95 protein-coding genes are annotated in these 94,662 nt (G+C 69.4%); 55 read left to right on the plus strand and 40 right to left on the minus strand.

The window, feature by feature from the left end; translation table 11 throughout:
* Nucleotides 1–161: 161 nt before the first annotated feature.
* Nucleotides 162–836, minus strand: coding sequence for a lysophospholipid acyltransferase family protein (locus AB0N89_RS24050; protein ID WP_364207933.1), 675 nt, complete (start codon nt 834–836; stop codon nt 162–164).
* Between the two features lie 51 nt (nt 837–887).
* On the opposite strand from AB0N89_RS24050, the gene AB0N89_RS24055 reads away from it, so the two are divergent.
* Nucleotides 888–1,793: a glucosyl-3-phosphoglycerate synthase gene (locus AB0N89_RS24055; RefSeq protein ID WP_364207935.1), complete on the plus strand. Its 906-nt coding sequence runs from the start codon at nt 888–890 to the stop codon at nt 1,791–1,793.
* Here AB0N89_RS24055 and cydC read toward each other — a convergent pair.
* From cydC to AB0N89_RS24075, 4 genes are read right to left on the minus strand one after another with little or no spacing between them, the layout of a single operon-like run.
* Nucleotides 1,779–3,332 carry a thiol reductant ABC exporter subunit CydC gene (gene cydC, locus AB0N89_RS24060; RefSeq protein WP_364207937.1) on the minus strand — a complete coding sequence of 518 codons (1,554 nt, stop codon included), beginning with the start codon at nt 3,330–3,332 and terminating at the stop codon, nt 1,779–1,781. The genes AB0N89_RS24055 and cydC overlap by 15 nt on opposite strands.
* Nucleotides 3,329–4,888: a thiol reductant ABC exporter subunit CydD gene (cydD, locus tag AB0N89_RS24065; protein WP_364207939.1), complete on the minus strand. Its 1,560-nt coding sequence runs from the start codon at nt 4,886–4,888 to the stop codon at nt 3,329–3,331. The genes cydC and cydD overlap by 4 nt, the downstream gene beginning before the upstream one ends.
* Nucleotides 4,889–4,897: 9 nt before the next feature.
* A complete protein-coding gene (locus AB0N89_RS24070) occupies nt 4,898–5,890 on the minus strand; it encodes a cytochrome d ubiquinol oxidase subunit II (protein ID WP_364207941.1) in 993 nt (330 codons plus the stop codon).
* 3 nt (nt 5,891–5,893) lie between these two features.
* Nucleotides 5,894–7,072: a cytochrome ubiquinol oxidase subunit I gene (locus AB0N89_RS24075; protein ID WP_364207943.1), complete on the minus strand. Its 1,179-nt coding sequence runs from the start codon at nt 7,070–7,072 to the stop codon at nt 5,894–5,896.
* 140 nt (nt 7,073–7,212) lie between these two features.
* Between AB0N89_RS24075 and AB0N89_RS24080 the strand changes: the two genes are divergently transcribed.
* From AB0N89_RS24080 to AB0N89_RS24110, 7 genes are read left to right on the plus strand one after another with little or no spacing between them, the layout of a single operon-like run.
* On the plus strand, nt 7,213–7,539 hold the full coding sequence (locus AB0N89_RS24080) for a helix-turn-helix transcriptional regulator (protein ID WP_005155407.1): 327 nt from the start codon (nt 7,213–7,215) through the stop codon (nt 7,537–7,539).
* Nucleotides 7,536–8,201 carry a permease prefix domain 1-containing protein gene (locus AB0N89_RS24085; RefSeq protein ID WP_364207945.1) on the plus strand — a complete coding sequence of 222 codons (666 nt, stop codon included), beginning with the start codon at nt 7,536–7,538 and terminating at the stop codon, nt 8,199–8,201. Before AB0N89_RS24080 ends, AB0N89_RS24085 begins: the two co-directional genes overlap by 4 nt.
* Complete coding sequence (locus tag AB0N89_RS24090) at nt 8,198–8,854, plus strand: permease prefix domain 1-containing protein (RefSeq protein WP_364207947.1); 657 nt, start codon at nt 8,198–8,200, stop codon at nt 8,852–8,854. The genes AB0N89_RS24085 and AB0N89_RS24090 overlap by 4 nt, the downstream gene beginning before the upstream one ends.
* A complete protein-coding gene (locus tag AB0N89_RS24095; RefSeq protein WP_364207949.1) occupies nt 8,851–9,522 on the plus strand; it encodes a permease prefix domain 1-containing protein in 672 nt (223 codons plus the stop codon). Before AB0N89_RS24090 ends, AB0N89_RS24095 begins: the two co-directional genes overlap by 4 nt.
* Nucleotides 9,519–9,821 carry a DivIVA domain-containing protein gene (locus AB0N89_RS24100; RefSeq protein ID WP_364207951.1) on the plus strand — a complete coding sequence of 101 codons (303 nt, stop codon included), beginning with the start codon at nt 9,519–9,521 and terminating at the stop codon, nt 9,819–9,821. Before AB0N89_RS24095 ends, AB0N89_RS24100 begins: the two co-directional genes overlap by 4 nt.
* Nucleotides 9,818–10,267: an SRPBCC family protein gene (locus tag AB0N89_RS24105; RefSeq protein WP_364207953.1), complete on the plus strand. Its 450-nt coding sequence runs from the start codon at nt 9,818–9,820 to the stop codon at nt 10,265–10,267. The genes AB0N89_RS24100 and AB0N89_RS24105 overlap by 4 nt, the downstream gene beginning before the upstream one ends.
* The gene (locus AB0N89_RS24110) at nt 10,260–10,829 is read left to right on the plus strand and encodes a DNA-3-methyladenine glycosylase I (RefSeq protein WP_364207955.1); all 570 of its coding nucleotides are present in this window, start codon (nt 10,260–10,262) and stop codon (nt 10,827–10,829) included. Before AB0N89_RS24105 ends, AB0N89_RS24110 begins: the two co-directional genes overlap by 8 nt.
* Here AB0N89_RS24110 and AB0N89_RS24115 read toward each other — a convergent pair.
* Together AB0N89_RS24115 and AB0N89_RS24120 are read right to left on the minus strand one after the other, a co-directional pair.
* Nucleotides 10,826–11,299 carry a hypothetical protein gene (locus AB0N89_RS24115; RefSeq protein WP_364207957.1) on the minus strand — a complete coding sequence of 158 codons (474 nt, stop codon included), beginning with the start codon at nt 11,297–11,299 and terminating at the stop codon, nt 10,826–10,828. The two genes, AB0N89_RS24110 and AB0N89_RS24115, sit on opposite strands and share 4 nt — an antisense overlap.
* 110 nt (nt 11,300–11,409) lie before the next feature.
* Entirely contained in the window at nt 11,410–12,204 is a 795-nt protein-coding gene (locus AB0N89_RS24120) for an enoyl-CoA hydratase-related protein (RefSeq protein ID WP_364207959.1), read from the minus strand.
* A 196-nt stretch (nt 12,205–12,400) separates the two neighbouring features.
* On the opposite strand from AB0N89_RS24120, the gene AB0N89_RS24125 reads away from it, so the two are divergent.
* A complete protein-coding gene (locus AB0N89_RS24125) occupies nt 12,401–12,568 on the plus strand; it encodes a DUF3117 domain-containing protein (RefSeq protein ID WP_005155393.1) in 168 nt (55 codons plus the stop codon).
* Between the two features lie 90 nt (nt 12,569–12,658).
* Nucleotides 12,659–14,134 (plus strand): leucyl aminopeptidase family protein, encoded by a 1,476-nt coding sequence (locus tag AB0N89_RS24130; RefSeq protein ID WP_364207961.1) that lies wholly within the window; start codon nt 12,659–12,661, stop codon nt 14,132–14,134.
* Between the two features lie 8 nt (nt 14,135–14,142).
* Here AB0N89_RS24130 and AB0N89_RS24135 read toward each other — a convergent pair whose 3' ends face one another.
* Together AB0N89_RS24135 and AB0N89_RS24140 are read right to left on the minus strand one after the other, a co-directional pair.
* Nucleotides 14,143–14,754, minus strand: a complete 612-nt coding sequence (locus tag AB0N89_RS24135) for a phosphatase PAP2 family protein (RefSeq protein ID WP_364207963.1) — start codon at nt 14,752–14,754, stop codon at nt 14,143–14,145.
* 69 nt (nt 14,755–14,823) lie between these two features.
* Entirely contained in the window at nt 14,824–15,708 is an 885-nt protein-coding gene (locus tag AB0N89_RS24140; protein ID WP_364207965.1) for a LysR family transcriptional regulator, read from the minus strand.
* A gap of 105 nt (nt 15,709–15,813) precedes the next feature.
* On the opposite strand from AB0N89_RS24140, the gene AB0N89_RS24145 reads away from it, so the two are divergent.
* On the plus strand, nt 15,814–17,049 hold the full coding sequence (locus AB0N89_RS24145) for an MFS transporter (RefSeq protein ID WP_364208150.1): 1,236 nt from the start codon (nt 15,814–15,816) through the stop codon (nt 17,047–17,049).
* A 13-nt stretch (nt 17,050–17,062) separates the two neighbouring features.
* On the opposite strand, the gene AB0N89_RS24150 is transcribed toward AB0N89_RS24145, so the two are convergent.
* Entirely contained in the window at nt 17,063–17,713 is a 651-nt protein-coding gene (locus tag AB0N89_RS24150; protein ID WP_364207967.1) for an O-methyltransferase, read from the minus strand.
* A gap of 211 nt (nt 17,714–17,924) precedes the next feature.
* Here AB0N89_RS24150 and sigE point away from each other — a divergent pair, with 211 nt between their 5' ends.
* Together sigE and AB0N89_RS24160 are read left to right on the plus strand one after the other, a co-directional pair.
* The gene (gene sigE / locus AB0N89_RS24155; RefSeq protein ID WP_364208153.1) at nt 17,925–18,512 is read left to right on the plus strand and encodes an RNA polymerase sigma factor SigE; all 588 of its coding nucleotides are present in this window, start codon (nt 17,925–17,927) and stop codon (nt 18,510–18,512) included.
* Nucleotides 18,509–19,207: a hypothetical protein gene (locus AB0N89_RS24160; protein ID WP_364207969.1), complete on the plus strand. Its 699-nt coding sequence runs from the start codon at nt 18,509–18,511 to the stop codon at nt 19,205–19,207. The genes sigE and AB0N89_RS24160 overlap by 4 nt, the downstream gene beginning before the upstream one ends.
* Before the next feature lie 9 nt (nt 19,208–19,216).
* On the opposite strand, the gene AB0N89_RS24165 is transcribed toward AB0N89_RS24160, so the two are convergent.
* Nucleotides 19,217–19,873, minus strand: coding sequence for a hypothetical protein (locus AB0N89_RS24165; RefSeq protein ID WP_364207971.1), 657 nt, complete (start codon nt 19,871–19,873; stop codon nt 19,217–19,219).
* A gap of 161 nt (nt 19,874–20,034) precedes the next feature.
* On the opposite strand from AB0N89_RS24165, the gene AB0N89_RS24170 reads away from it, so the two are divergent.
* The gene (locus tag AB0N89_RS24170) at nt 20,035–21,576 is read left to right on the plus strand and encodes a trypsin-like peptidase domain-containing protein (RefSeq protein WP_364207973.1); all 1,542 of its coding nucleotides are present in this window, start codon (nt 20,035–20,037) and stop codon (nt 21,574–21,576) included.
* A gap of 55 nt (nt 21,577–21,631) precedes the next feature.
* Nucleotides 21,632–22,069, plus strand: coding sequence for a Sec-independent protein translocase protein TatB (gene tatB / locus AB0N89_RS24175; protein ID WP_364207975.1), 438 nt, complete (start codon nt 21,632–21,634; stop codon nt 22,067–22,069).
* A gap of 186 nt (nt 22,070–22,255) precedes the next feature.
* On the opposite strand, the gene AB0N89_RS24180 is transcribed toward tatB, so the two are convergent.
* The 4 genes from AB0N89_RS24180 to AB0N89_RS24195 form a co-directional block, all read right to left on the minus strand.
* On the minus strand, nt 22,256–23,401 hold the full coding sequence (locus AB0N89_RS24180) for a P-loop NTPase (protein WP_364207977.1): 1,146 nt from the start codon (nt 23,399–23,401) through the stop codon (nt 22,256–22,258).
* 159 nt (nt 23,402–23,560) lie between these two features.
* Nucleotides 23,561–24,070 (minus strand): DUF1003 domain-containing protein, encoded by a 510-nt coding sequence (locus AB0N89_RS24185; protein WP_364207979.1) that lies wholly within the window; start codon nt 24,068–24,070, stop codon nt 23,561–23,563.
* Nucleotides 24,063–25,379 (minus strand): CBS domain-containing protein, encoded by a 1,317-nt coding sequence (locus tag AB0N89_RS24190; protein ID WP_364207981.1) that lies wholly within the window; start codon nt 25,377–25,379, stop codon nt 24,063–24,065. The genes AB0N89_RS24185 and AB0N89_RS24190 overlap by 8 nt, the downstream gene beginning before the upstream one ends.
* 44 nt (nt 25,380–25,423) lie before the next feature.
* Nucleotides 25,424–26,335: an aminoglycoside phosphotransferase family protein gene (locus tag AB0N89_RS24195; protein WP_364207983.1), complete on the minus strand. Its 912-nt coding sequence runs from the start codon at nt 26,333–26,335 to the stop codon at nt 25,424–25,426.
* Nucleotides 26,336–26,423: 88 nt separating this feature from the next.
* On the opposite strand from AB0N89_RS24195, the gene AB0N89_RS24200 reads away from it, so the two are divergent.
* Nucleotides 26,424–27,266 carry a slipin family protein gene (locus AB0N89_RS24200; RefSeq protein WP_364207985.1) on the plus strand — a complete coding sequence of 281 codons (843 nt, stop codon included), beginning with the start codon at nt 26,424–26,426 and terminating at the stop codon, nt 27,264–27,266.
* Nucleotides 27,267–27,339: 73 nt separating this feature from the next.
* Here the strand turns inward: AB0N89_RS24200 and AB0N89_RS24205 are convergent, their stop codons facing one another.
* From AB0N89_RS24205 to AB0N89_RS24215, 3 genes are read right to left on the minus strand one after another with little or no spacing between them, the layout of a single operon-like run.
* Nucleotides 27,340–27,987 carry a DUF4190 domain-containing protein gene (locus tag AB0N89_RS24205; protein WP_364207987.1) on the minus strand — a complete coding sequence of 216 codons (648 nt, stop codon included), beginning with the start codon at nt 27,985–27,987 and terminating at the stop codon, nt 27,340–27,342.
* A gap of 49 nt (nt 27,988–28,036) precedes the next feature.
* The gene (locus tag AB0N89_RS24210; protein ID WP_364207989.1) at nt 28,037–28,411 is read right to left on the minus strand and encodes a DUF4190 domain-containing protein; all 375 of its coding nucleotides are present in this window, start codon (nt 28,409–28,411) and stop codon (nt 28,037–28,039) included.
* Nucleotides 28,412–28,445: 34 nt separating this feature from the next.
* On the minus strand, nt 28,446–28,763 hold the full coding sequence (locus AB0N89_RS24215; RefSeq protein ID WP_364207991.1) for a DUF4190 domain-containing protein: 318 nt from the start codon (nt 28,761–28,763) through the stop codon (nt 28,446–28,448).
* A gap of 157 nt (nt 28,764–28,920) precedes the next feature.
* Between AB0N89_RS24215 and AB0N89_RS24220 the strand changes: the two genes are divergently transcribed.
* From AB0N89_RS24220 to ugpC, 6 genes are all read left to right on the plus strand, one after another.
* Nucleotides 28,921–30,117 (plus strand): acyl-CoA dehydrogenase family protein, encoded by a 1,197-nt coding sequence (locus AB0N89_RS24220; RefSeq protein ID WP_364207993.1) that lies wholly within the window; start codon nt 28,921–28,923, stop codon nt 30,115–30,117.
* Nucleotides 30,118–30,178: 61 nt separating this feature from the next.
* Nucleotides 30,179–30,694 carry a general stress protein gene (locus AB0N89_RS24225; RefSeq protein ID WP_364207995.1) on the plus strand — a complete coding sequence of 172 codons (516 nt, stop codon included), beginning with the start codon at nt 30,179–30,181 and terminating at the stop codon, nt 30,692–30,694.
* A 226-nt stretch (nt 30,695–30,920) separates the two neighbouring features.
* A complete protein-coding gene (locus tag AB0N89_RS24230) occupies nt 30,921–32,243 on the plus strand; it encodes an ABC transporter substrate-binding protein (RefSeq protein ID WP_364207997.1) in 1,323 nt (440 codons plus the stop codon).
* Nucleotides 32,240–33,190, plus strand: a complete 951-nt coding sequence (locus tag AB0N89_RS24235) for a sugar ABC transporter permease (RefSeq protein WP_364207999.1) — start codon at nt 32,240–32,242, stop codon at nt 33,188–33,190. Before AB0N89_RS24230 ends, AB0N89_RS24235 begins: the two co-directional genes overlap by 4 nt.
* Nucleotides 33,190–34,032, plus strand: a complete 843-nt coding sequence (locus tag AB0N89_RS24240; protein ID WP_364208001.1) for a carbohydrate ABC transporter permease — start codon at nt 33,190–33,192, stop codon at nt 34,030–34,032. Before AB0N89_RS24235 ends, AB0N89_RS24240 begins: the two co-directional genes overlap by 1 nt.
* 3 nt (nt 34,033–34,035) lie before the next feature.
* Entirely contained in the window at nt 34,036–35,217 is a 1,182-nt protein-coding gene (gene ugpC, locus AB0N89_RS24245; protein ID WP_364208003.1) for a sn-glycerol-3-phosphate ABC transporter ATP-binding protein UgpC, read from the plus strand.
* A gap of 24 nt (nt 35,218–35,241) precedes the next feature.
* Here ugpC and AB0N89_RS24250 read toward each other — a convergent pair whose 3' ends face one another.
* Complete coding sequence (locus tag AB0N89_RS24250) at nt 35,242–35,442, minus strand: PspC domain-containing protein (protein ID WP_364208005.1); 201 nt, start codon at nt 35,440–35,442, stop codon at nt 35,242–35,244.
* Nucleotides 35,443–35,641: 199 nt separating this feature from the next.
* Between AB0N89_RS24250 and AB0N89_RS24255 the strand changes: the two genes are divergently transcribed.
* Nucleotides 35,642–36,568, plus strand: a complete 927-nt coding sequence (locus tag AB0N89_RS24255) for a hypothetical protein (RefSeq protein WP_364208007.1) — start codon at nt 35,642–35,644, stop codon at nt 36,566–36,568.
* Nucleotides 36,569–36,869: 301 nt separating this feature from the next.
* Here the strand turns inward: AB0N89_RS24255 and AB0N89_RS24260 are convergent, their stop codons facing one another.
* Nucleotides 36,870–37,547, minus strand: a complete 678-nt coding sequence (locus AB0N89_RS24260; protein WP_364208009.1) for a helix-turn-helix domain-containing protein — start codon at nt 37,545–37,547, stop codon at nt 36,870–36,872.
* A gap of 122 nt (nt 37,548–37,669) precedes the next feature.
* Here AB0N89_RS24260 and AB0N89_RS24265 point away from each other — a divergent pair, with 122 nt between their 5' ends.
* Nucleotides 37,670–39,193 (plus strand): MFS transporter, encoded by a 1,524-nt coding sequence (locus AB0N89_RS24265; RefSeq protein WP_364208011.1) that lies wholly within the window; start codon nt 37,670–37,672, stop codon nt 39,191–39,193.
* 39 nt (nt 39,194–39,232) lie between these two features.
* Here the strand turns inward: AB0N89_RS24265 and AB0N89_RS24270 are convergent, their stop codons facing one another.
* The 3 genes from AB0N89_RS24270 to corA all read right to left on the minus strand — a co-directional run bounded on the left by AB0N89_RS24270 (nt 39,233) and on the right by corA (nt 41,985).
* Complete coding sequence (locus tag AB0N89_RS24270; protein WP_364208013.1) at nt 39,233–40,069, minus strand: chromosome partitioning protein ParB; 837 nt, start codon at nt 40,067–40,069, stop codon at nt 39,233–39,235.
* A complete protein-coding gene (locus AB0N89_RS24275; protein ID WP_364208015.1) occupies nt 40,066–40,719 on the minus strand; it encodes a metallophosphoesterase in 654 nt (217 codons plus the stop codon). Before AB0N89_RS24275 ends, AB0N89_RS24270 begins: the two co-directional genes overlap by 4 nt.
* 177 nt (nt 40,720–40,896) lie before the next feature.
* Nucleotides 40,897–41,985, minus strand: a complete 1,089-nt coding sequence (gene corA, locus AB0N89_RS24280) for a magnesium/cobalt transporter CorA (RefSeq protein WP_364208017.1) — start codon at nt 41,983–41,985, stop codon at nt 40,897–40,899.
* A 249-nt stretch (nt 41,986–42,234) separates the two neighbouring features.
* Here corA and AB0N89_RS24285 point away from each other — a divergent pair, with 249 nt between their 5' ends.
* Both AB0N89_RS24285 and AB0N89_RS24290 read left to right on the plus strand, forming a co-directional pair.
* Nucleotides 42,235–42,813, plus strand: coding sequence for a MaoC family dehydratase (locus tag AB0N89_RS24285; protein ID WP_342364835.1), 579 nt, complete (start codon nt 42,235–42,237; stop codon nt 42,811–42,813).
* 33 nt (nt 42,814–42,846) lie between these two features.
* Nucleotides 42,847–43,950: a DUF2332 domain-containing protein gene (locus tag AB0N89_RS24290; RefSeq protein ID WP_364208020.1), complete on the plus strand. Its 1,104-nt coding sequence runs from the start codon at nt 42,847–42,849 to the stop codon at nt 43,948–43,950.
* A 105-nt stretch (nt 43,951–44,055) separates the two neighbouring features.
* Here the strand turns inward: AB0N89_RS24290 and AB0N89_RS24295 are convergent, their stop codons facing one another.
* On the minus strand, nt 44,056–44,484 hold the full coding sequence (locus AB0N89_RS24295) for an NUDIX domain-containing protein (protein ID WP_364208023.1): 429 nt from the start codon (nt 44,482–44,484) through the stop codon (nt 44,056–44,058).
* A gap of 177 nt (nt 44,485–44,661) precedes the next feature.
* Here AB0N89_RS24295 and AB0N89_RS24300 point away from each other — a divergent pair, with 177 nt between their 5' ends.
* From AB0N89_RS24300 to AB0N89_RS24330, 7 genes are all read left to right on the plus strand, one after another.
* Entirely contained in the window at nt 44,662–44,832 is a 171-nt protein-coding gene (locus tag AB0N89_RS24300; protein ID WP_085939772.1) for a hypothetical protein, read from the plus strand.
* Between the two features lie 24 nt (nt 44,833–44,856).
* Nucleotides 44,857–45,417 carry a PH domain-containing protein gene (locus AB0N89_RS24305; protein ID WP_364208026.1) on the plus strand — a complete coding sequence of 187 codons (561 nt, stop codon included), beginning with the start codon at nt 44,857–44,859 and terminating at the stop codon, nt 45,415–45,417.
* Between the two features lie 51 nt (nt 45,418–45,468).
* Nucleotides 45,469–46,332: a PHP domain-containing protein gene (locus AB0N89_RS24310; protein ID WP_364208029.1), complete on the plus strand. Its 864-nt coding sequence runs from the start codon at nt 45,469–45,471 to the stop codon at nt 46,330–46,332.
* Nucleotides 46,329–46,958, plus strand: coding sequence for a MarC family protein (locus tag AB0N89_RS24315; RefSeq protein WP_360092225.1), 630 nt, complete (start codon nt 46,329–46,331; stop codon nt 46,956–46,958). The genes AB0N89_RS24310 and AB0N89_RS24315 overlap by 4 nt, the downstream gene beginning before the upstream one ends.
* Before the next feature lie 394 nt (nt 46,959–47,352).
* Nucleotides 47,353–48,213, plus strand: a complete 861-nt coding sequence (locus AB0N89_RS24320) for a PD-(D/E)XK nuclease family protein (RefSeq protein WP_364208033.1) — start codon at nt 47,353–47,355, stop codon at nt 48,211–48,213.
* Between the two features lie 34 nt (nt 48,214–48,247).
* Nucleotides 48,248–48,592, plus strand: a complete 345-nt coding sequence (locus AB0N89_RS24325; protein WP_364208036.1) for a hypothetical protein — start codon at nt 48,248–48,250, stop codon at nt 48,590–48,592.
* Nucleotides 48,593–48,705: 113 nt separating this feature from the next.
* Complete coding sequence (locus tag AB0N89_RS24330; RefSeq protein ID WP_364208039.1) at nt 48,706–49,353, plus strand: hypothetical protein; 648 nt, start codon at nt 48,706–48,708, stop codon at nt 49,351–49,353.
* A 41-nt stretch (nt 49,354–49,394) separates the two neighbouring features.
* On the opposite strand, the gene AB0N89_RS24335 is transcribed toward AB0N89_RS24330, so the two are convergent.
* Nucleotides 49,395–50,789: a hypothetical protein gene (locus AB0N89_RS24335; protein ID WP_364208042.1), complete on the minus strand. Its 1,395-nt coding sequence runs from the start codon at nt 50,787–50,789 to the stop codon at nt 49,395–49,397.
* A 33-nt stretch (nt 50,790–50,822) separates the two neighbouring features.
* Nucleotides 50,823–52,415, minus strand: coding sequence for a DEAD/DEAH box helicase (locus AB0N89_RS24340; RefSeq protein ID WP_364208045.1), 1,593 nt, complete (start codon nt 52,413–52,415; stop codon nt 50,823–50,825).
* A gap of 462 nt (nt 52,416–52,877) precedes the next feature.
* Here AB0N89_RS24340 and AB0N89_RS24345 point away from each other — a divergent pair, with 462 nt between their 5' ends.
* The 3 genes from AB0N89_RS24345 (at nt 52,878) to AB0N89_RS24355 (ending at nt 55,216) form a co-directional block, all read left to right on the plus strand.
* Nucleotides 52,878–53,531 carry a ferritin-like fold-containing protein gene (locus AB0N89_RS24345; RefSeq protein ID WP_364208048.1) on the plus strand — a complete coding sequence of 218 codons (654 nt, stop codon included), beginning with the start codon at nt 52,878–52,880 and terminating at the stop codon, nt 53,529–53,531.
* A 58-nt stretch (nt 53,532–53,589) separates the two neighbouring features.
* Entirely contained in the window at nt 53,590–53,820 is a 231-nt protein-coding gene (locus AB0N89_RS24350; protein WP_364208051.1) for a DUF3107 domain-containing protein, read from the plus strand.
* Between the two features lie 115 nt (nt 53,821–53,935).
* Complete coding sequence (locus AB0N89_RS24355) at nt 53,936–55,216, plus strand: DUF418 domain-containing protein (RefSeq protein WP_364208054.1); 1,281 nt, start codon at nt 53,936–53,938, stop codon at nt 55,214–55,216.
* A gap of 108 nt (nt 55,217–55,324) precedes the next feature.
* Here the strand turns inward: AB0N89_RS24355 and AB0N89_RS24360 are convergent, their stop codons facing one another.
* Both AB0N89_RS24360 and AB0N89_RS24365 read right to left on the minus strand, forming a co-directional pair.
* Nucleotides 55,325–55,651: a DUF4873 domain-containing protein gene (locus tag AB0N89_RS24360; protein ID WP_364208057.1), complete on the minus strand. Its 327-nt coding sequence runs from the start codon at nt 55,649–55,651 to the stop codon at nt 55,325–55,327.
* Nucleotides 55,648–56,427 carry a TetR/AcrR family transcriptional regulator gene (locus AB0N89_RS24365; RefSeq protein ID WP_039919883.1) on the minus strand — a complete coding sequence of 260 codons (780 nt, stop codon included), beginning with the start codon at nt 56,425–56,427 and terminating at the stop codon, nt 55,648–55,650. The genes AB0N89_RS24360 and AB0N89_RS24365 overlap by 4 nt, the downstream gene beginning before the upstream one ends.
* A gap of 50 nt (nt 56,428–56,477) precedes the next feature.
* On the opposite strand from AB0N89_RS24365, the gene AB0N89_RS24370 reads away from it, so the two are divergent.
* Nucleotides 56,478–57,386, plus strand: coding sequence for a diiron oxygenase (locus AB0N89_RS24370; protein WP_364208061.1), 909 nt, complete (start codon nt 56,478–56,480; stop codon nt 57,384–57,386).
* Complete coding sequence (locus tag AB0N89_RS24375) at nt 57,383–58,306, plus strand: alpha/beta hydrolase (RefSeq protein ID WP_364208064.1); 924 nt, start codon at nt 57,383–57,385, stop codon at nt 58,304–58,306. Before AB0N89_RS24370 ends, AB0N89_RS24375 begins: the two co-directional genes overlap by 4 nt.
* A gap of 68 nt (nt 58,307–58,374) precedes the next feature.
* Here AB0N89_RS24375 and AB0N89_RS24380 read toward each other — a convergent pair whose 3' ends face one another.
* A complete protein-coding gene (locus tag AB0N89_RS24380) occupies nt 58,375–58,911 on the minus strand; it encodes a carboxymuconolactone decarboxylase family protein (protein ID WP_364208067.1) in 537 nt (178 codons plus the stop codon).
* A gap of 269 nt (nt 58,912–59,180) precedes the next feature.
* A complete protein-coding gene (locus tag AB0N89_RS24385) occupies nt 59,181–59,801 on the minus strand; it encodes a TetR/AcrR family transcriptional regulator (RefSeq protein WP_364208071.1) in 621 nt (206 codons plus the stop codon).
* Between the two features lie 297 nt (nt 59,802–60,098).
* On the opposite strand from AB0N89_RS24385, the gene AB0N89_RS24390 reads away from it, so the two are divergent.
* The 4 genes from AB0N89_RS24390 to AB0N89_RS24405 all read left to right on the plus strand — a co-directional run bounded on the left by AB0N89_RS24390 (nt 60,099) and on the right by AB0N89_RS24405 (nt 64,615).
* On the plus strand, nt 60,099–60,956 hold the full coding sequence (locus tag AB0N89_RS24390) for an alpha/beta fold hydrolase (RefSeq protein WP_364208074.1): 858 nt from the start codon (nt 60,099–60,101) through the stop codon (nt 60,954–60,956).
* A gap of 81 nt (nt 60,957–61,037) precedes the next feature.
* Nucleotides 61,038–62,210, plus strand: a complete 1,173-nt coding sequence (locus AB0N89_RS24395; protein ID WP_364208077.1) for a DUF3152 domain-containing protein — start codon at nt 61,038–61,040, stop codon at nt 62,208–62,210.
* 118 nt (nt 62,211–62,328) lie between these two features.
* A complete protein-coding gene (moeZ, locus tag AB0N89_RS24400) occupies nt 62,329–63,507 on the plus strand; it encodes an adenylyltransferase/sulfurtransferase MoeZ (RefSeq protein ID WP_093933776.1) in 1,179 nt (392 codons plus the stop codon).
* Between the two features lie 310 nt (nt 63,508–63,817).
* Nucleotides 63,818–64,615 carry a TIGR02569 family protein gene (locus AB0N89_RS24405; protein WP_364208081.1) on the plus strand — a complete coding sequence of 266 codons (798 nt, stop codon included), beginning with the start codon at nt 63,818–63,820 and terminating at the stop codon, nt 64,613–64,615.
* Between the two features lie 39 nt (nt 64,616–64,654).
* On the opposite strand, the gene AB0N89_RS24410 is transcribed toward AB0N89_RS24405, so the two are convergent.
* Genes AB0N89_RS24410 through AB0N89_RS24420 form a run of 3 tightly spaced genes read right to left on the minus strand, consistent with a single transcriptional unit; the run spans nt 64,655 to nt 68,100 of the window.
* Complete coding sequence (locus AB0N89_RS24410) at nt 64,655–66,883, minus strand: FtsX-like permease family protein (RefSeq protein ID WP_364208084.1); 2,229 nt, start codon at nt 66,881–66,883, stop codon at nt 64,655–64,657.
* Complete coding sequence (locus tag AB0N89_RS24415; RefSeq protein ID WP_364208087.1) at nt 66,880–67,560, minus strand: ABC transporter ATP-binding protein; 681 nt, start codon at nt 67,558–67,560, stop codon at nt 66,880–66,882. Before AB0N89_RS24415 ends, AB0N89_RS24410 begins: the two co-directional genes overlap by 4 nt.
* 15 nt (nt 67,561–67,575) lie before the next feature.
* Nucleotides 67,576–68,100 carry a PadR family transcriptional regulator gene (locus AB0N89_RS24420; protein ID WP_364208090.1) on the minus strand — a complete coding sequence of 175 codons (525 nt, stop codon included), beginning with the start codon at nt 68,098–68,100 and terminating at the stop codon, nt 67,576–67,578.
* A gap of 245 nt (nt 68,101–68,345) precedes the next feature.
* Between AB0N89_RS24420 and AB0N89_RS24425 the strand changes: the two genes are divergently transcribed.
* Genes AB0N89_RS24425 through AB0N89_RS24450 form a run of 6 tightly spaced genes read left to right on the plus strand, consistent with a single transcriptional unit; the run spans nt 68,346 to nt 77,181 of the window.
* Nucleotides 68,346–70,418 carry a molybdopterin oxidoreductase family protein gene (locus AB0N89_RS24425; protein ID WP_364208093.1) on the plus strand — a complete coding sequence of 691 codons (2,073 nt, stop codon included), beginning with the start codon at nt 68,346–68,348 and terminating at the stop codon, nt 70,416–70,418.
* Nucleotides 70,415–71,842 (plus strand): FAD-dependent oxidoreductase, encoded by a 1,428-nt coding sequence (locus AB0N89_RS24430; RefSeq protein WP_364208096.1) that lies wholly within the window; start codon nt 70,415–70,417, stop codon nt 71,840–71,842. The genes AB0N89_RS24425 and AB0N89_RS24430 overlap by 4 nt, the downstream gene beginning before the upstream one ends.
* 32 nt (nt 71,843–71,874) lie before the next feature.
* Nucleotides 71,875–73,233, plus strand: coding sequence for a nitrate/nitrite transporter (locus AB0N89_RS24435; RefSeq protein ID WP_364208099.1), 1,359 nt, complete (start codon nt 71,875–71,877; stop codon nt 73,231–73,233).
* Nucleotides 73,233–75,737, plus strand: a complete 2,505-nt coding sequence (gene nirB / locus AB0N89_RS24440) for a nitrite reductase large subunit NirB (protein WP_364208102.1) — start codon at nt 73,233–73,235, stop codon at nt 75,735–75,737. Before AB0N89_RS24435 ends, nirB begins: the two co-directional genes overlap by 1 nt.
* Nucleotides 75,734–76,081 (plus strand): nitrite reductase small subunit NirD, encoded by a 348-nt coding sequence (gene nirD, locus AB0N89_RS24445; protein WP_364208105.1) that lies wholly within the window; start codon nt 75,734–75,736, stop codon nt 76,079–76,081. The genes nirB and nirD overlap by 4 nt, the downstream gene beginning before the upstream one ends.
* Nucleotides 76,078–77,181, plus strand: a complete 1,104-nt coding sequence (locus tag AB0N89_RS24450) for a uroporphyrinogen-III synthase (RefSeq protein WP_364208108.1) — start codon at nt 76,078–76,080, stop codon at nt 77,179–77,181. Before nirD ends, AB0N89_RS24450 begins: the two co-directional genes overlap by 4 nt.
* A gap of 76 nt (nt 77,182–77,257) precedes the next feature.
* Here the strand turns inward: AB0N89_RS24450 and AB0N89_RS24455 are convergent, their stop codons facing one another.
* From AB0N89_RS24455 to AB0N89_RS24470, 4 genes are all read right to left on the minus strand, one after another.
* The gene (locus AB0N89_RS24455; protein ID WP_364208111.1) at nt 77,258–78,124 is read right to left on the minus strand and encodes a hypothetical protein; all 867 of its coding nucleotides are present in this window, start codon (nt 78,122–78,124) and stop codon (nt 77,258–77,260) included.
* 42 nt (nt 78,125–78,166) lie between these two features.
* On the minus strand, nt 78,167–79,330 hold the full coding sequence (locus AB0N89_RS24460; protein ID WP_364208114.1) for a hypothetical protein: 1,164 nt from the start codon (nt 79,328–79,330) through the stop codon (nt 78,167–78,169).
* 153 nt (nt 79,331–79,483) lie between these two features.
* Complete coding sequence (locus tag AB0N89_RS24465; protein WP_364208117.1) at nt 79,484–80,602, minus strand: crosslink repair DNA glycosylase YcaQ family protein; 1,119 nt, start codon at nt 80,600–80,602, stop codon at nt 79,484–79,486.
* 9 nt (nt 80,603–80,611) lie between these two features.
* On the minus strand, nt 80,612–81,007 hold the full coding sequence (locus AB0N89_RS24470; RefSeq protein ID WP_364208120.1) for a DUF3224 domain-containing protein: 396 nt from the start codon (nt 81,005–81,007) through the stop codon (nt 80,612–80,614).
* A 60-nt stretch (nt 81,008–81,067) separates the two neighbouring features.
* Here AB0N89_RS24470 and AB0N89_RS24475 point away from each other — a divergent pair, with 60 nt between their 5' ends.
* The 3 genes from AB0N89_RS24475 to AB0N89_RS24485 are packed head-to-tail and all read left to right on the plus strand — an operon-like array spanning nt 81,068 to nt 84,183.
* Nucleotides 81,068–82,036 (plus strand): YafY family protein, encoded by a 969-nt coding sequence (locus AB0N89_RS24475; protein ID WP_364208123.1) that lies wholly within the window; start codon nt 81,068–81,070, stop codon nt 82,034–82,036.
* The gene (locus AB0N89_RS24480; protein ID WP_364208126.1) at nt 82,029–82,838 is read left to right on the plus strand and encodes a uroporphyrinogen-III synthase; all 810 of its coding nucleotides are present in this window, start codon (nt 82,029–82,031) and stop codon (nt 82,836–82,838) included. Before AB0N89_RS24475 ends, AB0N89_RS24480 begins: the two co-directional genes overlap by 8 nt.
* Nucleotides 82,839–82,893: 55 nt before the next feature.
* Nucleotides 82,894–84,183 carry an ATP-binding protein gene (locus AB0N89_RS24485; protein ID WP_364208129.1) on the plus strand — a complete coding sequence of 430 codons (1,290 nt, stop codon included), beginning with the start codon at nt 82,894–82,896 and terminating at the stop codon, nt 84,181–84,183.
* A 386-nt stretch (nt 84,184–84,569) separates the two neighbouring features.
* Here AB0N89_RS24485 and AB0N89_RS24490 read toward each other — a convergent pair whose 3' ends face one another.
* Nucleotides 84,570–85,400 (minus strand): siderophore-interacting protein, encoded by an 831-nt coding sequence (locus tag AB0N89_RS24490; RefSeq protein ID WP_364208132.1) that lies wholly within the window; start codon nt 85,398–85,400, stop codon nt 84,570–84,572.
* Nucleotides 85,401–85,414: 14 nt separating this feature from the next.
* Entirely contained in the window at nt 85,415–85,738 is a 324-nt protein-coding gene (locus tag AB0N89_RS24495) for an MGMT family protein (RefSeq protein ID WP_364208135.1), read from the minus strand.
* Between the two features lie 54 nt (nt 85,739–85,792).
* Here AB0N89_RS24495 and AB0N89_RS24500 point away from each other — a divergent pair, with 54 nt between their 5' ends.
* Both AB0N89_RS24500 and AB0N89_RS24505 read left to right on the plus strand, forming a co-directional pair.
* The gene (locus AB0N89_RS24500) at nt 85,793–89,008 is read left to right on the plus strand and encodes an ATP-dependent DNA helicase (RefSeq protein ID WP_364208138.1); all 3,216 of its coding nucleotides are present in this window, start codon (nt 85,793–85,795) and stop codon (nt 89,006–89,008) included.
* The gene (locus tag AB0N89_RS24505) at nt 89,005–92,262 is read left to right on the plus strand and encodes a UvrD-helicase domain-containing protein (RefSeq protein ID WP_364208141.1); all 3,258 of its coding nucleotides are present in this window, start codon (nt 89,005–89,007) and stop codon (nt 92,260–92,262) included. Before AB0N89_RS24500 ends, AB0N89_RS24505 begins: the two co-directional genes overlap by 4 nt.
* Here the strand turns inward: AB0N89_RS24505 and AB0N89_RS24510 are convergent.
* Nucleotides 92,259–92,645 carry a hypothetical protein gene (locus tag AB0N89_RS24510; protein WP_364208144.1) on the minus strand — a complete coding sequence of 129 codons (387 nt, stop codon included), beginning with the start codon at nt 92,643–92,645 and terminating at the stop codon, nt 92,259–92,261. The two genes, AB0N89_RS24505 and AB0N89_RS24510, sit on opposite strands and share 4 nt — an antisense overlap.
* A gap of 88 nt (nt 92,646–92,733) precedes the next feature.
* Between AB0N89_RS24510 and AB0N89_RS24515 the strand changes: the two genes are divergently transcribed.
* Together AB0N89_RS24515 and AB0N89_RS24520 are read left to right on the plus strand one after the other, a co-directional pair.
* The gene (locus AB0N89_RS24515) at nt 92,734–93,810 is read left to right on the plus strand and encodes a potassium channel family protein (RefSeq protein WP_364208147.1); all 1,077 of its coding nucleotides are present in this window, start codon (nt 92,734–92,736) and stop codon (nt 93,808–93,810) included.
* 126 nt (nt 93,811–93,936) lie between these two features.
* A complete protein-coding gene (locus tag AB0N89_RS24520) occupies nt 93,937–94,344 on the plus strand; it encodes a hypothetical protein (RefSeq protein ID WP_364208156.1) in 408 nt (135 codons plus the stop codon).
* Nucleotides 94,345–94,662 lie beyond the last annotated feature (318 nt).

The following is a 94,662-nucleotide window of genomic DNA, read 5'->3' on the forward strand; positions in this document are numbered from 1 at the left end:
GCGTGCTGGCCTTAGGCGGGTTGTGCACGAAGGTGACGTCGGTGTGCCACTGGTTCGCGCGGCCCTGCTCGCTGTCGACCGGCAGGATGGCGGGTGCCAGAGGGAGCGCGGGCAGCGGGGGAGCAAGGGACCTTTGCTATCGCCCCAGCACCGGCAAGGCGTCAGGCAGCGCTCTGATCAGGGCGTTTGTGGTACGAGTCGACGTACTCCTGCCCCGAGAGCTCCAGGATCGCGTACATGATCTCGTCGGTCACCGAACGCCGGATCGCCGGCGACGAGTCCTGCCCCTCGTACCGCGAGAAGTCCAGCGGCTCGCCGTAGGTGACCGTGATCTTCGCCCGCCGCGGGATCCGCTTCCCCTCGGGCTGCAGGTTCTCGGTGCCCGAAAGCGCGACGGGGACGACCTTCGCGCCGGTCGCCAGTGCCAGGGCCGCGACGCCGGTGTGGCCGCGGTGCAGCCGCCCGTCCAGCGAGCGGGTGCCCTCGGGGTAGATCGCGAACGCGCCGCCCGCGTCGAGCACCTTCCGCGCCGCTTCCAGCGCGGCGAGACCGGCCTGCGCGTTGCCGCGTTCGACCGGGACGTAGCCGAGACCGCCCAGGAAACCGGCCATCAGTTTGCCCTTGAGCCCGCGGCCGGTGAAGTACTCCGCCTTGCCTAGGAATTTGACCTGCCGCATCGCCGTGAAAGTGATCACGCCGGTGTCCAGGGCCGCCCGGTGATTGGGCGCGAGCAGCACCGGGCCGGTGGCGGGGATGTTCTCCACGCCGCGGATCTCGGGGCGGTACAGCGCCCTGACCAGCGGACCCAGCACGAAACGGACGAGCAGCGGTAGCAAGGTTCCTCCATCGACAAGGTGTCGGACTCCAGCATGGCACGATCACTACTCATGAGTTGGTTCGAGCGGCGCACGTGGCAGAACCCCGGTTGGACGCTCGACGACATCGTCGCTGCGAAGGGTGACCGGACGGTTTCGGTCGTGCTACCGGCACTCGACGAAGAGGACACCGTCGCCGAGGTCGTCGGCACGGTCCGCCCGCTGCTGGGCACGGTCGTCGACGAGCTGATCGTGATGGACTCCGGATCCACCGACGCGACCGCCGAACTCGCCGAGCGGGCGGGCGCGCGGGTGGTGCACCGCGAGGACGTGCTCCCCGAGCTGCCGCCGGTGCCGGGCAAGGGCGAGGTGCTGTGGCGCTCGCTGGCCGCGACGACCGGCGACGTCGTCGTGTTCCTCGACTCCGACCTCGTCGACCCGGACCCGGCGTTCGTGCCGACCCTGCTCGGGCCGCTGCTCTGCGAAGAAGGCGTCCATCTGGTCAAGGGCTTCTACCGGCGGCCCCTGCGGCTGGAAAGCAGTGGCGGCGGCCGGGTCACCGAGCTGCTGGCGCGACCGGTCCTCTCGGCGCTGCGCCCGTCGCTCTCGGGGCTCATCCAGCCGCTGGGCGGCGAGTACGCCGCGACGCGCGAGTTCCTCGAGTCAGTGCCCTTCGCGGCCGGGTACGGCGTCGAGATCGGGCTCATCCTCGACGCCGAAGCGCGCTACGGCCTCGAAGGGCTAGCGCAGGTCAACCTCGGCGTACGCAAGCATCGCAACCGTTCGCTGCTTCAGCTGGGCGTGATGGCCCGGCAGATCCTCGGGACGGCGCTCGCGCGCTGCGGCATCAAGTCCGACGACCCGGCCCAGCTCACCCAGTTCGCGCAGGTGGGTGACGAATGGCTGCCGGAGGTGGCCGAGGTGTCGGTCAGCGACCGGCCGCCGATGCGGGAAGTCCGCGGCCTAACCGAGTCGTAGGACCTCGTCGAACCCCGCCACGTGTGCTTCGCGGTGCGTCACCAGGACGACGGTGCCGGGGGTGGCCGCGAGGACGTCCGCCAGGACGGCGTCGCCGTGCTCCGGGTCCAGCCCCTCGACGGGCTCGTCCAGCACCAGGATCGGCGGCGCCGAGAGCACTGCTCTCGCGAGGACGAGCCGCTGACGCTGCCCGCCCGACAACGCGTCGCCGTCGGAGCCGACTTCGCGATCCAGCGGCAGGTCGAAACCGGCCGTCTCGCAGGCGGCGAGCAGTTCCACGCCCGAAGCGCCGGGCTTCGCGAGCAGCAGGTTCTCCCGGACCGTCGTGTGGAAGACATGCGCGTCCGCGAGCGCGCCGGAGACCACCGACGGCAGCAGCGCCGGGTCGTACTCGTCGAGCGCGCGACCGTTGAGCGACACCCGGCCGGACGTCGGTGACACGGACCCCAGCAGGACGTTCAGCAGCGTCGTCTTCCCGGCCCCGCTCGGCCCCAGGATCCCGACGCGCTTGCCCGGCGGCAGATCGAGGTCGACGCCGTCCAGCGCCGGAGCCCGGCCTTCGAAGTGAACGCCGACCCCTTCGAGTCGCAGGTGCCCCGGCTCGGGAACCGCGCTGCCCCGCGCGGGCGAAGGCTCGGTCAGCAACGCGCGCACCCGCTCCGCCGACGCCCGGACCTCGACCCAGCGCTGCGCGGCCGCGGTCAGCGGGAGGACCAGCTCGAACACGGCCAGCGCCCCCAGTGCCAGCGCGGCCGTCAGCGGCGCCGAAACCCCGGCGGTCAGCGCGATCGCGACGCAGGTCAGCAGCTGGACGAGCAGCCCGGCCGCGGACAGCGGGCTGGTCCGGTTCGCCGTCGCCCGGTCCCGGACGGCGAGCGCGTCGACGGCGGAGTGCGCCGCGTCCACAGTGGACTCGTGGACGCCGTACGCGATCAGCTCCCGGCGCCCGGTGATCAGCTCGACCGACCGTTCGGCGAGGTCGGCCCGTGCCGGAGCGCTCTTCTCCGCCGCGTCGCGCGTGATCCGCACGCACAGCCACGGCAATCCGATCCCCGCGACCGCGAGCCCGAGTGCCAGGACGAGTCCGGCCACCGGACTGAAGACGAGCGCGATCGTGGTCGACACCGCGCCCACGAAAGCGGCGACACCGGCGGGCAGCAGGCAACGCAGGATCGCGTCCTGCACGGCGTCCACATCGGACACCAGCCGCGTGACGAGGTCCCCGCCGGAATGCCGGGAAACCCGGTGCGGCAGCAACGAGGTGTACACGCGGGTCCGCAGGGCGCCGAGGTACCGCAGGACGACCTCGTGCCCGGCGAGCCTTTCCGCGTACCGCAGCCCGCCGCGCAGCAGCGCCAGCGTCCGGACGGCGACGATCGCCACCGTGAGCGACGCCAGCGGCGGCTGCTCGGCCGCCTTCAGCAGCAGCCACGCGGCCGTGGCCATCAGCGCCACCCCGGCCAGCTCCGCCCCGGCCGCGATCAGCCCGGCCCGGACCAGCCGGACGACGTCCTTTGTGGACACACCCCAGACGTTCACACCAGTTCCCGTTCTCTTACGGCGCCTTCGCGGACTTCGAGGACGCGGGTGGCCAGCTCGGCCATCGCGGGCCGGTGGGCCACCAGCACCGCGGTCCGGCCGGTGAGCAGTTCACGGGTCGCGCCGAGCACGGCCGCTTCGGTGCCCGCGTCGAGCCGCGCGGTCGGTTCGTCGAGCAGTGCCAGCCCCGCTTCCGTGCGCGCCAGTGCCCTGGCGAGGCCGAGCCGTTGCCGTTGCCCGGCGGAAAGCGGCGCGCCCAGTTCGCCGATCCGCGTCCGGTAGCCCTCCGGCAGTCCGCGCACGACCTCGTCGAACGCCGCCGCGCGGGCCGCCGCCTGGACGTCCGGCACTCCGCCCATGGCGATGTTCTCCTCGACGCTCCCGGTGAACAGCGTCGGCCGTTGCGGCACCCACGCCGTCCCGGCCCGCCACGCGGCCGGATCCAGTTCGCGCAGGTCGACCCCGTCGACGAGGACCCGGCCGGACGTCGGCGTGACGAAGCCCAGCAGCACCGCCAGCAGCGTGCTCTTCCCGGAACCGCTGGGGCCGACGAGCGCGACGTGCTCACCGGGCTCGATCGTCATGTCCACTTCGGACAGTACGGTCTCGTCGCCGTACGCGACGCTCACCTTCTCCAGCACGATCCGCGGCGCACCGCGCCGGGTCACCCGCGCACCGCGGACGACGTCCTCCGAAGGGGCCGTCAACGCCTCCCTCAGCGTGGCGAGCCCTTCCGCGCTGGCGTGGAACTTCGCCCCGGCCGCCCGCAGCGGCAGGTACGCCTCGGGCGCGAGCAGCAGCACCAGCACCGCGGTGTGCACGACCATCCCGCCTTCCAGCAGGCGGAACCCGATCGGCACCGCCACGAGCGCCACCGAGAGCGTCGCCACCAGTTCCAGTACCAGCGCGGACAGGAACGCGACCCGCAGCGTGCGCATCGTCGCGTCCGTGTGCGCGTCCGCCATCGCCCGCACCGTCTTCGCCTGCGCCTCGGCGCGGCCGAACACCTTGAGCGTGCCGAGCCCGCGCACGACGTCGAGGAAATGCCCGCCCAGCTGGGAAAGCAGCCGCCACTGCTTGGCGGTCTTCGCCTTCGTGTGCTGCCCGACCAGGATCGCGAACACCGGGATCAGCGGGAGCGTCGCGGTGATGATCAGCGCCGACGACAGATCCGCGGCGAACAGCCGGACGACCACCGCGACCGGCACGATCGCCGACAGCACCAGCGTCGGCAGGTAGCCGGTCAGGTAGGCGTCGCCCGCGTCGATCCCCTTGGTCACCAAGGTCGCGACCTCGCCGGGATTCTCCGCTTCCGCGCCGAGAAGCCGTTTGCGCAGCGTGGCCTTGACCGTCGCCGCGAACCGGCCGCCGAGGGAGCCCTGGACGCCCGCGAGCACCACCCGGGCCGCGATGGCGGCCACGAGGGTCCAGGTCACGCCGCCGCCGGTGAGCAGCGTCGCGAGCCCGTCCGCCTGGACGAGGATCGCCACGGCGGTCAGTGTTCCGAGGACGCCCAGCACACCGAAATGGCGTCGCAGTCCGGGAAGGGGAGGCATGTCGGGCTCCTAGAAGTGCAGCAGCGAACGGTGGTCGACCCGGACGTCGTGCCTGCGCCAGGTCACCCACTGCACGGCGGCGATCGCCACCAGCGCGGGCGGCAGGACGAAGGTGAGCAGGCCGAGCATCTCGGCGCTGGTGGCCGCTTCCGTCAGGCTGAGGGAGAACCCACCGTCCACAGAGGACGTCAGCGCGTCCGGCAGGCGCAGGGTCCCGACGGCCAGCACCGGCGACGCGGACAGGACCATCGTGGCGACCAGCGCCGCCTTGTGCCGCCCGGCACGCAACGCCGCGGACGCGACGCCCAGCGCGCCGAACGCCAGCACGATCGCCGGCACCACGGACCACGACGCGGAGGTCTCGAAGACACCCCAGACGACCGCCACGACCAGGAACGCGAGCGCGGGAGCGAGGAGCGCCTTGGCGATCCGGTTCGCGCGGGCGGTGAATTCGGCGGGGGCCCGCACGGCGAGGAAGGCCGCTCCCTGCAAGGCGAACAGCGCGACGAACCCCGCGCCCCAGAGCAGCGCGTACGGACTGAACACCGCGAGGACGTCACCGGCCGGCTTCCCGGAAGCGTCGAGCGGGAGGCCGAGGACGAGGTTGCCGAGGAACACGCCCCACGACACCGCCGTCACCCAGGCACCGACGGTGATCGCCAGCGTCCAGGCGCCGCGGCCCGCGTCCGGCCGCCTGCTGCGCAACTGCACCGCGGCGGTGAACGTGACCAGCCCGAGCAGCAGCGCGACGACCGGGAGGTACGCCCCGGAGAACACTTTCCCTTCCAGATGCGGGAAAGCGCCGAACAGGACGCCGACCGCGGCCACCAGCCAGACCTCGTTGGCCAGGAAGAACGGGCCGAAGGCGCCGAGCACGCGCCGTCGTCCGGCCTCGTCACGGCTGAGCCTGCCCAGCAGCATCCCGACGCCGTAGTCGTAGCCGGCCAGCGCGAAATAGCCCGAGATCAGGAACCCGAGCACACACCACCAGAGGATCACCATCGGTCAGACTCCGCTCAGGACGGGAAGTTCGGCGCGAGGCGCGATCGCCTCTTCTTCGGATTCCGGGCCGCGTTTGGCGACCCGTGACATCAGCACCCAGTCGGCGATCGCGAGCGCCGCGAACAGCACCGTGAACGCGATGAAGGAGAACAGGATCTGCCCCGCCGGGATCGACGCGACGGCGTCGGCGGTGGTCAGCCTGCCCCGGATCAGCCACGGCTGGCGGCCGATCTCCCGGACCAGCCAGCCGGAGATCGCGGCGAAGAACGGCAGCGGGATCGCCAGCACCATCACGTACAGCAGGGGCCGCGCCCTGGTGATCCAGTTCCGGAACAGCAGCAGCGTGCCGAGGATCGAGGCGAGGAAGGCGACGAACCCGATCTGGATCATCAGCCCCAGCGGGGCGCCGACCAGCGGTTCCGGCGTTTCGAGCTTGCCGGGGTGGTACTCGCCGAGCGGGCCGAACTGGGCGAAGCCGAAACCGATCACCATCGTGCTGCCCACCAGCGAGGTGAGGACGCCGATCCGCATCGACCGCCGGAAGAACTCGATCTCCTTGGTGCGCTTGATGAAGTGGTACGCGCTGACGCCGACCACGAAGAAGCCGCCGGTCATCAGCGCGGCGCTCAGCACGTGCGGCAGCGACATCGCCAGCGCCGGGTTGGTGAACAGCGCGCCGAAGTCGTCGAGCTTCAGCACGCCGTTCTCGACGTGGGTGCCGACCGGGTTCTGCAGGAACGAGTTGGCCACCATGATGAACAGCGCCGAGGCGTACGCGGTCAACGTGACCAGCCAGATCAGCGCCAGGTGGACCCACTTGTTCAGCCGGCCCCAGCCGAAGATCCAGAGCCCCAGGAAGGTCGATTCGGCGAAGAACGCCACCAGCGTCTCGATGGCCAGCGGCGCGCCGAAGACGTCGCCCGCGACCGCGGACAGGCCGGTCCAGGTCAGTCCGAACTGGAATTCCATCACGATTCCGGTGACGATCCCCAGCGCGTAATTGATCACGTAAAGCTTGCCCCAGAAGCGGGTCATCCGCGGCAGTTCGGGTTTTCCGCCGAACGCGGAGCGTGTCTGCATCACCGCGACGAGTGTCACGAGCCCCAGTGTGAGCAGTACGAACAGGAAGTGGAACGAGGTCGTCGTCGCGAACTGGAGTCTCGCGATCGGGAGTGCGTCCATGCCGATGCACTGTATACGTAGTCTGCCTACATGTAGCCACAAAATCTATGAAATCGGGGCGATCTCGGGGTAATTCCCTGAGGTGACCAGTGGAAAGACCTGACTACCCTGTGGGTCGGCGATGTGTAGACTGTCTATCTATGAAGGCCGACAGCCTGCGCGGGCACCTCGACGCGTTGCTCCTCGCCGTCCTCGACGGCCGGAAGCTCCACGGGTACGCCATCATCGAGGCGCTTCAGCTCCGCAGCGACGGTGCGCTCGACCTGCCGACGGGCACCGTCTACCCGGCGCTTCGCCGGTTGGAGCGCGCCGGGTTCCTCGCCAGCGAATGGGACGTCGTGTCCGGCCGCAAACGTCGTACGTACAAGCTCACCCGCTCCGGGCAGAAGGCCTTGGCGGCGGAACGGGCCGAGTGGCAGGAGTTCACCACCGTGATAGGTGGTGTCCTCGGGGGGAGCACGGCATGAGCGCGATCGAGGCCTACATCGGCGACCTCGACAGACGGTTGAGCGGGTCGGCGGGGGCCAAGACCGATCTGCTCACCGAGGCCAGGGACGGACTGGTCGACGCGGCCGAGGCGTATCGCGAGGGCGGCGCCGAGGAAGCGGAAGCCGAACGTCGGGCCGTCGCGGACTTCGGGCCCGCCGCCGTGATCGCCCGCGAGTACCAGGCCGAACTGGCGTTGCGCGCCGACATCGGCACCTTGTGGAAGGTCATCATCGCGGTCCCGCTGATCCAGGTGGGCTGGGAACTGGCACGGATCTGGAGCTTCGGTGACTGGAGCCGGGCGGGGAAGCCGATCCCGGAGTGGTACGTCTCCGTCATCGAACTCTTCGGCGTCCTGGTCGTCGTTTCGCCCGTGATCGGAGTGGTCGCGCTCTTCGGCACCCGCCGGCTGGGGCGCAGGCTCGACAGCGTGCGGCTGGCGAAGGTGACGCGGTGGACGGTGGGCGCCGCGGCGATCGCGAACCTGCTGGCACTGCTGCTGCTCACGGTGGGCACGTCGGTCCTCGATCCGGCCAGGCTGAACGTGAGCCTGCCGTGCGACCTGGTGGCCCTCGGCTGGGCGGCGTTCAGTTTCTGGCTGCTCTCACCGGCTTTCCGGTCGCGGGCCCTGGTCGCCGCATGAACGCCATCGAGGCCTACATCGGTGACCTGGACCGGCGGCTGAGCGGGTCGGCGGGGGCGAAGGCCGATCTGCTCACCGAGGCGCGGGACGGCCTGATCGACGCGGCCGAGGCATACCTCGCGGGCGGCGTCGACGAGGCGGAAGCGCAACGCCGGGCCGTCGCGGACTTCGGTCCCGCCGACCTCATCGCCCGTGATTACCAGGCGGAACTGGGATTGCGGCGCGACATCCGCGTCCTCTGGGAGCTGATCGTCGGGGTCCCGCTGCTGATCCTCGCCTGGGATCTCGCGCGCGTGCTGAGCTCCGGCGACTGGTCGAGGCTCGGGCAGCCGCCGTCCTGGTACCACCGTGCGATCGGCACGGCCGACACCCTCGCGGCGTTGTCCCCGATGGTCGCGATCGCCGGGCTGATCGCGGCACGGCTGCTTTCGCGGCGGCAAGACGGTCCGCCCGTCGCTCGTGTGGTGTCGTGGTCCCTGGCCGGGGCGCTGGGGCTGAACCTGCTCGCGGTCGCGACGTACGGCGGCGCGACCGGGCTGGTGGAGCCCGCCCGCCTGATCGTCAGCGTGCCGTGCGCGGCCCTGTCCGCGACGTGGATCCTTTTCAGTACGCGGCTCACGTTCGCCGCGCGGAGTCGGAGAGCGACGGCATGACGGTGATCGAGGCCTATCTCGGTGAGTTGCGCACGCGGCTGGACGGCCCCGTGACGGCGAAGCGGGATTTGCTGCGCGAGGCGCGCGACGGGCTCAACGACGCCGCCGACGCCTATCGCGAGGGCGGCTGGAGCGAGCACGACGCGCAGCGGCGCGCCGTCGAGGATTTCGGGCCGGTGCACCTGATCGCCCGGGACTACCAGGCCGAACTGGGGATGCACAGCGGGACGCGGACGCTCTGGAAGCTGATCCTCGGCGTGCCGATGATGCAGCTCGCCTGGGAGTTCGCCCGCAAATGGACCTTCGGCGATTGGTCGCAGCTGGCGCCGACCCCGGGCTGGTACCGGTACATCGCCCAGTTCACCCATGGTTCGGTGTTCATCGTGCCGGTGCTGGGAGTGATCGCCCTCGTCTGCATGCGGTGGCTCTCCCGGCGGATGGACGGCGTCAAACTGGTCAAGAGCGTCAGCGTGCTGATCGGCGAGGCCGTCGGGCTGAATCTGCTTTCGGTGGCGTTACTGGTGATCGCCACCGGGCTGATCGACGCTTCGAGGCTGTTCCTGTCGGTGCCGTGCGGCATCCTGATGGTCCTCTGGGTGGTGCTCAGCGTGCGACTCGCGTTGCTGGCGCGACGATCGTGGCGTTCGTGTGCCACGATCGTGGCGTGACGACCGCCCTGATCTATCTCGTAGTCATGCTGCTGGTGGCCGCGGTGGTGTTTTTGCTGGCCGCCGTGGTGTTCGGCAGGGGCGAGGAGCTCGCCCCGCTGCCGCCCGGCAGTTCGCCGACCAGGCTGCCCGCCGAGGACCTCACCGCCGAGGACGTCCACGCCGTCCGCTACCAGATGGTGCTGCGCGGCTACAAGATGTCCGAAGTGGACTGGGTGATGCGGCGGCTCGGCGTCGAGATCGAGGAACTGCGCGCCAAGGTGGCCGAGCTGGAGGCCGAGCGCGAGGGCGCCAGGTGACCGATGTCGTCGTCTCGGTCGACGTCGCGGTCCCGGCCGGGACGGCGTGGCTCGCCCTGACCGACTGGGAACGCCAGGGCGAATGGATGCTCGGCACCGAGGTCAAGGTCGTCGAGGGCAACGGGCGCAGCGTGGGCTCGAAGCTGTCGGCCTTCACCGGCGTCGCCGGGATCGGGTTCACCGACACCATGGAGATCACCAGCTGGGAGCCGCCGCTGCGGTGCGTCGTGAAGCATCTCGGCAAGATCGTGCAGGGCACCGGGGTGTTCCAGGTGATCGAGAAAGGGCCGCACGCGTCGACGTTCGTCTGGGCGGAGCATCTGCGGCCGCCGTTCGGCGTCGTCGGGCGGCTCGGCTGGCCGGTCGCGAAACCGGGGTTCGAACTGGGACTGCGGCTGTGCCTGCAGAAATTCGTGAAGTACGCGGAGGGGTACCGGGTTGGCTGAGGCGGGTCTGCTGGGGGCGGACGGGATCAAGCGGTGTTCGTGGGGCAACTCGGCCTCGGACTACGTCGAGTACCACGACACCGAATGGGGAGTCCCGCTCCACGGCGACGAAGAACTGTACGAGCGCCTGTGCCTGGAGTCCTTCCAGTCCGGGCTCTCGTGGATCACGATCCTCCGGAAGCGGGAGTCGTTCCGGAAGGCGTTCGCCGGATTCGTGCCGGAGAAGGTCGCCGTCTTCACCGACGACGACGTTTCCCGGCTCATGGACGACGCGTCGATCGTGCGGAACCGGGCGAAGATCCTGGCGGCGATCAACAACGCGCGCGCGATCTCGGAACTGGACGGCTCGCTGGACGACCTGCTGTGGTCCTTCGCGCCTTCCTCACACGCCCGGCCGCGGCGGATGGCGGACGTCCCGGCGATCACCGACGAGTCGAAGGCGATGGCGAAGGAACTCAAGAAGCGCGGCTTCGTGTTCCTCGGGCCGACGACGTGCTACGCGCTAATGCAGGCGACGGGGATGGTCGACGACCACGTGAAGGACTGCTTCCGGGCCGCTTAAAGCGCTCCCAGGTCCCTCGCCAGCCGTTCCAGCGGCCGGTAGGTGCCGTCGAGCTCGATCACCCCGCCGTTGTCCAAGGTGATGAAGCACTTCGCGACGTAGGCGAAGGGGATGAAGTTCAGCCAGTGCTCGACGCTTTTGTAGCGCACTTGGCGGACTCGGGCCGCTGGGACGACATACCGGACTTTGCGACCGTGGACCTCGGCGAAACCGCCGGTGAAAAGGTAGATGCCGCCGTCGAGGCGCCTTCGCGTGGAGACGCACCACGTGAGGAACAGCGGAGGCCAGAGGAACAGCAGGATGCCGAGCGTCGTCGTCGGGTCGCTTTCCCGGATCCCCAGGACCAGCGCGCCCACGAGCGGGGCGAAGGCGACGAAGGTGCCGATGACGCCTGGGCGGCGTCGGTAGCGACGGACGTACTCGCCGAGTCGGTGCTCGGCGGCTTGCGCCTTGAGGTGGGGCGGGATCACGGCGGAACGCTAGCCGCGGCGGTCCGGTACCGGTCCCGGATGTCATGAAAGGGTCGTTCAGGACGTTTTCCGTCCTGAACGACCCTTTCATGACATTTCCGGGAAGGGGGTTACTTGCCCTGGAAGGCCGGCTTGCGCTTGCCCACGAACGCCTCCACCGCTTCGGTGTGGTCGGCGGTCGCGCCCAGCGCGGACTGCGCGGCGTCCTCGGCGTCCAGCGCCTCTTCGAGCGTGGACTCGGCGGCGACGGACAGGACGTTCTTGATCTTCGCGTAGGCCACCGTCGGGCCGGACGCGAGCTTCGCGGCGATCTTCTGCGCGCGGGCGGCCAGTTCCTCGTCCGGGACGACCTCGCCGACCAGGCCCAGCGTCAGCGCTTCGGCGGAGCCGACCGTCCGCGCCAGCAGCATCAGTTCGGCCGCGCGGCCGAGACCGATCAGCCGCTGGAGCGTCCACGACGCACCCGAGTCCGGACCGAGGCCGACGTTCGCGAACGCCATCAGGAAGTTCGCCGACGTCGCCGCGATCCGGAGATCGCTCGCGTAGGCGAAGGCGGCGCCCGCGCCGGCCGCGGGGCCGTTCACCGCGGCGATGACCGGCTTCGGCATCCCGACGATGGCCTTGACGATCGGGTTGTAGTGCTCCTTGACCGTGTGTAGCGGCGCCGGGTCACCCGCTTGCAGCAGCCCGACGTGCTCCTTCAGGTCCTGCCCGGCGCAGAACGCCTTGCCGGAACCGGTGAGGACGACCGCGCGGACACTGTCGTCGGCCGCGGCCTCGGTCAGGCCCGCCAGCAGCAGTTCCTTGAGTTCGACGGTCAGCGAGTTGTACGCCTCGGGCCGGTTCAGCGTGAAGGTGCGCACGCCATCGGCGTCGGCGGTCAGCAGAACGTCGGATGTGGTCACGGGATCTCCTAGTCGGCGAAACTGCGGTCTGAGACCGAGTCTTTCAGCCTCGCGAGCCGCATACCAGCACCGATACGGCGGCAAAAGATCGGTCCGCGTTCGCGCTCGGCCGCTGATGAGGGACAATGGACAGTAGACCCGGCTGGCTTTGACGAGCGCGACCCGGGCGCGCCGGTTGAGACGGAGGGAGCACGCTATGGCGGCCATGAAGCCCCGGACCGGAGATGGTCCCCTCGAAGTGACTAAGGAGGGGCGGGGCCTCGTGATGCGCGTACCACTCGAAGGTGGTGGGCGCCTCGTCGTCGAACTCTCCGCGGAAGAAGCGAAGGATCTCGGCGCGGCCTTGCAGGAGGTCACCGGCTGAGCCGGACCGCACCAACGTTCAACCACCCGCACCCCGGTCTCCCCTCGGAGGCCGGGGTCGCGGTTCATCTGCGCCCGGAGGTCGCTCACTGTGCGTAACCCGCTACCCCCCGTTCCGGGGAAGCTGCTCGAAATCGAGGTCTCGGACGACCTGCGGCGCGGTACGCCGCTGGCCACGCTGATCGCGACGCCGTCCGAAGAGGACGGTGACGCCGGACTCGCCGAGATCGGCGGCGTGCGGCCCTCCGGCAAGGCCGGCGACGTGCGGACCGTGCCGACCGGCGGCATCCGCTGGCTCGCCGGGGTCGGCGACGGCGAACCACGGCAGTACCGCAAGGCCGGTGCCGCGCTGGTCCGCGCCGTGTCGGCGGCGCTGGAAGAGGACGTCAAGGCGGGCCAGAAGGCGTTCCGCTCCTTCGCCGTCGAACTGCCCGAAGACGCGGGCGCCGAACACCTCGAAGAACTCGCGTTCGGGCTGCTGCTCGGCGGCTACCGGTTCACGGTGACGGCCGAGGAGCCGAAGCCGAGCCTGCGGAGCGTGCGGTTGCTCACCCGCCACGAGCGCGCCGTGCCCGCGTACGACAAGGCGCTGGAGCGGGTCCGCGAACTCGCCGCGGCCGCCGCGTTCGCGCGCGACCTGGCGAACACGCCGTCGAACATCAAGACCCCCGCGTGGCTCGCGGACACGGCCGCGCGCGCGTCCGGCGGCGTCCCGAACCTGAACGTGACGGTCCGGGACGAGAAGTGGCTGGCCGAGCAGGGCTTCGGCGGCGTCCTCGCGGTCGGCGGCGGTTCGGCCGCGCCGCCGCGGCTGATCGAGCTGGAGTACCGGCCGCGCGGGGCTTCGACACATCTGCTGCTGGTCGGCAAGGGCATCACCTTCGACACCGGCGGTCTGTCGATCAAGCCCGCCGACGGCATGCACCTCATGCGCACCGACATGGCGGGCGGCGCGGCGATCATCGCCGCCGTCCGCGCGATCGCGGCGCTGCGCCTGCCGGTCCGGGTGACCGGGCTGGTGCCCGCCGCCGAAAACCACGTGTCCGGTTCGTCGTACCGGCCCGGCGACATCGTCCGGCACTACGGCGGCAAGACGACCGAGGTCGGCAACACCGACGCCGAGGGCCGCATGGTCCTGGCCGACGCGCTCGCCTACGGCCTCAAGAAGCACAAGCCGGACGCCGTGATCGACGCGGCGACGCTGACCGGCGCCATGAAGGTCTCGCTCGGCGTCCGGACCGGCGGCGTGTTCGCCACCGACGACGTGCTCGCGGAGCGGGTCACGAAGGCGGGCGAGCGGGTCGGCGAGGCGTGGTGGCGGATGCCGCTGCTGGAGGACCTTGCCGAGACCGTGCAGGGTTCGCTCGGCGACATCCGGCAGGCGCCGGGTGGCCCCGGCGGCATCGTCGCGGCGCTGTTCCTGCGGGAGTTCGTCGGCGACGTGCCGTGGGCGCATCTCGACATCGCCGGCCCCGCGCGGGCCGACAAGACCTACGCCGACGTCGTGCCGGGAGCCACCGGGTTCGCGGCACGGACGCTGGTCGAAGTGGTCGCTTCCTACGCCTGACCTGCGGTTTACCTGCGGGGCGGTAGCAAGGGACCTTTGCTGTCGCCTCGCGGGCGCACCCGCGGCATGGGCTGGGTCGGCGCGTCACCGGCGTGCGCGGTGAGCCGGCGGGCGATCCCGGTCGCGGGGCCTCGCAGGTACCGGAACACGAGCCACGCCGTCACGGAGCCGAGGACGAGTCCGGCGAGAACGTCGTGCGGATAGTGCGCGCCGACGAAGACCCGGGAGAAGCCCATCACCAGGGCGCCCGGGAGTACCCAAGGCGCGAGCCGTCGCCAGGCGAGTGCCAGCCCGACGGCGGCCGCCGCGGCGATCGTGGAGTGGTTGCTCGGGAAGGACCAGTCGCCGACCGGCGGGCAATCGACGAGCGTGACGAGGTTCCGGCACGGCCGGTCCTCTTGGATCACGCTCTTCGCCGCTTCGCTGATCAGGTACGCGATCGCGGTCGCGGCGGGGACCAGCAGCGCCACCGCGATCCGGGTGGGCGAGGTGCGGGCCCGCCAGAGGACCCAGGCCATCAGGCCGGCGAAGATCAGCAGTCCCGCGTCGGTGAACAGGACGCCTGAAGCCTGAAGCCAGCTGGGGCTGTCGCCCGCCAACTCCACGATGTCGTCGTACATTCACCCGAAGTTAGCGAAAACAACAGCCTCGCCGCCTTGCGCTAACGGCATTCGCCGCCCTGACGATCGTCAGGGGCGTCGCGCGCGGACCCGCTCCCGGAACCGCAGCACGGCCGGCGGCAGGACGACGTCCTTGCGCCACGCCAGCCCGATGGTCCGTCCCACCGGTGGCACCAGCGGGACTTCGGCGACACCCGCCGGGCTGCCGGGTTCGAACCGGGGGAGCAGCGCCACGCCGAGCCCGGCCGCGACCAGCCCGCGGACCGTGTCGGACTCCTGGCCCTCGAAGGCGATCTTCGGCTCGAAACCGGCCGCGGCGCACAGTTCGTCCGTGATCGTGCGGAGGCCGTAGCCGGTCTCCAGCAGGACGAACTTCTCGTCCTTGAGGTCTTCGATGGCGGCGTTGGGCCGGTCGGCGAGGCGGTGCGACGTCGGGACGGAGAGAAAGATCTCCTGCTCGGAGAGCACGGCCGTGTCGAGCAGCGGATCGTCGACGGGGGCGGGCGCGAGCAGCGCGAGGTCGAGCTCGCCGCTGGTCAGCCTGTCGACCATGTCCTGCCGTGAGCCCTGGACCAGGGTGAACCGGACTCCCGGGTGGTCCGCGCGGTAGTCGCGGAGCAGGGTGGGGACCAGCGACCGGCCGAGCAGATGCAGGAAGCCGAGGACGACGTGCCCGGATTCGGGGTCGACCTCTTCCCGGGCTTGGCGGACCCCGGCGTCGACGTCGGCGAGGGCGCGTTCGGCGGCGTCGGCCAGCAGCTCGGCGGCCCGGGTGAGCCTGATGCCGCGGCCGTCGGGGACCGTCAGCGGGGCGCCGAGGGCGTCGCCTAGTGCCGAGATCCGGCGGCTTACCGTGGGCTGCGGGACACCGAGCAGTTCGGCCGCGCGTGTGACGTTCGTCGTGCGGCGCAGTGCGGTGAGCAGCGCGAGCTGGGGGGCTAGCTGGGCAGTCATCCTTTCATTCAGCACGGTATCGATTGTGGCAGATAATCGTATTAGACGTATTGATTAGCCAGGCTTAGCTTCAAGATCGTGTCTGCCACCGGAACCACCCGCCGGGTGACCATCGCCGTCGCCGCGGCCGGGATCTCCTCGTTCGCCCTGCTCTACGCGCCGCAGCCGGTGCTGCCACAGCTGGCCGAGCAGTACCACCTCGATCCCGGTGGCGCTTCGCTGGCGGTGAGCGTCGCGACCGGCGCGCTCGCGATCGCCGTGCTGCCGATCGCGGCGCTGTCCGAGGTCGTGGGACGGCGTCCGGTGATCGTCGCCTCGGTGGTCGCGTCGGTCGTGTTCGGATTCCTGCTGCCGCTGGCGCCCAGCTATCCGGCGCTGCTCGTGCTGCGGGCGCTGCAGGGGATCGCCATCGCGGGATTTCCCGGAGTGGCCGCGGCCTACCTCGCGGAACGGCTCGGGAAAGCCGGGCTCGCGGCGGCGGTGGGCGCGATGATCGCCGGGAACACCGTCGGCGGCATGATCGGGCGGCTCGCGGCCGGGTTCACGGCGGGTCCGTTCGGCTACCACGGCGCGTTGATCGTCGTCGCGGCGATCGGCCTGGTCTGCGCGGTGGTCACGGTGCTGGCGCTGCCGCCGGGGGAGCAAGGGACCTTTGCTGTCACTTCGGCGGATCAGCCCAGGTCAGAGCGGCTCCGCGAGCAAGGACGGGCGGTGCTCGCGGGCCTCGGCGCCGCGGTCCGGAAGCCGGTCCTGCTGGTCCAGTACGCGGTCGCGCTGCTGGCGATGGGCTCGTTCGTCGCGCTGTACAACGCCGCCGGGTTCCGCCTGACCGGCGAGCCGCTGAACCTCTCGCCCGCGATCGCGTCGCTCGTCTTCCTCGCCTACGCGATGGGCTCGGTCTCGTCCGCGACGGCGGGCAGGCTCGTCGGCCGGTTCGGCCGTCGCCGGTCGCTCGTCGGCGCGCTGCTGCTCACGATCGCCGGCGCCGCGCTGACGCTCTCCGATTCGCTGGCCCTGGTCATCGCCGGGTTCGTGGTGCTGACCGGCGGGTTCTTCGCCGCGCACGCCGTCGCCAACGGCTGGGCCGCCGCGGAGGCGCCCGAGAACGCCCGCGGCCAGGTCGGCGGGCTGTACACGCTTTCGTACTACCTCGGCAGCAGCATCGGCGGCGCCGTCGGCGCGACCGTCTACGGGCACGCCGGTTGGACCTGGCTGATCGCGCTCACCGCGGGCTGGCTGGCCCTCGCCGCCGTGGCCGTGGCCGCGGTGGTCCCCAAGTCCGTGAAGGCCTCCTTAAGGGACTCTGGGTCCCTCAAGGTGGCCTTCACGGAACAGCGATAGCAAAGGTCCCTTGCTACGCGATCGCCGCGACCAGCAGGCCGCCGCCCACCGGCAGCAGCGCCGGGACCAGCCGTTCGTCCTCCCGGAAGGCCCGCGCGACCTCGCGCAGCGCGAGCGTGTCCGGATCGCGTCGTGAGGGATCGGTCACTCTGGCGCCGGAGACGTTGTGAAAGGCCAGTATCCCGCCGGGCCGCAGCAGCGCGACGGCCTTCTCGTAGCAACTCGGGTACTCGATCGGCGCCGAGTCGACGAACACCAGGTCGTAGCCGCCGGGCGTGAGCCGGGGGAGGACGTCGAGCGCGCGGCCCATGATCAGCCGGGTCCGCCCCGGCGGGTACCCGGCCTCGCGGAACGCCGTCCGCGCCGCCCGGTGGTACTCGGGCTCGATGTCGATCGAGGTGAGGATCCCGTCGTCGACCATGCCGCCGAGCAGGCACAACCCGCTCACCCCGGCCCCGGTCCCGACCTCGACCACGGCTTTCGCCCGCAGCGTCGTGGCGAGAAAACGCAGGGTCGCACCCGCGCCCGCGCTCAGCGGACCGCACCCCAGATCGGCCGACCGCGCCCGCGCGGAGGCCAGTACCTCGTCGTCGGGGACGTACCCGTCGACGAGGTAGGCGTCGGCCGCCTCGGCGGCCGAGCCCGCATGCGTCCCGGAATTCACACGCGGAGGTTAGCGCTGCCTATCGCCAAAAGAGCAGAAGACTCCTGGTAACGACTTCTCAGCCTCCTCTCAGTCCTGTCTCACTAGAAACATAAGCAGGCCGGACAGACTGGTCCTCGACAACGGGAACACCGTGCACATCGCCCGCGTTGGGTGGAGTAGTTGGGAGAAGACGCTGATGGAGGTGCCTACTTCCCCGATGCAGGACACGATGCAGGACCAGCACGCGGACCAGGTCACGCCGGTGACGGTGGACGAGGCCGCATGGACGCCGCCCTCGTGGGACGAGGTCGTGCGTGAGCACGCCGACCGCGTGTACCGGCTGGCGTACCGCCTGTCCGGTAACGCCCACGACGCCGAGGACCTGACGCAGGAGACCTTCATCCGGGTCTTCCGCTCCCTCGCGTCCTACAAGCCCGGCACGTTCGAGGGCTGGCTGCACCGCATCACCACGAACCTGTTCCTCGACATGGCCCGCCGCCGCTCGCGCGTGCGGATGGAAGGCCTCCCCGAGGACACCGACCGCATCGTCGGCGACGACCCGAGCCCCGAGCAGGTCTACTCGGACACGCACCTCGACCCGGACCTGCAGGCCGCGCTCGACGAGTTGCCGCCCGAGTTCCGCGCCGCGGTCGTGCTGTGCGACGTCGAAGGCCTCTCGTACGAGGAGATCGGCGCCACCCTCGGTGTCAAGCTCGGCACCGTGCGCAGCCGGATCCACCGCGGTCGCCAGGCGCTTCGTGCATCTTTGGAGCGTCGTCGCGCCGAGGCGCGGGAGTCTGCGAAGGTGGGGGTATGACCGCACCGCGAGGTTGGGGACTCCCCGAGTCGCATCTGCTTCCGGACGCCATCGTCGCCTTCGTGGACGGCGAGCTGACCCTCGGCGCCCAGGACAGGGCCTCGGCGCACATCGCCCGCTGCCAGGTCTGCGCGGCCGAGGTTTCCGCGCAGCGTCAGGCCGTCGCGGCCGTGAAGCAGGCGGGAGCCCCGTCGATGTCCGCGGGTTTCCTGGCCAGCCTGTGCTCCATCCCGCAGAACACCGAACTTCCCGGCACGCCGGACAACCTGGCGATGACGGCGGACGGCCAGCTCGTGGCCATCCAGCGGCCCGACCGGGTCGCCGGTCTCCGCGACACCGGAGTCCTCGGTGGCGGCGGGGTTTTGGGAGGCACAACGCCGTTGGGATCATCGGCTCCGCTGGGCCAGTCGCCGAACGTCCTCGGCGGCGGGCGGTTCGGCCTCGCCCGGCGGAAGTACGCGCAGGGTGCCGGAGTCGTCGTATCGGGCTTGGTGCTGAGCGCCCTGGCCCTGGTCGCGACCTCGGGTGACGGCAGCGAAGACCAGCCGAACCCGGGCCTCACCCCGCCTCAGGGCGTCAACGCCGGTCTGCTGCCCGCGCAGCTGGGCGGCGCCAAGCCGGAGCCGTCGCACAGCCCCGCGCCGAGCCCGGGCCCGAGCACGTCGAGCGTGCCCGTGCCCGTGTCGGCCCGCTGACCTGCTTCGTCAGGGTTTGACGAAGCAGATCGTCGCGTTCTTGAAGTTCGAAGTCCCGTAGCTGCTGTAGGAGATGACCTCGGCCGTGCCTTCCTTGCACGGGCTGGTCACCATGCTCGCCTGCGGAAAGACCTCGCTGATCTTGAGCCGCGCCGAGCCGCAGTCCTTCAGCGGCGGCGGGGTCTTGCTCTCGATGTCGTCGAAGCACAACCCGACCTGCGCGTTGATCGCCAGGCACAGGGCGACGCCCTCCCCCCGCAGCGGCGTCGGGACGGTGTACCCGTAGAAGCCCTCCTTGCAGGCCCAGTCCCCCTTGGCGACGCCTTTGAGGCTCACCGCGTACGGCGCTTGCGGTGAATCGCACGGCGTCTTGACCGCGTCGGCCTCCTTGCCGGATCCGGTCAGCACGACACAGTCGCCCTCGGTCAGCTTCCCCGCCTGCTTCTCCGGGCCGGAGACCGCCTTCATGACGAAGATCAGGCCGAGCCCGCCGCCGACCACCACGAGCGCTGCGACGAGGAGCAGCACCTTCGCCTTGGTGGACAGGCCCTTCTTCTTGGGCGGCTGCTGCGGCCAGCCCTGCTGCTGGTGCGGCCACTGCTGCTGCGGCCATTGCTGGTGAGGGACGTTCTGGGGCGGGTAAGGAGCCCCCGGGTTCTCCGACATGGCCGTTAGCGTGCCACAAGTGGGACATCGGCGCTTGAAGTGTCACATTTCTTGGCCGTTCCGGGGAATCAACGCGCACTTCACCGTGGTCACGGCAGAATCCAGGTCGAGGCTTGGCGTACTCTCGCGTCCGGCCAACCTGATCTCAGCCCCGGGGAATGATGACCGAGCAGCCGAACGCGAATCCGCAGCAGCCTGGTGAACCGGCGGGGGATCGGCTGGCGCCGCGCCCGCTGGCCAGGCCCGCCGTCGATCCGGCGCAGGCGGCCACGTTCGGCAGGCCGCGCGGCGTCGACGGCGCCTTCGACAAGCTGTACCAGCCCGGCACGAACGGCCAGGCCGCGCCGAACCTGAACCTGGCGCCGCCGACACCGGAATCGCTCGCCGAAGCCTTCCGCCGCCCGCCGGGCGCCGAAGGAGTCGTGCTGGAGCGGCCGCACGGCGGCAACGGTTCCGAACCGGCCGCGAACGACGCCGACGATCCGTTGTGGACCAAGACCTCGGACCCGTGGCGCGACCCCGGCTCCGGCGCGGTGCTCGCCGGGCCCGCGGTGCAGCAGGACTCGGAAGAGGAGAAGGACGCGAAGCGCCCGCAAGGTGCGCTGCTGAGCCTTCCCGAAGTCCTCTTCGGGCGACGTGTGCAGACGAAGGCGCTGGCGATGCTCGCCGCCGTCGCGCTGGTCATCGGCGCCGCAGGAGGGCTGATCGGCTGGTGGTTCGCCGACACCGGCACCGAACTGACCGGTCAGGCCAGCATCTCCGAGGCCGACGCGGCCAAGGAGCGTCCGGCGGGCTCGATCGCGGACATCGCCCACCGGGTGGCGCCCACCGTCGTCTCGCTGGAGGTGTTCAAGCCCGGCGCCGACGCGGGCCAGCAGGGCTCCGGCGTCGTCATCGACAACCAGGGCTACGTGCTCACCAACGAGCACGTGATCTCCGCCGCGACGTCCGACTCGGCCACCAAGGTCACCGCCGTGTTCTTCGACGGCAAGCGCGTCGAGGCGAAGGTCGTCGGCGCCGACCCCAAGACCGACCTGGCCGTGGTCAAGGTCGACGTCAAGAACCTGACCGCGCTGCAGGTCGGGAAGTCGTCCGACCTCGCCGTCGGCGACTCGGTGATCGCCGTCGGCTCGCCGCTGGCGCTGCAGAACTCGGTCACCGCCGGCATCGTGAGCGCGCTCAACCGCCCGGTGACCGCGGGCGGCGACGGCGGCAGCGCCCCGGTGATCTACGAGGCCATCCAGACCGACGCCGCGATCAACCACGGAAACTCGGGCGGCGCGCTCGTCGACGCGACCGGCGCGCTGGTCGGGATCAACTCCGCGATCCGCTCGTCGAGCGCCGAAGGCGGCAGCATCGGCATCGGCTTCGCCATCCCGAGCGACTACGCGGTGAAGATCGCGAAAACACTGATCAAGGACGGCAAGGTCGTCCACCCCGACATCGGCATCAACGCTTCGTCGACCGTCGCGGGGTCCAGCACCATGGGCGCGCAGGTCCGGAACGTCGCTCCCGGCGGCCCGGCCGCGTCCGCGGGCATCAAGGAAGGCGACGTCATCACGGAAGTCGGCGGACGGCTCGTCCGGGACTCGGCGGAACTGCTCGTCGCGGTCCGCGCGCGCGAAGTCGGCGAAGTGGTTCCTGTCCGCCTTGTCCGGGATGGGTCTTCACTTGTCGTGGACGTGAAACTGGCCTCGGACTAGCCAGTCCGGGCGGGTACCCTGAACGGGGAAGACGCCGAGGCGGAGGTTCACACGGGTGTTCGAGAGTGTCGGCTGGGGAGAGATCCTCATCATCGTCGTCGCGGGTCTTTTCATCCTCGGTCCGGAACGGCTGCCCGAAGCGGCCTCCTGGGTGGCGAAGAGCGTCCGCAAGGTCCGCGACTTCGCGACCGGGGCCAAGACGCAGCTGCGCGAGGAGATGGGCCCGGAGTTCGACCAGCTGCGCAAGCCGCTGGAGGACCTGCGAGGCCTGCGGAACTTCGACCCGAAGCGGGTCGTGACCCAGCACCTGTTCGACGGTGACACGGATCCGCTGGGGCTCAAGGACGTCAACGGCACCAATGGTTCCAACGGGACCAACGGTTCGAACGGTGCCAACGGGGCTTCGAAGCCCAACGGCTACCCGGCGACGGCTTCGCAGCCTGAGCCGCTGAAGCCGGGAGAACGCCCTCCGATCGACCCCGACGCGACCTGAGGGCTCACGCTCGCTCATAGCGTTCGCGGCGGGTAGCGCTGCTTCGCCGGATGTCATGAAAGGGTCGTTCAGGACGTAAAACGTCTTGAACGACCCTTTCATGACATCGGGACCAGAACGGGAGCCCGCCACCTCCCGAAAGCGATAGCAAAGGTCCCTTGCTCCCCCGAGGGGAGAAAAGCCAGGTCAGCGGCCCGCGGGGGTGACGTTCAGCATCATCCCGGCCAGCCCGCGAGCCCGGACGGTCAGCTTCTTCGCCGCCTCCTTGAGCACGAGCGACGCCGGGGCGTCCGGCTCGGCCAGGACGATCGGCGTGCCGGAGTCGCCGTTGGAGACCACGCGCGGGTCCATCGGGACCTGCCCGAGCAGCGGCACGGTCGAGCCGACCGACTTCGACAGCGAGTCGGCGACGGACTGACCGCCACCGGCGCCGAAGATCTCCATCTTCTGCCCGTCGGGCGTCTCCAGCCACGACATGTTCTCGATGACCCCGGCGACCCGCTGCCGCGTCTGCAGCGCGATCGCGCCCGCGCGCTCGGCCACCTCGGCGGCCGCCTGCTGCGGAGTGGTGACGACCAGGATCTCCGCGTTCGGGATGAGCTGCGCCACCGAGATCGCGATGTCGCCGGTGCCCGGCGGCAGGTCCAGCAGCAGGATGTCGAGGTCGCCCCAGAACACGTCGGCGAGGAACTGCTGCAGCGCGCGGTGCAGCATCGGCCCGCGCCACACCACGGGGGTGTTGCCCGGGGTGAACATGCCGATCGAGATGACCTTCACGCCGTGGGCCTGCGGCGGCATGATCATGGTGTCGACCTTGGTCGGCTTCTCCCGCGTGCCGAGCATCCGCGGCACCGAGTGCCCGTAGATGTCCGCGTCGACCACGCCGACGGAAAGCCCGCGCTCGGCCATCGCGGCCGCGAGGTTCACCGTCACCGAGGACTTGCCGACGCCGCCCTTGCCGGACGCGACGCAGTAGACGCGGGTCAGCGAGCCCGGCTGCGCGAACGGGATCACCGGCTCCGTGGCGTCACCGCGCAGCGATTTTCGCAGCTCCGTGCGTTGCTCGTCACTCATCACGTCGAGCTCGACCCGGACGTCGCTGACGCCGGGGAGCTTCTTGACGGCTTCGGTGGTGTCGTTGGTCAGCGTCGCCTTCAGCGGGCAGCCGGCGACCGTCAGGTAGATCCCGACGACGACCACACCGTCCGAGCCGACCTCCACGTCCTTGACCATGCCGAGTTCGGTGATCGGTTTCTTGATCTCCGGGTCGTACACGGCCTTCAGCGCGGTGCGGACATCGTCGACGCTGGGGAGTTGCTGCGTACTGGTCACTCCACCATGTTACGTACCGGTAGGCGGAGCTGGACGAACCCGCCCTGGCCGAAGGCCCCGGGATCGCGGCGGCAGGGCGCCCGGGGGAGCACGAAGTGGCCTGTTTGACCAGCGTGCGCCCTGGCGATGGGATCACGGCCGGGGGCCCATCCGCAGAAATCAGGTACCGGTAGGCGTGCGGTCGGGTTTGGCCTTGCGCGGCTTGGCGTCGAGATCCTCACGGAGCCGGTCGAGTTCGCCCCGCAGGAAGTCCCGGGTGGCGACCTCGCCGAGCGCGATCCGCAGCGACGCCAGCTCCCGCGCGAGGTATTCGGTGTCCGCCTTCGTCTGCGCGGCGCGATTCCGGTCCTCGTCCAGCGAGACGCGGTCGCGGTCGTCCTGCCGGTTCTGCGCCAGCAGGATGAGCGGCGCGGCGTACGCGGCCTGCGTCGAGAACGCCAGGTTCAGCAGGATGAACGGGTACGGGTCCCACTGCAGCGAGACCGCCACCAGGTTCAGCACGATCCAGACGATGACGATCAGCGTCTGCCAGAACAGGTATTTGCCGGTACCGAGGAACCGCGCGACCCGTTCGGTGAACCGGCCGAACGAGTCGGGGTCGATGTTCAGCCTGAACCGGCTCTGGCCTCGGGGCTGGTCCAGCCGTCGCCCGGACGTCAGTTCAGGCACGTTCGGCCTCCTCGGTCTCGTCGGTTTCTTCGGCGATCACGCCGGTGATGTCGTGCAGCCCGGTCTCGCGCCAGTCCTCCGGGAGCAGGTGGTCGAGCACGTCGTCGACGGTGACCGCGCCGAGCAGGTGGTCCTCGGCGTCCACCACTGGACCGCAGGTGAGGTTGTACGCGGCGAAGTAGCGGGTGACCTCGGCCAACGTGGCGTTCGGCCGCAGCGCGGGCAGCTGCGAGTCGACGGCGCTCGCCACCATCTCCGCCGGTGGTTCGCGCAGCAGCCGCTGGAAGTGCACGACGCCGACGAAGCGCCCTGTCGGCGTCTCGGTCGGCGGACGGCAGACGAACACCATGCTCGCCAGCGCCACCGGGAGGTCGGCGTTGCGGATGTGCGCGAGCGCCTCCGCGACCGTGGCGTCCGGCGTCAGCACCACGGGCTCGGGCGTCATCAGACCGCCCGCGGTGTCGGAGGAGTACTCCAGCAGCCGCTTCACCGGCGCCGACTCCTCGGGTTCCATCAGCTCCAGGAACCGGTTCTGCTCGGCGGGCGCCAGCTCGGACAGCAGGTCGGCGGCATCGTCGGGGTCCATCGCTTCGAGGATGTCGGCGGCCCGTTCCTCGGCGAGGTAGGACAGCAGTTCCTTCTGGTCGTCCTCGGGCAGCTCCTCGATGACGTCGGCGAGGTGCTCGTCGTCCATCGCGTCGGCGACCTCGTGCCGCCGCTTCAGCGGCAGGTCACGGACGGTCGCGGCGACGTCGGCGGGGCGCATCGTGTCGAACAGCATCAGCAGCTGCGCCGCGCCCTGGGTCTGGCCGGTCAGATCGGTGAGCCCGAGCCCGGACACCTCCGACCACGGCAGCACCTGCATCGCCGAACGCCGCCTGCCGAGGCCGAGCCTGCTCGACCGTTCGCGGATCGCGAGTTTCGCGAGCACCCAGTCCCGCGTCCGCGTCGGCTCCATGCCGGCGTCGACGACGGTGACCCGGGTGTCGGAACCCGCGAGCGTGGCGTACGCGTCGAACAGCTGCCCGACCACCAGCACCTCGTTGGGCCGCTGGTGGAAGCGCCGCATGTTCACCGATCCGGTGGCGAGCGTGACCGCGCTGGGCTCGATCGAAGTCACGCGCAACATCGGCACGAACACGCGGCGCCTGGTCGTCAGCTCGACCACGAGACCCAGGATCCGCGGCGGTTGCTGGTCCAGCCGCAGGCCCGCCACCAGGTCCCGTACCTTGCCGATCGATTCGCCATCGGGTCCGAAAACCGGCAAACCGGCCAGCTGAGCTGCGAATACCCTGTTCACGGCTGCCATGCCCGAAGGCTATCGGCTCCCGGGGCCCGCGACGATTCGTGTGATCACCGCAATGCCCACGCGGCGATTTCGGGGACGGCGGCGTAGGCCGGGTCTTCGGCGAGACTCTCGCGTGAGGCGCCCTCGGCGAGGTCCTCGTACAACCAGGCCCAGTTCTGCACCGCGCGCACGAGTGTCCACGCCCGCGCGCGTTCGGCGTCGAGCCCGGCCGCCGCGCAGAACCACTCGATCTTTTCGTCCATTGTGGACTCGTCCGCGCGGTTCCAGAGGATCGAGATCGCGCCGAACTCCAGGTCGCCCGAAAGCGGCTTCGGGTCGATCACCAGCCACGGTTCGCGTCCCCCGGCGAGGACGTTCTCGAAGTGCAGGTCCTCGTTCACCATCAGCTCACCGGCTTCCGGGCCGAGGTTCGCGCAGATCTCCACGGCCGCGTCGACGTACTTGCGGTCGAACGGTTCGCCCAGCTCGCTCCAGGTCTCCGGCAGCCCGGTGACCAGCTCCGCGGCCTCCTCGCGCAAGGATCGCCGGAGGGTTTCGGGGGCGGGGACGGCGAGCCGCCGCGCCAGCGCGCCGACCGTCTCGACGGCCTGCCGGATCGGCTCGGTTTCGAGGGACCGGGTGGCGTCGAGCCGCTCCAGGAGCAGCACGCCGTCCTCGGGCACGTTGTCGTACATCAGCACCGCGCCCTGACCGGCCCAAGTGGACAGTGCGAGCGGTTCGTCGTCGGATTCCTCGTGCGGCCAGCCGAGTTTGAGGATCGCGGGGGAGCCGTCCGCGCGGCGCACGGGCTGGGCGACGCCGACGAAGCCGTGCATGGCGTCACCGTCGTAGTCGAGCTGCCATTTGGCGGTGTACTTCTCGGCGAGGAACGGGAGGGAATCGAGCCATTCGGCGGCCCCGGGGCCGAGCTCGGCGGCGCGGTCGAGGAACTTGGGCGGGATCTTGAAACCGGTCACGGATCCACCTTGGCAGGTCTGTCCACCGTGTTTCGCCCGTGACCCGCCGGGCGTACCGTGAACAGCGAGAACAACCCCGGGAGCAGCCATGGTGGTGGAGATTCTCAGCGCGGTCGCCGTCGCGGGCGGTGCTTGGGTGGCGGCCAGCCTTCGCGTGGTGAAGCAGTACGAACGCGGTCTGGTGTTCCGGTTCGGGCGGGTGCGCCCCGCCGTCCGGGAGCCGGGGCTCGCGATGCTCGTGCCGTTCGCGGACCGGTTGCAGAAGGTCAACATGCAGATCGTGACGATGCCGATCCCCGCGCAGGACGGCATCACCCGCGACAACGTCACCGTGCGGGTGGACGCCGTCGTGTACTTCAAGGTCATCGACCCGGTGCTGGCCGCGGTCAACGTGCAGGACTACCGCTCGGCCGTCGGCCAGGTCGCGCAGACCTCGCTGCGGTCCATCATCGGCAAGAGCGATCTGGACGACCTGCTGTCCAACCGCGAGCGGCTCAACGAGGGCCTGGAGCTGATGATCGACAGCCCGGCGCTGGACTGGGGCATCCACATCGACCGGGTCGAGATCAAGGACGTCGCGCTGCCGGAGTCGATGAAACGCTCGATGTCACGCCAGGCCGAAGCCGAACGCGAACGGCGCGCGCGGGTCATCTCGGCCGACGGTGAGCTGCAGGCGTCGTACAAACTCTCGCAGGCGGCCGCGACCATGGCCGACACCCCGGCGGCGTTGCAGCTGCGGCTGCTGGAGACGGTCGTGCAGGTGTCGGCGGAGAAGAACTCGACGCTGGTCCTGCCGTTCCCGGTGGAGCTGCTGCGCTTCCTGGACGCGAACACGCCGAAGCCGGAAGCCGCAGCCCCGGAGAACGCGGAGTCCAACGGCCAGGTCGCCCCGGCGCCCCGGGAGCCGGACGACGCCGGGCAGCGTCCCTGAGCGTCGCGAAAGCCACTTTCGAGACATCAGACGTCCCGAAAGTGGCTTTCGCGACACCCGAAGCCGACCGGCCCTAGTCCAGCTCCCCGTTGACGCCCAGAATGATCAACGTCCCGAAGAAGCCGACGTACAACGCGAGCACGACGTACCCGATGACCACCGCCGCGAGCGCCATGCCGCGCCCGCCCGCTTCGCCGCGGTTCGCCTTCGCCAGCCCGATGTGCCCCAGGATCAGCCCGACGATCACGGTCACGCACGAGCAGATCCCGACGAGCGAGCACACCAGCCCGGCGATCGCCATCCCGTTGTCCTGCGACCGCGGCGCCGCCATGGCCGCGTACGGGTTGTACGGCTGGCCGTAAGGCTGCGGCGGGTACGCGGCAGGCAGCGGCGCCGGCGTGTACACCGGAGCGGGCGAAGCGTCCGGAGCCGCGAAGGACGGCGGGACGGGCTCGGCGGTCAGCGGGTCGATGGTCTGCCCGTACGTCTCATCCGGCACAGGCACAGAAGCCGGTTCGGAAGCGGGAGCGTCGGCCGAAGGGACTTCGAACGGAGCGGGCGGCTCGAACGGCGGAGGCGGTGTGAACGGCGCCGGCGGCTGGAACTGCTGCGGGCTCGACGCCGATTCGGACGGAGAGGACGCCGAAGTCGGGTCCGAGAAGGTGTTCGAGTCGGAGTAGGACGACGTCGACGGTGTGTCCTGCGAGTCGGAACTGCTCATCCGGTTGCCCCCTGGTTCGTGCGGGACACCACCGTATCCTCCGAACGAGTCACGAGACGCCCGCGGCTCCGACCGCGAACACCACGAAGACGAACCACAGGATGATCGGGATCAGCCACAACGCGGTGATGACGTAACCGATGACCATCCCGGCCTGTGCCATGCCCTGGCCGCCCGCTTCGCCGCGCTTGGCCTTCCCGAGCGCGATGTGCCCGAAGATGATCCCCAGGATCGCCGGGAAGCACATGATCAGCCCGATCAGCGAGCAGACCAGCGACGCCACCGCCATGCCCTGGTCCGGAGGTCGCACGTAGGCCTGCTGGACGTAGTACTGCTGCTGAGGCTGATACGGCTGGAGACCGTACGGCTGCTGGAACTGCCCGGAAGGCTGTTGCTGCCCGTACGGGTCGTGCGGATTCGTCATCGTGAGTCCCCTCGTCGGCTTCGGACCGTAGTCGTCAGCGGAACGCCCCGTGTTTCGCGGCCACGTTCAGCAGGACGGGGATCGCGATGGCGTAAAGGACGATCATCAGGTAGCCGACGATGAACGCGGCCAGCGCCATTCCCTTGCCGCCCACCTCGCCGCGCCGGGCCTTCGCGAAGGCGACGTGACCCATGACGATCCCCGGGATCACGGACACCAGCCCGATCAGCCCGAAGAGTGAAAAGATCAGGGCGGCGATCGCCAGGCCGGAGTCCTTGCTCTGCGCCGGAGCCTGGTTCGGAAAGCCGTACTGCTGTTGCGGTGGGAATCCACCAAAGGGCTGCTGAGCCATGTTCGTCCCCCTCGGACTGTGATCGGCTCGCCACTGTAGTGCGACGTCACGGATGGCGTACGCGTGACTGCGCTCATAGCGAGGTCTCCGGACAGGCGTCATACTCACCGGTAACCCAGCGCCGGGAGCCCGGTGCGCGCGAATTTAGGGAGCAGCGATGGCTCGCCTCGCCCAGACCGCCGGCTTGACCGACGTGCAGTCCGAAATCCTGGCCACGGTCCGCCAGTTCGTGGACAAGGAGGTCATCCCGCGCGCGCAGGAGCTCGAGCACTCCGACACCTACCCCGCCGAGATCGTCGAGGGGATGAAGGAGATGGGCCTGTTCGGGCTCACCATCCCGGAGGAGTACGGCGGCCTCGGCGAATCGCTGCTGACCTACGCGCTCGTGGTCGAGGAGATCGCGCGCGGCTGGATGAGCGTCTCCGGTGTGATCAACACGCACTTCATCGTGGCGCACATGATCTCCCGGCACGGGACGCCGGAACAGAAGCAGCACTTCCTGCCCCGTATGGCGACCGGTGAGGTGCGCGGCTCCTTCTCGATGTCCGAGCCGGACCTCGGTTCCGACGTCGCCGCGATCAAGACCCGCGCCCGCAGGACCGACGACGGCTACGTCATCGACGGCGCCAAGATGTGGCTGACCAACGGCGGCAGCTCCAACCTGATCGCGCTGCTCGTCAAGACCGACGAGGGCGCCGAGAAGGCCCACCAGAACCTGACCACGTTCCTGGTCGAGAAGCCCGAGGGCTTCGGCGAGGTCGCGCCCGGCCTCACCATCCCCGGCAAGATCGACAAAATGGGCTACAAGGGCGTCGACACCACCGAAGCCGTTTTCGACGGCTACGAGATCGGTGCCGACAAGGTCCTCGGCGAGGCGCCGGGCAAGGGCTTCGCGTACATGATGGACGGTGTCGAGGTCGGCCGGGTCAACGTCGCCGCGCGCGCCTGCGGCATCGCGATCCGCGCGTTCGAGCTGGCCGTGGAGTACGCCCAGCAGCGCAAGACGTTCGGCAAGGCGATCGCCGAGCACCAGGCGGTGGCGTTCAAGCTCGCCGAGATGGCGACCAAGGTCGAGGCCGCGCACCTGATGATGGTCAACGCCGCCCGCCTCAAGGACTCCGGCGAGCGCAACGACGTCGAGGCGGGCATGGCGAAGCTGATCGCCAGCGAGTACTGCGCCGAGGTCACCCAGGACTCGTTCCGCATCCACGGCGGCTACGGCTACTCCAAGGAGTACGAGATCGAGCGCCTGATGCGCGAGGCGCCGTTCCTGCTCATCGGCGAGGGCACCAGCGAGATCCAGAAGACCATCATCAGCCGCGGTCTGCTCCGCGAGTACAAGTCCCGCTCCTGAACGTTCGCGCCTTTCGCCCGTCCTTGAGAAGATGGACCCGGGACGGGCGAGAGGTGATTACGTGAGTGCTCCCTTTGGCGGAGGCGGCCGGGCCGCGGGCGGGCTGCCCAGGCTGCCGACCCCGCCTTCCGGCTGGCCGATCGGGTCCTACGCGACCTACGGCGAAGCCCAGCAGGCCGTCGACTTCCTCGCCGAGAAGGAGTTCGGGGTCGCCGACGTGACCATCGTCGGGGTCGACCTGATGCTCGTGGAACGCATCCTCGGCAGGCTGAGCTGGGGCCGCGTGCTGGGCACCGGAGCGGTGTCGGGCGCGTGGTTCGGCCTGATCATCGGGTTGCTGCTGGGGATGTTCAACAACCAGGGATTCGCCTGGCAGCCCATGATCGGCGGGCTCGTTCTCGGCATCCTGGCGTGGACGGTCTTCTCGGCCATCAGCTACAGCGTGTCCCGCCGCGACTTCTCCTCCGCCAGCCAGCTGGTCGCCGGCCGGTACGACGTGCTCTGCCAGCCGCGTTCGGCGGAACAGGGCCGTGAGCTCCTGGCCCAGCTGGCGTTGGGCGGCCGCCCCGCCGGATGACATTCGGCGGTACTCGTTCACCTGTTCGTCGTGCGGTCCGCTGAATCGTTACCGATACTGCTTGCGGGCGGTGATCGCCCGGAATAGGTTGCACAACACCAGTCGGGCGGTCATGTACTCCAGCGTGTCCGCCCGAGCACTAGCACGTCGGGGTGCTGGCGCGCGGGCTTCTCCAACGCGTCCTAGTGCCGCCGCGTCCCTGGGCGTGCGCGGGCGAGGAGGCCTCATGGGGAAGAGGATGAGCGCGAGCCGGAGGGGCCGCTCACCAGGCCGCACCGGCTCGCTACTCGGCGCGACAGCGCTGACGGTCGGCCTGCTGGCCGGCTGCGGTTCGGATGCCGGCCTGAAGATCAACGTCTACTACGCGCCCGAAGACAATTTCCAGTCCGTTGTGGACGATTGCACCCAGGCCTCGGGCGGGCGCTACGAGGTCGTCTACAACAAACTCCCGCGTCCGGCCGACGGCCAGCGGGAACAGATGGTGCGGCGCCTGGCCGCCGGGGACGATTCGCTCGACGTACTGGGGCTGGACGTCACGTGGGTGTCCGAGTTCGCGGAGGCGGGCTGGATCGACGAATGGACGGGTGAAGCCAAGGCCGAGGCGACCGCGGGCGTGCTGCCCGGGCCGCTCGAAACCGCCACGTGGAACGGAAAGCTCTACGCGGCGACCAAGAACACCAACGTCCAGCTGCTCTGGTACGACGACAGGCTGACCCCGTCACCGCCGAAGACCTGGGACGAGATGATCGACCAGGCCAAGGCGCTCAAGGTCCAGGGCAAACCGGCGAACGTCGTGTTCACCGGCGCGCAGTACGAGGGCCTCGTCGTCATCTACAACACGCTCGTCGAGTCGGCGGGCGGCAAGATCCTCTCCGACGACGGCAAGTCCGTGGTGATGGACGAGGGCGCGATCAAGGCGCTGGAGATGCTCAAGAAGGTCACCACGGCCGGGATCACCGACCCGTCGCTGACCAACTCCAAAGAGGACGAGGTCCGCCAGGCCTTCCAGCGCGGCAACGCCGCCTTCGAGCTGAACTGGCCGTTCGTCTACGCCTCCTACGCCAAGGAGAAGAAGGACGAGCTGAAGCACTTCAAGTGGACCACCTATCCGCGGTTCGAAGCGGGCAAGCCCGCCAAGACCACGATCGGTGGCTACGATCTGGCGGTCAGCTCGACGTCGAAGCACAAGGCCGAGGCCTACGAAGCCGCGCTGTGCCTGCGCAACGAGAAGAACCAGAAGTTCTCCGCGCTCAAGGACGGTGTCCCGCCGACGCTCGAATCGCTCTACACCGACACGGTCCCCCTCGACGCGACGGCGGGCGTGAGCGACGACAACCCGAGCATGGACACGAAATACCCGATGCGGGAGACGATCCTGGACGCGCTCAAGGACGCCGCGGTACGCCCGTTGACCCCCGCGTACCAGAACGCCTCGACCGTGTTGTCGAAGGTGCTTTCCCCGCCTTCCGAAATCGATCCGCAGAAAACGGCGGAGAAGCTGAAGGAACAGCTCGCCGACGCGCTCCAGTCGAAGGGAGTGATCCCGTGACCGTGCAGGAAACGGCTGGTTCGGCGACCGTGAGCAAGCCGGGCAAGAAAGCGAAAACCGTTCTCAGCGAAGGAAAGAAGGCCGAACGCAGACTCGGGCTCTGGCTGTGTGCCCCGGCGGCGTTCGTGATGATCGCCGTCACCGGGTACCCGATCATCTACTCGATCTGGCTTTCCCTGCAGCGCTACGACCTCCGGTTCCCGGCGCAGCAGGAGTTCGTCGGCCTGGAGAACTACGTTTCGGTGCTGTCCAACGGCTATTGGTGGACGGCGTTCGGGACGACGATGGGGTTGACCGTCGTTTCGGTGGTGATCGAGTTCGTCCTGGGCATGGGCTTGGCGCTGATCATGCACCGGACGCTCGTCGGACGGGGCCTCGTGCGGACGGTCGCCCTGATCCCGTACGGCATCGTGACGGTGGTCGCGGCGTTCTCCTGGTACTACGCCTGGACGCCGGACACGGGCTACCTGGCCAACCTGTTCTTCCCGGACACCGCGCCGCTGACGGAGTACTGGCCCTCGATGGCGATCATCGTGCTGGCCGAGGTGTGGAAGACGACGCCGTTCATGGCGCTGCTGCTGATGGCGGGGCTGGCGCTGGTGCCGGACGACCTGCTGAAGGCCGCGGCGATGGACGGGGCGACGGCGTGGCAGCGGTTCACCAAGGTGATGCTGCCGGTGATGAAACCGGCGATCCTGGTGGCGCTGTTGTTCCGCACCCTGGACGCGTTCCGCATCTTCGACAACATCTTCGTGCTCACCAACGGGGCACAGGACACGTCGTCGGTGTCGATGCAGACCTACAACAACCTGGTCAAGGGGCTGAACCTCGGGATCGGTTCGACGATGGCGGTGCTGATCTTCATCACGGTGGCGATCATCGCGTTCATCTTCATCAAGGTGTTCGGCACGGCCGCACCCGGCAGTGACAATGGGGGTAAGCGCTGATGGCCATCGGTGGAGCGGTCACTCCCGGCCGCAAGGTCAAATGGGGCCTCATCGACATCCTGGTCCTGGTGTTCGCGCTGTTCCCGGTGCTCTGGGTCGTCTCGCTTTCGTTCAAGACCAAGGAGACCCTGAACGACGGGAGCTTCATCCCGACGGAATGGACCTGGCAGAACTACGCGGACATCTTCGAGACCACGGAGTTCATCCGGGCACTGGTGAACTCGATCGGGATCGCGATCATCGCGACGGTGATCGCGGTCGTCCTCGGCACGATGGCGGCGTACGCGATCGCGCGGCTCGACTTCCCCGGCAAGCAGGTGCTGGTCGGGATGTCGCTGCTGATCGCGATGTTCCCGCAGGTGTCGCTGGTGACGCCGCTGTTCAACATCGAACGTGAGCTGGGGTTGTTCGACACCTGGCCGGGGCTGATCCTGCCCTACATCACGTTCGCGCTGCCGCTGTCGATCTACACGCTGTCCGCGTTCTTCCGGGAAATCCCGTGGGAGCTGGAAAAAGCGGCGAAGATGGACGGCGCGACCCCGGCGCAGGCGTTCCGGAAGGTGATCGCGCCCCTGGCGGCGCCGGGTGTGTTCACCACGGCGATCCTGGTGTTCATCTTCTGCTGGAACGACTTCCTGTTCGCGATCTCGCTGACCTCGACCGAGGCCTCGCGCACGGTCCCGGCGGCGTTGTCGTTCTTCACCGGATCGTCGCAGTTCGAAGACCCGACCGGGACGATCTCCGCGGCCGCCGTGGTGATCACCGTCCCGATCATCCTGTTCGTGTTGTTCTTCCAGCGTCGCATCGTGGCGGGGCTGACGTCCGGTGCGGTGAAGGGCTGACCCATGGCTGAAATCGTTCTCGAAAAAGTGTCCAAGAAGTACCCCGACGGCGCCCTCGCGGTGTCCGAAGTGGACATCACGATCGCCGACGGGGAGTTCATCATCCTGGTCGGCCCGTCCGGCTGCGGGAAGTCCACGACCCTGAACATGGTCGCGGGCCTGGAGGACATCTCCTCCGGCGAACTGCGCATCGACGGCCAGCGCGTCAACGAGAGGGCGCCGAAGGACCGTGACATCGCGATGGTGTTCCAGTCCTACGCGCTGTACCCGCACATGAGCGTGCGGGAGAACATGGCGTTCCCGTTGCGGCTGGCCAAGGTCGAGGACCGGATCGTCCGGGCCAAGGTCGAGGAGGCCGCGCAGATCCTCGATCTGACCGGGCATCTGGACCGCAAGCCGGCGAACCTCTCCGGCGGGCAGCGGCAGCGCGTCGCGATGGGGCGCGCGATCGTCCGCAACCCCAAGGCGTTCCTGATGGACGAACCACTGTCCAACTTGGACGCGAAGCTCCGCGGCCAGATGCGGACGTCGGTGTCGAAGATCCAGAAGCAGCTGGGCACGACGACGCTCTACGTCACGCACGACCAGACCGAGGCGATGACCCTCGGCGACCGGGTCGTCGTGCTCCGGGCGGGCTACGTGCAGCAGATCGGGTCGCCGCAGTTCCTCTACGACAACCCGGCGAACCTGTTCGTGGCCGGGTTCATCGGCAGCCCGTCGATGAACTTCGTACCCGCCACGCTGGAGAACGGGACCGCCCGCAGCGCGCTGGGCGACATCCCGCTCACCGACCGGGTGCGGCGGCTGGCCGAGGCCGCCGACGCGCCGCGCGAGGTCATCGTCGGCATCCGGCCGGAGCACTTCGAGGACGCCGCGCTGGTGGACGCCTCCGCTCGCCAAGGCGGGGCGACGTTCACCGCCCACGTGGACGTCCTCGAATCGATGGGTTCGGAGAAGTTCGCGCACTTCTCGGTCGAGGGTGAGGCCGCGTCGTCGTCCGACCTCGCGGATCTCGCCGCCGACAGCGGATCCTCGGACGTCCCGGGTGCCGAGTCGCAGATCGTGGCCCGCCTCTCGGCGGCGTCCTCGGCCGCGGAGAACCAGGATGTCGAGCTCTGGTTCGACGCGGACAAGATCAAGCTGTTCGACGGGGCTGGCGGCAAGAACCTGACCTACACCGAGTAGCTCGCGGGCTCGTCCTGCCCGGGATCAGTACTCGCTCTCGGGCAGGGCGAGCCACAGCACGAGGTAGACGATGAACTGCGGGCCCGGCAGCAGGCAGGACAGCACGGCCAGCAGGCGGATCTTGCCGGGCGTGGTGCCGAAGCGTTTGGCGATCCCGGCGCAGACGCCGCCGATCATGCGGCCCTGGCGCGGTCGGGTCAGGCGGGCGGCTACGGGGTGGCTCACGGTTCTTCCCTCTCTGTCGTCACGTTGTGTGAAACCCATTTTCGTCGCGTGACGGCACGACCGCATCCCACCGGGGAACGAAACACACCCCTAAGGGCGTGAAATCGCGGTAAAGGATCCACCTGGGAAAACGCCGCGGACCCTGTGTTCTTCGCCCGTAGGGGGTGGTGTTCGGCGATCTTTTGACCATACTGCTCCGGTGCCCCCGAAGAGACTGATCGCAGGACTCTGTGGCCTGTTCCTCGCAGCGGCCTGCGCCACGCCGGAACCGGCGGCTCCGCCGTCACCCACCACGGAGGGCGACGAAGCCCTGACGGCATCCGAGGCGCTCGGCGAGTACCCGTCACTCGACTACTGCAGCCTGGTCGACCAGCGGAAAGTGATCGGCGGCGGAAACGCGATCAAACCACCGTTGAGCTCCTTCGAGTTCTGCCGCCTGGAATTCGTCGAGGGCGCCAATCGCTACACCGTGACCACCGGCCCGATCACGTCCGGGCAGGACCCGAACAACCGGCCCTACGAATACACCGGGCCGCTTCCGGAAGGCGTCAGCGTCCAGCAGTCGACGTTCAACGAGGAAACCACCTGTACCCGGCTGCTGACCTTCGCCGACGGGATCAGGCTGTCCATCGCCGTCACCTCCGACGCCAAGGCTCCGGCTGATCAGGGTGACCGCTGCCGGGTCGCGGACGCGACGGTCGGCGGCGCGGCGGAGGTGGTCACCGCGCGCAAGGTCGGGAGGCTGAACCTCGACCAGCGTTCGTGGGGCCGCGTCGCCCCGTGCGCGCCGCTCGATCAGCACGAACTCGACGCCGCCGCCGGTCCGGAGACCAAACCTGCGCCCGCGCTGTCCGGGCACGGCTGCATCCGCGGCAAGGTCGGCTTCACGCTGTCGGTCGTGACGGACACGACGCCCGGCGCGACGGAGGCGCTGGGCGGGCGGCAGGCCCAGGTAGCCACGTCGGGCGCGTTCTGCCAGGTGACCACGCATCGGCCGATCCCGGGCACGCCGGACCGGGTCGAGCAGGCGACGCTCTCGGTGGTCGGCGTCGACGGCGCGCCGGAGGACGCCACCTGCGCGGCCGCACGCGAAGTCGCGGTGGCCGTTTTCCCGAAGCTCCCCTGATACCCCTCCCACGCCCGCGTCGAGTCCTCTGGATGCGCGCGACTAAACGCGTGAACCTCGCTCCGCGACGCGTGACCGAAGCCGGAACTCGCGTGCTTGGACGGCGAACTCGCGTGATCGAAGGGCGAACTCGCGTGTCCAGACGGACGACACACCTGGCGCCGGGTGCGTCGCGTGTCGTCCGTCTGGACACGCGAGTTCGCCGCCCGATCACGTGAGTTCCGTCCCCGATCACGCGAGTCTCGTCTCCCCGCACGCGAAAACGGTGCCCGGCCGCATTCAGAGGACGAAATGCGGAGGGTCAGCGGAGCTTCGGGAGGCGGAAGGAGCACATGACTTCATCCAGGGCTTCGACGTCCAGCGGCGGATGCGGCAGCGGGGTGGCGCGGCCGGGCTCGGCGCGCAGGCCGTCCAGGAGCATCGCGAGGCACCGGCGCCACAGGTCCGGCTGGATACCGTGCGTGAATTCGATGACCGAGCCGATCATCTGGTGCAGCAGCGGCATGTCCGTCGGCACGATGTCCGCGCGGAGGGCGCCCGCCGCCTGAGCCCGCTCGACGAGCTGTGTGATCAACGGCACCATGCGCGCTTTCGCCTCGGCGACGCGCTCCTGGCCGAAGACGTTCGACAGCATGACTTCCCGTAACCCGCGGTCACCGGCGTGGAGTTCGGCCGCGCGCCAGGTGAAATCGGTGAAGCCGTCCCAAGGGTCCTCGGCGCGAAGAGCCTCTTCGGCGAACTCGCGGATCGTCTCGAACTGGTCGACGAACATGGCCTCGACCAGGTGTTCTTTGCTCGGGAAGCGGCGGTAGACGGTGCCGACGCCGACGCCGGCGTGATGCGCGACGTCGTCGAGAGTCGCTTCGAGTCCGCGCTCGCCGAAGACGTCGCGCGCCGCCGCGATGATGCGCTGCCGATTGAGTTCAGCGTCGCGCCGCAGCGGCCGCGCCGGTGCGGCGGGAGCGAGGTCCCGTGCCATTCGTCCAGCTTAACAAATGAAGTAGAGGACACTTCTCCACTTCTTGTGTACCTTGGGCGGCGAAAGAGGAGATATCTACTCCACATAGCCTCTTCGTCACTATCGGTGAGGAAACCGCCCGTATGCCTGAGTCATCCACCGCTGTCGCCACGCCGCCGGGGGACGCGGCCGCGCAGCACCCCAACCCGCACCACGCCAGGAGATGGCTGATCCTGGTGATGATCGGTCTCGCCCAGCTGATGGTGGTGCTCGACGCCACCGTCGTGAACATCGCGCTCCCGTCGGCGCAGCAGGACCTCGGCTTCTCGAACGACGCCCGCCAGTGGGTCGTCACCGCCTACGCGCTCGCGTTCGGCAGCCTGCTCCTGCTGGGCGGGCGGCTCGCGGACCTCTTCGGCCGCAAACGCGCGTTCCTGGTCGGCCTCGCCGGCTTCGCCATCGTGTCCGCGATCGGCGGCGCCGCCGGCAGCATCGAGATGCTGCTCGTGGCCCGCGCCGCGCAGGGTGTCTTCGGCGCCCTTCTCGCCCCGGCGGCGCTTTCGCTGCTGACCACGACCTTCACCGACCCGAAGGAGCGCGGTAAGGCCTTCGGTGTCTTCGGCGCGATCGGTGGCGGCGGCGCGGCGATCGGCCTGCTGCTCGGCGGTGTGCTGACCGAGTACCTCGACTGGCGCTGGTCGATGTACGTCAACATCATCTTCGCGGTGATCGCGTTCGCCGGCTCGTTCGTGCTGCTGAAGAACTCCGAGACCGACGGCCCTCGCCCGAAGCTCGACATCCCGGGCACGATCACCGCGTCGGCGGGCCTGTTCGCGCTGGTCTACGGCTTCGCGAACGCCGAACGCGACTCATGGTCCTCGATCTCGGTGTGGGGCTTCCTCGCCGCCGGTGTCGTGCTGCTCGTCGCCTTCGTGGCGATCCAGCAGCGGGCCGAGCATCCGCTCCTGCCGTTGCGCGTCCTGCTCGACCGCGACCGCGGCGGCTCGTACCTCGCGATGTTCCTGCTCGCCATCGGGATGTTCTCGATCTTCCTGTTCCTCACCTTCTACATCCAGCTGAACCTCGGTTTCACGCCGGTGCAGAGCGGGGTCGCGTTCCTGCCGATGGTGGCCACCCTGATGGCCAGCGCGACGTCGGCGACGGCCGTGCTGCTGCCGAAGTTCGGCGCGAAACCGTTGGTGTCACTGGGAATGCTGACCGCGGGTGCGGGGCTGTTCTGGCTCTCGGCCATCGACACCACCAGCACGTACGCCAACGGCGTGCTCTTCCCGCTGATGGTCATGGGTATCGGCATCGGCCTCGCCATGGCTCCCGCGATGAGCGTCGCGACCTTCGGCGTCGACACGCATGACGCCGGTGTCGCGTCGGCAGCGGTCAACACCGCGCAGCAGGTCGGCGGCTCGATCGGGACCGCGCTGCTGAGCACGCTGGCCGGCAACGCGGCGACGTCGTTCCTGGCCGGGAAGGTGCCGACGCCGCAACTCGCGGCCGAAGCGGCCGTGCACAGCTACACGACCGCTTTCGTCTGGGGCGGCTGGATCTTCGTCATCGGTGCGGTGATCTGCGGGCTGCTGCTGCGGTCCGGTGCCCCGGCGAAGGCCCCCGAAGGTGCTTCGGAGGGCGCTCCGGTCGCGGTGCACATGTAGGTCGTGAGTGGCGATTCGGGTTCTAACCCGAATCGCCACTCACGACTGCCGTCGCACAGCTTCGAAGACCTCGTCGTCCCATCGGTGCGTCCGGATCAGCCGGTACCGTTCGCAAGCCACCCACAGGTACGCCTCGGCGTCCGTGCGCGAGCCGATCAGATCCGCCTGCCGCAGCATCGCCACCACCGGCACGAACTCCTCGTCGAACCACCGCTGCGCCAGCGTCGCGCGGTCGGAGAAGGTTCCTTCGTCCTGCATCAGCCGGAAGCCCCAAGCCTCGACATGTTCGCCGAGCCGCGCGTAGTCCCACGGATCCGTGAACACCACCGAAGCCCGCGCGTGCCCGGAAAGCGGGACGCGTTCCAGGAACAGCCGCCGGTAGTCCTTCACGATCAGGTCGCCGCGATACCGGATCCCGCTCGGGTCCAGTTTGGTCCGGACCTCGGTGACCATCGCCTCTATTGTGGACAGTCGCATCGCGTGCGCCACCGAGACGCGATGGTGGCCGTCGATGATGAAGTGCAGTTCGCCGACGCGGTACACCTCGATCGGCGGGATCGACTCGCCGCGCCTGGTCGCGAGCGCGAGCCGTTCCCAGCGTTCGCGGACCCGGCCCGACGTCGGGCGGAAGCGGCGGTCGAAGTCGCGGCCGCGGTCGACGCTGCCGACGATCGAATCGAGCCGGATCACCCGCGCGCCGATCTTCCGCTCGCCGAGATACCCGAGCGCGTCGACCACCTCGTGGAACGGCAGCATGATGTTGACGTCGTCAGGCTCACCGCGCAGCCAGTTCGCGAGCCGCGACAACACCTGACGCCTTCGCGCGCGGAGGAAGTCGTGCTCCGCGTCCGCCCGGGGAAAACCGGTGTCCTTCACAGTAACTCCATGATCCGGTGCCCGACGACGTTGCGGACCGTGGTCCCGCCGATCACCCGGTCCGGCACGGGTTCACCGTGCGGGTGGATGTGCCCGTGCAGCAACCATTTCGGCCGCAACGACTCGATCGTGCGATGGAGACAGTCGAACCCGCGGTGCGGCGGGTCCTCGCGGTCGCCGCAGTGCCGCGGCGGCGCGTGGGTGAGCAGGACGTCAACGTCCCGCCCGTCCCTCCAGCGGCGGAACCGGGCCCGGCGCACCAGCCTGCGCGCACGCCGGGCCTGCCGGCGTTGCGTCCACTGGTTCGGGCCGTCGTTGTAGCGGACGGAACCGCCGAGCCCGGCGAAGCGGAGCCCGCCGATGTCGACGATCCGGCCGTCCGCGTTCACCCCGCCCGCCGGGCCCGGCCACTCCGCCGGGAAACCGTCCTTCATGGACAGTCCGCCGTAGCGGGTGTAGCCGGACAGGTCGGGATCGTGGTTGCCCGGGACGAACACGCACGGCACGTCGAGCGCGCTCGCCAGGAATTCGAGGTAGGCGTACGGCAGGTCACCGGCACCGATTACGAGGTCGAGATCGGCGGGTTGACTGTGGACGGCCGACGTCCACAACCGCTCCTCGACCTCGTCCGCGACTACCAGCGCTTTCACGCGCTCCAGCGTAATGCCGGAGCGCTACTTCGGGCCGTGCGCGAACGCGGGGTCCTTGACGATGATCGCGATCACGATGCCCAGCCAGACGAGGCAGAAGGCCAGGGCCCAGAACTTGAGGTTGGTCAGCATCCTTGGCATGAGGAACTCCAGAACTACCGAAAGCGGGAAGAAAGGTCAGAGCCAGCGGTTCTTCCGGAATATTCGGTAAAGCAGGATGCACACGCCGAAGATGATCGTCATCGCCAGCGGGTAGCCGAAGCGCCAGTGCAGCTCCGGCATGTAGTCGAAGTTCATCCCGTAGATGCCTGCCAGCGCCGTCGGGACCGCGATGATCGCCGCCCACGCGGTGATCTTGCGCATGTCGGTGTTCTGCTGGAGCGTGATCTTCGCCAGTGTCGCGTCCACCAGGGTGGTCAGCAGCTCGTCGAAGTTCGCGACCCGCTCCGACACGGTCGTCAGGTGGTCGGAGACGTCACGGAAGTAGGACCGGACCTCGTCCGGGATCAGCCGCGTGTAGCCCTCGGCCAGCCGCTGCAACGGCGTCGCCAGCGGCATCACCGAACGCCGCAGCTCCAGCACTTCGCGCTTCATGAAGTAGATCTGCTCGGCGCTGACCTTGGACCGCGGCGCGAAGACCTGGGTCTCCATCTCGTCGATGTCCGACTCGATCCGCGTGGTCACGTCCAGGTAGTGGTCGACGACGTGGTCCGCGATCGCGTGCAGCACCGCGGACGGCCCGAGTTCGAGCCGCTCCGGGTCCTGGTCGAGTTCGCGGCGCAGCCGGGCGAGCCCCGAGTGGTTCCCGTGCCGCACGGTGATCACGAAATCGCGGCCGAGGAACGCCATCAGCTCGCCGGTCTCGACGATCTCGTTCGCCGTCGTCGGCGACTCGTGCTCGACGTAGCGGACCGTCTTCAGCACCATGAACAAGGTGTCGTCGTAGCGCTCCAGCTTGGGCCGCTGGTGCGCTTCGAGCGCGTCCTCGACGGCCAGCTCGTGCAGGCCGAAGGTCTCCGCGATGCCCTGGATCTGGACGGCGTCCGGCTCGTGCAGGCCGATCCAGACGAACCCGGCGTGCCGCTTGCGCACCTCTTTGATCGCCTCGGCGTGCGTCCAGCGGCCGGGCAGGCGCTTGCCCTCCACGTACACCGCGCAATCGACGACGTACGCCGAAAGGGGGACGGGCAGCGGGCGTTCGGGGACGCTCTTGGCGCGGCCGTTGCTCCGGCCGCGAAGGCCGCCGAGCGAGGGAATGGCAGGCATGGGATCTCCTGGGCAGACGTCGTGCGTTGTGCGCGAAGACGACGGGCCAAGCGGTCGGGAGGCCGCTCGGCGAGGCCAGCGTTCCCGGTTTCGTCAGCCCTGCCAGGTGGGGATCCGGCGAGATGTGAAGGCGGAAACGCTGCGACTACTAGGAAGCGGACTATCGCCACTGGACATCGGGTTCCTCACCTCCTTCGGCTCGGCGGACGGTTACGCAGTGGTGTGGGTCGCGTTGACGACCCGACACCAATGGTCGAGGGTACTCCTCAACACGAATGCCTGTCGTCCCAGGCTCACGCCGCGTTACTCGTGCAGGAGGAATGGGTGCAGTTCGGTCGCTATTACGAAGAGTTCGAGGTCGGTGCCGTCTACAAGCACTGGCCGGGCAAAACGGTCACCGAGTACGACGACCACCTGTTCTGCCTCATCACCATGAACCACCATCCGCTGCACCTCGACGCGCACTACGCCGAGGAGACCACCGACTTCGGCAAGAACGTCGTGGTCGGCAACTACGTCTACTCGCTGCTGCTCGGCATGTCGGTGCCGGACGTGTCCGGCAAGGCGATCGCGAACCTCGAGGTCGAATCGCTGAAACACGTGAAGCCGACGTTCCACGGTGACACCATCTACGGCGAGACCGAGGTGCTGGACAAGACGCCGTCGAAGTCGAAGGACGATCGCGGCGTCGTCTACGTCGAGACCCGCGGCTACAAGCAGGACGGCACAATCGTGTGTGTGTTCCGTCGCAAGGTGATGGTGCCGAAGCGGTCTTACGGTGACAGCAGGGGCGGTGAACAGCCCGGCCGTCCCGTGCCGCACGAATGACGGCTGTCACGAACGGGAAGAGGGAGCGCGTCGATGCCCATCGGGCTGGATGAGATCAAGAGCCGTCTGCGGAAGTTCGCGACCGTCGAGGCGGCCGGTGTTTCGCCGTTGTACGAGCACTTGGCGGCGAAGGCGGCCGAGGACGACGAAGTCGCCGGGCTGCTCACCGACGCGCGCGGCGGTGAAGCGCGCGGGACGCTGCTGATGGCGACGGCGCACCGGCTCATCCAGGCCGACCCGATCCACCCGCTCTCGCGGTACTACCCGTCCGTCGGCGGTTTCGACGGGGTGGACTCGGAGACGTGGCCGCTCTTCCGGTCGTTCCTGCTCGAACGGGCGGACAAGGCCAGGGCGATCATCGCCTCGCGGTACACGCAGACCAACGAGGTCCGCCGCGCCGCGCTGCTCTACCCCGCGGTGACGGCGGCGGCGAAGGAGGCGGGCGGCAAGATCGCGCTGCTCGAGGTCGGCTGTAGCGCCGGGCTGCTCCTCGGCCTGGACAGATACGGCTATCGCTACCAGTGCGACGGCGGCGAGCAGCTCACCGCCGGGCCCGCGAAGACCGCGGTCGGCCTGCACTGCGCCTTGGACCTCGCGATCGGCGCTGTCACGCCGAAGGTGCCGAAGAAGCTGACGATCACCGCCCGCGCCGGCCTTGACCGCGCCCCGGTCGACCTCGCCGACGAGGACGAGCTGGCCTGGCTCGAAGCCTGCGTCTGGGCCGACCAGCCGGACCGGATCCGCCTGCTGCGCACGGCCGCTGCTGCGCAGGGCAAACAGCGGCCCGAGCTGATCACCGGCGACGCCGTCGACGATCTCGCGTCGGCGGCCGCCACGCTGCCCGCGGACGCCCCGCTCGTCGTGCTGACCAGCCATGTGCTGGCGTACCTGGGGGAGCGGCGGGTGAACTTCCTGGAGGAACTGCGGAAACTCGCCGCGGACCGGCCGCTGTGGTGGGTCAGCGAGGAGTTCTACGCCGCCGCGCTGGAGCCGCTGGTGCCCGGCCGGGCCGAGCTGGCCGAACCCGCGGACCAGGCCGTGCTCGGGCTCGTCCGCTGGGACGGCGGCGCCCCGGACGTGCGCGCGCTGGCCAGGACGGCCCCGCACGGACAGCGGATGACCTGGCTCCCGGTTTAGCTTTTCGGCGCCGCGGAACATGTCGGGAAAGCACCGGTGAGGATAATTTTCCCCTCACGCGGTGCTTTATCCCCGAGTTATTCGCCGAATCGGTCACGGCGGGTGTCAAGCCCGCGTGCGGGTCCCGGTCGGCAGCACTCCCCAGTCGCGGAGAGTGACGAACACGAGTTCGGCCAACCGGCCGTCTTTGTCGAGTTCGATCAAGGTTTCGGCGTCGATCCACCGGGCGTCGTCGGCGTCGTCCCCGGCACGGAGAGTGCCGCCGGTGACCGTGCACGCGTAGTCGTAGATGTCGTACTCGCCGCGGAGGACGTTGCCGACACATGTGCCCGGTATCACGTCGAGTCCGGTCTCTTCCCGCATCTCACGGATGACGGCCGCTTCGTCCGTTTCGCCTGGTTCCACGTGTCCGCCGGGGACCGACCAGAGTCCCCGTCCGGGTTCATTCGCGCGCAGAATCAGCAGAATCCGGCCGAGTTCGTCGTGAACGATGCCGCCTACACAGCGGACGGTGCTGTCCGAAACGGTGTTCATTCCCGAATGGTAGACGCGGGCTTCCTGACAACGGCTGTCCTGTACACGGAGAGTAGCCGTACGGTACACTTCCCTTCGCCGGCTGACCCAAGCGCGGGACTTCCCTCCCGTGCCGGTGGAAGGTGCGGTACAAAATGAATAGCCAGTATCCGCAGTCAGTCACCGTAAGAGACAGGATTGATCGCCGTGAACGCGAAAAAGCTACTCACTTTCGCAGGAATCGCGTTGGTGCTGTTCTTCGTGATCGCGCAGCCAGGTCAGGCCGCGGGCCTCGTGGGAAACATCATCGGCTTCCTGCGTGACTCGGCCGAATCGGTGATCACCTTCGTCAGCAACGTCTTCAGCTAGCGGCAGAGCGGATAGTCTATAGGTATGTTCGCCCCACGCGATCCAGACGAGTACCTCCTCGACACCGAGCGGCGGGTCATCAGGATTCGCCGGCACTGGGCGGTGCTGCTGTGGGACACCTTCGAGGCGGTGGCCTTGCTGGCCATCTGCGTCCTGGTGTCCTATCTGCTGCCTGCCGCCGCGTGGGTGATCCAGAACATCCTCTGGTACGCCGCGTTGCTCGTCATCCTGCGTTTCGCGTACGTGGTGATGGAGTGGTGGGTCGAACGGCTGGTCGTCACGGACAAACGCTTCGTGATGACCACCGGCGTCTACACCACCAAGGTGCTGATGATGCCGATCACCAAGGTCACCGACCTCACCTACGAGCGTTCGGCGACCGGCCGGATCTTCGGCTACGGGACGATGGTGGTCGAGTCGGCCGGTCAGATCCAGGCGCTGAACCGCATCGACTACCTGCCGAAGCCGGAAGAGTTCTATGACACCATTTCGGAGCTCGTCTTCGGCGACAAGCAGAAGCAGGCCGAGCGCTTCTCCATGATCAAGGCGCAGCGTGCGGCACGCGGCAAGAAGAAGGTCGGTTAGCGCAGGTCCCGGGGTCGCTGTGACCTGGCGCATCCTCGATACTCATTCTCGATGCGCATCGACCTGCACGCCCACTCCACCGCCTCCGACGGTACCGACAGCCCTGCGGGGCTGGTCGCTGCCGCGGCGAAGGCGGGCCTCGACGTAGTCGCGATCACCGATCACGACACCACGGCCGGCTGGGCCCCGGCCGCCGAGGCACTCCCGCCGGGGCTTTCCCTCGTGCCCGGCGCCGAGCTGTCCACGATCTCCGTGGATCCGGTGTCCGGACGGCACGTCAGTGTCCACCTGCTCGCGTACCTCTTCGACCCGGAGTCGAAGGCGGTCGTCGCCGAGCAGACCCGGCTGCGGTCGGAGCGGCGCTGGCGGTTGCGCGTGATGGCCGAGCGGATGGCGGCCGACGGCCTGCCGGTCGATCCCGACGAGGTCATGTCGCTGCTGCCCGCGGACGGGTCGGCCGGACGGCCGCACCTCGCGCAAGCCCTTGTGCGGGCCGGTGTCGTCTCGTCGGTGAACGAGGCCTTCGGGAGCTACCTGGGCAACGGCAGCGGGTACTTCGTGGCGCGGCAGGACACGCTCGTCGAGGACGCGATCGACATGATCGCGGAAGCGGGCGGCGTCACCGTGATCGCGCATCCCTTCGCCTACACGCGAGGCGCGACCATCACCGTGGACGTGCTCGCCGGGCTGGCCGAACACGGGCTCACCGGCGTCGAGGTCGACCATCCGAACCACGACGAGGAAACCCGCGTCCGGCTGCACGGGCTGGCGGGAGAACTGGGGCTCGTGCGCACCGGGTCGAGCGACTACCACGGCACGAACAAGACCATCGATCTCGGTGACGAGACCACCGATCCGCTCGCGTTCGAAGAACTCGTCGCGCGGTCGACCGGGTACCAGGTCGTGACCCGGTGACGATCACGGACTTCTTCGACGCGCGCCTGTTCATGAGCGCGACGATCACGCTGATCGTCATCATGGACCCGCCCGGCACGGTGCCGGTGTTCCTGAGCCTGACCGGCCGCAAGCCGGTGGCGTTCCGTGCCAAGGCCGCGCGGCAGGCGGTGCTGGTCTCGCTGCTGGTGATCTCGCTGTTCGCCGTTGCGGGACAAGCGATCTTGTCGTATCTCGGCATCGGGATCCCGGCTCTGCAGGGCGCGGGCGGGCTCCTGCTGCTGCTCATCGCGCTGCAGTTGCTGACGGGTAAGACCGGCGGCGAGGCCGAGGCGGCGGGCGACGACGTCAACGTCGCGCTCGTGCCGCTCGGGACGCCGCTGCTCGCCGGCCCGGGCGCGATCGCGGCGACCATCGTCTTCGTGCGACAGGCCGACGGGCACGTCGGCGCGTACGTGGCTCTCGCGCTTTCGATCGTGACGGTGCACTTCGTGCTGTACCTGTGCATGCGGTACTCGGGCGTGGTCATCCGGCTGATCAAGGAAAGCGGGATCACGCTGCTGGCGAAGATCGCCGGTCTGCTGCTGGCCGCCATCGCGGTCGAGCTGGTGGCGAACTCGGTGAAGGGCTTCATCTCGGGCACGTGACCGGGGGTGGCCCAAGTACATGAAGGGGTCCTTCACGGAGCTAGGCGCGAGCAAGGGGGCCTTCATGTACCTGGGCCCGGGGCGAGGGCAAGTCCGTGAAGGCCTCCTTGCCTACCCTGAAGGTAGTGAAGGCCCCCTTCACGGACTCTGGGTCCCTTAAGGCGACCTTCACGGACCACCCGGGTCACCCCAGACACCTCAGACGCCACAGCGGGTGCGGGCGAAGGCAGCCCAAGTACATGAAGGGGTCCTTCACGGAGCTAGGCGCGAGCAAGGGGGCCTTCATGTACCAGGCGCAGACCCGGGGCGATAGCAAAGGTCCCTTGCTCCCCTCCTGGGGATCCCCTCGAAAAGTGTCGGTGGGGGTGCGTAGCGTTGCGGGCGGGGTGATCCGATGGAGCAGATTGGTTTCGACTTCGGCGTCGAAGCGCCGCGCAAGCTGACGAAGGTCTCGCCCGCGCGCCTCGCGACGTTCGAAGATTGCCCGCGCCGTTATCGCATGTCGTACCTGGACCGCCCGTCCCCGACACGCACCGGCGCGTGGGCGCACAGCACGCTGGGCGCGGTGGTGCACAACGCTTTGCGGGCGCTTTTCGACCTGCCGGTCATCAAGCGCGTGCCGCAGCGGGCGATGGCGCTCGTCGCCGAGCACTGGAAGGACGCCGGGTTCGAGGACGCCGATCAGGCGGCCAGGTACCGGGCCCGGGCCAAGGGCTGGGTCGCGGAGTACGTCGAGCACAACGACGTCAGCGTCGAGCCGGTCGGGCTGGAGCGGTGGGTTTCGGCACCCGTCACGCTCGAACCGGGCAGCGGGCCCAGCCTCATCATCGAAGGCCGTGCCGACCGTATCGACCAGCGCGGCCGGGAACTGGTGATCATCGACTACAAGACCGGCCGTCGCGAGCCGGACGAGTACGAGGCGCGCTCTTCGCAGGCCTTGGCGCTGTACGCGGTCGCGGCCGCCAGGACGTTGCGGACGCCGTGCTACCAGGTCGAGCTGCACCACGTGCCCACCGGCACCGTCGCGGCCGCCGAGCACACCGAGCAGAGCCTCGAACGCCATCTCCAGCGCGCCGACGAGACCGCCGGGGACCTGCGGCTGGCAACGGATACCCTGAACGCCGGCGGCGACGAGGACGTGTTGTTCCCCGCGCGCCCCGGCCGCCGATGCTCCTGGTGCGACTTCCGGCCCAGTTGCGCGGCAGGCCAGGAGGCCGGGCCCGCGGCTCAGCCGTGGGAGTTGCTGGCGCCCTAGATTCCCGAGACCCGACGATTGGACAGGCGAGGACGTGTCGTCACCGGACACCGAAGAACTCGCGACCACGCCGCCGCCCGCGGAGCCGGGTGAGCCCGTGGCTCCCGAACGCGGCCGTTTCTGGCGCGGGCTGACCGGTTCTCTCGCGTCCGGGATGGTCGTGCTCGCGGTGATCGTCCTCGCGATCGCCGGGATCTGCCTGTTCACCGATGCTCCCGGGCCCGGGCCGCTGATGCTGATCGGACATCCGGTCGCGGCGGTGGTCGCCGTGCTGGCCCAACGGGTCGCCGATGCGCGAAATGGTCGTATCGCGGGCTTCGCGGGTCTCGGCGTCGTCGTGAGCGTGACGGCCGCGCTGAGCTTGTTCTGGTGGAACTGACGGCAGCAAACTGCCATGTGACCGGAAAAGAGCTCCGGTCCGGCGAAACTTTGAACTCACTGGGCGCGTCGTAGACGAACACCCGCCGCGCAGCGAGGACGAAGGGCACCGTGATGACCTACCCACCCCAGCCAGGACAGCCCCAGTACGGCCAGGACGGGCAGCAGTATCCCGAGCAGCAGTACCCGGGGCAGCAATACCCGCAGGGCGGCTACGACCAGAGCGGCGCGTACCCCCAGCAGCCTCAGCAGCAGTATCCCGGCTACGGCCAGCAGTACCCCGGTCAGAACCAGCAGTACGTACAGGGCTTCGGCGGGCCGCCCGCGCCGCCGAAGAAGAGCAACACCGGCCTGCTGGTGGGTATCGCCGCCGCGGTCGTCGTACTGGTCACGCTGGCCATCACCGGGTTCGCCGCTCCCGGGTTCTTCCTGAGCGACGACAAAGCGGCAGGACCCGAAGCGACCGCGCGGGCGATCGTCGACGGCATCAACGCCCACGACAGGACCGCGTTGACGGCGCTCAAGTGCGCGGACGCGGACAAGGACGTCGAACAGGCCATCGAGCGAGTCAGCGACGTCTCGGACGCCACGCTCGGCGAGGCCACGAAGGCCTCCGAAACCGAGTACACGATGACAGTCACGTTGAACGTCGAAGGACGAACCCGTACCGGCACCGGCACGCTCGCCCGTGAGGGCGAAAAATGGTGCTGGAAGGAAATCGGCCGGTTCCGGACCAAGACCTCGACCACGACCACGCGATGACGGCGGGGCGGTAGCAAGGGACCTTTGCTATCGCCTGCCGGTCACTTGAGGGCGACCAGGGTGGGGCCGCGCTGCTCCAGCAGCACCGGCCCGACCGAAGACAGCTGCACGGGGCCGTTGTAGCCACGGCGGTCGATGCCCACGGTGCGGACCGTGGTGCCGCTCAGCTCGTCGAGCACGGCGAGCCCGCCCTTGATCGGCACGACCAGCTGTTCCCCGAAGGTCACCCCCGGCCCGGCGGAGCTGTTCAGCGACCAGCGCGGCGTGAGGTCGTCCCGTGAGAACGCCATGGTCTTCGAACCGGTGAACCAGTAGACGCCCTGCGCGGTCCACGCGGTCGTCATGATGCCGCCTTCGGGATCCTGCGCGAGGTCCGCGGCGGGCACGTCGAGCGGGTACGCCGACTTCTGTGTGCCGTCGCCGCCGTAGATGACCAGCAGTTTCTGTTCAGGAAGCGCGATCAGCGCGAGGTCGCCGGACATCGCGACGACTTTCGCGTTCTTCCCGGCGAGGACGGTGCTGTAGTCGACCTTCGGGTCGTCGGCTTCGTCGTTGGTCGCGCGGTAGACGGAGAACCGGTCGGCCGGATCGCCGGGGCAGCGTTCGATCACGCCGATCTTGCCCGCCGCGGCGGCCACCGTGCCGTAGGTGCAGCCCGTCCTCGGCTGCTTGTTCGCGTTCACGATGGCCGGGACCTGGCCGTACTCCATGCTCTTGACCAGGTCGTCGCGCCAGGTGTTGAGCAGTTTCTTGCCGGTCGTGGTGACGTGCGAGCCGTCGACGACCAGCCGGGTGCCGAGTTCGGCGTCACCGTTGCGCTGCGCGGTGCGGCGCCCGGTGCCCGTGTCGAGCTGGGTGACCTCGCTGCAGCCGGTGTCCTTGCGGTACACCGCGTCCACCTTGATCCCGGCGAGCGCGACGGTGCACAGTTCGAGGTCGCGCGAATAGCGCCAGCGGACGTCGCCGGTGTACGGGTCCCGGCCCAGAACCTCGCCCTTTTCCGCGGTGACGACGCTGTTGGCCTCGCCGATCGGAGAGGGCGTCGCCGAACTCGGCGCGTGCCACAGCTCGGTCAGCGAGCCGGGGACCTGTGCCGGTGCGGGCGGGAGCCCGGGCGGCAGCGTGGCGGCGACCTGGGTGACCGTCGCCGCGCTGTCGCTGTTCACGCCGATGACGACGCCGGTGACCGCGACGAGGGCCACGATCGCCGCGGCGAACGCGCGATCCCGCGTGCGGTTCCACGGCGAGCGCCGGGCGCGTTTCCCGGCCAGCGGCGGCTTGGTGTCCGCCACCGGCACGGGTTCGGCGTCCAGCACGTCTTCCGTGCCGATCGAGGCCGTGGTGTCCGGTTCGACGTCGTTCGACGTCTCCTCGGGTCCGTCGGGCACGGGCCGCGCCGGATCCTCGTCCGGCGCGGCGTCCCAGCGTTCGCTCACGTGCCCTAGCCCCCCACGTCCGCGGATGAAAGCTCAGTCTGCCGACGCAGGTGTATCAGAAGTCGCCGACGGACGGCGACGGCGGCGTCGGCGAGCCGGGCGCTCGGCGCTCTCGCCAGCTTCCTTCTCGACCGCGGGGCCGCTGGCTTCCGGGCTCGGCTTCGCGCCACCGCGGCTGCGGCGACGGGTCCGCGTACGGCCCTCCGAAGCGCCTTCGCTCTGGCCTTCGGCGCTGTCCGAAGCAGCGGCAGCGGCGTCGGCGGCCTCGATCTTGGCAGCCGCGTTGGCACCGCCACGGGTCCGCTTGCGCGGCGCGCGGTTGCGCTTGCGGGGAGCCTCCTCCTCGGTCGCCCCGCGGCCACGGCCGCGACGCTTGCCGCCCAGGTCCTCTTCGGCCTCGGCCGAAAGACCGGCGCGGGTCCGCTTCGACAGCGGGAGGCGCCCGGTGGTGCCCTCGGGGATGCCGAGGTCGCTGAACAGGTGCTTCGACGACGAGTACGTCTCGACCGGTTCCGGCTTGTCGAGGCCCAGCGTGTCGGAGATCAGCTTCCAGCGCGGCTCCTCGTCCCAGTCGACGAGGGTGATCGCGACACCGGTGCGCCCCGCGCGGCCGGTGCGGCCGATGCGGTGGACGTAGGTCTTCTCGTCCTCCGGCGTCTGGTAGTTGATCACGTGCGTGACGTCGTCGATGTCGATGCCGCGGGCGGCGACGTCGGTGGCGACCAGCACGTCGACCTTGCCGGAGCGGAACGCGCGTAGCGCCTGCTCGCGGGCGCCCTGCCCCAGGTCACCGTGCACGGCGGCGGCCGCGAAGCCACGCTCGACGAGTTCGTCGGCGACCTTCTGCGCGGTGCGCTTGGTGCGGGTGAAGATCATCGTCAGGCCGCGGCCCTCGGCCTGCAGCGCGCGGGCGATCAGCTCGGGCTTGTCCATCGAGTGCGCCCGGTAGACGAACTGGGTGGTGCGCTCGTGGATGGCGCCGGCGTCGTTCTCCTCGGCGCGGATGTGCGTCGGCTGGTTCAGGAACGTGCGGGCCAGCGTGATGATCGGACCCGGCATGGTCGCCGAGAACAGCATCGTCTGCCGCGCGTCCGGGACCATCCGCAGGATGCGCTCGATGTCGGGCAGGAAGCCCAGGTCGAGCATCTCGTCGGCCTCGTCCAGCACCAGGCCGCGGATCTTGCCGAGCACCAGGTGCTGCTGCTCGGCCAGGTCCAGCAGGCGGCCCGGGGTGCCGATGACGACGTCGACGCCCTTGCGGAGCGCCTCGATCTGCGGCTCGTACGGACGGCCGCCGTAGATGGCCAGCGTGCGGATGCCGAGGTGCTTGCCCGCGCCCTTGAGGTCGTTCGCGACCTGGATGCACAGCTCACGGGTCGGCACGACGACCAGCACCTGCGGGGTGCCGTCGCCGGGGACCTCGACGCGGTGCAGCAGCGGGACGCCGAAGCCCAGCGTCTTGCCCATACCGGTGCGGGCCTGGCCGATCAGGTCGTCGCCGGCCATGGCCAGCGGCAACGTCAGGGCCTGGATGGCGAAGGTGCGCTCGATGCCGGCCTCGCCGAGAGCCTTCACGATCTCCGGCTTGACGCCGAAGGAGGCGAAGGTGGGGGATTCGGGTTCCACCTCCGCGCCCGCCTGCAGCGGGTGCGACGTGTCCAGCGCGGCCGGGCCGGTCTCGCTGTGCTCCAGCGCGACGGCGGCCGGGACGCCGGTGGTGGTGTTCTGTTCGGTTGTGGTTTCGTTCGTGGTCAGGGTGCTCGCCTCTCTCGTGACCAGCGCGCACTGCCCTGGTCACCGATCGACACTCGACCACGAAAATTCGCTCGGGCTCCGCGCTACTGGCGCTGAAGCGGCCCTTCGTGGGAATGCCGCAGGATGGCGTGCACGCACATCATTCTTGTGCTGACCGGGGCCACATCGGCTGTCCTTCAGCCGTAGCGGCGTCCCGATCCGGGACGGAAGATCCGTCGTATCCGGCCGTCAGTGTACCTGGTCTGCGGTTTTAGGAAAGTCCCCCGGCGTGTCGGGAGGTGGGATCGGTCTCTTCCCGGCCGGGCGAGTGTGTTCGGGGATACTCTTTCCGCCGTGACGGAGGCAAAGCAGATCAGTGAAGGCGTAGTCGATTTGCTCGGCGTACTCGCCTATGGGGAATTGTCCGCATTCGATCGCATGGCCGAGGACGCGCGCACCGCGCCGACGCTGGCCGGACGGGCCGCGCTGGCGTCCATGGCGGCCGCCGAGATCGGGCACTACGACCTGCTCGCCAAGCACCTCGCGGGGCACGGCGTCGCCATCGAGGACGCGATGCGGCCCTTCGTCGGGCACATCGACGCCTGGCACGCCTCCACCGCGCCGCGATCGTGGCTCGAATCACTGGTGAAGGCCTACGTCGGCGACGGGCTCGCGGCGGACCTCTACCGCGAGATGGCCAGCTGGCTCGACCCCGAGACCAAGGACCTGGTGCTCACCGTGCTCGCCGACACCGGGCATTCGGCGTTCGCCGAGCGCGAGGTGGCGGCCGGGATCGAGGCGGACCCCAAGGCGCGCGACAAGCTCGCGCTGTGGGGCCGTCGTCTGCTGGGGGAGGCGCTCACGCAGGCCCAGTACGTCGTCGCGGAGCGGGACGGGCTCGCCGAACTGATCGTCCAGGGCTCGGGCGACCTTTCGGGAATCGCCGCGCTCTTCCGCCGGTTGCAGCAGGGGCACACCAAGCGCATGCAGGTGCTGGGGCTCGGCTGAGGCCTTCGGCTAGCCTTGGCGTACCAGTGAATTTCGAACTTTCAAGCGGAGGTCCCACGTGGAGGTCAAGATCGGCATCAAGGACACGCCGCGAGAGCTCGTGGTGTCCAGCAGCCAGTCGCCCGACGAGGTCGAGGAACTGGTCGCGAACGCCTTGAGGGCCGGCGACGGGATCTTCCGCCTCGACGACGAAAAGGGCCGCAAGTACATCGTGCCCACCGAGCGGATCTCCTACGTGGAGATCGCGCCGTCGGACGTCCGCAAGGTCGGTTTCGCCGTCGGTGGCTGACCCGATCGGGTCATAGTCGCATGTCACAGTGGCGTCACCGCTGCGTCTCAGCCAGCTCTCAGATTTGATCGTCACGCTAAGGCGGGGACGGCAAGGGGGCTAGCCGAGAGATGAGGTGGACGGCGTCACTGTGATGGACCGCGCGCTGGTCGACAGCGCGCGAACTGTTCCCGGACAAGGCAAACGGGTCGCGGGGCGGCTGACCGGCATCGACGTCGCCCGCGGCCTGGCCGTACTCGGCATGTACGCGGTGCATGTCGGCCCCGAACCCGCCAAAGGCGGCGTCGGGGTGCTGTTCAAGCCGTTCGAAGGCCACTCCGCGGCGCTGTTCGCGGTGCTGGCCGGCGTCTCCATCGCGCTGATGTCCGGCGGCCGCCGCCCGAAACTGGGCCGCGACCGCACGCGCGTCGCGCTGAAGCTGGCTACCCGCGCCCCGCTGCTGGTGGCGCTGGGGCTGTGGCTGACCAGCCTCGAGACCGGCTACATGGTGATCCTGGCCTACTACGGGGCCTGTTTCCTCTTCGCGATCCCCTGGCTGCGCGCGGGTGCGAAGGCGCTGGCGATCGCCTCGGTCGTCGTCGCCGTGGTGGGCCCGCTGCTGTCGCATCTGATCCGGATCCAGCTGCTGCCCCGTGACCTGCTCTTCTTCGCGCCGGACCTGACCGCGGACGACGTCACGTCGACCGGGCTGCTGAAGGCCGCGACCGTGCTCGTGCTGACCGGGACCTTCCCCGCGCTGACGCTGATAGCGTACGTGTTCGCGGGGATGGCGATCGGGCGGATGGATCTGACTTCGCGCAGCGTGTGCCGCCGGCTGTTCTTCGGCGGGTCGGGGCTCGCGGTGGGCGGGTACCTCGTGTCCTGGATCGCGACCGGGCCGCTTGGCGGCATGCAGGCCGTCTACCGGTCACTGGAACCGGCCGCCGCGCAGATGGGGATGACGCCGCAGGAGTTCTTCCGCCTGCACCAGACCTGGATCCACGGCACGCCGCCGACCACCAGCTGGGCCTGGGAACTGCTGCCGACGGGGACTTCGTACACGCCGTTCGACCTGCTGATCTCGATCGGGATCGCGGCGGCGGTGATCGGGGGCTGCCAGCTGCTGATGCCGAAGTTCGAGCGCGTGCTGCGGCCGCTTTCGGACCTGGGCGGGCGGGTGCTGAGCGCGTACGTGCTGCATTTCGTGGCGATCGCGCTGCTGTGGGACGGGAGCGACGGCGACTCGATCTTCAGCGTGCTGCACTTCGTCGAGTTCTCGGTGGTCGCGCTGACCGGCGCGGTGCTGTGGCGGAAGTTCGTCGGGCGCGGGCCGCTGGAATGGGCGATGAACAAGCTTTCGAGCTGGCCGAAGCATCTCTTCGCGGATGCGCGGGTGCCTGCTCAGCGGCGGGGCTGAACGCAAAGGTCCCTTGCTGTCGCGCGGGGTGGCCGAAAGTCCGTGAAGGCCTCCTTGAGGGACCCTGGGTCCCTCAAGGAGGCCTTCACGGACTTTGGAGGAGAGGTGTCAGGCGTTGAGTTCGTTCAGCTCTTCGAGGCTGGTCGGCACGTGGAAGGGCGGCGTGCTGGTGCCCATGATGCGGTAGCGGTCCCACGGGTCCGGGTCGGAGAGTTCGCCCTTCGCGGTGTACTCGCCCGCGCGGATCTCGACGGCGGTCTTCTTGCCGCCTGCGGCCGCGGACACCTGCTCGTTGGTGGCCACGCGCCCGTACCAGCGGTAGTACCCGTCGATGGGCTGGAAATAGCCCCGCAGGTCGACCGTGGCCGTGATCTCGGCTCCGTCGATCACGAGGACCGCTTCGCCGACGTAGCCGTCTTCGTCGTGCTCGCTCATTGCCCCTCCGCCTGGTTTTCCTGGGTCTTCCGCATCTGGACGACCTTGTTCTCTTCGAGCGGCAGGTTCGGGTCGATGACGATGCCCTGCTGCCGGGAGAGGCCGTCGATCGCGGCCCAGATGATCTGCGTCAGGTATTCGACGACGCTGTCGCGGCCCATCGAGCGCCGGTCCAGCCACCATTCGCCGGTGCTCTGCACCATGCCGACGATGCCGTGCGCCCAAGGTTCGGCGGCGCCGGAGTCCATGTTGAACATCCGCATGTAGTCGCCGAGCAGCGCGGTCAGCGCGGTGGCGATCAGTTCCTTGTCCTCGGCGACGACGTCGGATTTGACGAGCACCTTCTCCTGCAGGCCGCCGCGCGCGAGCAAGCGGTACAGGTTGGGGTGCTCCTCGATGACGCTGAAGAACGAGTCGAGCGCCATCCGGATCCGGGGGACCGGGGCCAGCTCGGAGTTGATCGCCGGGATCAGCCGCTGGAAGAGGATCTCCGTGCCGCGCTGCCCGAGCGCGACGTACAGATCCGCCTTGTCGTCGAAGTGCCGGTACAGCACGGGTTTCGTGACGCCCGCCTCGGCGGCGACGTCCTCCATGCCGAGGTCCGGGCCGTGCGAGTCGAGCGCGCGGAGGGCGGCCTCGACGAACTCCGCGCGGCGCGCGATCCGGTGCTTGCGCCAGCGGTCGCGACGGGCGTCACCCGTGTCGGCCTCACCCGCCGTGGGGTGCTTGCTCGACTGCTTGCTGTTGCGCTTGACACGTTCGATCACCCCAGTCATGCTACCAGAGGTAACTGTTACCGCGAGTTACAGATAGGGGTGTGTCGGCAATGACGCGGGCGCTGAAAGAGACAGACCGGGAGAAGACGGCCGAGCGGCTGCTGAAGTCTTCCGCCAACAAGTTCTACGACCCCGACGTCGACATCGACTGGAACGCTCCGCTCGTGGACGGGAAGCGCTTCATCCCGGCACACCGTTCTTCGCTCTACGGCACGAAGCTGTGGGACTCGCTCTCCGAAGAGCAGCGCATCGAACTCGGCAAGCACGAGGTCGCGAGCGTCGCCACGACCGGGCTGTGGTTCGAAATCCTCTTGATGCAGATGCTGCTCAAAGAGGTCTACGAAGAAGACCCGACCAGCTCGCACGCGCAGTACGCGTTGACAGAGATCGCGGACGAATGCCGTCACTCGACGATGTTCGCGCGGATGGCTTCGCGGATCGGCTGCCCGTCCTACGGGCCCGTGCCGTGGCTGCGGCGGCTGGCGAAACTGATGCCGTCGATCAGCTACGGGCCCGCGCGCTACGGCGCGATCCTCGTCGCCGAAGAGGTCCTCGACCGGCTTCAGCGCGAGCAGATGAACGACCCGGACATCCAGCCGCTGGTGCGCATGGTCAACCGGATCCACGTTCTCGAAGAAGCCCGGCACGTCACCTTCGCCCGCGAAGAGGTCACTCGCGGGATGGCGAAGCTGACGAAGAAGGAGATCGTCTATCAGCAGTTCATCATCGCGCTGATCTCGTACTTCGTGACCCGGGCCTTCATCAACCCGCGCGTCTACAAGGCGGTCGGCATCCGGCCGCGTGACGGTGTCGAAGCCGCGCTCAGCAATCCCCACTGGCGCGAAAGCATCCAGTGGGCGGGCGAGAAGATCATGCCGTTCCTGCAGGAATCCGGTCTGGTCGGCAAGCCCGGCATGTACTTCTGGCGCAAGTCCTTCCTGCTGCCGGGGAAGCGATGAGGGGCGTCAAGCAGCGCGGCACCGTCTCGTGGGACCCGTCCCGCGAGCACCGCTTCGTGACCGGTGACGGCACCGCCCTGCACGTCGAGACGAGCGGCCCCGCCGACTCCGAACTCACGCTGGTCCTCGTCCACGGCTGGACCCAGGACCACCGGACCTGGGACGGCGTGGCCTCGCGGCTCGGCGATTCCGTCCGGACCCTGCGCTACGACCTGCGCGGGCACGGCGGTTCCGCGCCGGCGAAACCGGGGACGGCCACGATCGCGACCCTCGCCGACGACCTCGCCGAGCTGATCCAGGACCGCGTTCCGAACGGGCCGCTCGTGCTCGCCGGTCACTCCATGGGCGGGATGACCATCATGGAGTTGTCCCGCAGGCACCCCGACCTCGTGGCCCGGCGCGTCGCAGGGGTCGCGTTCGTCGCCACATCGTCCGGTGAGATGGACCGGATCACCCTCGGCCTGCCGGGGATCGCGGGCAGTGGCGCGGCGAGGTTCGAACGGAGGCTCGCGAAGCTGCTCGCGAAGAACCGTCGGGACGCCTTGCCGTTGCCGCTGTCCGTGGTGCGCCCCGGCGCGCGGCTGCTCGTCTTCGGACGGCGTCCGCGGCGGGCCGATGTGGACTCGGTCGCCGAACAGCTGCTGTGCGCGCATCCGGCGAGCGTCGCCGGATTCCAGGACGCGATCTCGCGGCACGACTGCCGCGTCACGCTGTCCGCGCTGCAGGGGAAACCGGTGATCGTGCTGTCGGGGGAGCGGGACCGGCTCTGCCCGACCCCGCACGCCAAGGTCATCGCCGACGCGCTGCCGGAGGCCGAATTCGTGCGGTACCCGGGCGCTGGGCACATGCTGCCGCAGGAGCGGGCGCAAGAGGTTTCAGATCGCATCGCGGCACTCGTCCGCCGCGCCGCGAGGGTCTGAAAAGGGAGCAAGGGACCTTTGCTGTCGCTCTCGGTGGGGCAGGCGACAGCAAAGGTCCCTTGCTCCGTTCAGAGGCGGGTGTAGCCGTTTTCCAGCAGGCGGACGCCCGTCGCCTGGTACGCGTCCTGGTCGTCCGGCGCGATGGTCGCCAGCCCGTCGACGTAGCGGTTGAACATGCAGAACGCGGCCGCGATCAGGACCGTGTCGTGGATTTCGACATCCGTCGCGCCCTCGGCGCGGGCGGCGGCGATCAGGTCTTCGCTCACGGATTTCCCGCCTTCGCGGACGGCGAGCGCGACGTGCAGCAGCGCCTTCACCTTCGCGGACACGGGCGCGCCGTCGACGTCCGTCCAAGCCGCTTCGACGACCGGCATGCCGCCTTCGAGCGCTTCGGCCGCGACGGCGGCGTGACTGCGCGAGCAGAACGTGCAGTCGTTGCCGCGCGAGACGACCGCGCCGATCAGCTCGCGTTCGCCCACGCTGAGGCTGCTCGGGCCGCGAAGCAGGACTTCGGCGAGTTGCCCGAGCGGCGCCGCCGTTTCCGGCCGGTAGGCGAACAAGGCGGTGATGCCGGGCAGGTTCTCGTCGAGCGCGATGTGGGGCATGGGGGACTCCTCGCGGATCGGCAAAGTGATCGCCCGATTCATAGCCGAGAACGGGCCTGGCCCGGTGCCGCCGTTCGTGGTTGAGTCGGATGGACACGCACGAGGGGGCATCGTGATCGTCCGAATCCGCCCCCTCGCGGGCCGCGCGCGAGTACCTGGGCCTGCCCCGACTGGCGCCGGGCGCGCCCGCCGCCGGCAACCCACGCACTTCGTCCTCTGAACGCGGTGGTCGCGTTGCGCAAGGGCCGCATTCAGAGGACGAAACGCGATCAGTGCTGGAGCGGGAAGCCACCGCCGATGCCTCGCCAGGCGAGGTTGGCGGTGAGGGCGACGGCCTCTTCGCGGCTCATCGACTTGTGGTGCGCCAGCCAGAACCGCGCGCTGACCTGTGAGAGGCCCACCAGGCCGACGGCGAGCAGCCGCGCCTTGTCCTCATCGAGGCCCGCGTCGGCGGTGATGGTCTCGGTGATCGCGTCGACACTGGCCGACGTCGCCCGGTCCACCGCCTCCTGCACGGCGGGCTCGCCGCGCAGATCGGACTCGAAGACCATGCGGAACGCGCCGGCGTCGTTGTTGACGAAGTCGAAGAACGCGCCGACGGTCGCCGGGACACGCTGCTTGTTGTCCGTCGTGGAGTCGAGTGCTTCCGTGACCCGCCGCACCAGCTCGTCGACGTGGCTCTCCAGCAGCGCGATGTAGAGGTCGAGCTTGCCGGGGAAGTGCTGGTAGAGGACCGGCTTGCTGACTCCGGCCTCTTCGGCGATCTCGTCCATCGCGGCGGCGTGGTAGCCGTTCGCGGCGAACACACGCTGCGCGGCGGCCAGCAGCTGGGCGCGGCGTTCCGTTCTGGGCAGCCGGACGCCTCGGGCCAGTCGCGCCATTTCTGTCATCGTTCCTCCAGTTCGAGGCACTCGTCTCCGCCGAGAACGCGTCAGCCTTGGACTCATCAGCGCAGTCGAGCGGGCTCCGCGGGGCGGGGTCACCGCCGCGTGAAGTGAGCTCAAGATTACTCGCCGGTACGGCCGGACCGCCAAGGGTCGGGCATCCTTGACGCTGTGTCTTCTTCAGTTTCCCGTGCCGCCCGGGGTCGTCCGCCGCTGACCCACGTACCGCTGTCGCGCAGGTCGTTGCCGTCGCTGGACCCCGCGCCGCCACCTTGGCCCGGGGAAACAATAGGTGTCGGCGGGGTGAAATTGCACATCCGCAGGACACCGGGTGGCCCGGCGACGGCGGTCTACGTCCACGGGCTCGGCGGCTCGTCCACGAACTGGACCGACCTCGCCGCGCTGCTGGCGCCCCAGGCGGGAGGCACTTCGGTCGATTTGCCCGGCTTCGGCTATTCAGAGCCGCCGGACGGCTTCGACTTCAGCCTCGACGCGCACGCCGAGGTCGTCGCGAGCCACATCGAGAGCCTCGAAACCGGGCCCGTGCACCTGCTCGGCAACTCCATGGGCGGCGCGGTCGCGCTGCTCGTCGCGGCCCGACGCCCGGAGCTGGTGAAGACACTGACGCTGATCTCGCCCGCGATGCCGGATCTGCGTCCCAGCATGAAGCGGCTGTCCGACCCGCGGATGGCGTTCGCGTACCTGCCGCTGGTCGGCCCGCGGGTGCGCCGTCAGCTGGCCGCGCTCGGCCCGCGCGAGCGCGCGATGCAGGTCATCAAGCTGTGCTTCGCCGATCCGTCCCGCTTCGCCGAAAGCCGGCTGGACGAACTCGAGCAGGAGCACAGCGCCCGTGCCGGGTTCGCCTGGGCCGCCCCCGCGCTGGCGCGCAGCACGTTCGGCATCTTCCGGACGTGGTCCGCGCGCGGTCCAGCGTCGCTGTGGGCCGTCGCGCCGACCGTCTCCACGCCTGCTCTCGTCGTGTGGGGGCAGCACGACCGGGTGATCTCCGTCCGGCGCGCGGAGCGGACCGCTCGGCTACTTCCGCACGCCCGGTTGCTCGTTCTCCCCCGAACCGGCCACGTGGCGCAGATGGAACGCCCGAATGTCGTAGCGAAAGCCGTTTTGGCGATGTGGGAAGCGGTCGAATCGGGCACCTGGTAGCCCATTCGGGTGGGCGGGACACGCCGCGCGATGCGCCGGTCGCTCACAACATCACAGTTCGGTTATGGCACTCTGGTGCGCGTGGATCGGGTAAAGCAAGGCGCGCAAGGCGAAGGTCGGCGGTCTCAGTACTCCGCCTCCGCTCGCCGTCCGCCGCGCTCCCAGGCCCGGTCCTCGGATGCCCCGCGAACCGGTCAGTACCGGCCGACGACGCCGCCGTCGCAGCGGCTCGACGAAGACCGCTACCGCCCGGGCGGCCGCCGGACCAGCGCCCAGCCGCTCAGCGCGTCCTGGAAGCCGCACGAGTCCGGTGACGCCGGGTCCAAGGCCGCCAAGCGCAAGAACAAGGGCGGCATCGGCCATTTCGCCAAGACCTACGGCTGGCGCGTGTACGCGCTGCCGATCCTCGTGGTGATCACCGCGCTGGTCGTGTTCAACACCGCCACCGGCCCGGCCGAGCCGATCGCCTCCGACGGGACGAGCGTCGCTTCGTCCGACAGTTCGGGTGGTGACGGCGGCGAAAGCGGTGCCGGTGTCGACGGCAGCGGCGACGTCCTCCCGGAGAACCCGGCCAAACCGGTCGACCTCAAGATCCCGACCGCCGAACTGCCCAAGGGGTCCAACTTCACCGAGTCCGGTCAGGGCACCTATCACGTGGTGCCGGGCAAGGGTGCGAAGGTCGGTACAGGACAGCTGTACACGTACACCGTCGAGGTCGAGGACGGCATCGATCCGGCCAGCTACATGGGCGACGACAGCTTCGCCAGGTCGGTCGAGGAGACCCTGTCCGATCCCAAGAGCTGGACGTGGGACGGCAAGAAGGCACTCCAGCGCGTCGACGCGAGTTACCCGAACCCCAACTTCCGGGTGAGTCTCACCACACCGAACACGACGCACCGCGCGGACGTCTGCATGTTCCAGATCACCTACGAGACCTCGTGCTACCGGTCGAGCTTCGACAAGCGCGTGGTGATCAATCTCGCCCGCTGGGTGCGCGGGGCGGTGGCGTTCCAGACCGACATGGTGTCGTACCGCCAGTACGCGATCAACCACGAAGTCGGCCACGCCCTGGGCGGAAAGCACGTGGGCTGCCCCGAGAACGGCGCGATGGCGCCGGTCATGATGCAGCAGACCTTCGGCGTGTCCAACGACTACGTCGCGCAGTTGAACGACCTTCCCGGAGGGGACCGCGGCAGGGTGCCCGCCGACGGCAAGGTCTGCAAACCCGGCTCCTGGCCGAACCCGACACCTTAGTGCCCGACGTCTCACCTGCTGGAACATCCCAGGATATGAAACAGGGGAAGTCGTTTCCGCCCTCTCTTGTTGTAGATACTGGGATGCGACCCGCGATCCACGCGAGATGGAGGACCCGATGTCAGGCACGCTGCCGCCGCTCGTCGAGCCGGCCGCCGAGCTCACCAAGGAAGAGGTGGCCCGGTACAGCCGTCACCTGATCATCCCGGACGTCGGGGTGACCGGGCAGAAGCGGCTGAAGAACGCCAAGGTGCTGGTCATCGGCGCCGGTGGCCTCGGCAGCCCGGCGCTGCTGTACCTGGCCGCGGCCGGGGTCGGCACGCTCGGCATCGTCGACTTCGACGAGGTCGACGAATCGAATCTGCACCGCCAGGTCATCCACGGCCAGTCCGACATCGGCAAGCTCAAGGCCGCGTCGGCGCAGGAGACGATCGCCGAGATCAACCCGTTCGTGAAGGTGCACCTGCACACCGACCGGCTCGAGTCGTCGAACGCGCTGGAGCTGTTCGAGCAGTACGACCTGATCCTCGACGGCACCGACAACTTCGCGACGCGGTATCTGGTCAACGACGCCGCCGTGCTCACCGGGAAGCCCTATGTGTGGGGCTCGATCTACCGGTTCGAGGGGCAGGCGAGCGTGTTCTGGGAAGACGCGCCGAACGGCAAGGGCCTCAACTACCGCGACCTCTACCCCGAGCCGCCGCCGCCCGGCATGGTCCCGTCGTGCGCCGAGGGCGGCGTGCTGGGCGTGCTGTGCGCGTCGATCGGTTCGATCATGGTGAACGAGGCGATCAAGCTGATCACCGGCATCGGTGAGCCGCTGCTGGGCAGGCTCGTCAGCTACGACGCGCTGGAGATGAAGTACCGCGAGGTCAAGATCCGCAAGGATCCGGAGACCCCGAAGATCACCGGGCTCATCGACTACGAAGCCTTCTGTGGCGTCGTGTCCGACGAAGCCGCTTCGGCCGCCGCGGGCAGCACGATCACTCCGGCGGAGCTCAAGGCCAAGTTCGACAACGGCGACAACTTCGCTCTCATCGACGTCCGCGAGCCGCACGAGTACGAGATCGTCAACATCAAGGGCGCGACGCTGATTCCGAAGGACCGGATCCTCTCGGGCGAGGCGCTGGCGGAACTGCCGCAGGACAAGCCGATCGTGCTGCACTGCAAGTCGGGCGCGCGTTCGGCGGAGGCGCTCGCCGCGCTGCACCAGGCCGGATTCAAGGACGCGACCCACCTCGGTGGCGGAGTGCTGGCTTGGGCGCGGCAGATCGACCAGAGCCTGCCGACGTACTGACGCCTCACTGCCGCTGAGCAGCGGAAAGAGAGCAAGGGACCTTTGCTGTCGTTGGTTAGTGCGCTAACGAACGATAGCAAAGGTCCCTTGCTATCGTTTCTCTCGATGTTGAGATAAGCGGAAGTCCGTGAAGGAGGCCTTCACGGACTCTGGGTCCCTCAAGGAGGCCTTCACGGACGCGCCCGGAGCCGTTCGGGGGATCACGGCGGAAGAACGGCTGGTCAGGAGTGATCGTGTCTTGCGTATCGCTACTCACTGACCAGCGCGTCTTCTCGTTCGTGGCGCGGAAGACGGGGTAACGTGCCGAGCCGTGCGTGCCACCCTTGAGAGCCCTCCGGATCACGTCTGTTCGGCGTTCGGCGGACGTGACGGTGACGCGGAGCCGATGCCCGGCACCACCGCTTGGCGTTACGCCGATCTCGTGCTCAAGCCGGTCGTGGACAAGTCGCGGACCCTGTGGACGGCGAGGGCGCTGGAAGCCGTCGACGAGCCTGGCCTGCGGGTCGCGAAACCGGTCCGGTCCAGTGACGGCCGTTGGGTGGTCGGCGGCTGGTCGGCGAACCGGTTCGTGTCCGGGACGGCCGAGCACCGCTACGACGAGGTCGTGCACACGGCGGTCAAACTGCACCGGGCGACGGCGGGACTGCCGCGGCCGGACTTCCTGGGACGGCGCACCGATCTCGAGGCACTGGCCGACAAACTCGCCTGGGGCGAGGCGGACATGCCTCTCGACGAGAACAAGGGCGGCCGCTGGTTCGAGGTGCTGGCCGGCTCCCGAAGACCGGTCAAACTGCCGGACCAGGTCGTCCACGGGGAGTTGCTCGCCGGGGTGCTGTTCGACGGCGACGCGGCCCCCGGCATCGTCGATTTCGTGCCGTACTACCGGCCGGGTGAATGGGGCGCCGCGATCGTCGCGGTCGACGCGCTGGCCTGGGGCGGCGCCACCATAGACCTGCTCGAACGCTGGGCGCATCTGCCCGAATGGCCCCAGCTCCTGCTGCGCGCGGTCCTCTTCCGCCTGGCCGCCAACGCCCTCGACCCGCGGTCGACGCGAGCGGCGCACGATGGGCTCCGCGCGGCCGCGCGCGACGTGAGCGCCGTCTTGTAGCGCCGTGGAGGCCCCCGGAAGAAGGCCTCCACGGCTCGATCACTCGGTGCGCAGGCTCTCCGTCTTCGCCGCCGAGCGCACGGACGGCAGCGTCGACACCGTCACCAGCAGCACCATCACGATCGCCGCCGCGGCGAGCAGCCCGACCGCGGCCCAGTCGACGTACAGCGACGTCCAGAACATGCGCCTGCCGATCGCGGCGACGCCGATCCCGGTGGCCGTCGCGATCACCACCCCCAACAGCAGCGGGATGCCGTTCTGCCACACCAGGGAACGCAGGATCACGCGCACCGGGACCCCGGTGGCGGACAGCGCGCCGAGGGCCCGCCGCCGTTCCCGGACCTGTTCCTGCGCGAGCACCAGCAGGCTCACCCCGGCCAGCAGCAGGACGAACAGCGCGCCGCCGAGCAGGATGTCCCGCGCGTCCCCGAACATCCTGGCCTCGTCGGTGATCCGGTTCTTGTTGTACGAGGCCACGTTGGCCTGCCAGCCGAACGGGGCGACCGAGTTCCGCACCAGTTCGACGAAGTCCGGATTCGCCGCCTCGTCACGGAGGGCCACCGTGACCGAGGCGCCGGTCAGATCGACGCCCGCCATCGCGGACGGCGTCGCGAACACGCGCACCCCTTGGTGCTCGGCGATGCCCGACGGCTTCGAGCCGAGCGGTCGCGGCGTCGCCGGAATGGTCCAGGGCTGTTCCTTCTTGTCCAGGTCGGTGAGTGTCACCGACTGTCCTTTGTGGAACGACGGGGCGTCGGCGAACACATCGCCGTCGTGGCATCCCGTCACTCCCGCCGCCGCTTCGATCGTGGCGCAGTCGGCGACGGCGAACGACGAGAGCGCGTTGTCCATGGTGACGAACAGCGAGCGCATGGCCTGGAAATCGGCCGCGCCCGGTACCGCGCGCACCGCGGCCACCGCCTTGTCCGCCACCGGGCTCTCGGCGTAGACGATCGTCCGTCCGGCTGTCCTGTCCGGGTAGCCGCCCTGTACCGCCTGTCCCGCCAGCAGGCTCTGCAACCCGATCGCCCCGGCGAGCACCACGCAAAGGCCCGCGACCACTCGCGCGGGGGTCCCGCTGTCGCTTTGCAGACGGCGGATCGCGAGCTGGAAGGACGGCGACCCGCCCTTGATCCGGGAAACGGCGCGTTCCAGCAGCCACGGCAGCAGTGCCGGGATCCCGAGCATCAGTAACACCGCCCCGCCGATCACCGCCATGCGGTCGAGTTCGTTCGCCACGCTGAAGCCCGGGAGTATCAAGGCGATTCCGGCGAGGGCCGGCAGCAGCCGCCACCACAACCGCCGCTTCGGCGGTGTGGTCTCGCGGACGACGCCGAGCGGTTCGACGATCGTGTGCCGCTGGGCGAACCAGGCCGTCACCACCGTCAGCGCGGGGACGACGAGCACGATCAGCACCACCAGCGGCCACGACGGCGTGAGGTCCTTCGGGTAGAGCCCGAAACGGAACACCTGGAAGTTCGCCACCGTGCCGCGGAAGAGGAGGAACAGTGCGGCGCCGACGACGAGCCCGGCCGCGGCGCCCACGAGCGATTCCGCCGCGGTGATCCGGCGCAGCTGCCGGACGGACGTGCCCGCCAGCCGCAACGCGGCGAGCCGCCGGTCCCGTGCGGCGCCGCCGAGCCGGGAGATCGTCCCGATGAAGACGAACACCGGTGTGAGCAGGACGAAGAGCCCGATCAGCAGCAGGGCCAGGACTCCCTGTTCGATCATGTTGTCGTAGCCGGGTGCGGCGCCGAAGCCGTAGGCCGGCGGTCCTTGCAGCGTGTCCGAGCCGACGTAGGCGACCAGGTCGTTCGGATTGAGCGCGGTCCCTTCGGCGATGACCCCGACCTGCTTGCCGGGCAGCCGTGGCCGCAGCAGGCCGCTGGTGTCGGACGCGACGAGTTCGTCCAGCTTCGGCGAGAGGAAGACCTCACCCGGCGCGGGCAGCCGGTCCACCCCCGGCGGGACCGGCGAATTCGGACCGGTGGGCCGCAGGTGGATGAAGGAGATCGCCTGACCGCGGAAGTCGGTCGTCGTCCGGCTGTAGGTCAGCGGGTCGACGCCCGGGATCGGTTCGCTCCGGATGGAGGCGGCGAACACGCGTTGGTCACGGTTGTCCTTGATGGTGCCCGCGGAGGCGCCGGTCAGGAGGATCGCCACCGCCAGCCCGATGCCGAAGGCACTCAGGACGAGCCTGACGATCGAGCCCCGGCCGCCCCCGACGGCCAGCCGGAACCCCAGCATCAGGTCTTCGCGTCCGGTCACCGGGTCACCACCGGTTCACGTGTCCTGCCGTCTCTCACGATGACCTCCCGGTCTGAGTAGGCGGCCACCCTCGGTTCGTGGGTGACCAGAACGACGGCGGCGTCGGTCTGCTTGGCCGTTTCGGACAGCAGACGCATGACGAGTTCGCCGCTGAGCGTGTCCAGCGCGCCTGTCGGTTCGTCGGCGAAGATCACCGCGGGTTCGGTGATCAAGGCCCTGGCCATGGCGACCCGCTGACTCTGTCCGCCCGAGATCCGGCCGGGGGTGTTGTCGGCCGAGTCGCCGACCTCCAGCCGGTCGAGCCAGGTCCGCGCGATCCGCTCGGCGGGTCGGCGTTTCATCCCGCCCAGACGCAGGGGCAGCGCGACGTTCTCCAGGCAGCTCAGTTCCGGCACGAGCTGCCCGAACTGGAAGACGAAGCCGAATTCGGTACGCCGCAAGGCACTGCGTTCGCCGTCGGGCATGGTCGCGAGGTCGCGGCCGCGGAACAGCACCTCGCCCCGGTCGGGCCGCACGATGCCGGACAGGCAGTGCAGCAGAGTCGACTTCCCGGATCCCGACGGGCCCATGATCGCGACGATCTCGCCGGCTTCGAGCGTCAGCCCGGCCCCGGCGAGCGCCTGATCGGGGCCGAAAGCCTTGTACAGGCCCGAGCCTTGTAACAACGGTGTTTCCACTTTGTGGTCCCCAGGTCAGCGCGTCAGCTGTCGCGCGAGGTCGTCGAGCCGGGCGGTGGTGAGCTCCAGCCAGCGCAGGTCCGCTTCCAGGTGGAAGAGCGCGTGATCACAGATCAGCTGGTCGGCGAGGTCGCCGTCGGTTTTGCGGGCGGTGAGCTCACGCATGGCGCGAAGGTGGGAAGCGCGCTGGGTGTCGAGCAGATCCTGGGCGCCGCGGCCGGACAGGAGCGCGAGCACGACCTTGGTGTAGAGCGTGTTCTGCAGGTAGACCGAGGGACTTTCCGGACTTTTCAGCCATTCCTCGACGTTGGTGACGCCGGCTTCGGTGATCGCGTACCGCTTCCGGTCAGGACCGCCGCCCGCTTCGACGCCGTTCTCCTCGACGAGACCGTTCTTCAGCAGCCGGTTCAGCGTCGAGTAGACCTGCCCGTAGTGCAGCGGCCGGTCCTGGCGGAACTGCTTGTCGTAGAGCTGTTTGAGGTCGTAACCGTGCTTGGGGCCGGCTTCGAGCAGGCCGAGCAAGGTGTTCCCGATGGACATGCGGGCGACTATACACACGATCTATACACATGGTGAATAGTCGTCCTGGTGAGTGGTGAGGACAGTTGGGGGAGGGGCTCGGGACTCTCGCCGCTCCTCGATGCCGTCGCGCAGGGGCGAGGCCCGACCTCACGGTGTGACGTCCATCGGCGGCGGGCAATGTCAAACGCCTGAAACATTCGGGAGTTTCCAGGTAACACGGCCTCCCTACCTTCAAGCGCCATCGACGCCTGGAGGAGGTGCCCGTGCCGCTCGCCACCCCTGTCCCCACCCGCGCGGTGGACACGCACTGCCCGTACTGTGCCCTGCAGTGCGGGATGAGCCTCGACGGCGTCCGCGTCACGCCGCGCGACTTCCCGGTCAACGCCGGCGGCCTGTGCCAGAAGGGATGGACGTCGGGGGAGCTCCTCACCTCGCCGTCCCGTTTGACGACGCCGCTGATCCGCGTCGACGGCGAGCTCCGGCCGGCGACCTGGGAGCAGGCGCTCGACCTCGTCGCGCGGCGCCTCACCGAGATCCGGGCCGCCAAGGGCGCCGACTCGGTCGCCGTCTTCGGCGGCGGCGGGCTCACCAACGAGAAGGCGTACCTGCTGGGGAAGTTCGCCCGCGTCGCGCTCGGAACTTCGCAGATCGACTACAACGGCCGGTTCTGCATGTCCTCGGCGGCCGCCGCCGGGATCAAGGCGTTCGGCGCCGATCGCGGGATGCCGTTCCCGGTCACGGATCTCGCCGAGGCCGACGCCGTCCTGCTGATCGGCGCGAACCCGGCCGAGACGATGCCGCCGTTCACGCAGCACCTCACGCGCGCGGACCTGATCGTCGTAGACCCGCGCCGTACCCCGACCGCCGAACTGGCCGGACTCCATCTCGCGCCCGCGCCGGGCACCGATCTCGCTCTCGCGCAAGGAATCCTGCACGCCGTCGTCGCCGACGACCTGCTCAATAGGTCCTATGTGGACGATCGTACGGGCGGCTTCGAGGAACTGTGGCGCTCGGTCGCGGCGTGGTGGCCGGAACGCGTGGAGCAGGTCACCGGCGTTTCCGCCGCGGACCAGCGCCGCGTCGCCGCCAAGCTCGCCGCGGCCCGCAACGCCTATGTCCTCACCGCTCGCGGCACCGAACAGCACGCCAACGGCACCGCGATGGTCAACGCCTGGATCAACCTCTCGCTCGCCCTCGGGCTGCCCGGGCGCGAGGGGTCCGGGTTCGGCTGCCTGACCGGGCAAGGCAACGGGCAAGGCGGGCGCGAGCACGGCCAGAAGGCCGATCAGCTGCCCGGCTACCGCAAGATCGACGACCCCGCCGCCCGCGAGTACGTCGCCGGGGTCTGGGGTGTCCCGCCGGAATCCCTGCCGGGGCCGGGCCGTTCGGCCGTCGAGCTGCTGGAGGCGCTCGGGACCGAAGACGGGCCGAGCGCGTTGATGGTGTTCGGCAGCAACCTCGTCGTTTCCGCGCCCCGTGCGGGGAACATCCAGGAGAAAGTGTCCTCTTTGGACTTCCTGGTGGTCTCGGATCTCGTCCTGTCGGAGACCGCGGCCATGGCCGACGTCGTCCTGCCGGTCACCCAGTGGGCCGAGGAGGACGGCACGATGACCAACCTCGAAGGCCGGATCCTGCTGCGGCGCAAGGCGATCGACCCGCCGTCCGGCGCGAAGACCGATCTTTACGTGCTTTCCGAACTCGCCCGCCGGTTCGGCCAGCCCGACGGACGGTTCCCGGCGGACGCCGAGACCGTCTTCGCCGAGCTCCGCCGGGCGTCGAAGGGCGGTGTCGCCGACTACTCGGGCATCACCTACGACCGGCTCCGCGACGGCGAGGCGCTGTACTGGCCCGTTCCGGCGGAGTCGCATCCCGGTACGCCGCGGATGTTCCTCGACCGGTTCGCCCATCCGGACGGCCGCGCGCGGTTCGTCCCGGTGGACCACGTCGGCCCGGCCGAGGTGCCCGACGCCGAATTCCCCTTGCAGGCCACCACCGGCCGGGTCCTGCAGCACTACCAGTCCGGGGCGCAGACCCGGCTGGTCAAGGAACTCAACGACGTCGTGGCGGAGGCCTTCGTGGAAGTTCATCCCGACACCGCCGCCCGGGCGGGACTGGCCGAGGGTGATCTCGCGCTGGTGCGGTCCCGGCGCGGGGAGACCGTCGCCCGGGTCCGCTGCGTGCCGTCCCTGCGCCCGGACCTGGTGTTCCTGCCGTTCCACTTCCCCGGTGAGGGCAGGGCGAACCTGCTGACCAACCCGGCGCTCGATCCGACCAGCCGGATGCCCGAGTTCAAGGTGTGCGCGGTCGCGCTCGCCCCGGCCGAGGTCGTCGCGTGAGCCCCCGGTCGGTGGTCATCGCCGGATACGGGATGGCGGGCGCGCGGCTCGCGGACGAGATCCAGCGCCGCGATCCCGAGGGCGAACGCGTGCGGCTCACCGTCGTCGGCGCGGAGCACCACACCGCCTACAACCGGGTGCTGCTCTCGTCGGTGGTGGCGGGCACCATGCGGCCCGACGCGGTCCGGCTGCACGACGACGAATGGCCGTCCCGCACCCGCGCGGACCTGCGACGGGGCGTCTCCGCGACGTCGATCGACCGTGCGGCACGGCGGATCCATCTCGACGACGGGTCCACTGTGGACTATGACGCGCTCGTGCTCGCCACCGGCGCGAACCCGTGGATGCCGCCGGTCGAGGGGCTCGAACCCGGCCCGGACGTCGTCGCGTTCCGCACCCTCGACGACTGCGCCCGCATCCTCGACGCCGCCAAACTGGGCGCACCGGTCGCCGTCCTCGGCGGCGGCCTGCTCGGCCTGGAGGCCGCGCGAGGTCTGGCGGGGCGCGGAAATCTCGTCACCGTCGTGCATCCGATGCCGCACATCATGGAACGGCAGCTGGACGCGGAATCGGCGCGGGTGCTGACCAGGAAGCTCGAAGAACTCGGTGTCGACTTCCGGCTCGGCGTCGGGGCCGCGCGGTACGTCAGCGGCGACGGGCTCAAACTCGACGACGGCACGCATGTGCCCGCCGACCTCATCGTCGTCTCCACCGGGGTCCGGCCCGAGACGAAACTGGCCGCGGACGCCGGGCTGGCCGTCGAGAACGGCATCGTCGTGGACGATCTGCTGCGCACCAGCGACGGCCGGATCCACGCGATCGGCGACTGCGCGAAACATCCCGGCGCGTTCGGCGGGCTCGTGCAACCCGCGTGGGAGCAGGCGGCCGTCGTCGCGGATCTGGTCACCGGGACGAAATCCGCGTCGCGCTACCGCGGCACCCAGGCGGTCACCCGGCTCAAGGCCCGCGGCATCGACCTCACCGCGCTCGGCGAGACGATGACCGCCGCGGACGACCCGACCGCTGACGTGCTGACCTTCAGCGACCCGGCGGGCTGCCGCTACGGCAAGCTCGTCGTCCGCGAAAACCGGGTGGCGGGCGCGATCCTGCTCGGCCTTCCCGACGCGGCCGCGATGATCACGCAGCTCTACGACCGGGGCACGCCGGTGCCCGAAGACCGGCTCGCCGTCCTTTTGGGACGCGCGCTGCCCGCCGGGGCGCCGTCGGCGTCGAGCCCGGCCGATCTGCCCGCGTCGGCGGTCATCTGCCGCTGCAACGCGGTGACCAAGGGGCGGCTCGTCGAGGCCTGGCGCGCCGGCGCCACCGACGTCCCCGCCCTCGCCGGGGCGACCCGCGCGACCACTGGCTGCGGCGACTGCAAGGACGCCGTCGGCGGGGTCGCGAAATGGCTGGCCGCCCAGTGAACCCGAACGCATCCACCACCGAGGAGGACCGCATGACCGCTCGCGGTAAACGCTGGATCGAGCACTGGGACCCGGAGGACGAGCGGTTCTGGGAGGAGACCGGGAAGAGGATCGCCCGGCGGAACCTCTGGTTCTCCGTCCTGGCCGAGCACATCGGCTTCTCCGTCTGGACACTGTGGTCGGTCATGGTCCTGTTCATGGGACCGCAGTACGGTCTCTCAGCCGCGGACAAGTTCCTGCTCGTCTCGACACCGACGCTGATCGGCGCGTTCATGCGGCCGCTGTACACCTTCGCCGTCGCGAGGTTCGGCGGCCGGAACTGGACGATCGTCAGCGCGCTGCTGCTGCTGGCGCCGACGGTCCTCGCGGCGATCGTGATGGAGCCGGGCACCTCGCTCGGCACGTTCCTGCTGGTCGCCGCGCTCGGCGGGGTCGGCGGCGGGAACTTCGCGTCGTCGATGACCAACATCAACGCGTTCTACCCGGAGAAGCACAAGGGCTGGGCGCTCGGGCTGAACGCGGGTGGCGGGAACCTCGGGGTGGCGGCGATCCAGCTGATCGGCCTGCTGGTCATCGGCACCGTCGGCGCGACCGCGCCCCGGATCGTGCTCGCGATCTACCTCCCGCTGATCGTCCTCGCCGCGACGTGCGCGTACTTCTTCATGGACAACCTCGCCTCGATGAAGGGCGACACCAAGGCGATGCGCGAGGTCGTCAAGGATCCGCACACCTGGGTGATGTCGTTCCTCTACGTCGGCACGTTCGGTTCGTTCATCGGTTACAGCTTCGCGTTCGGCCTGGTGCTGCAGAACCAGTTCGGCCGGACGCCGTTGCAGGCGGCCGCGGTCACCTTCCTCGGACCGCTGCTCGGTTCGTTCTCGCGGCCGACGGGCGGCCGGCTGGCCGACCGGCTCGGCGGCGGCAAGGTCACCTTCGTGACGTTCGTCGGGATGGCCGCGGCGACCGTGGTGCTGATCCTGGCCTCGACGTCGAACTCGCTGGCGCTGTTCACCGTCGCGTTCATCGTGCTGTTCGTGCTGACCGGTGTCGGCAACGGCTCGACGTACAAGATGATCCCGGCGATCTTCCGCGCCAAGGCGAAGGTCGCGATCAGCGAGGGCGCGGACGAGACGCTGGAGATGCTCAGGGCGCGCAAGCTGTCCGGCGCGTTGATCGGGCTGGCGGGGGCGATCGGCGCGCTCGGCGGGTTGTTCATCAACCTGGCCTTCCGGCAGTCGTTCGCGGACACGAAGAGCGGGGTGCCGGCGTTCGTCGCCTTCCTCGTCTTCTACGGGCTGTGCTTCGCCGTCACGTGGGCGGTGTACCTGCGCAAACAGCAGTCGGAGGTGGCGAGCACCCGAGGGCTGGCGCTCGCCGGGGCGGAGGTCTGATGCGGAAACTCGTCGTCGTCGGGCACGGCATGGTCGCGCACCGGCTCGTGGAGGCTGTGCGCGCGGAGGACAAGAGCGGCGAATGGCAGGTCGTGGTGCTCGCCGAGGAGACGCGGCCGGCTTACGATCGGGTCGCGCTGACGTCCTATGTGGACACCTGGGATCCTTCGGCTTTGGCGCTTTCCGGTGCCGACTACACTGGCGATCCGCTGGTCGAGCTGCGGCTCGGTGACGCGGTCGCCTCGGTGGACCGGGAGCGCAAGGCCGTCGTCACCGAGGCCGGGTACGAGCAGCCGTACGACACGCTCGTCCTCGCGACCGGTTCGCGGCCGTTCGTCCCGCCGGTTCCGGGACACGACCTTCCCGGCTGTTTCGTCTACCGGACGATCGAGGATCTCGACGCCATCCGGGAAGCCGCGCAGCGACCCGGGCGCGGACGGCGTTCGGCGGTCGTCATCGGCGGCGGGCTCCTGGGGCTGGAGGCCGCGAAGGCGTTGCGGGACATGGGGCTCTCGCCGCACGTCGTCGAGATGGCGCCGCGGCTGATGCCGTTGCAGGTCGACGAGGGCGGCGGCGGCCTGCTGCGGCGGCTGATCACCGGCCTCGACGTGACCGTCCACACGGGAACGTCGACCGACGCGATCGAGCAGGACGGCTCTCGCTATATCGCGAAACTGGGCAACGGCACCGAACTCGACGTCGACCTGGTCGTGTTCTCCGCCGGGATCCGGCCGCGCGACGACCTCGCGCGTTCGTCCGGGCTGGACGTCGGCGCGCGGGGCGGAGTCCTGGTCGACGACACCTGCCGGACGTCCGATCCGGCGGTGTACGCGATCGGCGAATGCGCGGCCGTGGACGGCAAGGTGTACGGCATCGTGGCGCCCGGGTACGCGATGGCGGAGATCGTCGCGGCGCGGCTGACCGGTGGCGAGGGCACTTTCCCCGAACCGGACATGTCGACGAAACTCAAGCTCATGGGCGTCGACGTCGCCAGCTTCGGCGACGCGCACGCGGCGACCGAGGGCGCGCTGGAGGTCGCGTTCAACGACGCTGTCGCGGGTACGTACAAGAAACTCGTGATCTCGGACGACTCGAAGACGTTGCTCGGCGGGGTGTTGGTCGGCGACGCGAGCGAGTTCAACACGCTCCGGGCGATGGTCGGCAGGCCGCTGCCCGCCGAGCCGGGCGCGATCCTCGCCCCGGCCGGCGGCGGGGCGGCGGTCGGGGTCGACGCGCTGCCCGACGCGGCGCAGATCTGTTCGTGCAACGCGGTTTCCAAGGGCGCGATCACGCACGCGATCACGGATCAGGGCTGCGATTCGGTCGCCAAGATCAAGGGCTGCACGCGGGCGGGAACGGCGTGCGGATCCTGTATCCCATTGCTGGGCAAGCTGCTGACGGCGTGCGGCGTCGAGCAGTCGAAGGCGCTGTGCGAGCACTTCCCGCAGTCCCGCGCGGAGCTGTTCCAGATCCTCCAGGCCACGCGGATCAGCACGTTCAGCGAGATGATCGACCGCTACGGCAGCGGCACCGGCTGCGCGATCTGCAAACCGGTGATCGCGTCCATTCTGGCGACGCTGGGCAACGGGCACATCCTCGACGGCGAGCAGGCGACCCTGCAGGACACCAACGACAAGTTCCTCGCGAACCTCCAGCGCAACGGGACGTACTCGGTGGTCCCGCGCATCCCCGGCGGCGAGGTCACGCCGGAGAAGCTCATGGTGATCGCGCAGGTGGCGATGGACTTCGGGCTGTACACCAAGATCACCGGCGGGCAGCGGATCGACCTGTTCGGCGCCACCGTCGACCAGCTGCCGCTGATCTGGCGACGGCTCGTCGACGCCGGGTTCGAGTCCGGGCACGCGTACGGGAAGTCTTTGCGCACGGTCAAATCCTGCGTCGGTTCGACGTGGTGCCGGTATGGCGTGCAGGACAGCGTCGGGCTCGCGATCGAGCTGGAGCTGCGCTATCGCGGCCTGCGTTCGCCGCACAAGCTGAAATCCGCCGTTTCGGGCTGCGCGAGGGAATGCGCCGAGGCGCGGAGCAAGGACTTCGGCGTCATCGCCACCGACAAGGGCTGGAACCTCTACGTCGGCGGCAACGGCGGCGCGACCCCGAGGCACGCGGACCTGCTGGTGTCCGAAGTGGACACCGAGACGCTGATCCGCACGATCGACCGGTTCCTGATGTTCTACGTCCGCACGGCCGACCGCCTGCAGCGCACCGCGCCGTGGGTCGAGGAGATGGAGGGCGGGCTTGACCACCTGCGCGCGGTGATCGTCGACGACAAGCTCGGCATCTGCGAGGACCTCGACGCGGCGATGGCCAAACACGTCGGCGACTACGCCGACGAATGGCGCGGAGTGCTGGAGGACCCGGAGAAGCTCGCGAAGTTCAGTTCGTTCGTCAACGCGCCGGGAACGCCGGACCCGACGATCTCGTTCCGCACCGAACGCGACCAGAAGGTGCCCGTACTACTGGGCATCCCGGAGGTGAAACAGTGACGACCTCGATCGAGCGCACCTGGACCGCCGTCTGCGCGGCGGGTGCCGTCCCCGAATGGTCCGGTGTCGCAGCCCTGCTCGACGACGGCGTGCAGGTGGCGATCTTCCGGCTGCCCGGCGACCGGTGGTACGCACTGTCCAATCTGGACCCGATCAGCGGAGCCGCGGTGCTTTCGCGCGGCATCGTCGGCGACGCGGGCGGCGTCCCCGTGGTGGCTTCCCCGGTGTACAAGGAACGGTTCGACCTGCGGTCCGGGTCGTGCCTGGACGCCGAAGGGGTCTCGGTCGCGGCGTACGGGGTGCGGGTCACCGGAGGCGTGGTGGAGGTCGAGGCTTCACCGTGACGGAAGTGCTGCCCCTGGCGGGCTTCGTCATCGGGATCACGGCGGCGCGGCGGGCGGACGAGCTCGGCGCGCTGTTCGTGCGTAAGGGCGCGACCGTGCGCTACGGCCCGGCGATCCGGATCGTGCCGCTCGCCGACGACACCGAACTCCGGGCGGCCACGCAGCGCCTGCTCGAAGACCGGGTCGACGCCGTCGTCGCGACGACCGGGATCGGCTTCCGGGGCTGGGTCGAGGCGGCCGAAGGCTGGGGACTGGGGGAGGAGCTGCTGGATCGGCTCGGGAAGTCCTCGCTGCTCGCGCGCGGTCCGAAGGCCAAAGGCGCGATCCGCGCGGCCGGGTTGTCGGAGGACTACTCGCCCGCGTCGGAGAGCAACGCCGAGGTGTTACGGCATCTTCTCGAATCCGATGTGGACGGTCAGCGGGTCGCTGTGCAGCTGCACGGCGAGCCGCTTCCGTACTTTGTGGACGGTCTGCGCGCCGCGGGCGCGGAGGTGATCGAGGTGCCGGTGTACCGCTGGGTCGGCCCGGCCGATCCCGGGCCGCTGGACCGGCTGCTGGACGCGGTCCTCGACGGCTCGGTGGACGCGCTGCCGTTCACCAGCGCGCCGGCCGCCGCGTCCCTGCTCGCGCTGGCGAGGCGGACCGGGCGGCTGCCGGGAATCGTGCGGGCGCTGGAAAAGCGGGTCGTGGCGGCGTGCGTCGGGCCGATCACGGCGGCGCCGCTGGCCGCGCTCGGGATCCCGACGGTCCAGCCCGCCCGGTCGCGGATCGGCGCCTTGGCGCGGACGGTGTCCGAGGCGCTCGAAGCCCGCTCGCCCCGGCTGACGGCGGGCGGGCGGAGTATCGAGCTGCGTGGTCAGGCGGCGCTGGTCGACGGGCAGTGGTGCGACGTCGCGCCCGCGCCGATGGCCATGCTGCGGGCGCTGGCGGAATCCCCGGGCCGAGTGTTCTCGAGGCGGGAGCTGATCTCCGCGTTGCCCGACGGCGGCGAGGAGCACGCCGTCGAGACCGCCATCGGACGTCTGCGGAGTTCCTTGGGCGCGCCGAAACTCGTCCAGACGGTCGTCAAGCGCGGCTACCGCCTGGCCGTCGACCCGTGACTCACGCATTTTGTCCTCTGAATGCGGTCCTTGCACGTGCAACTACCGCATTCAGAGGACGAAATTCGGGAAGTTGTCAGGAGATCTTTCCGGGAATGGGAAGCGCGCGAATATACGCGGGTGCCGCAGCGCGAATAGTGCTTTCAGGAATCGAGCCGGCGAGGGCCTCGATGGCGAGCCGGATTCCGGCGGTGTCCGCACCGCCGAATTGCTCGCGCAAATAGGCGAGTCCGGTGGCGGTCACGCCGCCTACCCGGGGATCCGCAAGAAGTCTTCGGAAAGTGTTGCCGACTTCCCGTACGCGGGTGCCCATCATGAGCCGATAGACGTCGCCGGCATCTTTGTTGGTCAAACGGTCCGGACGCGCAGCGCTGTCATTCAGCCGGTCGTGGATCTTGTGGGCTTTCGCGACCAGGAGTGCTGCGGCTCCTGCGACGTGAACCTGGATTCGACGATCGTCGCCTGGCTCCAGCGCGGCAACCGTCATGAGTGTGCGGTCGACCACCGTGGGTTCCAGGCCGGGTACACGTCGGGCGGCCATTTTGTCGTGGGGCTGGATCTTGACGCTCCTGTTGCCTCCCTCAGCGAGGGTTTGGCCGACCAGTAGGTCCAGTTCGACCTTTGTGGGGGTGTCACCCACCGTTTCAGTACGGCCCCAGAGTCCTGGTTGGTGCTGCTGAAGTCGTTCGAAGCCGGCGCTTCGAAGCGCCTGTTCCAGCAATGGCTCGTCGGCAAGCTGTTGCGGGTCGACGCCGACGTCGCCGTCGGATGTGTAGGCGGCGGTGGCTAGCGGCACCTCCGCGGTTTGGAGATAGACCGCCTGAGCGCCGACGACCGTCAGCGCGTCGAGGTGCCTCTCGAGTGCGGTCAGCCCATCGAGGAGCACTTTCCGAGCGACGATGGTCAGTTCCTGAACGTCGACCCCGTCGGGGACCTTGGCCACGGTTGGATTCATCTTCCTGCGGAGAACTGATGGCGAAGAATTCTATCGGGAAGGTTTCGATTCGAAATGTGCGAGCCAGGGATGCCGCCAGGTTTCCTCTGTGGCCTGCATGAGGTCGAGCACCGCTTCGGCTTCGGCCGGCATTCGCCCAGGACCGGAGAGGCTGTCGATCACCAACTGACTCAGCGCCACGAGTGGGATGCCAGCGACCTTGTGAGGACGTTTGAAGACCACTGGGTCACGTGCGCGTATCAGGAGGACTTCGGCGCTGTGCTCGACAGGCAGCAGGTCGAGTTCGTCGGCAATTTTATCGATGGAGCCGGGAGAGCCGTCGACGTAGAGCATCAGTTGGCCGCCGGTGGCGAGCGGAGCTACCGCGCGCGCGGCGTACGGGCCGGTCACCAGCACCTGCGGATCTCCATGGGGAGAGTGCGGAAACGTGGCCAGCTCGCGTAGAACCGACTTGGTGCCGGCAGGCGCGATCATCCCGACGTAGTTTTTGTCGTTGAGCAGCTTGGTCGTCGAAGCCCGGGCGCGCAGAAGATTGACCCAGTCGACGTCGGTGATCGTACGGTTCGTACGTTCGATCAGGAGCTGATCGTCGAGCGCGCCCAGCAAGCGCGAGACCCAGCCCAAATCGACTTGTGTCGCGTCCGCGATGTCCTTGGCCTTGTACGGTGGTTTGAAATCCACGAGGAAACGGGCGATCCTGCCTGCTTTCTCTCCCGCCAGAGTGACACGTTTGGCTCCGGTCGCTGTTCCGAGGTTCGCCCGAGGGGAACGTGACGCGCCTTGTATCTGAAGGTGAATCGCAGGATATGTGACCGACAGGAAGACGTTACCGGTCAGGTCGAGGTAGCCGATTCGGTGGTCTCGCAGCTCCTGTTGGACGCGTGGACTGAGCCAAGGCGAGACCACCAGCATGGTCGGTGAGGCGCGCGTGTGCGCCAAGAGGTTTCCGACGGTCCCGAGTTGTGTCTCGACCTCGCGAGGCGTGACCGATTGTCGCGCCGTGATCAACAGTTCCGTGGAAGGGCTGCCACCAGGAGGGGCGATCGTCACCCGGCCATCGAACGTGCCGTGGTCCCCGGGGCCGTCGTCAGCTGACTGCGCGAGTGTCACTGACCAGTCGGCACCAAGCAGCGTATGCAGGGCTCGTATGGCCTGGTCAACCAAGCTTTCAGACTTGCTTTCGGCGACGGACACCCGGCCGATGGTGTCACGAGCGGATACGGAGAGTCAAATAAACTTGCCCCTAGCGGCAACTTGCCCCAGTGGAACAAGTTGACTTCAGGGGCAAGTTTACGCGATATCCTGCCTTGCCTGTGACGCGCATGCAGCCTTCAGGGACAACTGCCTTCAGGACCAGACGACGCGGTGGTCGGGGAATTCGCGGGCGGCGGCCACGCGGGCGGCCTCCTCTTCGGCTGCCTTACGCACGGCCGGGCGGAGCGCGTCGAACGGGGTGACGGTGAAGTCGAGCCGCTTCTTCCCGCTCGCCTTGGCCCGCCAGACGCCGGCGATCTCGCCGTCGGCCAGCAGCGCGCCGGGACTGCCGAGGATCTTCCAGACCTCCTTCTGCCTGGCCTTGTCCGGCACCACCACGGCACGATCGCGTGCCTGGACGAACGGGTCCAGCGGCGGCAGCAGGCGCACGACGTCCGGCTCCGGCGGGTTCTCCAGCAGCGACACCCGGTCTTCCGGGAGGAACGCCGTCTTGCCTTCGACCCGGACCTCGACCAGGCCGTCCGGCCACATCGCGTCGACCCCGGCGCGGGTCGTCCCGGCGTAGGCGGCGGCCTCACCGGGAGCGGCCGGTCCGTTGATCCGGAGGTAACCCTCGATCACGCGTGCCGCGGCCTTGGCATCCGGCGAGGTCTTCATGGGCTTTCGTTTTTCCAGTGGCGCCAACGTCGCCGGGGTCGCGCCCGCCTCCAGCCGGACCCCGGCGTGGATCGACGCGACCCGCATCAGCTGCTCGTAGATGTGCACGACCCCGCAGCCGCGGCAGGCGTACGAAAGACCGTCGGGGATCAGTTTCGTGACCGCGCCGCTCACCGTGCCCTTGGGCCGCACGCCGGTCACGACCTCGCGGATCGCCTTCGCCGCGGTGAACAGCGCGTCCGTCGCGGACATCCCCGCGGCCTCGACCTGCTTGCGCTGCCAGAGGATCCGGGCCATCGCGTCCTTCTCGTCGAGAGGGACGAGGGCGGCCCGGATCGCGTCCAGTTCCGCGCGGCGGTGGAAATGCGGCGCGCCGCGATGCGTCCACGCGAGCACGAAGCGTTCGTCGTCCCAGATCCCGGGCGTGACGGCGCCGTCGACCCGGGCGGCGAGGCCCAGCAGCGCGGTGTCCCGCACGGAATCCTGCAGCCCGAGGTCGAACACGGCCGCCGCGGCCGGATCCGTCACCTCCCGGTGCAGTCCGTGCGCGGCGATCCGGTACGCGAGCACCTGCTCGCGATCGACCTCGAGCACAGGTCCTCCTTAAAGCGAGTAGTCGAGCGTGTACGACATCGTCGGCTCCCCGAGGGCGCCCGTCGTGGTCCCGGTCCCGGTGAGCCCGGCGAGTTCACCCGTTCCGGAGCCTTCGACGACCACGAACGTCGAGGAGAATCCCTTCGCGTCGAAACCGCAGACGTGCTTGATCAGGAAGCTTCCCTTGCGCCCGTCCACACTGCCCTCGAAACGCTCGAAGCCCGCGGCCGTCGTGCCTTCGCCGTCGTAGCCCTCACCCGCGTAGTACAGCAGGTAGTCGAGGACGGACTCGCCTTCGATCAGCCCGTTGTAGCCGAACGTGGCGTGTGCGTGGGCCACCCGCGGCCCGCCGTCGACACCGCTGACGATGGCTTCTTCCCAGTTCTTCACGGCGAAAGTGTTCATGGGTTCACCCTGTCAGCCATACCTGTCAGGTTGTGTCAGGTTTTCGGGGATACTGGATTCATGCGCGCGAGCAGACTGCTGTCGGTCCTCCTCCTGCTGCAGAACCGCGGCCGGATGACGGCCGAGGAGCTGGCGACGGAGCTGGAGGTGTCGGTCCGGACGGTCTACCGCGACGTCGAGGCCCTGTCGGCGGCCGGTGTCCCGGTGTACGCCGATCGCGGGCGCACGGGCGGATATCAGCTGGTCGACGGCTATCGGACCCGGCTGACCGGGCTGACCGAGGAAGAGGCGCAATCGCTTTCGCTGGCGGGGCTGCCGGGCGCGGCCTCCGAACTCGGGCTCGGCACGGTCCTCGCCGCCGCGCAGCTCAAACTGCACGCGGCCATGCCCGCCGAACTGCGCGCCGGGGCGAGCAAGATCTCCGAGCGGTTCTATCTGGACGTCCCGGGCTGGCATCGCGGGATCGAAAGCCTGCCGCGACTGTCCGAACTGGCCGACGCGGTCTGGCGCGGGCGGCGGATCAAGGTCCGGTACGAACGCTGGGGGCAGCGGAAGGTCGATCGCGTCCTCGACCCGCTCGGCCTGATCCTCAAGGCGGGGAACTGGTACCTCGCGGCGCGGTGCGACGGGACCGACCGCACCTACCGCGTCTCCCGGATCGAGGAGCTCGACGATCTCGGCGAGACCTTCGAACGGCCGTCGGACTTCGACCTCGCGCGCTATTGGCAGGAGTGGTCGGAGCAGTTCGAGAAGCGGATGTACGCACGGGTGGCGGTGGTCCGGCTGAACGGGTTCGCCCGCATCCTGCTGCCGTTCTACCTCGGGGCCGTCGGGGCGCGGGCGTTGCGGGAAGCGGACGCCGAGCCGGACGGGAACGACTGGCTGACGATGGAGCTGCCGGTGGAACCGGGAGAATCGGCGGTCGGCGAACTGCTGCGGTTCGGCGGGAACCTCGAAGTGCTCGAACCGGCGGATCTGCGCGAGCGGCTGGCGGAGGAGATCAGGAAAATGGGCGCGCTTTATGGCTGACCTGGACGGCGTCACGATCGGGATCACCGCGGAACGGCGGGCTGAGGACTTCATCGCCGCGCTCGAACGGCACGGCGCGACCGTGCTGCACGCGCCGACCATCCGCATCGTCCCGTTGCCCGACGACACCGAACTGCGGGCGGCGACCGACGCCGTGCTGACCGGACAGGTCGGGTTCACCGCCGTCACCACCGGCGCCGGGTTCCGCGGCTGGCTTTCCGCGGCCGAAGGCTGGGGGCTGCGCGAACTGCTGCTGGAACGGCTCTCGTCGTCGCGGATCTTCGTGCGCGGCCCGAAAGCGGCCGGCGCCGTCCGCGGCGAGGGGCTGCGGGAGGAGTTCTCCGCTCCCGAGGAGAGCAACGCGGAACTGTTCGAGGGACTGCGCGACGCCGGGGTCCGCGGGGAACGCGTCGCCGTCCAGCTCCACGGCACCCTCCTGCCGGAACTCACCGGACTGCTGCGGGACGCGGGCGCGGACGTCGTCCAGGCGCAGCCGTATCGCTGGCTTTCGCCCGTCGACGTCGAACCTGTGCACGAGCTCGTCGAAAGCGTGATCGCCGGACGGGTGCGTGCCATGGCCTTCACTTCCGCGCCGGCGGCGGCGAACCTGCTGGTGCTGGCGGGCTCGCGTCGCGAGGAACTGCTCGACGCTTTGCGAGGTCCGGTGCTGTGCGCGTGCGTCGGACCGGTGACCGCGGCCCCGCTGGAAGCCGCCGGGGTGCCGACCATCCAGCCCGAACGTCAGCGACTCGGCGCCTTGGTGAAACTTCTCGTCGCGGAACTGCGCATTCGGCCGTCTTGACGCGGTCAGCCCGCTTTGCCAATCTCGACGCATCGGACGCACGGGAGGGCGGCGGATGTCCGAGTCTCAATCGGTCACTTTCGTGCGCGCGATGTTGAGGAAGGGATCTTCGGTGCTGGGCGCCAGCCCGGCCGACGAAGCACCCGATCCCGACTCCGTTCCGGACTGGCGTTATCGCGAAGACTCAGCGGATTCGATGCTCATGCGCGCGATCCGCTACTCCGCGCTGGGCCCGATCTTCTACCGTGTCGCCGCGTTTCCCAAGGTGTACATCGGTTTCGCGGTCTCGAACGGGTCGGCGGGGATCGTCCCGGTGCTGAGCACGACGATCTTGGCTGTGCTGCTCAACATCTTCGCGGTCTGGTGGGTGGTGCGGGGCCGCGGGATCCGGGCGAAGACGTCCGGGCGGCTGATGTACGCGGATCTCGCGGTGGGCGTGGTGCTCACGACGGTCGTGGCCGCGGCCGCGCCGAGCGGGATCCAGCCGTTCGCCCTCGACGTCGCGTGGACGTGGCTGGTCGGGACGGTGGCGCTGTGGACGCTGTCGTTCGGACTGCCCGCCGCGCTCGTGCTGCTGATCGCGGCCTTCCCGTTCCGGGCGTTCCTGACCTGGATCGGCGGGCTCCCGCTCGATCATCCGCTCGCGGTGAGCCGGTCGGTGGGGTGCATGATCGCGCTCGTCGTGGCGATGGTGACCACGGCCGGGATCCTGATCCTGCTCGGCGTCGGGACGCGGTTCGCGCTCGGGATCGGGATGCGCCGGGGGCAGCGCGCCGAACGGCTGCGGACCCAGCGGGTCATGCACGACTCGGTGCTGCAGGCCTTGGAAGCGATGGGACTGGAGGCGCCGGACGACGATTCCGCCGCCGCCGAACGGCTCACGGAGTTGCGCGCGACGGCGCGGGCGCAGGCCGCCGAACTCCGTCGCGAACTGGCGGGCCCGGACGCGCCTTCCTCACGCGGCCTCGCGGCGGACCTCGCGGAAGTCGCCACCGAAATGGCGCGTGACGGCCTCCGCACCCAGCTCGTCGCGGCCGAGACCGAAGAGGACTACCGCCTCTCGCACGCGCGCCGGACCGCCATCCGCGACGCCGTCCGCGAAGCCCTCCGAAACACCGTGAAGCACGCCGGGACGAAACAGGTCGTGCTTCGCGTCGAGGAGAGCGACGGCGGCATCGCGGTCATCGCGCGGGATCAGGGGACGGGCTTCAGCATGCTGGAGCGGCCGCCGGGGTTCGGGATCAGCCAGTCGATCATGGCGCGGCTGGCGGAGGTCGGCGGACGGGGGACGATCGACTCGCATCCGGGGCGGGGGACGCGGGTGACGCTGTGGGTGCCGCACTGAGTTTTGGGCCTTGCGGTACCGGCCTCTTCGGTACCGGAAGGCCCCCTTGCTTGCGCCTGGCTCCGTGAAGGCCCCCTTCATGTACTTGGGCCGTCCGTGAAGGCCCCCTTGAGGGACCCAGAGTCCGTGAAGGCCTCCTTCACTACCTTCAGGGTAGGCAAGGAGGCCTTCACGGACTTCGGCTTATCTCAACGTTAAGACAGGCGATAGCAAGGGACCCTTGCTATCGCCTCTCTCAATGTTGAGATAAGCGATAGCAAAGGTCCCTTGCTCTCTTTTCGCAGGTCAGGCGAGTTGCCGTACGCGGCGGGCGGAGATTCTGTCGCCTTCGCAGGGCTGAGAGCGCGAAGGGCGCGTACGCACGACCCCGAAGCGCGAAGGAGTCGTCAGTCCTCCTCGGCGGCAGGGGCTTCGCCCGCCTCTGCCTGCCGCATCGCTTCCCGCCCCGCGGCCTCTTCGCTCATGCCCTGCCGCCAGTATCCGGTGAAGCAGATCGCCCGCTTGTCGATCCCGCGCTCCCGCACGAGATGCCGCCGCACCAGCTTCACCATGCTCGCCTCGCCGGAAACCCACGCGTACGCCGTCCCGCCCGGAAGATCGGCCTTGCGCACGGCGTCCAAAACGGCGTCGCCGACCGGCTGAGCACCGCGCACCACCCAGTGCAGTTCCACGGTGCCCTGCGTTTCGAAGACCTGCCGGTCCTCGCGGTCGCTGATCTCGACGTAGACCAGCGCCCGCGTCCCGGCGGGCAGCGCCTCGACGATCGCGCCGATCGCCGGGATCGCGGTCTCGTCGCCGATCAGCAGCTGCCAGTTCGTCCCCTCGGGCACGTTGTACAGCCCGTGCGGCCCGAGGAAGGCGACCTTGTCACCCTCCGAAGCGCCCGAAGCCCACGCCGAGGCGGGGCCTTCGTCGCCGTGCAGCACGAAGTCGATGTCGACCTCTCGCGCCGACGGCCGCAGCGCGCGCACGGTGTAGGTGCGCATCGGCGGGCGGACGTCGTCCGGCATCGCGAGGTACGTCCGGTACCAGGACAGCACTTCGTCCCCGTTCACCGGCGCGGGGAGCACGGGCTCCGACTGGCCGGGTTGCGGGAAGAACACCTTCAGGTACTGGTCGGGCGCCTGGTCCACCAGTGTCGCTCCCGAGAAGGTCACCCTGCTCATGTGCGGGGTGAGCCGCCGGACGCCGGTCACCTTCGCCTCGATGTAACTCATTAGGCGAGGCTAACCTAAAAAAGTCCGCCAAGGCCAGCGTCGTCATCGGGATCACGCTGCCACCGGTATTTTCGCAGGTCGACGCGCTGGCCGTCGGGAATGACGCCCTCCTCGCGCAGTCGCTGCAGCTGCTCGTCGAGCAGATGCGGAGCCGGTGTCCCGTCGGCCCGCAGAATGCGGTGCCAAGGCAGGTCGTGGCCGTCCTCGCTGAGGATCCGCCCGATCAGCCGCGGTGACGGGGCTCCCGAAACCGACGCTATATCCCCGTAAGTCGCGACCGAGCCGGCGGGCACGCTCGCGATGACCTCGCGCACCCGCTCCTGCAGTTCGTCATCCATGGGACCACTTTGCCGTGCCGCTGCGAGGTTGTGTCGGCGGGGCGTGGTTCCATCGTGGGCGTGAACGGGCGGCGAACAGCGGCAGGAACCGACGCGCGGCTGGTCCGCACGCCGGTCACCGGCACGCCGTCCTTCCAATGGGACGCCGGCGCCCGCCGCCTGCTGGCCGCCCCGGACGGGTTCCGCCGGGTTCTCGGCGGCCCGGGAACGGGCAAGACGGCGTTGCTCGCGTCGGCGGCTTCGCGGCGCATCGCGGAGGGCGCGAACCCGGAGAGCGTGCTCATCCTGGCCACCTCCCGCAAGGCCGCCGAGGTCCTGCGCGCCGACATCACCCACCGGCTCACCACCGATCCGGAAGAGGATCCGCTGCCGCGCACGATCCGCGAGCCGCTCGTGCGCACGGTGCATTCGTACGCGTACGCGCTGTTGCGCATGGAGGCGCAGGCCGACGAACTCCCGCCGCCCCGCCTGCTGGCCGGGGCCGAACAGGACGTCGTCGTGCGTGACCTGCTCGCCGGTGACCTGGAGGAGGGCGCGCTCGACTGGCCGGAGCAGCTGCGGCCCGCGCTGAACGTGCCCGGTTTCGCCGAGGAACTGCGGGACCTCCTGCTCCGCGCCGCCGAACGCGGGCTCGGCCCGGAGGACCTGGCCGAGCTCGGCAGGCGGCGTGACCGCGTCGAGTGGATCGCGGCGGGGCGTTTCTGGAGCCAGTACGAAGAGGTCACTCTGCTGCAGGGCGCGGGCGGCAACGCGCTGGGCGTGGCGAGCGCGCCCGCGCTGGACGCGGCGGAGCTCGTCACGTCGGCGTTGCTGGCGCTGGAGGACGACCCGGACCTGCGCGAACGCGAGCAGCGCCGCGTCCGGCACCTGTTCGTCGACGACGCGCAGCATCTCGACCCTCTGCAGACCCAGCTCATCCGGCTCATCGGGCACGCAGCCGACGAGTTCGTCGTCGCGGGCGATCCCGATCAGTCCGTGTTCTCCTTCCGTGGCGCGGATCCCCGGCTGTTCGCCGACGCGGACGAGGACGGTGAGCGCACGGTCCTGCTGACCACCGCGCACCGGCTCGCCCCGGTGATCCGCACGGCGGTCACGAAACTCGGGTCCGTGCTGCCCGGCTCGTCGCCGCAGCGCAAGCTCGTCGACGCTCCCGGCGCCGAGGGCGGCGCGGTCCGCGTCCGCCTGATGCCGACCCCGGCCGCCGAGGCGAGCTGGATCGCCGATCAGCTCCGCCGCGCGCATCTCGTCGAAGGCGTGCCGTGGTCGGAGATGGCCGTGCTCGTCCGGTCGCCCGCTCGTACTTTCCTTGTCCTGCAACGCGCTCTGCGGGCCGCCGGGGTGCCGATCGGTTCGGCCACCGAGGAACTGCCGCTCGCGAAACAACCCGCGGTCCGGCCGTTGCTGGCGATGCTGCGGCTCGCCGCCGACCCGGAACTGCTGGACGTCGACCTCGCCGAGATGCTGCTGTCCTCGCCCCTGGGCGGCGCGGATCCGCTCGCGCTGCGGCGGCTGCGTCGCGGCCTGCGCCGGCTGGAGCTCGCCGGAGGCGGACAACGCTCCAGCGACGAACTGCTGGTGGAAGCCTTGCGTACCAACGATGTCCTCACCGGTCTCGCCGAGGCCGAGTCGCTGCCGATGCGCCGGATCGGTGGTCTGCTGTACGCGGCGCATCAGGCCGTGGTGCGTGGTGAGGGCGTCGAGCAGGTGCTGTGGGAGATGTGGCAGGCCAGCGGTCTGGAGGAGCGCTTCCTGCGCTTGGTCGATCGAGGCGGTTCGCTGGGCTCGCAGGCGGATCGGGACCTCGACGCGATCGTCGCGCTCTTCGACGCCGCCGGTCGCTATGTCGACAGATTGCCGAAGGCGAGTGTCGCCTCGTTCGCGGATTATCTGTCCTCGCAGAACATCGCGGGCGACACGCTGGCGCCCGCGGCCATGAAGAGCGACGGCGTCTCCCTGCTCACGGCGCACGCGTCCGCGGGCCGGGAGTGGACGGTCGTGGCGATCGCCGGTGTCCAGGAGGGCAGCTGGCCGGATTTGCGGCTGCGCGGTTCCGTGCTCGGCGTGGAACGGCTGGTCGACCTCATGTCCGGCGTCGACGACGAAAAAGTGTCCGCCACCGCGCCGATCCTCGCCGAAGAACGGCGCCTGTTCTACCTCGCCGCGAGCCGCGCGCGGAAGATCCTGCTGGTCAGCGCGGTCGCGGGCGAGGATGAGCAGCCCTCGCGGTTCATCGACGACCTGGAGGAGAACGGCGCGGACGACGGCGGCCTCGACTCGCGGATGAAACCGGCGGGGCGATCGCTGGTGCTCGCCGAACTCGTCGGCGAACTGCGTGAGGTGGTCTGCGACGAGTCGAGCGAGCCCGAACGGCGTCAGCGGGCGGCGCGGCAGCTCGCGAAACTGGCCGCAGCCGGTGTCCCGGGCGCGCATCCGGGCACCTGGTACGGCCTGCTCGAACCCTCCACCGGCGAACCCGTGCACGGACCCGGCGAGCTCATCCGCATCTCACCGTCCACAGTGGAGGTTCTGGTCAAATGCCCGCTGCGGTGGCTGATCGAACGCCACGGCGGCAGTGACCCGGCGCAGCTCGCGGCCGTCACCGGGACCCTGGTGCACGGCCTCGCGCAGGCCGTCGCGGGCGGCAGCAGCGACGAGCAGATCCGCGCGGCCCTCGACGAGGCGTGGGTGCGGGTCGACGCGGGGGCGCCGTGGTTCTCCCGCCGCGAGCGATCGCGGGTCGAGCAGATGCTGCGGAACTTCATCTCCTGGCTGGAATCCAGCCGCCGGGAGCTGATCGAGGCCGGGGTCGAGCAGGACATCGAGGTCGAACTGCCAGTGGGCGATGACGACGTCCGAGTGCTTTTGCGCGGCCGGGTCGACCGCGTCGAGATGGACAAGGACGGCCGCCCGGTCGTCATCGACATCAAGACCGGCAAGGTCCCGATCTCCGCCAACGACGCCGAACAGCATCCACAACTGGCCGCGTATCAGCTCGCCGTGCTGCTCGGCGCCGTCGAGGGCGGTTCGAAACCCGGCGGCGCCCGGCTGGTCTACGTCGCGAAGTCCAACAACAAGACCGGATCCACCCAGCGCGAGCAGGCGCCGCTCGACGAGGACGGCGGCAAGCAGTGGCTCGAACTGGTGCGTTCGGCGGCCGGATCCGCCGTGGGCCCGGAATACGGCGTCACCGAGAACCCGGACTGTGATCGTTGCCCGGCAAGGGGTTGCTGTCCGCTGCGGCCCGAGGGCAGGCAGGTGACCGGCCCTTGATCTCCGAACTGCAGCGCCGCCAGGTCGAGCCGGGCGAGATCGCCCGCGCGCTCGGCCTGCACAGCCCGACCGACGAACAGGCCGAGGTGATCGCGGCGCCGATCGAGCCGTCGCTGGTCGTCGCGGGCGCCGGCGCGGGCAAGACCGAGACGATGGCCGCGCGCGTGGTGTGGCTGGTGGCCAACAGCGTCGTGCCGCCGGAGCGCGTCCTCGGCCTGACCTTCACCCGCAAGGCCGCCCGCCAGCTCGGCGAACGCGTCCGCACCCGGCTGCGCCGCCTGGTCGGCTCGGGGCTGCTCGACAAGATCGACCCGACCGGCGACCTGCGTATGACGGTGACCGCCGGGGAACCGACGGTGCTCACCTATCACGCGTACGCCGGACGGCTGCTGTCCGAACACGGGCTGCGGCTGCCGTTCCAGCCCGGGGTCCGGCTGCTTTCGGAGACGTCCTCGTGGCAGTTCTCGCATCGCGTGGTGTCCACTTGGGACAATGACCTCGACACCGATCGCGTGCCCTCCACGGTGACGGCGCAGTTGCTCGCGCTGGCCGGGGAACTCGGCGAGCATCTCGTCGAGACCGAACGGCTGGCGCAGTACACGTCGTGGCTGTGCGACGTCATCGAGAAGGCGCCGCGGGCCAAGGGACAGCGTGCGGCCTTGCCGCAGAAGCTGGCCGAAGTCATGACGGCGCAACGGTTCCGGCTCGCGCTCCTGCCGCTGGTCGAGGCGTACCACACGCGGAAGCGGGCGGAAGGCGCGCTCGACTTCGCCGACCAGATGTCGCTGGCCGCGCAGCTCGCCAGCAGCTATCCGGCGGTGGTCGCGGGCGAGCGCGAGCGGTACGGCGCCGTCCTGCTGGACGAATACCAGGACACCGGGCACGCCCAGCGGATCCTGCTGCGATCGCTGTTCGGCGGCGTCGAGCACCCGCCGATGCCGGTGACGGCGGTGGGCGACCCGGCGCAGGCCATCTACGGCTGGCGCGGGGCGAGCGCGGCGAACCTGCCCCGGTTCACCACGGACTTCCCGCGGGACAACGGCGAACGGCTCGTCCCGGCCCTGGATTTCGGGCTGCTGACCAGTTTCCGCAACCCGCCCGAGGTGCTGGAGCTCGCGAACGCGATCTCTGAACCGCTGCGGGAACGCGGTCTCGGGGTCGCGCGGCTGCGCGCGCTGGAAGGCGCCGGAACGGCCGACATCGCCACCGCGTTGCTGCCGGACGTGCGCGCCGAACGCGAGTGGGTGGCCGACGCGCTGGCGAAACGCTGGTTCGAAACCGTGGAGGAGACCGGGAAACCACCGACGGCCGCGGTGCTGGTGCGCCGTCGCGCCGACATGGCCCCGATCGCGGCCGAGATGCGGGCGCGCGGGCTGCCGGTGGAAGTCGTCGGTCTCGGGGGCCTTCTCGACGAACCCGAGGTCGCGGACCTGGTCAGCACGTTGCGGGTGCTCGCCGATCCGCTCGCGGGCAGCGCGGCCGCGCGGTTGCTGACCGGGGCGCGCTGGCGGATCGCGGCGGCCGACCTCGCGGCGTTGTGGCGCCGCGCGGGCGAACTCTCGTCACCGGTGCCGCCGTCGGAGAAGTCCGATGTGGACGAACCGGTGCTGGTGACCGAACGGGTCGAGCAGGCCGGACTCGCCGACGCGATCGATGATCCCGGGACGCCGGATCGGTATTCACCAGAGGGGTTCCGGCGGATCCAGCGGATCGGCCGGGAGCTTTCGGCGTTGCGACGGCGGCTGGACCAGTCGCTGCCCGAACTGGTCGCCGACGTGGAGCGCACGATGCTGCTCGACGTCGAATCACTGGCTCGGCCCGGGCCCGCCGGTCGCGCGCATTTGGACGCTTTCGCCGACGTCGTCACGGATTTCGCCGAGACGTCACCGACGGCCACCCTTTTGTCCTTTGTGGACTACCTGAACACCGCCGCGCACGCGGAGGACGGGCTCACCCCCGGTGAGGTGGAGGTCGTGCCGGATCGGGTCCAGGTGCTGACCGTGCATTCGGCCAAGGGGCTGGAGTGGCGCATCGTCGCGGTTCCGCACCTGGTCAAGGAGGTCTTTCCCGGGCGCCGTCGGTCGTCGTCGTGGCTGCGGACGTCGACCTCGCTGCCGGCCGCGTTGCGCGGTGACTCGGAGGATCTGCCGGAGCTGCGGGTCGCGGAAGGCCAGGACCGCAAAGAAGTCCAGGAAGCGTTGGAGCTGCACGAAGAAGGGTTCGTCGCGCGTGAAGCGGACGAGGAGCGGCGGCTCTGTTACGTCGCGCTGACCCGCTCCGAGCACACGATGCTGATTTCCGGCCATTGGTGGAACGAGAGCAGCGCGAAGCCGAAGGGGCCGTCGGAGTTCCTGCTCGAAATCGGCGAAGTGATGCGGGGGAGCTCGGTCGGCCGGATCGAGCACTGGGCCGACGAGCCCGAGGCCGACGGGGAGAACCCGCTGGTCGCCGACTCCCGGCGGTCGCGGTGGCCGGTCGATCCGCTGTGGCCGCGACGCGAGGGCGTCACCAACGGCGTCGACATGGTCCTCGGCGCGATGGAAGACGCGGAAGAAGGCTTCGAGGAGGACGAGGACGACCCGGACGGCTGGATCTCCGACACCAAGGTGCTGCTGGAGGAGCGCGCGCGGGCGCGGGACCGGGTACAGCAGGTCGTGCTGCCGCCGCATCTTTCGGTGAGTCAGCTGGTCGAGCTGTCGGCCGATCCGGCGGCGCTGGCCAAACGGCTGCGGCGGCCGCTTCCCGTGCGTCCCAACACCTACGCGCGGCGGGGGACGGCGTTCCACGGCTGGCTGGAGCAGCGGTTCGGGGGCGAACAGCTGCTGGAGATCGACGATCTGCCGGGGGCGGCGGACGTCGACGAGGCGCCGGATTCGGAGCTGGAGGCGCTGCGGACGGCGTTCGAGAAGAGCGAGTGGGCGCATCGGGTGCCGCACGCGGTCGAGGTCCCGTTCTCGGCGGACGTCGCGGGCGTGACGCTGCGCGGGCGGATGGACGCCGTGTTCGCCGAGCCCGACGGCGGCTGGACCGTCGTCGACTGGAAGACCGGCGCCGTCCCGGAGAAGGACCGGCTGGAGTCCCTCTCCGTGCAGCTGGCGGCGTACCGGCTGGCGTGGGCGGCGCTGAGGAACATCCCCGTGGAGAAGGTGCGGGCGGCGTTCCACTACGTGAAACACGACAAGACCGTCCGTCCGGCGGATCTGCTGGACGCCGAAGGCCTGCGGAACCTCCTGCGGAGCGTCCCGGCGATCTAGGCGCGGTCGCGGACCTTGAGAGCCCAGGTCACCAGCGGGATCTGCAGGGGGACGCGCGCCCAGAAGGCCGCCCGCCAGTGCTTCGGCGCCTTCCGGCGGTCGGCGTCGACGGCCATCTTCACGTTCCCCGGCAGGACCACGACGAACAGCAGCGCGGCCGCGAGCCCGCCGAGACGTCGAGTCTTGGGGTTGGCGACCGCCGCGGCGACGCCCAGCTCGGCCACACCCGACCCGTACGTCCACGCCCGGGCGGAGCCGGGAAGCTGCTTCGGGATGATCGCGTCGAAGGGTTTCGGCTGGACGAAGTGCAGGACACCGGCCGCGCCCAGCAGGCCGGCGAGGAAATGAGCGGGCCGCTGAGACGGCTTGGAATCCGAAGACATGCCCCGAGCTTCGCATACCGCGCTGAACGGAAGGTTCTTCGGCTATCCTCCCGACCGTGAGTGACGCGGACCAGGCCGGAGCCTGCCGATGAAGGTTCTGAGCCGTTTCCCGGTCAGGCTGAGCGACCGCCCGGACCACGAGCTCGTCGGCGTGATCCGGATGCCGGAACTGACGGTCAGCCCGATGCGGTCGATCTTCAAACGGATCATCGGCGCGATGCTCGCCCTGCTGGCGACCGTGCTGATCGTCTACCTCGATCGGGACGGCTACCGCGACGCCAACGGCGACGGGCTCAGCTTCCTCGACAGCCTCTACTACGCGACGGTGTCGCTGTCGACCACCGGCTACGGTGACATCGCCCCGGCGACGTCGTCCGCGCGGCTGGTGAACGTCCTGGTGATCACCCCGCTGCGGGTGCTCTTCCTCATCGTCCTGGTCGGTACCACACTCGAAGTGCTCACCGAGCGCTCCCGCCAGGCTTTCAAGATCCAAAAGTGGAGGACGAAGGTGCGTGACCACACGGTCGTCGTCGGATTCGGCACGAAGGGCCGGTCGGCGGTCAACGCGCTGCTCGGCGACGAGAACGTCGAGCCCGATCACATCGTCGTCGTCGACACCGACCAGCAGGCCCTCGAAGCGGCCACGTCGCTCGGCCTGGTGACCGTGCACGGCTCGGCCACCCGCGCCGACGTGCTGCGCGTCGCCGGTGTCCAGCGGGCGCGCGCCGTCGTCGTCGCCCCGAACCGGGACGACACCGCGGTGCTGGTCACGCTGACCGCGCGCGAGCTCGCGCCGAAGTCGCACATCGTGGCGTCGGTGCGGGAGGCGGAGAACGTCCACCTGCTCAAGCAGTCGGGCGCGAACCAGGTGGTGGTGTCGAGCGAGACCGCCGGACGCCTGCTCGGCATGGCGACGTCGACGCCGCTGGTGGTCGACATGGTCGAGGACCTGCTCACCCCCGAGTCCGGCCTCGCGATCGCCGAGCGTCCGGTGGAACCGTCCGAAGAGGGCGGTTCGCCGCGGCACCTGCCGGACATCGTGCTGGGCGTCGTCCGCGACGGCGTCCTGTACCGGGTGGACGCTCCGCAGGCGGACGCGATCGAGCCGGGGGACAAGCTGCTGTACATCCGGAAGGTGACCGCCGCCGAGACGATCGAGCGGTAGCAGGGGACCTTTGCTACCACCCCGGCGGGCTCCTGTGTTTTGCCGCGAGGTTCTGGGAGCATGGCGTTCGTGCGCAAGCGATCGGACCCCGCCAGAGGGCTCACCCCGGGGTGGAACTCCCTGGCCGTGGCGGCCGGTGCCGGCCTGCTGGTGATCTTCCTGGCCTGGTTCGCCGGGCCGGGGCTGTTCGGCATCTCGAACGAGACCCAGGGGACGACCGTGCGGGCCGAGGTCCTCGAGCCCGCGCCCTGTACGGGTGGCGGGGCCAGCGAGAAGGTCAAGTTCGAATTCGGCGGCAAGCCGACGGAGGGCTCGCTCAACGGCTGCGGGCACGGCAAGGGTGAGCGCATCGACGTCGTCGTCCCTGACGGCGCTTCGGGGGACGGCGTCGCGGTGCACGCGGTCGACACGACGGCGGGCGCCAGCGACGCGCGGCGGCCGCTGGGGCTGGCCCTGCTGGTGTTCAGCTGCTTCGCGGGCGGGATGTACGTCTTCCTGGTGCTGCGCGGGCCGCGCGTCCCGGCGACGGCCTGATCCGCGCCGGGTGAGTGGTCAGGACGGCGGGAACCGTCCGTCTCCGGGGTATCGACACCGCTGAGTCCCGGGGTGCTTGGCGGGACGACACGCGTGATCAGACGGACGACACGCGGCGGATCCCTACCGTGAGCGTGGCGTCCAGCCGATCACGCGAGTCAGGCCTTCCGGCTCGGAGAACCGGCCGGACCGAACACCCCGGGATCGCCAACGGCACAGGTACTTATTGAGGGGCAAGGCCAATGTGGCGTGTTGTGTCGCTCGCCCGTGCGTCGGCCTCGGGTGTCGCGAAAGCCACTTTCGGGACACCCGATGCCC

Origin of the sequence: Amycolatopsis sp. NPDC089917 (assembly GCF_040684635.1) — a bacterium.
In the GTDB taxonomy this organism is placed as follows: Bacteria; Actinomycetota; Actinomycetes; order Mycobacteriales; family Pseudonocardiaceae; genus Amycolatopsis.

What these genes read in the sequence shown, in the direction of transcription:
- AB0N89_RS24435 (WP_364208099.1), top strand. Translation starts at nt 71,875, where the DNA reads ATGACCGCTCGCGGTAAACGCTGGATCGAGCACTGGGACCCGGAGGAC.
- AB0N89_RS24475 (WP_364208123.1), top strand. Translation starts at nt 81,068, where the DNA reads ATGCGCGCGAGCAGACTGCTGTCGGTCCTCCTCCTGCTGCAGAACCGC.
- AB0N89_RS24170 (WP_364207973.1), top strand. Translation starts at nt 20,035, where the DNA reads ATGACCGAGCAGCCGAACGCGAATCCGCAGCAGCCTGGTGAACCGGCG.
- AB0N89_RS24380 (WP_364208067.1), bottom strand. Translation starts at nt 58,911, where the DNA reads ATGCCCCACATCGCGCTCGACGAGAACCTGCCCGGCATCACCGCCTTG.
- moeZ (WP_093933776.1), top strand. Translation starts at nt 62,329, where the DNA reads ATGTCAGGCACGCTGCCGCCGCTCGTCGAGCCGGCCGCCGAGCTCACC.
- AB0N89_RS24260 (WP_364208009.1), bottom strand. Translation starts at nt 37,547, where the DNA reads ATGGCACGGGACCTCGCTCCCGCCGCACCGGCGCGGCCGCTGCGGCGC.
- AB0N89_RS24205 (WP_364207987.1), bottom strand. Translation starts at nt 27,987, where the DNA reads ATGAGCAGTTCCGACTCGCAGGACACACCGTCGACGTCGTCCTACTCC.
- AB0N89_RS24510 (WP_364208144.1), bottom strand. Translation starts at nt 92,645, where the DNA reads ATGTCTTCGGATTCCAAGCCGTCTCAGCGGCCCGCTCATTTCCTCGCC.
- AB0N89_RS24490 (WP_364208132.1), bottom strand. Translation starts at nt 85,400, where the DNA reads ATGAGTTACATCGAGGCGAAGGTGACCGGCGTCCGGCGGCTCACCCCG.
- AB0N89_RS24215 (WP_364207991.1), bottom strand. Translation starts at nt 28,763, where the DNA reads ATGGCTCAGCAGCCCTTTGGTGGATTCCCACCGCAACAGCAGTACGGC.
- AB0N89_RS24360 (WP_364208057.1), bottom strand. Translation starts at nt 55,651, where the DNA reads ATGAGCGAGCACGACGAAGACGGCTACGTCGGCGAAGCGGTCCTCGTG.
- AB0N89_RS24125 (WP_005155393.1), top strand. Translation starts at nt 12,401, where the DNA reads ATGGCGGCCATGAAGCCCCGGACCGGAGATGGTCCCCTCGAAGTGACT.
- cydD (WP_364207939.1), bottom strand. Translation starts at nt 4,888, where the DNA reads ATGCCTCCCCTTCCCGGACTGCGACGCCATTTCGGTGTGCTGGGCGTC.
- AB0N89_RS24495 (WP_364208135.1), bottom strand. Translation starts at nt 85,738, where the DNA reads ATGGATGACGAACTGCAGGAGCGGGTGCGCGAGGTCATCGCGAGCGTG.
- AB0N89_RS24320 (WP_364208033.1), top strand. Translation starts at nt 47,353, where the DNA reads ATGGAGCAGATTGGTTTCGACTTCGGCGTCGAAGCGCCGCGCAAGCTG.
- AB0N89_RS24240 (WP_364208001.1), top strand. Translation starts at nt 33,190, where the DNA reads ATGGCCATCGGTGGAGCGGTCACTCCCGGCCGCAAGGTCAAATGGGGC.
- ugpC (WP_364208003.1), top strand. Translation starts at nt 34,036, where the DNA reads ATGGCTGAAATCGTTCTCGAAAAAGTGTCCAAGAAGTACCCCGACGGC.
- AB0N89_RS24515 (WP_364208147.1), top strand. Translation starts at nt 92,734, where the DNA reads ATGAAGGTTCTGAGCCGTTTCCCGGTCAGGCTGAGCGACCGCCCGGAC.
- AB0N89_RS24330 (WP_364208039.1), top strand. Translation starts at nt 48,706, where the DNA reads ATGACCTACCCACCCCAGCCAGGACAGCCCCAGTACGGCCAGGACGGG.
- AB0N89_RS24140 (WP_364207965.1), bottom strand. Translation starts at nt 15,708, where the DNA reads ATGACTGCCCAGCTAGCCCCCCAGCTCGCGCTGCTCACCGCACTGCGC.
- corA (WP_364208017.1), bottom strand. Translation starts at nt 41,985, where the DNA reads ATGCCTGCCATTCCCTCGCTCGGCGGCCTTCGCGGCCGGAGCAACGGC.
- AB0N89_RS24470 (WP_364208120.1), bottom strand. Translation starts at nt 81,007, where the DNA reads ATGAACACTTTCGCCGTGAAGAACTGGGAAGAAGCCATCGTCAGCGGT.
- AB0N89_RS24480 (WP_364208126.1), top strand. Translation starts at nt 82,029, where the DNA reads ATGGCTGACCTGGACGGCGTCACGATCGGGATCACCGCGGAACGGCGG.
- AB0N89_RS24070 (WP_364207941.1), bottom strand. Translation starts at nt 5,890, where the DNA reads ATGGTGATCCTCTGGTGGTGTGTGCTCGGGTTCCTGATCTCGGGCTAT.
- AB0N89_RS24370 (WP_364208061.1), top strand. Translation starts at nt 56,478, where the DNA reads ATGACGCGGGCGCTGAAAGAGACAGACCGGGAGAAGACGGCCGAGCGG.
- AB0N89_RS24085 (WP_364207945.1), top strand. Translation starts at nt 7,536, where the DNA reads ATGAGCGCGATCGAGGCCTACATCGGCGACCTCGACAGACGGTTGAGC.
- AB0N89_RS24160 (WP_364207969.1), top strand. Translation starts at nt 18,509, where the DNA reads ATGACCGCACCGCGAGGTTGGGGACTCCCCGAGTCGCATCTGCTTCCG.
- AB0N89_RS24295 (WP_364208023.1), bottom strand. Translation starts at nt 44,484, where the DNA reads ATGAACACCGTTTCGGACAGCACCGTCCGCTGTGTAGGCGGCATCGTT.
- AB0N89_RS24135 (WP_364207963.1), bottom strand. Translation starts at nt 14,754, where the DNA reads ATGTACGACGACATCGTGGAGTTGGCGGGCGACAGCCCCAGCTGGCTT.
- AB0N89_RS24210 (WP_364207989.1), bottom strand. Translation starts at nt 28,411, where the DNA reads ATGACGAATCCGCACGACCCGTACGGGCAGCAACAGCCTTCCGGGCAG.
- AB0N89_RS24230 (WP_364207997.1), top strand. Translation starts at nt 30,921, where the DNA reads ATGGGGAAGAGGATGAGCGCGAGCCGGAGGGGCCGCTCACCAGGCCGC.
- AB0N89_RS24290 (WP_364208020.1), top strand. Translation starts at nt 42,847, where the DNA reads ATGCCCATCGGGCTGGATGAGATCAAGAGCCGTCTGCGGAAGTTCGCG.
- AB0N89_RS24090 (WP_364207947.1), top strand. Translation starts at nt 8,198, where the DNA reads ATGAACGCCATCGAGGCCTACATCGGTGACCTGGACCGGCGGCTGAGC.
- AB0N89_RS24265 (WP_364208011.1), top strand. Translation starts at nt 37,670, where the DNA reads ATGCCTGAGTCATCCACCGCTGTCGCCACGCCGCCGGGGGACGCGGCC.
- AB0N89_RS24285 (WP_342364835.1), top strand. Translation starts at nt 42,235, where the DNA reads ATGGTCGAGGGTACTCCTCAACACGAATGCCTGTCGTCCCAGGCTCAC.
- AB0N89_RS24095 (WP_364207949.1), top strand. Translation starts at nt 8,851, where the DNA reads ATGACGGTGATCGAGGCCTATCTCGGTGAGTTGCGCACGCGGCTGGAC.
- AB0N89_RS24305 (WP_364208026.1), top strand. Translation starts at nt 44,857, where the DNA reads ATGTTCGCCCCACGCGATCCAGACGAGTACCTCCTCGACACCGAGCGG.
- AB0N89_RS24220 (WP_364207993.1), top strand. Translation starts at nt 28,921, where the DNA reads ATGGCTCGCCTCGCCCAGACCGCCGGCTTGACCGACGTGCAGTCCGAA.
- AB0N89_RS24365 (WP_039919883.1), bottom strand. Translation starts at nt 56,427, where the DNA reads ATGACTGGGGTGATCGAACGTGTCAAGCGCAACAGCAAGCAGTCGAGC.
- AB0N89_RS24165 (WP_364207971.1), bottom strand. Translation starts at nt 19,873, where the DNA reads ATGTCGGAGAACCCGGGGGCTCCTTACCCGCCCCAGAACGTCCCTCAC.
- AB0N89_RS24080 (WP_005155407.1), top strand. Translation starts at nt 7,213, where the DNA reads ATGAAGGCCGACAGCCTGCGCGGGCACCTCGACGCGTTGCTCCTCGCC.
- sigE (WP_364208153.1), top strand. Translation starts at nt 17,925, where the DNA reads ATGCAGGACCAGCACGCGGACCAGGTCACGCCGGTGACGGTGGACGAG.
- AB0N89_RS24310 (WP_364208029.1), top strand. Translation starts at nt 45,469, where the DNA reads ATGCGCATCGACCTGCACGCCCACTCCACCGCCTCCGACGGTACCGAC.
- AB0N89_RS24190 (WP_364207981.1), bottom strand. Translation starts at nt 25,379, where the DNA reads ATGGCAGCCGTGAACAGGGTATTCGCAGCTCAGCTGGCCGGTTTGCCG.
- AB0N89_RS24375 (WP_364208064.1), top strand. Translation starts at nt 57,383, where the DNA reads ATGAGGGGCGTCAAGCAGCGCGGCACCGTCTCGTGGGACCCGTCCCGC.
- AB0N89_RS24055 (WP_364207935.1), top strand. Translation starts at nt 888, where the DNA reads ATGAGTTGGTTCGAGCGGCGCACGTGGCAGAACCCCGGTTGGACGCTC.
- AB0N89_RS24385 (WP_364208071.1), bottom strand. Translation starts at nt 59,801, where the DNA reads ATGACAGAAATGGCGCGACTGGCCCGAGGCGTCCGGCTGCCCAGAACG.
- AB0N89_RS24200 (WP_364207985.1), top strand. Translation starts at nt 26,424, where the DNA reads ATGGTGGTGGAGATTCTCAGCGCGGTCGCCGTCGCGGGCGGTGCTTGG.
- AB0N89_RS24075 (WP_364207943.1), bottom strand. Translation starts at nt 7,072, where the DNA reads ATGGACGCACTCCCGATCGCGAGACTCCAGTTCGCGACGACGACCTCG.
- AB0N89_RS24485 (WP_364208129.1), top strand. Translation starts at nt 82,894, where the DNA reads ATGTCCGAGTCTCAATCGGTCACTTTCGTGCGCGCGATGTTGAGGAAG.
- nirB (WP_364208102.1), top strand. Translation starts at nt 73,233, where the DNA reads ATGCGGAAACTCGTCGTCGTCGGGCACGGCATGGTCGCGCACCGGCTC.
- AB0N89_RS24420 (WP_364208090.1), bottom strand. Translation starts at nt 68,100, where the DNA reads ATGTCCATCGGGAACACCTTGCTCGGCCTGCTCGAAGCCGGCCCCAAG.